The following is a 115,343-nucleotide window of genomic DNA, read 5'->3' on the forward strand; positions in this document are numbered from 1 at the left end:
AATTGGTCGCCGTAGCGTAGCTCAACATTTAGGCCTTTCGGAAAGAAACATTAGAACCGAAACGGAATATTTGAATCAGTTAGGCTTGATTGAAATCAAAAGTTTCGGAATGTTTTTAACCGAAAAGGGCGAGAAAACATTGAAAGATGCAGGACCATTGATTGACCGCCTCTTTAATGCCGGAGAGACAGAGGTAGCTCTTGCTAAGAAATTAGGAATTGATAGAACTCTGATTGTCCCTGGTAACGCTGATCTACAAGATCGTGTGTATGAAGAGATGGGTGAGAAGTTAAGTTCAGCTTTGAATTTACTCTTGCCTTTAGGACATTCAATAGTTACAATTCTAGGTGGAGCGGCTTTAGCAAAATCTGCGAAGTATTTATCTCAAGATTTAGCTAATAACCGTCAACTGGAGTTTGTTCCAGGTCGCGGAGCCTTGGGCGAGAATGTTGAAACGCAAAGTAATACAATCGTTCAAGAGATGGCTGCTAAGACTTCGGGTACTTATAAGACTTTATATTTGCCTGAGCAAGTTTCAGCAGATGCGTATAAATCGCTTATACGTGAATCCTCGATTGCAGATGTCCTGCAAGATATTTCACAAAGTGATGCTGTGATTCATGGTATTGGGTTAGCCCAAGAAATGGCACAGCGTAGAGGCTATGATTCAATTAAGCTCTCTAGACTTCGTGAAAAGAAGGCCGTCACCGAATGTTTCGGGTGTTTCTTCGATGAAAATGGCAAGGTTGTCGACCGTATCACCCAGGTTGGATTGCAGTTTGAGAACCTATACAAAATACCCCACATATTTGCCTTTGCTTGCGGTAGTCGCAAGGCTGAAGCAATCAAAGCTTATATGCCTAATGCACCACATCAAACCTGGTTAATTACTGATGAAGGTGCCTCAAATATGATTTTAAAGGGGAAATAAAAATCCCGTTTAAAATAAATGTTGTTTATAGTTCTTAAGGAGGACTTTAGGTTATGACAGTTAAAATTGGTATTAACGGTTTCGGCCGTATCGGTCGTTTAGCATTCCGTCGTATTATGGACCTTGGCGAAAAGACTAAGGACATCGAAGTTGTTGCTATTAACGACTTGACTACTCCAGCAATGCTTGCTTACTTGCTTAAGTACGACACTACTCATGGTACTTTCAACCACGAAGTTTCATCAACTGATGACTCAATCGTAGTTGACGGTAAGAAGTACCGTGTTTACGCTGAACCACAAGCACAAAACATTCCTTGGGTTAAGAATGACGGTGTTGACTTTGTTCTTGAATGTACTGGTTTCTACACTAGCAAGGCTAAGTCACAAGCTCACCTTGACGCAGGTGCTAAGCGTGTATTGATCTCAGCTCCAGCAGGTAACGACTTGAAGACTATCGTTTACTCAGTAAACGAAAACACTTTGACTGCTGACGACAAGATCGTTTCAGCTGCTTCATGTACTACTAACTCACTTGCACCAATGGCTAACGCTTTGGACAAGGAATTCGGTATCGAAGTTGCTACTATGACTACCATCCACGCATACACTGGTACTCAAATGACTTTGGATGGTCCTGCACGTAGTGGTAAGGAACAAGACGCTCGTGCTGCTGCTGAAAACATTATTCCTCATACTACTGGTTCAGCAAAGGCTATCGGCTTGGTATTGCCTAACTTGAACGGTAAGATGAACGGTCACGCACAACGTGTTCCAGTTCCAGACGGTTCAGAAACTGAATTGGTATCAATCTTGAAGAAGAAGGTTACTGCTGACGAAGTTAACGAAGCTATGAAGAAGTACGAAAGCCCATCATTTGCATACAATGGTGACCACATCGTTTCAAGCGACGTTATCAACATGACTGCTGGTTCAATCTTTGACCCAACTCAAACTATGGTAACTACTGCAGGTGACAAGCAATTAGTTAAGACTGTTGCTTGGTACGACAACGAATACTCATTCACTTGCCAAATGGTTCGTACTTTATTACACTTTGCTACTCTTTAATCATTAATTAAATTTAACTGATTATAGGTTAAGTGGTAATTGAGAAGGCGGAGGGAGATTCTTCCTTCCGCCTTTTTTGAAGGAAAAATATCAAAATAATCGGAGGATTATAATGGCTAAATTAATCGTTGACGATCTTGATGTTAATGGCAAGAAAGTCTTAATGCGTGTAGACTTTAATGTTCCTATTAAAGATGGTGTTATTGGTGATGACAACCGTATCGTTGCTGCACTTCCAACTATTAAGTACATCATCGAACACGGTGGTAAAGCAATTCTTTTGAGTCACTTGGGCCGTGTAAAGTCAGATGCTGACAAGAAAGAATTATCATTAAAGCCAGTTGCTGAACGTTTAAGTGAACTTCTTAAGAAGCCTGTAACTTTTGTACCATCAAACGAAGGTAAAGAAGTTGAAGACGCAATCAACGCTATGAAAGATGGCGATGTTGTTGTTCTTGAAAACACTAGATTCCAAGATATTGACAATGACTTTGGTAAGCGTGAATCAGGTAACGATCCTAAGCTTGGCGAATACTGGGCAAGCCTTGGCGACATGTTTGTAAACGACGCCTTTGGTACTGCACACAGAAGCCACGCTTCAAACGTTGGTATTGCTACTGCTATGAAGAAAGACGGCAAGCCAGTTGCTGCTGGTTTCTTGATGGAAAAGGAAATCAAATTCTTAGGTAACGCTGTTGAAAACCCAGTTCACCCATTCGTAACTATCCTTGGTGGTGCTAAGGTTTCAGACAAGATCGCTGTTATTAAGAACTTGATTCCTAAGTCAGACCACATTTTAATCGGTGGTGGTATGGCCTACACCTTCTTAGCAGCTCAAGGCCACAAGATTGGTAAGTCATTGTTTGAAAAGGACAGAGTTGAACTTGCTAAGGAACTTTTGAAAGAAGCTGACGGCAAGATCGTTCTTCCAGTTGACAACGTAGCTGCAACTGAATTCTCAAACGATGCTTCGCGTGAAGTTGTTGGTGACGATATTCCTGACAACATGATGGGTCTTGACATCGGTCCTAAGACTGTTGAAAAGTTCGCTGAAATTCTTAAGGACGCTAAGACTGTTGTTTGGAACGGTCCTATGGGTGCTTTCGAAATGCCTAACTTCGCTAAGGGTACTTACGCAATTGCTGATGCCTTAGCTAACTTAACTGATGCTACTACTATTATCGGTGGTGGTGACTCAACTTCTGCTGTTAAGAAGTCTGGAGTTGCTGACAAGATTACCCACATCTCAACCGGTGGTGGTGCTTCACTTCAATACCTTGAAGGTAACGAATTACCAGGTATTGCATGTATTTCAGACAAGTAATTTAAGTTAAGGAGATAATAGACTAATGAGTCGTACACCAATTATTGCTGGTAACTGGAAATTACACATGAACCCAGAACAAACTACTGAGTTCGTTGACGCAGTTAAGGACAAGTTACCAGATCCAAGTAAGGTAGAATCACTTATTTGTGCACCTGCAGTTGACCTTGATGCTTTGAGAAAAGCTGCTAAGGGTTCAAACTTGCACATCGGTGCAGAAAACTGCTACTTTGAAGACGAAGGTGCTTACACTGGTGAAACTTCACCTAAGGTCCTCAAAGAAATGGGTATGGACTACGTAATTATTGGTCACTCAGAACGTCGTGGCTACTTCCACGAAACTGATGAAGACATTAACAAGAAGGCTAAGGCAATCTTTGCTAATGGCTTGAAGCCAATTATTTGCTGTGGTGAATCACTTGAAACTCGTGAAGCTAACAAGCAAGAAGACTGGGTAGTTGCTCAAATTAAGGCTGCTTTAGATGGTCTTACTGCTGAACAAGTATCTTCACTTGTAATTGCTTATGAACCAATTTGGGCTATTGGTACTGGCAAGACTGCTTCATCAGACCAAGCTGAAGAAATGTGCAAGACTATTCGTGAAACTGTAAAGGACTTGTACAACGAAGAAACTGCAGAAAACGTTCGTATTCAATACGGTGGTTCTGTAAAGCCAGCTAACGTTAAGGAATTAATGTCAAAGCCTGACATTGATGGTGGCTTAGTTGGTGGTGCTTCACTTAAGCCTGAATCATACTTAGAATTGGTAAACTACCAAGACTAATTTTGATCATAAAGAAAAGGCTCTTTGTCAAACACCCTAAAGTATAAAGGTAGATAGAAACATGACGATGTTTTTATCTACCTTTTTTCTTATACTTAGATTGAGGTTGAGGTCGACAACAGAATGGAATATTAAATTCGACTGTCAAACGGGCCCATAAATGTTTATTTTCAATCAAACTAGATTAAGGGCGTGGATCTCAGAGATCGTATAATCAAGAAATGGAGCTGAAAATAAATATTTGCCTCAATTGATTTAAAACGGGGTGATTAGGTGAATATTATTGGTATTGATGTTAGTCAAGGTGAAAGTCATGCCACTTTGATAACAAAAGAAGCGGAAGAAATAGCTTTTAAATTTAAGCATAATAAGAGCGGTTTCCAAATATTAAATTCTTATATTAAACCCGGTACAATAATAATATTTGAAACTACAGGTGTTTATTCGGCTCAGCTTACTACTTATTTAAAAAATAAAAAGGTCAAATTTTATGAGCTAAATCCCCTAGAAGCAAAATTAAGAATGGCTTCTTTGAGAAGAAATAAAACTGACAAGAATGATTCATTTAAATTAGCTTTATTGGGTAAAACTCAATTAGCGGAAATAAAGAATCACTGTAATAAACAATCTAATTCGTTGTATGAATCTTTACGGATTTTATCTTTGAGATATAAGCAGTTAATTAAATGTAGAACCAGAATACTTAATTTCCTTCGTTCTAGCTTAGAGCTTACTTTCCCAGAACTAAATCAGATTTTTAAAAATGCTTATGCAGTTTTAGCTCTTCAAGTATTTAGAATGTATTGTCATCCTGACTTTTTGGTAGGATTAACTCTTAAAGAAATGACCACTAGAGTTTACCAATCTGTTAGCAGGCGAATACATAAAGATGTAATTCAAAGTTATTGTGCTCAAGTTTGGTTAGCAGCTAAAGATTCTTATCCTGCTGTTCCAGCAAATTCTTTAGAAATTGAAATTATTTCAGAATATTGCGATGAGATAGAAAGCTACAATAAAGAAATAGCCTATATTCAAAACAAGTTAATCAAGACGGCTGTTGGCTTGGATGATTTCAAAGTTATTTCCAGTATTCCCGGAGCCGGTCAATTAAATAGCGCTCTATTATTAGGCTTTACTGGTGATATTGCTCGCTTTGATAATTATAAACAACTCAATGCTTTCCTAGGTTTGGATTTAAACAGATATCAGTCTGGTAAATAACATTAAAGGCGATACAATTAATCGTAGAGGTAGTAGTCAAGGCAGAGCTGTTGAAACAGACATGATTCGAAGTATGTTAAGAAATCAAGGCAAAATTCAAAATCATTTAATTGATTACTATTACAAATTAAAAAAGCCGCCTTTCAATAAGCATGACAAGGTAGCTTTAATAGCATGCGCCAATCATTTGAATCGCACTATTATAAATTTGGTCCACACACATCAACTTTATAATTATTCTAAGGCGATTAATTAATAGATGTTTAGCACACAATAAGTGAAAAAACTGCCAAAAGACTAGTCTTTTGGGGCTATGTTTAGTATACTCTTTTTTCTCTGTAGTAATGCTTGATATTCTATAAGAAATGGTGTTGATAGAAGTCAATTAAAAAATAAATAATAGAGAAAGGCATTAGGCTGTGAACTGAGACCTAAAAATTAGACAGTTTAAAATACAGGATTAATAGAGGCTTGATTCCGATATTCTTTCGGAGTTAAGCCTTTTAATCTGCTCTTTATCCTTTCTTCGTTATAGTATTCGATATATTCTTCGATTGCTTGAGCTAATTCTTGAAGACTATGGTACTTGTATTCTTGATCATAGAACATCTCTGTTTTGAGCAAGCCAAAGAAGTTTTCCATTAGCCCATCATCCATGGAATTACCTTTTCTAGACATGCTTTGAGTAATACCATGAAGCTTTAAAGCACGCTGATATCTTGGACTTTGGTATTGACAGCCCTGATCAGTATGAAAGATGCAATTATTAAGAGCCGTTTCCTTGGCAAAAGCCCTATCAAGCATTGTCATTACTAACTCCATGTCTGGATGTTTGGAAATAGTGTAAGAGACTATATCGCCTCCACAACCATCCAAAATAGGTGATAGATAAAGCTTTTCACCATTGAGGTGAAATTCAGTAATGTCAGTGTACCATTTCATGTTGGGCATTGGTGCAAAGAAATCACGACGAATTAAATTAGGGGCTATCTTGCCAATAGTTCCCTTGTAGCTTGAATACTTACGCTTGTTGCGTCTGATACCCTTAAGACCCAATTTATGCATCCAGTAACGGACTGTTTTCTCAGTAATATTCCAGCCTTCTTTTATTAACTGGAGTGCCACTCGACGATAGCCATAGCGTCCTTTGTGACGATTAAATATTTCCTTGATCCTTGCAATAAGTTTGGAACGCTTGGGCTTCTTAGGCTTTCGTTTAATTATTTTATAGTAAGAACTTCTGGCAATCGTAGGCAGCTCTGGATGCTCTGAAATTGCATCTAAGACATAGTTCAAGCTAACCTTAAATTCATGCCTTAGATCAGTAATTGCCTTAGCTATTTCTTTCGATCTTTGTCTTGATCCAAGGCCTTCAGTTTTTTTACGTATTCGTTCACAATACGCAATCGCAAGTTTTCTTCTTTCAGCTTTTGGATCTCTTTCTCCAATTCCTTGCGTGATTTTTGAGTCTCTTTGATCACGGGCAGGGCGTCCTTTCTGTTTGATAATGACATTATACCCGTTTTCCTTATATTCTCTAAGCCAAATACTAAGTGTGCCAATACTCTTAAGCCCCAGTTCTAGTGATACTTGTACATATGACTTGGTACTGAAAACAGCTTGCTCAATTGCTTGTTCTTTAAATTCCTTAGAATAAACCTGATAAGGCCTATCTAAAACATTGATTCCATACATATCAATTAATCTAAGCATGTAATCCAAATTAGCTACATTCGTTTTATATGTTTTAGACAACTGACTTATTGAAATCTTTTCATCTTTCCATTTACGATAAATTTCTATTTTCTGTTCTTTATTAAATTTAGACATAGTAAAGACCTAAAAGTGTCTCACTTTTAGGTCTCACTTCACTGCTAAATAGTAGTCTGATGCTTTTTCCTTAATAATGGCATCCTTTTCTTCTAGATCGATTCTGGTTACTAGATGATTGAAGTTAGCGTAACCGTAGGCAGTACGTTCAATCTGTTTAATCTTACGGTTGGTTCCTTCAAGGCAACCGTTTGATTCATCGAACTTAGCAGCGTTGAGAATATCATGTAGATTACGTTTGAAAGTATTTAAAGTGGTGTGCATCATATTGCCAACATGATCTTTGCTTTGAATTAGGCTTCGTAACTTCTTTGTATCTCTATCTTTTAAAGCTTTACTGATATCTTGCATAAGGTTATAAGTATTTTCAAGCTCATTGTTTAAAGAAAGCCCATCAGCCACGATTTGTTCTTGAGTTAGGGTATCTTTTAATCTGGATTGATAGCACGGCTTAACTTTTTCCAGGTCATCAAAAGGCTTAAGATAAAGCTTCCAGTAATATTTAAGCAGGTTGTATTCCCATGAACCTTTTTTGTGCTTCTTCATTTCTTGAATGCGACAGGAATTAAAGGAACGGTTAAGCATCTGAACGATATGGAAACGGTCGAGGATTACTTGAGCATTAGGAAAAAGCTCCTTAGCCATAATGTCATAATAGTAATTAAGATCCATAGTTACAGTCTTAACCTTGTTTCTTACGGTTATTGGGAAACGTTTAAAGTAATTGATAATATCTTTTTTTAATCTGGTAGGCAGTACCTTAACTATTTTGTGCGTGTGACCATCAATGGCAATAAAGTGCAGCTGCCTGCCAACGCCTCTGAATTCATCAAAAGCCAGGTATTCCGGCAGCCAGTCAGTATCTTCAAAGGAAGACGGACTATATTTCTCTAGTACGCGTTGCACGGTATTGGTTGAAGTTGAAGTTTGTCTGGCAATGCTCTTCATGGACCAGTCTTCGGTTAAAGAGCCAATAATTTTACGCTTGGTGGCATTAGAAATACAGCAGTATTTATCTACTAGTTCTGTTTGAGCCATCGAATTTGTCTGACAATCACGGCAGATAATTCTTTCTTTAGCTATTCTGATAAAGACGGGCAGACTAGCATCTAAAGCAGGATAACGCACATTAGAATACAAATGACCGTTATGTACGATGTTAGCGGAGCCACAGTTTAAGCAATGGTCTAAATGTACAATAGCGTGGTAGAACTTGGCTTTACGATTGCGGTATTTGCCAGTTGAGATATCAAAAAATTCTAACAAAGGGTCTTTAATATTCAGAGAAAATTTAATACAATCATTATAAGAGGACATAAGCAATTCACCTTAATTTCTAAAGAGTGGTATCAAAGGACATTATGCAGTGAGGCTTGTGCCTCTTTTTTAATGCAAAAAATCCTATTGATAGAATATCATAGAAATCTATCAACAGGATTTATCATAGAACCAAAGAAAATAGCTTCTGCCAGTGCAGAAGCTATTTTCTTGCGCCTTTAAATAACGGCTTACCATAGCAAAAATAGTAATCGATATAGAAATATAAACGCTTTTAATGACAAATAATAACGCTTTAGCACTTGTATTTTGACCAGGACCAAGTATAATAAGAGTTGGAAGTTATGATTGAACGGATTATAACTTCTGAATATTCAGTCTCTGCCTAATAATTCCTTATTACTTAATAAATACAAACTTTATAGCAGAAGATACATCTATATCTATATTACTTTCTAGAGAAGCAGTTATGAAAAATTTTCATAACTGCTTTTGTGTTAATTAGGATTAATTTCGAACTTTTGATTAATTGGTGGGAAGGTTGGAAGTTTAAGTGGCGTGACATGCCATTGAGTAAATAAAATAGAAGTTAAGAGGATAAAGGGAACATCCTCTGGCTTATTAATTTCGCACGTCAATACAACACCTTTATCACCCATCATGGTTTTAACATTGGCTACCTTTTTGATACCAGATCTAAAGGTATAAGTACCATGTTTGATACTACCAGTTACGACGTAGTTAAGCTGAGTGAGATAAAAAATATTAGTTCTAGGAGTGTTTAATTTTTTTACGCCAACAAGAGAGTGGTTTACCACATCAATGGTAAAAGAAGCTATCAGACCAGCACCGTCAGAAAAAAGACGGCCCACTTCCTTATTATTTATATCATTCAAATAAAGAGTATGATTGGGATTATCTAGGTTGCCTTGAATAAAGAATTTAACCTGACCATTAGAAGCAATGACAGGTATTTGGCCGTAATCCTTTTCTTGATTAAGCTCTAACCAAAACAACATATTTTTCACCTCTATTTTTGTTGATTATCTTTAATGAATTGATTAAGAATATAGGCTACTCCATCTTCATTATTATTCTTGGTGGTAACTTGAGCGATGTCTTTTATTAAAGGAATCGCATTGCCCATTGCTACGCCGACACCTGCTGCGCGAATCATGCTTTCATCATTTAGATTATCTCCAATAGCGGCGATTTCGTCTTTTTTAATATTTTTTAATTTGGCATAATCCAGCAATGCAAGCCCCTTTTGTGCCTCGTCCGCATTAATTTCAATATTTGAAGATGAGCTAGAGGTAATAACTAGGTCGCCTAATTCGGCGATTTCTTTTTTTACATCGGCAAAAGCTTCGTGTCCGCGTGAATCAAAAGCAATAAATTTCATCACTTCGATTTCGGGATCAGCCAGCAATTCCGTAAAACTAGGAACCTGCTTCATATTCATAATTGTTTTATTACCGGCAGAAATTGCGACAGCTTGACGGAAGTCGAGCAGAGGATTTAAATCAACCATCAAGTGCGCTACATTAGTAATTCGTTGCTCTAAGTTTTCACTATAAACTTGATTTTCGGTAACGACTTCAAAGTAAAATCCAGCCTTATAAAGGAGGTTAACAATTTGGATGGCCTTCTGAGTAGGGATACTGTGTTTGACCATTAATTGACCTGCTTCGTTAAATACTAGAGCACCATTTAGGTTGATAAAGCCAGTATGCAAATTTGCATCTCTTAAAATAGAACGTGATTCACGTGGGGCGCGACCCGTCGCAATCAGAAATTCAATTCCATTATTTTGTGCATTTTTCACAGCTTGAGTATTTGCTTCTGAAACGGTCATATTTGAATTAAAAAGAGTACCATCTAAATCGCAAGCAACTAATTTGATCATAAATTTCCTCCCAATTACTGTTAAATTAATGATACCATAAAGAGGATTAGAAAAGAGGGTGTAAGACTTGGCTAAAGAATTAATTGGCAATGATTGGGATCAAGTATTAGATCCAGTCTTTGCAAGTGAGAAATATCACGAACTTCATAACTTTCTAAGAGAAGAATACTCTACTAAGCAAATTTATCCTGACATGTATCATATATTCACAGCTTTCAAATTAACTCCCTTTGCTAAAACAAAGGTAGTCATTTTGGGACAAGATCCATACCATAATCCTGGACAGGCAAATGGGATGAGTTTTTCTGTCATGCCAGGTACACCACTTCCGCCATCACTTAAAAACATCTATAAAGAACTTTATGATGATGTTGGTGCACAGCCAGTTAACCATGGTTATTTGAAAAAATGGGCAGATCAAGGCGTATTGCTTTTGAATGCCGTTTTGACCGTACCATATGGACACGCAAATGGCCATCAAGGTAAAGGCTGGGAAGATGTCACAGATACGGCAATTAAGGCGTTAAGTGAACGTGGCAAGGTGGTTTTCATCTTATGGGGCAGATTTGCGCAAAACAAAATCCCATTAATTGATCAAAGTAAGAACTTTATTATAAAATCATCTCATCCAAGTCCATTTTCGGCTGATCGTGGATTCTTTGGCTCAAGACCATTTTCACGTTGTAATGCGGCATTAGTTAAATTTGGTGAGACACCGATTGATTGGCAATTGCCGAAAACTGTAAGTAAATCAGACATAGCATAAAAGAGGTATTAAAATGAGCGTATTTTCATTATTTAAAAAACAAGTTGAAGCAGCACCAGAAAAAAAGAGAATCGTTTTTCCAGAAAGTGACGATCTTAGAGTTTTAACTGCAGTATCAAATTTGAATAAAGATGGCATTATCGAACCAATTTTAATTGGTAAAAAAGAAGATGTTGAAAAGTTAGCTGCAGACAACAATTTAGATATTGAAGGCGTAAAGATTTATGATCAAAACAATTATGCTGATTTAGACGAAATGGCTGAAGCTTTTGTTAAGGCTAGAAGAAAGGATACCAGCATTGCTGAAGCTAAAGCCAAGTTGGCAAAAGGCAATTACTTTGGCACTATGCTGGTAAAAATGGGCCTAGCTGATGGGATGGTATCAGGTGCGGCTCATTCAACTGCCAACACTGTTTTACCTGCTTTACAACTTATTCACGCTGCTAAGTGGATGCACAGAGTATCAGGAGCCTTCGTTATGGAAAAAGGCGATGAAAGATATATCTTTGCCGACTGTGCAATTAATATCAATCCTGATGAAGAAACTTTAGCTGAAATTGGCTATCAATCAGCATTGACCGCTAAGATGGCAGATATTGATCCTAAGGTTGCCTTTTTAAGCTTTTCAACTAAAGGTTCTGCCGAAGGCCCAATGGTAGATAAGGTTCATGATGCAGCTGCCATGTTCCAAAAAGATCACCCAGAAATCCCTGGTGATGGTGAATTACAATTTGATGCCGCATTTGTTCCTGCTGTTGGTGAAAAGAAAGCTCCAGGTTCAAAGGTTGCTGGTCATGCAAATGTCTTTGTTTTCCCAGAACTTCAATCAGGTAACATTGCCTATAAGATGGTTCAACGTCTTGGTGGCTTTACTGCTGTTGGCCCAATTTTACAAGGACTTGCTGCTCCAGTAAATGACTTGTCTCGTGGCTGCAGTGAACAAGATATCTATGACTTGGCAATTGTTACCGCAGCTCAAGCTCTAGCAAAGGATGAAAATTAATGACAAAATTAGAGATTAATTCTGCTGAGGATATGCAAAAATTAGGTGCTTCTTTGGCAAAAACTGCTAAACCACATGATTTGTTATTGCTAAATGGTGATTTAGGAGCTGGTAAAACTACTATGACTCAAGGATTGGGACGTGAGCTTGGGATTCATCGCCCAGTAAAAAGCCCAACTTTTACCATTGTCCGTGAATACCGTGAAGCTAAGATGCCGCTTTTTCATATGGACTTTTACCGTTTGGAAAATGATGATTTATCTTCAATCGATTTGGAAGGTTACTTAGCAGAACCTGGCTTGGTAGTCATTGAATGGCCACAATTGGTAATGAATGATTTGCCAGATGAATATTTGCAATTGACGATTACCAGAGTTGATGATAGTTGGGACTCAACCAAGCGTGTGGTTGAATTCAATGCTCATGGTAAGCGTAACAAAGAATGGGTTAAAGACGCATTAGCAGAATATAATAGATAATAGGATTGCTAAAAAAGATCTTGAATAAGTATTAGTGTTACTTGTTCAAGATCTTTTTGTGTAATAAATTAGTTATTATTTATTTCGCTTGCGATTAATTGTAATAAATCCTCACTTTGATTACATGAACCTGAACGATCAAGAAAACTGTGGTCCATTCCTTTGTAGAAGACTTCTTCTACATTTTTACCGGCCTGACGTAATTTTGGGGCAAAGTATTTATTACTTTGTAAATAATAGTCAAATTCTGCTTCGTTAATAGTAATATCTGGAAATTTGCTAAAGTCATGCGAATAAACAGGACTGATTAAAGGATTTTCGACATTCTCAATGCCAGGATAAAGCAAACGAATGACATTATTAACATAAATAAATTTGTTTAGACGAGCGCGAATAAAAGGTTCATCGGTGGGATCCATGTCATAATCAGAATATTGCCAATGATAAATTGTCTTGCTAGTGTCAGTAATATCTATAGCTGCATACATTGGAAAAAGATGCCGAATTTGATGCTTGTTGTCTGTTAAACGGCAGGCAACGTAAAGCTCACCACCAGCACTATCGCCGGTCATATAAATTTGTGTATCATTAAAACCAATTTTATTTTGGTGAGTCATAATCCAATCAATCGAATTTTTAATATCAAGATAGGCACCTGAAAATGGAGTTTCTGGAGCTAACCGATATGCTCATGAAACAATGATAAAGTCACCTGCATCTGCTAAATATCTACATCGAGGATTGAAACTATCAAGTGTTCCAGCATAAAAGCCCCCGCCATGAACAAAAATTAGACATTCGCCATTAGTTCTTTCAGGTGTGTAAATTCGAGCAGGAATAGCATGATTATCTAATGGAATTAAAATATCATTTTCTGCAACTCTTAAAATATCGGTTTTAATTTCAGGATAGCCACCAAGCATAGACTTGAAGTCCAGGTTGTCTAACGTAACGGGATGTTCAATATTCTTTTCACTATAAAGATGATTAGGATCTAGCCTTGCTTTAACTTTAGGATCAAGTAATCCAGTTTTATCACCATAAATCGTATTTTTTATAATTATGAAATGCTTCTTTCTAAATTTGATAAATTAAATTCTTGATAGCTTCATCGCCGAATTGCTTTTCTTGATTAATCAAAATACCTGCACAGGCTTCGCTGTCACTTAGAGCGTTATGGTGATGCCATAATTCAACATCAAGTGCTTCAGATACCGTATCTAATTTATGGTTAGGTAATTCCGGTTCAAATTTTTTGCTAGTTGCCAAAGTATCGATTACTAAATAATGCGGCTCAGAAATATTATAGCGAGCTAAACTTTGGCGCATGACATTAGTATCAAATCTAGCATTGTGAGCTGCCACGAGCATGCCAGGTTGATATAGTCCTTTGATTTTAGGCCAAACTTCAGCCATAGTTGGGGCATTTTTAACATCCTCCGCTGTAATTTGGTGTACTTGAATGTTACGTGCATCAAACGGCATTTGTGGATTAATTACCGTGTAAAAATGGTCAACGATTTTAGTATTTCTAACCATAACTAAGGCGAGTGAGCAGGCACTTTCAGGATAATGGTTAGCTGTTTCGAAGTCCATTGCAATAAAGTTCATAAGATTCTCCTTTTGAAAAAGTATAACATTTTTAATGATGAAGCTAGGCCTTTTATGCGGTAAAATAAAACAAGAAACAAAACTAGGAGGCAAAATTGTGGAATTACTTGATTTAAAAGAGCAAGGAATTGATATTAAAGAGCAAATTCCATTAAGTAGATATACTTTTACCAAAACTGGTGGTGCGGCTGAATATTTAGCCTTTCCTAAAAGTACTGAAGAAGTGGAAAAATTAGTAAAAGTTACTCGTGAAAATAAAATTCCATTAACAATTATTGGTAATGCCTCGAATTTAATCATTCGCGATGGCGGAATTGATGGCTTAGTTATAATTTTAACTGACTTAAAAAAGATTGAAGTAAAAGGTAATAAGGTAACTGCTGATGCTGGTGCAAGAATTATCGATACAGCATTTACAGCAGCTCATCATGGTTTAAGTGGCATGGAATTTGCGGCAGGAATTCCTGGCAGCATTGGCGGCGGTGTGTTCATGAATGCTGGTGCCTATGGCGGTGAAATGCAAGAAGTTGTAGAGAGCGTTAAGGTTTTAACGCGCGATGACGAATTAAAAACATACTCTAATAAGGAAATGGAATTTTCATACCGTCATTCATTGGTGCAAGATAATGGCGATATCGTTTTAAGTGCAACCTTTAGTTTGAAGCCAGGCGACAAGCTCGAGATCTTGGACCACATGCATTATTTGAATGCCTTGCGTCAATATAAGCAGCCACTCGAATATCCTTCATGTGGTAGCGTATTTAAGCGTCCAACAGGACACTTCGTAGGTCCAATGATTATTAAAGCGGGACTGCAAGGTAAACAAATTGGTGGTGCGCAAGACTCAACTAAGCATGCCGGATTTATTGTCAATAAGGGTGGCGCCACTGCAACGGATTACCTTAATTTAATTCACCTTATTCAAAAGACAATTAAAGAAAAGTTCGATATAGATTTACATACCGAAGTTCGTATTATCGGTAAGGAAAAATAGAATAGATTACGAGACAAGCTACAGGCTGCAAAGCTTATAGCTATTTTTTATGGGGATGGAAATGGATATTATTAAGTTAAAGCATATTACCAAACAATATGACGATGGTTTTGTTGCACTTAAGGATATAAATTTAACAATTGAATCAGGTAAGTTTTATTCATTACTTGGTCCCAGCGGGTCAGGCAAATCCACTATCTTACGGATTATTGCTGGATTTACTCAACCGACTGACGGAAAAGTTTATTTTGATGGAAAAGACATTACTAATCTTGATGCGGCAAAACGGCACATCAACACTGTCTTTCAGAATTACGCGCTTTTTCCGCATTTAAATGTTTTTGAGAACGTTGCCTTTGGTTTAAAAATAAAAAAGAAGCCGATGAATGAAATTAAACCGGCTGTCAAAGATGCTCTGCATATGGTACGGCTGGACGGTTACGCAAACCGTGAAATTTCTGAACTTAGTGGTGGTCAGCAGCAGCGTGTAGCCATTGCACGGGCAATAGTAAATGAACCTAAGGTGCTTTTACTTGATGAATCATTATCTGCTTTAGATAAAAGATTGCGTAAGGATATGCAGTTTGAGTTAAGAGCAATTCAAAAGAAGCTGGGTATTACCTTCATTTTTGTTACGCACGATCAGGAAGAGGCTCTTTCGATGAGTGATGAGATTTTTGTCTTAAATGATGGCAAAATTCAGCAAAGTGGTAGTCCTGTAGCTATTTATGATGAACCGGTTAATGATTTTGTCGCTCGTTTTATTGGGGACTCAAATATTTTATCTGGTCGGATGATCAAAGACTATGAAGTAGAATTTGCCAATAATAAATTTAAATGTGCAGATGGTGGGATCAAGCCTAATGAAAAAGTGGAGGTCGTAATTCGACCAGAAGACTTAGATATCGTTGATCCTGAAAAGGGCAAGATTGTAGTTACTGCACAAACGCAATTGTTTTTAGGGGATCACTTCGAAATTAAGGCAATTGATGCTAATGAAAACGAATGGCTGATTCATTCAACTAATGGCGTAAAACTGGGACAAAGAATAGGCTTATTCTTTGATCCAGAAGATATCCATGTAATGCGTCTCAATGAAAGCCAAGCAGACTTTGATGCCAGAATTGAGAAATACGAGGGGGATGAAAATGAAGACTAGGAAAGCTCTATTCTTGATTCCTTATCTGATGTGGATCATCCTGTTTGTTTTTTTGCCAATTCTGTTGATCTTATGGTATTCATTCACGGATAGCAACAGAAGTTTTACCTTGAATAATTATGCCGCATTCTTTAGGAATGGTACCTTTTTGCGCATGATGCTTAATTCGTTCTGGTATGCGTTGTTGATAACTTTGATTACTTTACTAATATCTTATCCAGCGGCATATTTTTTAACCAAAATGAAAAATCAACAGTTATGGCTGCTGCTGATCATTTTGCCAACTTGGATTAATTTGCTTCTTAAGGCATATGCGTTTATTGGAATTTTAGGTAACAACGGCCTAGTTAATAAATTTCTACAGTTGTTTGGGATTGGACCGGTAAATATTCTCTTTACGGATTTTGCTTTTATTTTTGTAGCAACCTACATTGAAATTCCATTTATGATTTTGCCAATTTTTAATGCGATTAAAGAGATCAATCCGGCCGTTATTCAAGCCTCAGAAGATTTGGGTGCCAGTCGTTGGCAAACATTTAAATACGTATTGTGGCCACTATCTCGTCCAGGCGTAGAAAGCGGTGTTCAGGCGATTTTTATCCCATCGCTATCTTTGTTTATGCTCACCAGATTAATTGGTGGTAACCGTGTTATTACCTTAGGTACGGCAATTGAAGAGTATTTCATGACCACCATGAACTGGAATATGGGTGCGACGATTGGCGTAATTTTGATTGTATTGATGGTAATTGCCATGCTCATTACCAGTAGAAAAGCTAGAAGAAAGAAGGTTGACTTATGAGAAACAGACATTTAATTGCTAGAGTCTACCTATCTTTGACACTAGTTTTGCTCTATGTTCCTATCTTTTATTTGATCTACTTTTCTTTTTCTAGTGGAAAGAACATGAATAAATTTGAGCATTTTACTTTTGTTCATTATCAAACGCTTTTTCAAGATAATCGTTTGTTGGCTATCTTTTTGGAAACAATTTTGTTAGCACTTCTTTCTAGTTTAATTGCAACGATCATTGGTACTTTTGGTGCAATTGCGATTAATGGTATGAGAAAAGAAGCACACATAAAGACCACTTTAGCATTAAATAATGTGTTGATGGTATCGCCAGATGTAATTATTGGTGCCAGCTTTTTGATCTTCTTCACTGCACTGGGTATTGGCTTAAACTTTGGCTCAGTTTTGCTCAGTCACATTGCGTTTTCAATTCCAATTGTAGTGTTGATGGTTCTGCCGCGACTTAATGAAATGGATACCTCTTTAATTGATGCGGCACGAGATTTAGGTGCCAACTCCTGGCAGGTATTTAGCAACGTGCTCATTCCGGCAATTATGCCAGGAATTTTTTCAGGCATGTTCATGGCATTGACATATTCGCTAGACGACTTTGCGGTAACGTTCTTTGTTACTGGTAACGGCTTTTCAACTTTGTCTGTAGAAATTTATTCAAGAGCGCGCCAAGGGATCGATCTAGAAATCAATGCTTTAAGTACAGTGATGTTTTTATTCGTATTACTTTTGGTAGGAAGTTATTACTTTATCACCACTAAAAAGAGCAGACGCAAGAATCATAGAGTGATAGGAGGATTGGTCAAATGAAAAAGATTTTCATTGCAATCATTTCAATTCTCTTAGTTTGCTTAGGTCTTGCTGGTCTGGCTCATCACTTAGAAAAACCGGCTGCCGGAGGAAAAGGCCAAAGCTTAATCATTTATAATTGGGGTGATTATCTAGACCCTAAGCTGATCAAGAAATTTGAGAAGCAATCTGGTTATCATGTGGTTTATGAAACATTTGATTCTAACGAAGCGATGTACACTAAGATTAAACAAGGTGGTACCGCATACGATTTGACCATTCCATCTGAATATATGGTTACCAAGATGCGTAAAGCTCACTTGCTTGATCGATTAGATAAGCAAAAAATTCCTAATATGAAATATATTGGCAAAAACTTTTTGCATAAATCATTTGATGCAGAAAATGACTATTCAGTACCATATTTCTGGGGTACTTTAGGGATCGTCTACAATGATAAATTTGTCAAAAAAGGTGCAATTAAAACTTGGAATGATCTTTGGTCAAAGAAATATCGTCATCAGATCTTGCTAGTTGATTCAGCTAGGGATGCAATGGGTATGTCACTAGTATCATTAGGCTATTCAATGAATACGACTAGCAGCATGAAACTGAATTTAGCCCAAACTAAATTGGACGGATTAGGTCCTAATATTAAGGCGATTATTTCGGATGAAATGCGAATGTACATGATCCAAAATGAGGCTGCAATTGGTGTTACCTGGTCAGGGGAAGCGCACGAAATGATGGAAAGCAATCACCATTTGCATTATGTAGTGCCAAAAGAGGGATCAAATTTGTGGTTTGATAACTTCGTTGTTCCTAAAACGGCTAAAAATAAAAAGGCCGCTTATGAGTTTATTAACTTCATGCTAGAGCCAAAGAATGCAGCACAAAATGCCAAGTATGTTGGCTATGCCACTCCAAACGTAGCTGCTCAAAAATTGTTGCCTAAGTATATTAGAGAAGATCGTCAATTTTACCCTGATCAAACTACGTTGCGTCACTTGCAAGTCTTTAAAGATTTAGGTCCAAAAAAGATGCAAGAATATAATGATCTATTTTTAGAATTTAAAATGTATGCACGATAAAAGAGGTTAGTTATAATTAAAGAAGAAAGGAGTTCTCAATGCATTTTGATGTTTCTAATCTATTTACATGGAACAACCTGTCGATAGCGTTAGATGTATTAATCATTTGGTATTTGGTATACTGCTTGTTTATGATGATTCGCGGTACCAAGGCAGTGCAACTAGCTAAAGGTATTGTTTTCATTTTCATCGTTAGAATTGTAGCAGGATTACTCCAGCTGCATGCCGTAACCTATATCGTCGATCAGATTGTTTCGTGGGCGGTAATCGGAATTATTGTCATCTTCCAGCCTGAAATTCGTAGAGGGCTGGAGCGTTTAGGTCGAACTCCAATTTTTAATGGACGAGGCGAAAGTCCACATGATCAATCAGTAAGAATGGTCAAAGAATTGGATAAAGCCATTCACTATATGTCCAAAAGAAGAATTGGTGCTTTGATCACAATTCAACAGGACACGGGATTGGATGATTATATTGAAACCGGGATTAAGCTGGATGCAGATATTACGGGAGAATTACTAATCAATATTTTCATTCCAAATACTCCTCTGCATGATGGTGCGGTAATTATCAACAATAATCGCATCGCCGTAGCTGCTGCCTATTTGCCTTTGTCCGACAACAATATGATTCCTAAGCGATTGGGAACAAGACACAGGGCTGCCGTCGGGATTTCAGAAGTAACGGACGCTGTTACTATCGTTGTTTCTGAAGAAACTGGTGGCGTAACTATTACTAAGAATGGTCGTTTTCTTTTAGACCTTTCACGAGATGAATATTTGAAGTACCTCAATGCGCAATTGGTTCCTAAGGAAGAAAAGAAGATTCCTTGGTACAAGCGTGTAATTAACAAAGTTTGGAAATGGGGTGCAGACCGATGAAAGATTTTTGGAATAAACGTTGGTTTATTAAAGTGGTCTCACTACTATTGGCAATTTTATTGGTAATTTATATTGACTCAACGCAAACTGGTTTTGTAACGCAAGGCGAACCGAGAAAAACAAGGGAAACAGCCAATGAAACTCAAACAATCAGTGTACCTTTGCAAGTTTCAATTGATACAGACAAGTATTATGTTGTTGGCTATCCAGAAAAAGTGAAGATCACTTTGGAAGGATCTAATGCATTAGTTACTTCAACGGTTAACACGCAGAGTTTCAGAGCCTACATCGATTTGACTCATAGAAAAATAGGCAAGCAGATCGTTAAGGTGCAAGTTACTGGACTTAATAGTCAATTATCATATACGATTAATCCGGCAACGGTTAATGTGGATATTGAACGAAGAAAATCCCGTACCATGCCAGTTCAAATAGAGTATAATAAAAATGCTGTTGCAAATGGATATAATATTGGCAAGCCCACAGTTGATCCACAAAAAGTGGAGGTAACCGGTGCTAAGGGCGAAGTAAACCAAATTGATCAAATTGTTGCTAAGCTTCCGCTTCCTAATGGCATTAATCACACTTATGAAAGACAAGTGATTTTGGTTGCTGAAGATAGTAAGGGAAGACAATTAAATGCGGTCATTACTCCTTCGACTGCAACTGCCAAACTTCCTGTTTCACTATCTAAGAAAACTGTTAAATTGAATCTAAGACCTAAGAATGAAAAGAATAATAAGGTCTATTCCGTAACGGCTAAAAGAGATAAGGTAACTTTATATGGGCAAAAATCCGTTTTAGCGAAAATCAATCAGCTAAATGTGGACGTCGATTTAAAGGGTATTGATTCGCCAACTGTAAGAAATTATTCTTTGGTATTGCCTAAGGGAGTTGCAAGAGCTGATCCTGCGGAAGTACAAATATCCATTAAGGTTAAAAACTCAAGCAATTAATAAAATAGCAAGAAAGGTTGTTTATTAGATGTTAAAATATTTTGGAACTGATGGTGTTCGTGGCGTAGCAAATCAAGGCTTGACTCCAGAAATGGCCTTTAAATTAGGTCGTGACGGTGGTTACGTTTTAACCAAGAACAAAAAAGATGGTGAACAAGCTAAGGTATTAGTTTCTCGCGATACTCGTATTTCTGGTCAAATGCTTGAATACGCACTTATTTCAGGTCTTCTTTCAGTAGGTATTGAAGTTCTTGAAGTTGGCGTAATTACCACTCCAGGTCTTTCATACTTGGTTCGTGCACAAGGTGCAGATGCTGGTGTGCAAATTTCTGCTTCTCACAACCCAGTTGAAGATAACGGTATTAAGTTCTTTGGTAGCGATGGTTTGAAGCTTTCAGATGAAATGGAAGGCGAAATAGAAAAATTAATCGATGCTAAAGAAGACAAACTTCCTCGTCCATCTGCTGAAGGTTTAGGTACTGTTACTGACTTCCACGAAGGTAGTGCTAAGTACTTACAATTTATTGAAAACACTATTCCAGAAGACTTAGGCGGCATTAAGGTTGTTATTGATGGTGCCAACGGTGCTTCAAGTGCTCTTATTTCAAGATTGTTTGCTGACTGTGGCGTTGACTTTACTACTATTTACACTCATCCAAATGGCCTGAACATTAACGACCACTGTGGTGCTACTCACACCGAAAACTTGCAAAAAGAAGTTGTTAAGCAAGGTGCACAACTTGGTTTAGCCTTTGACGGTGATGCCGACCGTTGTATTGCTGTCGACGAAAATGGTAACGAAGTTGATGGTGACCACATTATGTACGTAATCGGTTCATACTTAGCTGAACACGGTCGTCTTAAGAAGGATACTATCGTTACTACTGTAATGAGTAATCTTGGATTTACTAAGGCTCTTGAAAAGGAAGGGCTTAAGAATGTTCGTACCCAAGTTGGTGACCGTTACGTTTCAGAAGAAATGCGTGCACATGGTTACAACCTTGGTGGTGAACAATCAGGTCACGTTATTATGAGCGACTACCACAACACCGGTGATGGTATGCTTACTGGTCTTCACTTGATGCTAGTAATGAAGAAGACTGGCAAGTCATTGAGCGAACTTTTGAAAGACTTCAAGGACTACCCACAATGCTTAGTAAACGTTCCGGTTGCTGACAAGAAGAATTGGAAGAAGCACCAACCAATCCTTGATGTAATTGCTGAAGTAGAAAAAGACATGGGCGGCAATGGTCGTGTACTTGTTCGTCCTTCAGGTACTCAAGCTCTTCTTAGAGTTATGGCAGAAGGCCCAACTCAAGAAGAAACCGATGAATACGTAAACCGTATCGTTAAGGTTGTTGAAAAAGAAATGGGTACTAAATAATTAAACAAAATACCTGTGAATAAAAAGTCGTGAGTTAGCTCACGGCTTTTTGTATAATTAAAGATGTGTGATTTTTAAAAGGTCGAGGGGGAATAAAAATGGCAATTAAAATAATCGCGGTTGATCTAGACGGAACTTTATTATCAAGTGGAAATCTTATTTTGCCTGAGACAGAAAGAGTTTTGCGAGTTGCCTCTGAAAATGGCATTAAAGTTGTCTTGGCCACTGGTAGACCTCTTTCAGGTACTTTGCCATTTACACAGCAATTAGGATTATCCGGTGATGATCAGTATGCCATCGTGTTTAACGGAGCAGTGGTTCAAAGTCTTTCCGGTCGTGTATTAATGAGTCAAGAACTTGACTATCAAGACTTTAATAATATGCTTCGTTTCCAACGTTTAAGTCATGTTGATGTACATTTTGAAACTACCAAGTATTTCTTAACCTGCGACCGTGATTTATCTGTCCAAATGCAAATCAATGCGGCTTTGACTAATAACGTACTTAAGGTTAGAGAGCGCAAAGAAATTCCACAAGATTTTACTTTCAATAAAGTGGGCTTCACTTCTGTTGAAGGTAGCGACCAAGTGGATAAATTATGGAACAGCTTGCCATCATGGGCATTTGATTCTTATGATATCGTACGTAGTTTTGATAGTATTATCGAATTAAATGCATTGGGTGCTTCCAAAGGTAATGCATTAATGGACCTAGCCTCACGTCTTAAAGTTAACCAAAAAGATGTCATGGTATTTGGCGATCAAGGCAACGATTTGTCGATGTTTGAAAATCCTAACTTCATGAAAATTGCGATGGGCAATGCAATTAGTGATATTAAAGAAAAAGCAGATTATGTGACTGATGATAACGATCATAATGGTATTGCTAAGGCGATTAAGAAGTTTGTATTGTAAACAGAAGCAGGTATAAAATGATTAAATTAATTGCGGTCGACATGGATGGCACTCTTTTACAATCAAATAATCAGATTGGCGAAGAGACCAAACAGGCCTTAAAAAAAGCGGATGAAGCTGGAATAAAGGTTGTACCTGCATCTGGTAGACCGCTGCCTGGAGTTATTCCTTACATGGGAGAACTAGCGATAAATGGCGATGACAACTATGCGGTACTCTATAATGGTGGCTTAGTTCAATCTATTTCTGGTAATGTCTTAATTAGTCATCAATTCGATTATGATGAGTTTAGAAAGTTTATTCAGCTGCAAAAGCAAAATCCAGGCGTGAACCTTCATTTTATGAAGGAACATGATTATTGGACGCTAGACAGACGATTATCTACTAAAATGGCTAAAATGTCTGCTGTCAGTGGAGCGCCTTTTGTGGTTAAGGATTTTGATGAAGTTCCAGCAGATTTTCAGTTTATTAAGGCTGAATATACTGGGCCAAAAAATAAATTAGATAGATTGGAACAGAATATTCCTGAGTGGCTAAGGAATTATAATGTTGCACGTAGTGATCCAATGATTTTAGAGATCAATAAGCGTGAAGCCTCAAAGGGTCGAGGCGTTCATCAATTAGCACAAAAATTGGGCATTAAAGATGATGAAGTCATGATTTTTGGTGACCAGGGCAATGATATGTCCATGTTTAAGAATCTTGATTTTAAGAAGGTTGCCATGGGCAACGCAATTGATGAAATTAAGGAAAAAGCGGATTTCGTTACCAAGAGTAATGATGAAGCTGGTATAGCCTATGCAATTGATAAATTTATTTTTTAAATGTTAGAAAAGAACATTAGATGAAGAATATGAAAAAGATTATTTTGCGTGTACTTATGGTAATCTGTACAGCAGTTTCCTTTTTCTTGCTGTTAACGAGCGTAATCAGTTTAAAAATTAATGATACGCAAGCGATGGGGAAAGCAATCATAAATCGAGTCGTAGCTGATTCAGATAATCCTAATTTAAAAGATGGGGTTAGGTTCTTAGAGGCGTCTGGATTAGAGCAAACGCTGTTAATGCAACTGCCTAAAAAATATCAGGTAGAAATGTCTTATGCAGACTTATATCGAGCATGCGAAAAATATAATGAACAAGGCAAACTGACGCCTAAAGATCTTAATTTATCTAGTAAAACCAAGCTGGAAGAAATAATTAATGAATATATGGTCAAGCAAATCAACCATAAATTAAAGGAAAAATCCGACGAAGTCTATCACGCAATTTCTATTTATGAGTATTCAATCTTCGTGGTTGCATTATTGTTCCTTTTGGCAGCGATTCTAATTGCTTTTGGTCGCGCATCGGCGTCGGTTCCACTCGCAATAGCATCAGTTGGTTCATTTATGGCCCTGTGGATTGCCGCAAATGATATTACAACTGTACTGCAGGCTAACGTATATAGCGGTCTTAGAGTAACCTTGTCTCAAGGCGTTTGGATTGGTTTGATAGTTGGTTTAGCAACTACCATATTATGGCCGATTCTTTTAAAAGTAACGAAAGAAGTGAAAGTTAAGAAATGAAAAAAATTCTCTTTGTTTGTCATGGCAATATCTGTCGTTCACCTATGGCAGAAGCAATTATGCAATATCTAATCAAGCAAAATGGGTTAGAAGATCAGTATGTTGCTGAATCAAAGGCGACGACACAAGATGCATTGGGTAGAGGAATTGATCCACGTGCTCAACGAGAACTTGAAAAGAATAGAATGCCTTATGACCGTGGCCATCGTGCCAGTCAAATGACAGCAAAAGATTACGATGAATATGAATATTTAATTTGTATGGATGAAGAAAACTTCGCTGATATGAATCGAATTACCGGTGGGGATGCGCAAAGAAAAGAGCATAAGCTATTGGAATTCGCTGGTTCATATGACGATGTTGATGATCCTTGGTACACCAATGATTTTGATACGGCATATCAAGAGATTTATAAAGGATGCGAAGGATTAATCAAAAAGCTAAAAGAGGATAAATAAAAGGATTGAACTGAGACCTAAAAATTAGACAGTTTAAAATACAGGATTAATAGAGGCTTGATTCCGATATTCTTTCGGAGTTAAGCCTTTTAATCTGCTCTTTATCCTTTCTTCGTTATAGTATTCGATATATTCTTCGATTGCTTGAGCTAATTCTTGAAGACTATGGTACTTGTATTCTTGATCATAGAACATCTCTGTTTTGAGCAAGCCAAAGAAGTTTTCCATTAGCCCATCATCCATGGAATTACCTTTTCTAGACATGCTTTGAGTAATACCATGAAGCTTTAAAGCACGCTGATATCTTGGACTTTGGTATTGACAGCCCTGATCAGTATGAAAGATGCAATTATTAAGAGCCGTTTCCTTGGCAAAAGCCCTATCAAGCATTGTCATTACTAACTCCATGTCTGGATGTTTGGAAATAGTGTAAGAGACTATATCGCCTCCACAACCATCCAAAATAGGTGATAGATAAAGCTTTTCACCATTGAGGTGAAATTCAGTAATGTCAGTGTACCATTTCATGTTGGGCATTGGTGCAAAGAAATCACGACGAATTAAATTAGGGGCTATCTTGCCAATAGTTCCCTTGTAGCTTGAATACTTACGCTTGTTGCGTCTGATACCCTTAAGACCCAATTTATGCATCCAGTAACGGACTGTTTTCTCAGTAATATTCCAGCCTTCTTTTATTAACTGGAGTGCCACTCGACGATAGCCATAGCGTCCTTTGTGACGATTAAATATTTCCTTGATCCTTGCAATAAGTTTGGAACGCTTGGGCTTCTTAGGCTTTCGTTTAATTATTTTATAGTAAGAACTTCTGGCAATCGTAGGCAGCTCTGGATGCTCTGAAATTGCATCTAAGACATAGTTCAAGCTAACCTTAAATTCATGCCTTAGATCAGTAATTGCCTTAGCTATTTCTTTCGATCTTTGTCTTGATCCAAGGCCTTCAGTTTTTTTACGTATTCGTTCACAATACGCAATCGCAAGTTTTCTTCTTTCAGCTTTTGGATCTCTTTCTCCAATTCCTTGCGTGATTTTTGAGTCTCTTTGATCACGGGCAGGGCGTCCTTTCTGTTTGATAATGACATTATACCCGTTTTCCTTATATTCTCTAAGCCAAATACTAAGTGTGCCAATACTCTTAAGCCCCAGTTCTAGTGATACTTGTACATATGACTTGGTACTGAAAACAGCTTGCTCAATTGCTTGTTCTTTAAATTCCTTAGAATAAACCTGATAAGGCCTATCTAAAACATTGATTCCATACATATCAATTAATCTAAGCATGTAATCCAAATTAGCTACATTCGTTTTATATGTTTTAGACAACTGACTTATTGAAATCTTTTCATCTTTCCATTTACGATAAATTTCTATTTTCTGTTCTTTATTAAATTTAGACATAGTAAAGACCTAAAAGTGTCTCACTTTTAGGTCTCACTTCAGATGAGCTTTGCTCATCCTTTTATTTTTTTGCGATCAAACGAACGACATTTTCGGTAGTACGTTCAACATTTTGCGGCCCATCTTTTAAAGCTTGATCAATATTTTCGGCCTTGGCCAAAATACCAAAGATAGCGGTGAATCCTTTGTCATAGAGATGATCAATTCCTTTACCAATATAACCGGCAAGTGAGATAACTGGGACGTCATATTTTTTAGCAATTTGAGCCACACCGTATGGTGTTTTACCGAATTGAGTTTGGAAATCAGTTCCGCCTTCACCTGTAAAAACATAGTCGGCTTCTTTTATTTTTTCAGCTAGGTGTACTTCATTGGCAACTAGCTTAACGCCAGGATAGATTTTGGCATGAGTAAAGGCCAACAGACCGGCACCTAAACCGCCAGCTGCACCGCTACCAGGAGTTTGTGCTATATTTTGACCAATAATTTTCGCGTAGTGACTTAAATTTTCATCCAACTCTTTAGCTGTTGCTTGGTCCGCACCTTTTTGGGGACCGAAGACATAAGAGGCACCATTCGTTCCTGTCAGAGGATTGGTTACATCGCTAGCGAGCAAAAACTTAGTCTTTTTGATTTTGGGGTTAATATCTATCGTGTCAATTCTGGTAATTTGTTTTAAATCGCCGCCACCTAATTTTTGAGTAATTTCGTGATCATTATGGTCAAAGAATTTAACACCAATTGCTTGGGCCATGCCACTACCGCCATCATTAGTACTACTGCCGCCAAGGCCAATGATGACTCGCGTAACATCGTGCTTTAAAGCAGCATTGATTAATTCACCGGTACCAAAAGTAGTAGTTTTTTTAATAGTTGCAGGAGTTCTCTTATCCTGTGGCACATAGGAAAGGCCACTGGCTTCTGCCATTTCAATGATTGCAGTCTTTTGATCACCCAAAATGCCATAATGAGCTGTTACTGGTGTACCTAATGGTTCGGTAACTTTAACCGCATATTTTTGACCGTTAGTGGCATCAATTAGAGAATCCATTGTGCCTTCACCGCCGTCAGCCATGGGAACCGAAATAATTTTTGCGTCTGGCAATACTTTTCTAATGCCATTTTCCATTGCCTGACAAACTTCTTTAGCTGTCATGCTTTCCTTGAATGAATCGGATGCTAGTACGAATTTCATTATTGTCCCTCACTTCTTTTTATTTAATTTTACGTCATTTTGCTTTTTTAACAAAATATTGTTGATACCGCTTACAAAATTGGCTATTATAATAACTGTAAGTGAGCGGATTACTGATTCGATCAGGTCTAAGCTACTACAGTAAGATAGTATACGTTTAGTGTATAATCTTATTTGTAGTAGCTTTTTTATAGCTCAGATGATTAAGGGTGATTTGTGATGAATTTTCTAAAAGCATTTAATAATAGTGCTGCTTTAGTAGAGGATGATGGCACAGAAAAGATAGTTCTAGGTAAAGGAATTGGTTTTGGTCTTAAAAAAGGCCAAGATGTTGATCAATCGAAAATTGAACGCTGTTTTGTGACAATTGAGCAGTCAGATGAAGTAGAACAAGTTAAGGAGTTTACAGCCCAAACAATTGATGTAACTAATCAAATTGTGAAGCTAGTTGAACCTCTTCTACAAACTAAATTTTCTGATTATCAATACTTAGCCTTAGCCGATCATATTGATTTTGCTGTAACCAGAATTAATGATCATATTGATATCGACCCAGCAAATAATGACTGGGAGGTTAAGAATTTGTTCCCCAAGGAATATGCAATTTCAAAAAAGTAATCGCGTTAATCAACAGAGAGCTCAACGTTAAATCGCCAAAAGTGAAACGACATTTATGACATATCACTTAGTTAACGCAGCCTCTGACGACGCGCAAGTCCAGGAAACAATGCGGATCACTAATTTGATCAGCGGCATTATTAGTATTATTCAGTTTCAATATAAACTTACTCTAGATACGAATTCTTTTAACTATAGCCGTTTTATCACACACTTACGGATACTATTAGTTAGGTTGCTTAGAAATCAACCGAATCCAAATCAAAAGCTAGATCCTTCATTATTATCGTTTATGAAGATCAAATATAATAAAGCCTACGATACGGCAGAACGAATTGCGACTTACTTACATTCGAAGATGGGCTGGACATTAGATTCAGACGATAAATTTTATTTGGTGTTGCACATCTTTAGAGTGACATCAAGACAAGAAAAATAATATCTATTAACTTAGGTATGTTACTAAGAGAATTAGGCATGAACCCAAGTTACTGAAAGACGTTGAACACTATTGGTGTTCTCTAGTTTTTAAGTAGCTTGGGTTTTTATTTTGAGGAGAAAGAGTCATGGCTAAGAACTATGATCAATTAGCTAAAACCATCATTAAAGATGTTGGTGGTAAAGATAATGTTAATAGCGTAGTGCACTGTGCTACACGTTTACGTTTTAAATTAAAAGATGAAAAAAAGGCTGACGATGATGTCTTAAAGAACACTGATGGTGTTGTAACAGTTGTTAAAGCTGGTGGTCAATATCAAGCGGTTATCGGAAATGAAGTTGCCGATGTTTATGATGTTGTATTAAAAGAAGGTGACTTTTCAGGTGGCGGTGAAATGCTGATGACTACGGCGAAGATGATAACTCTAGTTTTGTTGATAAAGCCGTTTCGTTAATTTCAGGAATCTTTACTGATATCCTAGCTCCACTTAGTGCCGGTGGTATTATCAAAGGTTTAGTCGTTTTAGCCGCGGCTATGGGCTGGCTTTCAACAAAGTCCGGCGCATATCAAATTTTGTACGCAATCGGTGATACATTAACTTACCCAACTATGGTGCAATTAGCCGCAAGTAAGACTGTTTTAGGATGGAACACCATTTGCTTCAAATATTGAACATTGGTCAAAGGAGTGGATTCCATCTGTTGTACAAATGTTCTTAGTACCTGTAGTTACTATGTTAAGTACCTTGCCAATTGCCTTTATTGTAATCGGTCCTGTAATGACCTGGGTTGGAGATGCGATTGGTGCTGTAATGTCAGGTATCTACCACTTTAGCCCAATTGTTGCTGGTTTATTTCTTGGTGGACTTTGGCAAGTATTGGTTATCTTCGGTGTTCACTGGGGTATCGTTGCCGTAACTACGGCTGATTTGGCTGCTCTTGGTTATGACCCAATTTTAGGGATGACCTGTATGGTCTGCTACGCACAAATTGGTGTTGTTTTAGCAATCATTAAACAAACCAAAGACAAGAAACTTAAGGAAAATGCTACTGGTACATTCTTCTCAGGCCTCTTTGGTGTAACTGAACCAGCTATTTACGGTATTACCTTACCAAGAAAACGCCCATTTGTTTTAAGTTGTATTGGTGGTACGGTTTCTGGTGCAATCATTGGTGCTTTCCACTCAGTTTTATATATTTTACTTTCAATGGGATTCTTCGCAATTCCCATTAACCCTAAGGGTGGTTCAATGACTCAAATTATCGGTGTAATTATTGCCGGTGTAGTTGCATTTATCATTGGTTTCACATTACAAATGATCTTTGGTAAGAAATCAGTTGACGCAGAATATGATAAAAAGCAAAGCAAAAAAGAAAAAGTAAATGAAACTTTAAAGGCAACTCCAGAAGTTGCTACCTTAACTTTAGTTAGTCCAGAAAATGGTAAAATTATGCCACTTTCAGAAGTTAAAGATGATGTATTTTCAAGTGGCGCAATGGGCAAAGGTGTTGCTATTGAACCAACTGATGGTGTACTTCATGCACCTGCAGACGGTAAGATTATTATGACCTTTGAAACTGGTCATGCAATCGGTATGAAGACTAAGACCGTGCAGAAATCCTAATGCATATTGGGATGGATACAGTTAACCTTCAAGGTAAAGGTTTTGATACTTTAGTTAAGAAAGATCAAGAAGTTAAAGACGGCGAACCATTAGTTAAGTTTGATATTGATTTGATTAAAAAAGCTGGCTATCCTGTAACAACTCCTATGGTAGTTACTAACTCAAAGGACTTTGACGATATTAAGCAAATTGCTCAAGGCGATGTAAAGGTTGGTCAAGTTATCCTTGAACTTAAAGCTCCTGAAGTAGCAAATGCAGCTGTCTCTGTAAATGGTCAAGTTCAATTGGATTAACAACTTTTTGCAAAAGTAATCGCTTTCAGATAAGATAAGTGTTGAGTAATAAATAGATAAAAAGATAGAAAAGAGTGTAAGTATGTCATTTCCGAAGAACTTTTTATGGGGCGGTGCAACTGCTGCTAACCAAATCGAAGGTGCCTACGATGAAGACGGTAAGGGCTTATCTGTAACAGACATTACGACTGCCGGTAGTTTAGATCATCCTAGAATGTTGACTTATAAGTTAAATGGTAAAATTGGCAAGACCCCAGGTCTTCCTGGTGCTGGTCTACCAGAAGGTGCTGTTGGTGCCATTGATCCTAACGAATATTACCCTAACCACGTAGCGATTGATTTTTACCACCACTACAAAGAAGACATTAAGATGTTCGCTGAAATGGGCTTTAAGACATTCCGTCTTTCAATTGCCTGGACAAGAATCTTTCCAAAGGGTGATGAAGAAAAGCCAAATCAAGCAGGGTTAGACTTTTACCGCCGCGTCTTTGAAGAATGCAAGAAATACGATATTGAACCTTTAGTTACTATTTCTCACTATGAAGATCCGCTTTATTTGAGTGAAAAGTATCATGACTGGCAAGATCGTAAGATGATCGACATGTATGTCAAGTACGCTAAGGTTTTGTTTAAAGAATACAAGGGCTTAGTCAAATACTGGCTAACATTCAATGAAATTAATACTGCAGTAATGATGCTAGACATGTTTGGCAACAAGAACGATTCTGATGAAGCCTACCAACATGGATATCAAAAATTGCACTACCAATTTGTTGCGAGTGCTCGTGCAGTTAAGGCAGCCCATGAAATCGATCAAAACTATGTAGTAGGTAATATGATTTGTGGTATCGTTGATTACCCATTGACTCCAGATCCTCAAGATGTCTTGAAGTGCCGTCATGATTGGGAAAAGAACATCTTCTACTGTGGTGATGTTCAATGTAAAGGTAAATATCCAACTTTTACTAAACGTCTTTGGGATGAACATAATGTTCACCTTGATATTACTGATCAAGACCGTAAGGACTTGGCGGAAGGTAAAGTTGATATGTACACTTTCTCTTACTACATGTCCAACGTTGTAACTACTCATGAAGTAAAGGACAAGGTAGGCGGCAACTTCGCAGCTGGCGCCAAGAACCCATACTTGAAATATTCAGAATGGGGATGGGCAACTGACCCAACTGGTTTACAATACTACCTTGAAGTTATTTACGATCGTTACGAAATTCCAGTAATGGTAGTTGAAAATGGTTTGGGTGCTGTTGATAAAGTGACTGCTGATGGCAAGATCCATGATGATTACCGGATTGATTACTTACGCCAACACATTGAAGCAATGCAAAAGGCCATTGATGATGGCGTTGATTTGATCGGCTACACCACTTGGGGCTGTATCGATTTGGTTTCTGCAGGTACTGGTCAAATGTCTAAGCGTTATGGCTTTATCTATGTAGACCGTGACGATAACGGAAATGGTTCACTTAAGAGAATTCCTAAGGATTCATTCTATTGGTACAAGAAGGTTATCGAATCTCACGGTGAAGATTTAGACTAATAGAAACTGTCAAATAGTTTGTGTAAATAGATCTTTCTCGTAAATTGATTTTTTAATTTTTTCTTAGTCAAAGTAGGATTCCAATGTATCCTGCACTTGGCCGAAGCCTTTATGGATTCGGTTGAAGTAGCGATCATTGTAGCTTATTGCCTGAATGCCAATGAAAGTATCAAGTGACTGCTCGCTTGGAAACTCTGCTTTGGGCTTTGCCTTGCGTTTAACGACATTGTTAAAGGATTCAATCATGTTGGTGGAATAGATTGAGGGTCTGATCTGTTTGGGATAGTTGTAAAAGACCAATAGATCAGGCTCAATGTCTTTTAGATTCCTAATGACATGATTGTATGCCTTGTTCCATTTGTCATAGAATGCATGAAGAGTTTGTACAGCGGCTGTCTTGTTAGGCTGCCTATGAATCTGCTTGAAATCGTTCATGATTGTCTCACGATCGTCAACACGCACTTTATTGCAAATATTGCGCATGACATGAACCAGGCAGCGCTGAAAATGTGCTTTGGGATAAGTCTTTGCCAGAGCTGTTTTCATGCCGACAACACCGTCAGACAAGAAAAGCTCGACTTGCTTCAAACCCCGCGATCTCATGTTTTGAAGCATTTCAGTCCAAACTTCGACGTTTTCGCTGGGTGCTATGCAGTAGTCGATTACTTCTTTATGGCCATTGGGCATGATGCCGATGGCAATATAGACGGCTTCACGCTCAAACGTTTCTCGGCACAGCGGAAGATACGTTGCGTCAAGATAAACGCAAAAGAACCTGTCGCTAAGCTTGCGTTTGTGATAGGCTTCAACCTTTGGAATCATTTGCTTGGAAATATTTGATACCTGAGCCGGACTGTAATGGCTGCCGTACATCTTTTCAATCAGATCGGCTATTTCTCTGGTAGTGACGCCTTTGGCATAAAGCTTGATAATCATGCTTTCCAGGACGTCCGAGTGCTGCTTGTAGTCAGGCAGAGTGTGCTGATGAAATTCGCCGTTTCTGTCTCTGGGAACCTGAATTTCGATCTGGCCAAACTGCGTATCAACCTTGCGATAATAGATGCCGTTTCTGGAATTGCCAGAGTTCCATCCGCTTTTTGCATAAGGATCATAGCCTAAAAAGGCAGTCAATTCAGCTTCAAGCAATTGATTAACTGCAGATTGAATTTCCTTGCGCAAAAAATCATTAACTTTGTCTTGATTATTGGAGTGCTTGAGCCATATTTTTGGTAAAATCATTCATGAAGGAGTTCTTCTTTCTGTATGTTGTTTTTTTGTTCAATCCAATCATACGAGAAAGGAACTCCTTTTTCTAATATTTTCAGAAATTAATTTAAGGAATCATTCATCCTTACACAAACTATTTTACAGTCCCGACTAATAAGATAACTAAAATAAAAAGAGATGACTTGATCATCTCTTTTTTGTATAGGCAATAATTGTGAAAGAATGTCAATATACCATATGAAATTCAAAAGTGTATAATTAATTCTATATTATTTTATATAGGAGTTGACATTTTGAATAGAAAACACAAAAAAGTTTGGTGGATAGTAGGGATAGTTGTTGCAGTCCTGGTCGTCTTAATTGGAGTAGGAGAAGCATACTTTTTCAATGTTGCTTTTGTACCAGGTGAAAAAAGCGTGTTGAATAAATATTCCAGCAAGCAAAAGAAGGATCCGTTAGCACAAAATAAGAAATGGTATGCTAAAGCTAAAAAAGAACACTGGTATATGAAATCCGCTTCTTCAAATTATCGTCTTGATGCCAATTATATTCCAGAAAAGAATTCAAATAAGACTGCAGTCTTGTTGCATGGATTTGGCAACAATAAAGACACAATGGCACCATATGCAGCAATGTTTCATCAACTAGGCTACAATGTTTTAATTCCAGATGCTCGTGCTCATGGTCAAAGTCAGGGTAAATATATTGGTTATGGTTGGCCTGAAAAGTACGACGTTCGAAAATGGGTTAAAAAGGACTTAGCTAAAAAGGGTAAAAAACAGAAAATCGTGATCTTCGGTGTAAGTATGGGTGGCGCGACTGCTATGATGACAAGTGGTATCAAGATGCCTAAACAAGTTAAAGCTTATGTTGAAGACTGTGGTTATTCGAGTGTTAAATCTGAATTCTTGTATGAAGCAAAAGATTTATACAATATGCCTAGCGCAGTTGCTAGTGGTGCGGTTGATCTCTTAAGCGGGATAAGTAAAGCTAACCTTGGCTTTTATTTAGGGGATGCATCTGCAGTCAACCAACTCAAGAAGAATAAACAACCAATGCTGTTTATTCATGGCGGTAAGGATAACTTTGTACCAACTAAGATGGTCTATCAAAACTATCAGGCAAAAAATGGTCCTAAGGAATTATGGATTGCTAAAAAAGCAGCACATGCGCGTTCATTTGAAACTTATCCGCAAGAATTTAAAGCTCATGTAGCTAAGTTTTTGAATAAATATATTTAGAAAATAAAAAATCATTAGATCAAGATGATCTAATGATTTTTTATCTATTCTATTTATTATTTAGTAGCGTTTTGTGGTTTTCTGCGACCAACGAGCCAAGTAGCAATCAGGGCAAGAATAGCTTCAACAATAATCATCGTAATTCTCATAGGAATCTTTGTACTGCCAAGCCATACATCAAGAATGATAGAACCGATAATTAAAATTCCCATCCAAATCCATTGTGATTTGTCAAAGGCAATACCGTATTCTTCTTCACGACGTCTAATACCTGGCAAAATTGCACCCAAACCGATCAGTACGATTACGGCTACAATGTTGATGATCAATTCGTACCACCAAAGGCCACTGCCTTGCTTAACATCTTGTGGTGCAAAACCAAGGATGGTTGCTACGGCAGTAACAACTAACAAGGCAAGACCAACAAGCCAAGCAAGTTTATCGTTTTTAATGTAGACATATTTTGATGGGTACTTCTTTGAGTTCTTTCTCACTCTCATGAATGAGTAAAAGATCCAGCAGGTAACACCTGGTGAAACGATTGAGTTCAAGTTAAGCAACCAGTTGAAGATATCGTTCATGTCAGGTAAGAAGATACCTAAGATCATGATGAATGATGAAAGGGCAACAGTTAAGATGTAACCGTTAATTGGTAAGCCGTTTTTGTCCTTCTTACGTAAGAACTTAGGCATGTACTTATCACCAGTGTCGGAGATAAGCATTCTAGTCATGGCATCAAGCAATACGGCAACCAAGGCACAGTTGAACAATAATGATGTCCAAGCCCAGAGGTAAAGCAAGAATTTACCCATACCAAATTGTTTACCAACCATGTCGAATACGTAGTAAGCACCGTTCATCTTCAAGTCGTTTGGAATGTGGTATGCGTCAAAGTAGATACCAAGTGCAAATGAACCAAGGATAGTTAAGAAAGCAGTCATGATAGCTAAAGTAATCATTGCCTTAGGGAAGTCTGATTTAGGTTTCTTCATCTTAGTTACATATGGTGCAACCAGTTCACACCCGTTCATGGCATAGATTAACATTCCGACGGTTGACCAGTAGTGCAAGTCGAATTTAGGAATGATTGTGTGCCAAGTAAATGGTTGGGTAGCCATGTGACCGCCTGATTTTGCCAAACCAACAAAGGCAAGGAAAACAAACAAGACAGTCATAATAACCATCAACCCACCACCAATACTGGAAAGGAATTCCATTGAGTTGGCAAAGTGGTGTTCAACGATAATGAAAACAATGAACACAACGAAAGTCAAAGCAGCAAACATGGTAGTAGGAATTTTATCTTGGAATCCCTTTGAACCGGTTAATGCCCAACCTAGATCGACAATGATTTCGTTAGCGGAGTCTACAGCATAAGGAATTGAGGCTGCCCAGTATGTCCAAGCAGTGAAGTAACCTAAAAATTCTCCGTCAGTACCGCGGACCCATGATGAAAGTCCACCACCTTCTTCACTAAACGTAGAACCTAATTGTCCTACCATTAATGAGTAAGGTGTTACATAAAGCAAACACATGATAATCCAAGAGGTGATAACTGGCATCCCTTGGTTTTGGAAGTTGTACATGATATCGTCCAAGCCGATAACAGTACAAAGTGCCATCAAGGTCAAAACAGGCCAAGTGATGGCTTTCATTTTATTTGTTGATGTTAAATCGTCCAAGTAATTTTCATCCTTCTCTATATCTAAATCTAAAAATTATTTACTCCCACTAGATAGACGAAAATACCGGCGATTTATTTTTAAATTTTTCGCGCATTCGGTCTCCTCTCTTGTTACAACTATAAATTTTACCTACAAATCACTATTAGGACCAGTGTAAAACGCTTTCCATTTTTTATTTAGAACGTTACTTATTTAATGTAAGTAAGTATAATAAAACTAACAAAAAGTAAGAAAAATAAAAATGAAAATGAAAGGGGAGGATGCTAATGAACGCTCAATTTATTGCAATCGGTATTATTTTTGTAGGCTTGTATTTCTTAACTAAGGAGAAGAAGCTTGCTGTAGAAAGAGTTAGAAAGCATAGATAGAGTTTTTTATGGCAAAAACATCACAAATTATTCGTAATAAAAAAGTAGCAAAATTTTCAACTAGAGAATACACTCGCTGTGAGCGCTGCGGTCGACCACATTCTGTTTACCGTAAATTTGGTCTTTGCAGAGAATTGGCTCACAAGGGTCAACTTCCTGGTGTTAAGAAAGCTAGTTGGTAAAATTTACAGCAGGTTTGAATAATGATTCAGGTCTTTTTTGTTAAGATTTATTTTTTCTTATTAAATTAACAGCATTATTTTTGGTAAAGTAAAAACAAAACTGAATGAGATTGGATAGGGAAAGATTTTAATGAATAAATTTAACTTTACTAAATGGGAAAAAATATTCTTAGTGTTGGCTTTCTTAGTTATCTTGATGCTGTTTGTTTCAAGTTCAATGACGTATCAGCAACAAGAGCTTCATGAAGGAGTCATGAATAAGCGATTTGGCTGGTTAGAAAATATTGTTGCCGGTTGGAATTTTACTTATGGCGGACGCGTGCATAATGTTCAAGTAGACGGCAGAGCTGGGCTTGCTCAATTCGTTTTACGGAAGATGGCACACTTTGGTTCTTATTTCTTGCTAGGTGGTTTCGGCTATTTAGGGATGCGTCGCATTTTTAAGATTAAATGGGTTGCCCCGATTTTAACTTGGTTTATCACGATTGCATTAGCTGCATTTGATGAATATCACCAATTTTTAACAGGTGATCGTACTCCTAGTGTGCACGACGTAATGCTTGATGGAGCAGGAGCTCTGTGTGCGATTCTTTTAGTAATGCTAATCCTCTTTATTAGGAATAAACATCTTGCCAAGAAAAAATCAGTTTAAATATTTGACACCATTGAATTTCTTAGTACTGTGAGTTAAGATAATAACGTTAATTAATATTAGAAAAAAGAAAGAAGGATCCTTATGTCAGGACATTCAAAATGGCACAATATTCAAGGCCGCAAGAATGCGCAAGACGCAAAGAGAGGTAAAATTTTCCAAAAGTTATCTCGTGAAATTTACATGGCTGCAAAGAGTGGTGGTCCTGATCCTGATGGGAATCCTACATTACGTATGGTAATTGATAAGGCACGTTCAAACAACATGCCTAAGGATAACATCAAGCGTGCGATCAAGAAGGCCGAAGGTGGATCAGAAGAACATTACGACGAAATCACTTACGAAGGCTACGCTCCAGGTGGTGTTGCTGTCTTTGTAGAAGCATTGACTGACAACAAGAACCGTACTGCTTCAGATGTTCGTGTTGCATTCACTCGTAATGGTGGATCACTTGGTGCTACTGGTTCAGTTGCATACATGTTTGACCGTAAAGGCTACATCGTAATTGACCGTTCAACTACTGATGCTGATGAAGATCAAATGTTGCTTGATGTTATGAATGCTGGTGGTGACGACTTACAAACCAGTGATGATGCATACGAAATCTACACTGATCCTAAGGAATTCGCAGCAGTTCGTGACGCTCTTATCAAGGACGGCTACAAGCTTGCTGATGCTGAGTTAACTATGATTCCACAAAACACCACTCCTGTTCCAGCAGATAAGAAGGAACAATTTGAACACTTAGTTGATGCTTTGGAAGACAACGACGACGTTCAAAATGTTTACACTGCTGCAGCTGATGAAGACTAATTAAAATAAAAGATAGCTTAGTCCTAGTGACCAATGTCATTAAGTTAAGACATTGACTAATCTGATGACACTTTTTGAGACATTTATCGAATTATTTTATTTGATAAATGTCTTTTTTTGATAGCACAAATAAGCCATCTTAAGATAGCCGTTTAAATTAGTTCAAGCTGCTAGACGATAAGGAAAGCCAACTACTAATTTAACTTTTAGATTTCGTTTATCTTTTCTTCCTGGTCGAATGGGCGTTAAATAAAATGCCACATCTAGCAGTAATTGTGTGAAGTTTTTATCTGAATTATCACTTATACTAAAATATCGTCGCCAGATACAACAGGCCATTTTAAAATCTATTTGATATTGATATTTTCCCTGAGTATACGGTTTTGAGCTCGCAATTATTGATAAACTCACGGCATTATACATTGCAAAATGGGCGTATATTTCCATATAAACAAATTGATCTTTTTTAGAATGAAACTGTATGCCGCTTAAGTCATATTTAAGCTCCCTAAAAGAAGTTTCTATTCCCCAGCGAAGATGATAGATCTCTTTCATTCTAGCTAAAGGATATTCATTTCGATCTAAATTGGTGATGAGGACTTCCCACTCATCGTCTGAACCTGGTGGATTGATTCTAAACTTACAAACTCTAAATCTAACATCACACATATCCTCAAAATCCCAGCGTTGATCTCTGGTATTTTTAGAACGAACAGCTTTATAGTGATGCTTTTTGTGAAGAATCAGGTGAAGAAACTTTTCTGTATCTTTATGGGTGACATAATAATAATGTGACGAAGTTACTCTGCATGATAAGTCAATATCGTATTCATGATTCGACATAGCTACAATTTCTTTAAAAGCACCATCTCCGGATTTTGATCGCATAACATAGTGGCAATGTTTTAATCGATTGCAATTTTCAATTAAATTAAAGCTAATGTAGCCACGATCCATCAGGACTAGAAAATCTTTTTCTTGCTGGGCTAATTTCTTTATCATGGTTAAAGCTGCCTCACGTTCATCCATTTTTTGTCTAGGTTGGATAACCATGTCTAAATATAATTTATTCAAAACATCATAAAAAGCGTTTACATGTATCTGGCAATATTTTCTACCATCTTTGCCTTGAAAAATATTCTTTGATTTTGGATTAAAAGGCTGATCAAAATCGGAACCATCAATCGCTACAACTAAGTATTTGTCATCTAGTAATTGCGGTGCATTGTTTGCCTGACTAAGCTCAGCCATAATTTCTTTAAAGCATTCAGGCTTTAATTTAGCCTTTTGTTGTTCAAAAGCCGAAGCAGTCATTCTAGAATTTATGTCAGGAAAAGCATGAAAAATTTCCGAATTCAGGCTGCCAGCTCCCATGTTAAGAATTAACTTAATCAAATCAGTGGAATTGAGCTTACGACAGCGAATAAAAGCTTGATCAGATACAGAGAAATCGTGAATGTTGTCAGCGATTTTATTGATAATACTATCCATCAGCTTTAAAATATTTGAGTGAAGGGATTTCATAAGAGGCACAGCTTTCTATGAAAGACCAGATAATATGACGAAAGTGAGCAGAAGGGCAAATAAACTCTGCTTACTTTTTATTTTAAAAAGAAAAAAGACCGAATCAAAATGATTCGATCTTTAAAAGCTGTCGATATAATGTCAATGTCTTAACTTAATGACATTGGTCCTAGTGACTGAGCTATTTTTTTGTGCTCAAATTTAATAATTGCTTAATTTACAAACGGCTTTAAATTAACATTTTTAGCTGTTTGTAAATTTTTTTATTTTTCTCAGAAAAAAATCGCCTTTTTTTGCGTAATAAATAGTGTGGGGTGAAAAAGGAGGTTTTTATGAAGACTAAAGAGATTATCAATGAATTGCTCGTTTCTGCTGTTGCAGATAAAGTCAGTGATATTTTCTTTTTTCCGAAAAGAGAAGAAACTGTGGTGGAATTTAGAACTATTAAAGGCGTTGAAAGACAAAAATCTTTTCCGCTAAATGAGGGACAAGAGATCATCAATTTCTTTAAATATAGTGCTCAAATGGATATTGCAGAACACCGTCGTCCGCAAGTTGGGGCGATGATATTTAATGCAGATGAGCAAGAATACTACTTAAGGTTGTCTAGCTTGGGTGATTTTTCCGATCAAGAATCGTTGGTGGTCAGAATCATTTATGGCATTGACCACAGTCAGTATTTTATGGACAAACAATTGGAAAATATAAAGAGTTTAGCTTCGCGCAGAGGTTTGATCATTACAAGCGGTCCTACTGGTTCTGGAAAGACTACTACGATGTACGAAGTTGCTAAAGAAATAGGCAAGAATAAAGTCGTGATGACAATTGAGGATCCAGTTGAAGTTCATGAAGCCACTTTTTTGCAATCACAAGTCAATAATGAAGCCGGGATTGACTATCAAAGCCTGCTTAAGGCAGCGTTGCGGCACCGTCCGGATATCTTGATTATTGGTGAAATCCGGGATGCTGGGACGGCGCGTCTAGCAGTGGATGCGGCCTTAAGTGGACACTTAGTGTTTGCAACTGTTCACGCTAAAAGTACGCTGCAAACGGTATCCAGATTAGAAGGACTAGGCATTAGAAAAGATGAACTGGCAAACTGTTTAACCGCAGTTTCATATCAACGTTTAATGCCTAGCCATGAGCAGACGAAATGTTTGATGGATATTGCAAGTGGTGAGGTTTTGAAAGAAGCAATGGAGCAGGAAATCCGCGGAGAATTCATTGATTGGCAAAAGAATATGCACCTATTGCAGAAGGGAGGAGAAATTAGTGATGAGGTATATTGGCAATTCCAACAAGGATAAGCTGAATGGCGAGGAACAGTTGGCTTTTTTAGATTATTTAAAGCACAGTTTGGATAATGGTTTTTCACTGATTAACTCAATTGAATTAATGCCGGCTCTGTGGCCTAAGAGAAAAGAACTAATGGGAAAATTAGCAATGCGGATGAAAGAGGGGGCTAATTTTAGTAGCGAATTAGTGAAACTGGGCTTTTCTAAGACAACGGTGACCCAGGTTAATTTGGCCTTGCAGCAGGGAAATCTAACGGAATGCCTGAACCAGCTGGCAACTTTAAATCGCTTAAAACAAGAACAAGTTAAGAAATTGCGATCGGAACTGTCATATCCGTTTGTTTTAGCAATTATGATGGTGGTTTTGCTGGTGTTCATGCAATCGTTTATTTCTACGCAGTTTAGCGATACTAGTGAACATTCTGGGGATCTAGTAATGCTGGTATTGATAGGTCTAGTTTTAGTAGGAATTTATTTTTTAGTCAAGATCGTAACTTTGCTGAATAAGCAGGATTATGACTCGATGAAGAAGCTGGTGAAGTATCCGATTATTGGACCAGTTATTAAGCTATATGTGAATTATTTGTTGGTCTATGATATCGGGATGCTTTTGGCTAGTGGATTTTCATTGCAGCGAATGTGTGAATATGCTTCAGAACAAGAAGAGGGATCATTGCAGCAGGCTTTGGGTCAGAAGATTGGCAGTCAACTAGCTGAAGGGAAGAACTTGGAAGAGATCATTAAGCAGGAAGAATTCTTGCCTAATAGTTTGTTGATCATGTTGCAGACGGGATCGGAAAGAAAGAGCTTGAGTCAGAGATGCTTGGTTTTGGGACGCAGTCTGTTTATTGATTTAACAGGAAAAATAGAGAAGCTGGTCGTGAATGTACAACCAATTTGTTTTATTTTGATTGGCGTCTGCATTATTGGGATGTATTTGAAATTGTTGTTACCGATGTATTCGATGATGCAGGGGATTTAGGAGTATAGAAATGAAGAAAAGATTTAAACAATATTTGTTGAATATTTTAGCAAAGAGCCGCCGACAAGAAGGCTTTACTTTGATTGAAATGGTTGTGGTGATTGCCATTATCGTAATTTTGATTTTGCTCATTGTGCCAAATTTGATTGGACAAAAGCAGAAGGCGGAAGACAAGTCTATGGATGCGTTTAGAAATACGATTTTGACGCAAGTAGAGTTGTATAAGGATGATCATCCAGAAAAGACAAATATAAGTTTAGAAGACTTAGAAGGTGATCACTATTTAACTTCAGATCAGGTAAAAAAAGCAAAGAAAAATAATATAACCGTAGAAAATGTTAATAAACCGCAATAATTTACCCGCTTTTTCCTTAATCGAAACAATAATCACCTTAGGTATCTGCTGTGGCATATTACTAATCGGAACTTTGCAACTGAAAAAGTACCAAGAACGTCTGATTTTCGATAATACCGTTAAAGAAGTGACTACTGCAATCGATCAAGCTTCAAGAGTTAGCACAATCACGGGAGAGGGCGTAGTAATTATTTTTTCACAAAGTGAACATTACTTGAGGCTCAGTGGGAGAACAAGTAACAAAAAAATTGATATCGATGAAAACATGGAAATATCAGGACTTAGAAATTTTCATTTTGATAAACACGGCTATTCATCACCTGGTACTGTGACCTTCACGGGGTATGGGATGGAAAAGAAAATAAAGTACCAAATGCTATGGGGACGGGTGCCAAAATGAGGAAAGTAAAAGGATTCTTAATGGCGGAAAGTATTGTTGCACTGATTATTGCTACTGTTGCCGTAAGCTGTATGTATTTGACGGTTGCCGAAAGCCAAGAGAACGGAAGAGAGATTGAGCTAAAAACAGATCGCGCTTATGCCTACCATGTTTTACAAGAAAGCAATCTAAATCAAGTTACGGTTCACGATCGAATTTATGAAAAGGCAGGGCATAACTATGTTTATGATCGGGATGCAAAACAAGAATTCGCAGTTGAAGACTAAAGGCTTTGTGCTTGCTGAAGCAATCTTTTCCTTATTTGTGACCATGCTAGTCTTATTTATTTTGCAGAATTTATTATTAAGCGTTAAAAAGGCTAACCTGAGTGAAAATCAACATATGAATGAAGTTGCTTATGCGTATGTGCAATTAGATCGCTACATGCACGATGAAGATACTAAGATGGTTTATCCGTTAGTAAATGAAGGAAAAGCTAAAAGTGCAACATTCGTCAAAGTAAATAAAGATAAAAGTGAAGTAGAATACAAGATTGAATATTATTTGTCAAAACGCGTTTTAAAAGTTTCCAAATCTAACGGTGGTGGTTACATGCCGTTAATTTTTAATGTCCAGAGTGCAAAATTTATTATTAGAAAAGATAAGATTATCATTCGCATTAATGAGTACAAGAAGGGAGAATCTGATTTAGTCTTTCAACTTGATGAAGAACCAGATGAGGATAGGAATGTTAGAAAGAATAAAAAAGAAGACCAAGGTAAAAGGAAGCGCACTATTTAGCAGCATCTTAGTATTAATCACGACATTATTGTTTATTAAAATGTATCAGGATATCTATCAAACCAGCATGGAAAACAATATCTTACTTATTAAATATCTATCTAATTAAATGACTTTTCTTGCACCTCAACTTGCCTTTCTTTAAAATATTAAAGGTAATGGAGGGCTACTAGATGGAAAATTTTGAAAAACTTTTTAATCAATTTTTAGATTGCGTACAAACTTTGCAAAATGCATTGAATGTTTCATTTACAGAAGCATTGGTTGAAACATTTGACAACTTAGAACAAGGTAAGATAAAAGTTGAAAACGGTGCACCCGATGAAAAGACCATCGAAGAATTAAGCAAGAAGTATCAAGCAATTGATTATGATCACATCAGTCAAAAAGATAAGGCACAAGTATTTACTTTTTTGACCTTAAAGGCAGTTAATGACGATGGCTTAGATGCTAACCAAATGCCAACACCACCAGCTATTTCTACTGTTGTAGCAATGCTGATGCATAAGTTGCTTAAAGATGAAAAGATGGAAATCATAGATCCAGCAGTTGGTACAGGGAACTTGCTCTTCTCAATAATTTCTCAATTGAAGGCTTTAAATCACTCCAAAGACAACTATCAATTAGTTGGAATTGATAACGACGAAGAAATGTTGAACTTAACGGACGTTGCTGCTCACTTAAATGACATTGATATTGAGCTATACTGTCAAGATGCTTTAATGCCTTGGATGTGTCCTAATGCTGATGCGATTGTCAGCGATTTGCCAATTGGTTATTACCCAATTGATGAGAACGCTAAGAACTTTGAAAATCATGCTAAAAAGGGTCACTCATTTGCTCATTTATTATTGATTGAACAAATTATCAAGAATCTTAAGTCAGATGGTTATGCTTTCTTAGTTGTTCCTAAGTCAATTTTGTCCGGTAAGATTGGTGCGGACTTTATGCCATGGCTCACCAAAAAGGTATATTTGAAGGCGATCGTAGAATTGCCTGATGATATGTTCAGAAATAAATTTAATCAAAAGTCTATTCTTGTCTTCCAAAATCATGGTTCAGAAGCTAAATCTAGTGAAGTTTTGTTGACCAAGTTGGATTCATTGAAGAAAGAACAATCTTTGATTCAATTTAATGTGAAATTGAACGAGTGGTATACTAAAATCAATCATTAATTCGTAAAGCACGTAACTTTATTGAAAGTAGAGGAATTTATTTTTATGGAAAAAGTTTTGGCAATCAACTCTGGTAGTTCATCTTTCAAGTACAAGCTATTTTCTTTGCCAGATGAAAAAGTAATTGCAAAAGGAATGGCCGATCGTGTAGGCCTTGATGATGCTTCATTTGAAATTAAATTGGCTGATGGAACAAAGCATGTTGAAAAAACAGAAATTCCAGATCAAGAAGCTGCAGTTAGTTTATTGCTTAAATTCTTGAAGCAATTTAATGTTGTTGAAGATTTAAATGAAATTGTTGGTGTTGGTCACCGTGTAGTTAATGGTGGTGAATTCTTTAAAGATTCAACTATCATTACTAAGGAAAACCTTCACGAAATTTATGAATTGGAAGATTATGCTCCACTTCATAACCCAGCAGAAGGTCGCGGCATTGAAGCATTTATGAACGTATTGCCAAACGTTCCTCAAGTTGCTGTCTTTGATACAACTTATCACCGTGCTCTTGATCCAGTACATTACTTATATTCTCTTCCATACGAATATTATGAAAAATACGGCGTACGTAAGTATGGTGCACATGGTACTTCAGTTCGCTATGTTGCCCCACGTGCCGCAGATATGATGGGCAAAGATCTTAAAGATTTAAAATTGATTGTATGTCACTTGGGTTCAGGTGCTTCAATCACTGCTGTTAAGGATGCAAAATCATATGATACTTCAATGGGCTTTAGTCCACTTGCTGGTATTACTATGGCTACGCGTTCAGGTGATATTGATCCATCTCTTATTCAACACTTAATGCATGTTGAACATAAATCAATGGATGAAATGATCTATATGTTGAACCATAAATCTGGTTTGTTAGGTCTTTCTGGTATTTCACCAGACATGCGTGACGTTAGAGAAAGCGATAGCGACCGTGCAAAGTTAGCTAGAAACATCTTTATTAACCGTATTGTTCGCTATGTTGGTTCATACATTGCTGAGATGGGTGGTGTAGATGGAATTATCTTTACCGCCGGTATTGGTGAACACGACATGGGCGTACGCGAGGCTGTAATGGATGCATTTAAGTACATGGGTGTAGATCCAGATTACGAAGCTAACAATAAAATCAGTGAAGGCTTTATTACTAAGCCCGATTCTAAGGTTAAAGTAATGGTTATTCCAACCAATGAAGAATTAATGATTGAACGTGACGTTGTTCGTTTAACTCACATTAATTAAGCCTTTTTGTTCGCACATTGTGTAGGTCTATGCTACAATATTAGAGTCTCAAGGGGATGTTTTGGGAATCGACAGGCGTAGACTCGCATTGACTGCGGTTCGTAGGTTACGTCTACGTAAAAACGTTACAGTTAAATATAACTGCAAATAACAAAAATTCTTACGCATTAGCTGCTTAATTTAGCGCATGCGTTGCTCTTTGTCGGTTTACTCGTGGCTGACACTGAGTATCAACTTAGCGAGTTACGTTTAACTACCTCACCTGAATAGTTGAAAAGAGTCTTAGCAGGTTAGCTAGTCCATACTAGCCCTGTTATATGGCGTTTTGGACTAGTAAAGTTCAAGTAATATAACTATGATCGTAGAGGTCAGTGACGAGCTGCGTTTGGACAGGGGTTCAATTCCCCTCATCTCCATAGATAAGAAAATGCTTTAATGTCAACATGCTAGAAACATTGATATTAAAGCATTTTTGTTTTGTTGAATTAGTTGAAATCAAATATGAAGCCTAAAAAAGACTTCATATTAAGCTTCATATTTTCGTGAAGTCTACAGAATTATTTTTGTTGTGTAGGTAGGCTAATCTTAGATATTTAGCTGTAATAGATTTATATCATTGTTTATGTTAACCAACATTGTAGGGCGTTGGTTTTATTTTTAGGTTATACATACTTATAAATTATTAGTAAAAGGGACGCATAAATAAAATGAATACCAAACATCTCCATAGATAAGAAGAAAGCTTTGTTAGGAAAGTATGAAGTGAGACCTAAAAGTGAGACACTTTTAGGTCTTTACTATGTCTAAATTTAATAAAGAACAGAAAATAGAAATTTATCGTAAATGGAAAGATGAAAAGATTTCAATAAGTCAGTTGTCTAAAACATATAAAACGAATGTAGCTAATTTGGATTACATGCTTAGATTAATTGATATGTATGGAATCAATGTTTTAGATAGGCCTTATCAGGTTTATTCTAAGGAATTTAAAGAACAAGCAATTGAGCAAGCTGTTTTCAGTACCAAGTCATATGTACAAGTATCACTAGAACTGGGGCTTAAGAGTATTGGCACACTTAGTATTTGGCTTAGAGAATATAAGGAAAACGGGTATAATGTCATTATCAAACAGAAAGGACGCCCTGCCCGTGATCAAAGAGACTCAAAAATCACGCAAGGAATTGGAGAAAGAGATCCAAAAGCTGAAAGAAGAAAACTTGCGATTGCGTATTGTGAACGAATACGTAAAAAAACTGAAGGCCTTGGATCAAGACAAAGATCGAAAGAAATAGCTAAGGCAATTACTGATCTAAGGCATGAATTTAAGGTTAGCTTGAACTATGTCTTAGATGCAATTTCAGAGCATCCAGAGCTGCCTACGATTGCCAGAAGTTCTTACTATAAAATAATTAAACGAAAGCCTAAGAAGCCCAAGCGTTCCAAACTTATTGCAAGGATCAAGGAAATATTTAATCGTCACAAAGGACGCTATGGCTATCGTCGAGTGGCACTCCAGTTAATAAAAGAAGGCTGGAATATTACTGAGAAAACAGTCCGTTACTGGATGCATAAATTGGGTCTTAAGGGTATCAGACGCAACAAGCGTAAGTATTCAAGCTACAAGGGAACTATTGGCAAGATAGCCCCTAATTTAATTCGTCGTGATTTCTTTGCACCAATGCCCAACATGAAATGGTACACTGACATTACTGAATTTCACCTCAATGGTGAAAAGCTTTATCTATCACCTATTTTGGATGGTTGTGGAGGCGATATAGTCTCTTACACTATTTCCAAACATCCAGACATGGAGTTAGTAATGACAATGCTTGATAGGGCTTTTGCCAAGGAAACGGCTCTTAATAATTGCATCTTTCATACTGATCAGGGCTGTCAATACCAAAGTCCAAGATATCAGCGTGCTTTAAAGCTTCATGGTATTACTCAAAGCATGTCTAGAAAAGGTAATTCCATGGATGATGGGCTAATGGAAAACTTCTTTGGCTTGCTCAAAACAGAGATGTTCTATGATCAAGAATACAAGTACCATAGTCTTCAAGAATTAGCTCAAGCAATCGAAGAATATATCGAATACTATAACGAAGAAAGGATAAAGAGCAGATTAAAAGGCTTAACTCCGAAAGAATATCGGAATCAAGCCTCTATTAATCCTGTATTTTAAACTGTCTAATTTTTAGGTCTCAGTTCAGTATCCTAGCAAAGCTTTTTTATTATTTTTTACTATAACTTTTAGTTATTTACTAATGCTAAAAATAAGTATTAAACATTATTGGCAAGGGCTTGTACAATTATCATAGTTAAAAATGAAATTAAGCATATTAAATACACGGAGAAAAATAATGAGAGGAATTAAGAATAGATATTTTGAAGGGGAAAGAATCCTTTACGGCTTAAATGACGCCAACTTAGAAGGTATAACTTTTGGTGAAGGTGAATCACCATTAAAAGAAGCAACAAATATTACTTTAAAAAATTCAATTTTTAAGTGGAAATATCCTCTTTGGTACGATGAAAATGTCAATGTAGAAAATACAACTTTCGAAACAATGTCTAGAAGTGGTATTTGGTACACTAAAAATATTTCAATTAAAAACAGTGCGTTGCAAGCACCAAAGTTGTTCAGAAGAGCTAGTCATATCACTTTAGATAATGTTCATTTTGCTGATGCTGAAGAAACAATGTGGACTTGTGACGATATTAGAATTACTAATTCTCAAATCAACGGTGATTATTTTGGTAAAGATAGTAAAAATATTTACCTTGATAATGTAAGTGTAATTGGCAACTACGTCTTTGACGGTGCCGAAAATATTGAAGTTCATAATTCAACTTTTGTATCTAAAGATGCGTTTTGGAACTGTAAGAACGTTACAATTTATGATTCAATTATTGATGGTGAATATTTAGCTTGGAATACTAACAATATTAAGTTCATTAATTGTAAAATTGAAAGTGATCAAGGATTAAATTATATTGATCAACTTGAAATCAAAAATAGTTCACTCATCCATACAGATTTGGCTTTCGAAAAAGTTTCTAACATGGATATGGAACTGGATGCCAAAATCGATAGTGTAAAGAATCCAATTTCAGGTAAGCTTGTCGCTCCTGAAATCGGTACTTTAATCATGGATCCTAACAAGATTGATCCTGCAAAGACGATTATTGATTGTCCCAAAATTGGTAAAAAGGTTAATCAATCAGATATGAATCAAGAACCAAAGGACTAGTGATAATATGCAATATGATTTTGTAAATGCTCCAGACAGAACGCATACTGATTCTGTAAAGTGGGATGTTAAGCCAGGCGAATTGCCAATGTGGATCGCAGACATGGACTTTAAGACTGCACCGGAAATAACTGCTGCGATGAAAGAAAAAATTGCTTTGGGTGCATTTGGCTATGAATTTCCTAAAGATGATTACTTTAATGAAGTAGCTGATTGGTATGAAACTGAACACAACCATCGTCCAAAAAATGAATGGATGATTTTTACTACAGGTGTTGTACCAGCAATTTCTTCAATTGTTCGTCGTATTTCACACATCGGTGACAATGTCTTAGTACAAGAACCTGTTTACAATATTTTTTATAATTCCATTTTGAATAATGGACGTCACGTTTTATCAAGTGATTTGCAATTCGACGGTGAAAAATATGCAGTCGATTGGCAAGACTTAGAACAAAAGTTAGCCGAGCCTTTGACTACCTTAATGATTTTCTGCAATCCTCATAATCCAGTAGGCAAGGTTTGGACGGCAGAAGAAGTACAAAGAATCGCAGATTTGTGTCACAAGCATCACGTAACTTTGCTCTCAGATGAAATTCACGGCGATTTAGTTAGAAAGGGCCCTGATTATACACCAGCATTTTCAGTTGAGGGGCCAGCTAAGCAGAGCGTGATCTCACTTGTTTCACCAAGTAAGACCTTTAATGTGGCTGCTCTTCATGCCGCTACTGCAATTGTTCCAGACGAAAATTTGCGTGAAATGGTGAGCCGCGGCTTAAATAGCGATGAAGTAGCTGAACCTAATCTGTTAGCTATTCCCGCAACCATTGCTGCTTATGAACAAGGCCATGACTGGCTGAAGGGATTGAAAGCACAATTAAATGATAATTTTGATTATGCAGCTGAATTTATTCAGGCTAAAATCCCAACTGCAAAGGTGATTTCAGGTACCGCTACTTACTTAATGTGGATTGATGTACATGAAATAACTGATAACTCAAAAAAACTAGTTAACTTTATTAGAGAAGAAACTGGTTTGATTGTTTCTGCCGGTAGTATTTATCGCGGTGATGGTCATGACTTTATCCGAATTAATTTGGCTTGTCCACTAGAAATGGTTAAAGATGGGATGGACCGTTTAGCCACAGGAATTAGTAAGTATAGCAAATAGCTTTACATGTAAAGAAAAAAGTATATATAATTGAGAAAAGGGTTTCATTTCTTTTACCTTAAAGTATATACTTTATATGAGGTGATTTAAATGGAACCATTATTTTTAACCCCGTACTTTAGACCTAAGATTTGGGGCGGTCGTAAATTAAAGGATATTTTTAACTATGATATTCCGGATGGAAAAGTTGGCGAAGCCTGGATTATTTCCGGCTATAAGGATGATGCTTCAACTGTAACTGAAGGCCCACTTAAGGGCATGTCACTTAGAGATGTTTACTTAAAGCACCCAGAACTTTTTGGCAATCCTAAAGCTAAAGAATTCCCACTTTTGGTAAAATTCTTGGACGCTAACGATAACTTATCAGTTCAAGTGCACCCTGACGATGACTATGCTCGCAAGGTGGAAAATGACTCAGGTAAAACTGAAAGTTGGTACGTCATGCAAGCCGATCCAGGTGCCTACATTATTTATGGTCACCATGCTAAGACTCGCGAAGAATTAGCAGACATGATTCACAAGGGTGAATGGGACAAGCTTCTTAGAAAAGTTCCAGTAAAAGCTGGCGACTTCTTCTATGTTCCTGCAGGTACAATTCACGCTTTGACTAAGGGATGCTTGGTAATTGAAACTCAACAATCAAGTGACGTTACTTACCGTTTGTACGACTACGATCGTGTAGACAAGAAGACTGGCAAGAAGCGTGAACTTCACACCCAAAAGTCAATTGATGTCACGACTGTACCACATGTTGATCCAAAGCTTGATGTTAAAACCAGCAAGGATCAAGATGCAGAAATTAAGACTTGCGTAAAACCACCAGTTTCACCACACTTTTACTTATGGCAAATCGATCTTGACGGTACTTGGAAGACCGGTTTGAACAACCATCCATATCTTTTGGTATCAGTAATCAAGGGCGAAGGTAAACTTGAAGCTGATGGCAAATCATACGATTTAAAGATGGGAACTAATTTAATTATTCCAAATGAGATGAAGAAATTCACATTCACTGGTAAAATGAGAATAGTTATGTCTGCACCTGGTGAGGGATAACCGTTTTAATTTATCAGAATTAGGAGTGAGAATTTGTGATCTATGTCGCTTGTGGCTTAATTATGATGGTGATTGGGATACTTTGGCTGATTTCGCCAGCTAAAAGACCTAATCGAATTTATGGTTATTTATCTTATCTGGCGCAAGTCAATAAAGAGAGCTTTAAATTTGCCCAAAGAAGGGCGAGTTTATATTGTATTCTCTTTGGCTTGATTCAAGTTGTGATTGGTTTAATTATTCACTTTTTGAATTGGGATCGCTATTTTCTCATTTGGCTATTAACTTTTTATTTGTTTATCTTGTTGCCAATTGTTTATACAGAAAAAAGCTTGAAAAAGTTTCTGCTTAAACGACACGAATTGCCACCTGACTATGTCGATCCCGATAAAGTGAAACGTCAAAGAACAAAGGGATTTAGGGATCGATAATGAGTTTGAAAATATTAATGGTTGAAGATGACAATTCCGTCGCTGAAATGATGGGAATGTTTTTCAAAAAGGAAGGCTGGGAACAAGATATTGCTGTCGACGGTGTCGAAGCCGTCGATATGTTTAAAGAAAATGCGGATAAGTATGATTTGATTACGCTAGACTTGAATTTGCCTAAAAAAGACGGAATTCAAGTGGCCAAGGAAGTAAGAGCAATTTCTCCTACTGTTCCAATTATCATGCTTACTGCAAGAGGCAGTGAATCAGATCAAGTACTCGGTTTAGGTATCGGAGCCGACGAGTATGTCACTAAGCCTTTTAGTCCAATTGCCTTAATTGCTAGAATTAAGGCTCTTCATCGTCGAGTAATGATGGAGGAAAAGCCTGCACTTCCGCAAGAAAAGAAGCAAGACTATGATATTGAAACTGAGCACTTAAAGATTTCAAAGAGTAGACGTGAAGTCTTATTCGACGCTCAGCCTGTGACCGATTTAACACCTAAAGAATTTGACTTGCTTTATACGATGGCACAAAAGCCTAAGCAAGTCTTTTCGCGTGATCAGCTTTTGGAATTGGTGTGGGGCTATGAATATTACGGTGAGGAAAGAACCGTAGATGCCCACATTAAGAAGTTGCGTCAAAAGCTCGAAAAGGTTGGAGCTAAAGTGATCCAAACTGTTTGGGGCGTCGGTTATAAATTTGATGATTCACAGGCAAAATAATGAAATTAATTTATCAAAACATGCTAGGTTTCTTACTGATAATCGTAACGACTATTTCGATTATTGGTTATTCCGAAATTGGTTATGCGCGTAATCAAGCGTATATGCAAAATTATCAGCGAATGGAAGGCTATGCAGAATCGCTGGGTGATTTGGCTGAAGCTGATGGAAAAAATGGCACGGCACTGCTTAATAATAATTTCTTAAATCAATTAGAGTTTGTGTTGCGTGGTGAAGATGTTCATTTGCGTATTTTTAATGATAAAAACGAGCAAATCTATCCTAAGGTTAATGCCAAAGTTCAACTGTCCAAGAACGTTTTTGCTACGTTAAAGACTGGCCAAGAAATTCGTATTCAAAATAATCATAATGAACAATCACCTATTAGGTCCACTAAGGATGCATATACTGGTGTGCTTGTTCCTTGGATGAATGGTAAAAACTTAGTAGGTGTAGCTTGGATTAGTTCACGAGTTACTCATGTTGAACGACCAATTTACATGGCTAAACGTAATTTGTTGAGAGCATTATTAATGACCGTGGCAGTTGGTTTGATCTTAAGTTTTATTATTTCATATTATTCAACCAAACGAATCAAGCGGCTCTCTCGGGCAACACAAAAGGTTGCTTCTGGTAACTTTAATGTGCAGATTCAACATAAAGATAGCGATGAAATTGACCAGTTGGCAGAGAACTTCAATAAGATGGTTCAAGCTTTAAAACAGTCCAATGAGGAAGTTAAGGCGCAAGAAAAACGGCGAGATCAATTTATGGCAGATGCGGCTCATGAAATGAGAACGCCGCTAACTACGATTAACGGCATTTTAGAAGGCTTGCAATATGATGCGATTCCAGAAGAGTCTAAACCAAAATCGATTGCTTTGATGCAGAGAGAAACTAAGCGTTTAATTCGTCTGGTTAATGAAAATCTGGATTACGAAAAGATTCGCAATAATCAAATCAATTTGATTAAGACTAACTTCAATGCTACACCAATTTTGCAAGATCTGAAATCTCAGCTTAGTCAAAATGCTGAAAAGGCCAATGATGAGCTGGAAGTAATAGCTCCTGATGATTTGCCAATCTATGCTGATCGTGATCGTTTCACTCAAGTAATGGTCAACTTGGTTCAAAATGCCATTCAGTTTACCCATGATGGCAAGATCGAAATTAAAGGAGAACGCATGGTACATGCGACTGTGCTGTCAGTTAAAGATAATGGTATTGGAATGAGCAAAGATCAAATTAAGTATATCTTTGAACGTTTCTTCAAGGCTGATCCGTCTAGAGCACGAATGGGCACGGGAGAATCCGGTCTAGGTTTAGCGATAGTATCATCTTTAATTAAGCAACATGGTGGTAAAGTAACTGTTGAATCAGAGCCTGGCAAAGGTTCGACATTTACCGTAGTTTTTTATGATAAAGGCTTTGAACAATTTGTTGAAAAATAAAAAAATAGTCTGGAAATATTTTTCCAGGCTATTTTTATTGGTCATCTTCACTGCTACTGCTTGTAGCGGAATTTTTACTGCTGTTGTTTTTTATCACTTCAGAGACTTGATCAATTTCCTCTTGGCGACCTTTTAGTTCTGGTGCATCAGTTTTATAGAGGCTAGTAGTTGAACCGTGGTGTCTGCTATAGAGGGAAGTAGAATGGCCTGCAAGTTGCTGTCTAATATTGATCATTCTTCGATAGTTCTCAGAATAATTAAATTGATCTGGATCTACTGGGATAAAGCCCTTAGGCGTGTAGAAGCGCAACAGGTTGTGATTGTTTAATAGATCTGAGTAGCGCAAGGAGTTTTTACCCTTTTTGGCTAGTTCCGCAATTTCTTTCTTTTCTTGAGGGGTAAAGTTGATAATCTGTTTACCATTTTTACGGTCATAGACAGTACCCTTGATTCCTTTGGCACCAACAATGACGTACTTGGAACTAACGATTGTGCCGTTTCTAAAGACTACCCAATTTTGTCTGTGAGGTGAAAGCAAGTCATTTCCGAATTGAATGTAGTCTTTTGTATTAACGCCAAGCAAATGAAGTAGAGTAGGTAAAACGTCAATTTCACCACCGACTTCATGATTGATTTGTCCCTTAAGATTATTAGCATGAATCATGAATGGCACACGTTGCATTTGGACGTTGTTGTAAGTATTCCAAGTATCAGAACTTTCGCCGATAATTGGAGCTAAAGTTTCATTTTCTGAATTGCTTAAACCATAGTGGTCACCATAAATTACTACCATGGTATTCTTGTATAAACCAGAAGATTTAAGGTAATTGAAGAATTCACGAATTGCTTCATCAAGGTAGTGAGCCGTTACAAAATAATTATTGATGGTTTGATCCGTAGTATTTGTAGTCTTAAAGTTAGGATCTTGATCTTCTTTATCCAAATTGAACGGAATGTGGTTAGTAACCGTAATAAATTTAGTGTAGAACGGTTGCTGCATCTGTTCTAGGTATTTAATACTTTCGGCAAAGAACAGTTTATCTTTTAAACCATAGCCACTAGCATCTTTAGGCTGTGTAGAGTAATAGTTTTTGTCGAAGAAATAATTGTAGCCCATGTTTTTATAGACATCATTTCTGTTCCAAAAAGTACCTACGTTGCCATGGAAGACGGCTGAAGTGTAACCATCCTGGCGCAAAATTTGAGGTGCGGCCTGGAATGTATTTTCTGAACCCAATGAAGTAAAAAGCGAACCGTCTGAAATACCATATGTGCCAGTTTCAAGCATGTTTTCTGCATCACTGGTACGGCCTAGACCTACTTGATGGTAAAAGTTACAGAAGCTAATGGTATGTTTATTCTTGTATAACGAGTTTAAAAATGGGGTTACTTCTTTACCGTTAACCTTAAGATTGATCAAAAACTGTTGGAAACTTTCAAGGTGAATCACGATTACATTGCGATTTTTCTCAATGCCAAAATATGAAGAAGAAGGAGCGGCATAATTTTGCTTGGTGAAATTCAGAATATTGTTTAAATCTGAAGCGTTAGCATTTCTGGTTACCTGACCATTTTGAGCACTTTTAATTCCGTCATAAGCGGTAAAAGTATCGACACCTAAATATTTAACTACGTAGGAACGATCAAAAGTATTACGCAAAAGTCGAGGACGAGACGTTTCGGCTAAGAAGATGTTTATGGTGGTCAGAAGTGCACCAATGGAGGTAATAGCCAAAGACATTGATAAACCGTATGACTTTTGATCAATTTTAATTTTATGAATGATCAAAAGGGTAATGATGATGACTAGATCTATCCAAATAATGATATCGCTGGGATGAAGCAGGGCAACGGTACTTTTACCTAATCCCTGTGATACTTTGCCAGCATTGGTCATTGTTTTGATGGTTAGGAAATCCGTGAATTGCCGGTAGTAAATGATGTTGGCAAATAATAATGCAGTATTGGCAAAATCCATCACCAGCATTGCAATGTATGACACGATTGGTCTTGGAAAATAAAAACCGATACTGATAAGGATGATTGCTGTTCCGATAGGACTGAGCCACATGATAATGTGCTGATAAGGATCAGTTAGTCCTAAATTAAAGTCGAAATAAGCAGCAAAAATGTATTTTACCCAAAAGCAGAAAACTAGCAGTGCTAAAAAGCCAGGTCTAGTTTGGATAAAAGCGATGATTTTCTTTTTCTTCATATAATTAACTCCTTAACAAACATTAATTTTAAAGGTTAAGCTGGGTTAAAACAACGTTTTGCTAATAGTTATCTCTTTTTTAATAATTTAGTTATTAAAAAGTGGGTATAATTTTATAGGAATAACTTGGAAAGAGGCAGAGCATGCTATTTTTTGGCCCAATATATAATTTTCTAGCAAAACAATATGCGACCAGTATCAATCATTTCGCTTTAGTTAAGTTGACTTTAATGGCATTAGATAAAACAGTTTTTTATTTTTTGATTTTTGCTGTTTTACGCTTAATCTGGCTTCTTTTTATTCGCAGAAGACGTTCACTTAAATCAGAAGCTAGTGTTTGGATATTTGCATTTTATATGATTCTGGTTTTGATGTTAACGACTTTCCGAGATACGTATTTCCCTTGGCAGCTCGTTTTTAATTTCAACAGGCCACTTAGCGATGTTAATTTAGTCTTTATGAAAGAAACCTGGAAATTAGTGTATGCTCCTAGCAGGCTGGACTTCTTTTATAATTCATTCGGCAATATTCTTTGCTTTGTACCATTTGGTATCCTGTTTCCAATTGTATTTTCCAAGAAGCAGTCGTTTGTTAAGACTGTGTTAATAGGGATGCTCTTTTCAATTAATATTGAAACTTTGCAGTTTTTATTGGAAACCGGCGTAAGCGATATTGATGATGTCTTCTTTAATACCTGCGGTGCCGTTTTAGGCTATTTAATTTATCGTTTGTTTCGAAAAAAATGAATGCGCTTGTACTTTGAGACTGGTATTCATTAAATAAGATTGTTAAAATAGGGTTGTAAACATTTTTTATAGTTAGGAAGCAGATTTATGAGTTTAATTAAATTTGATAGTAGTAAATTAACTCCATTTGTTCACGAAAATGAATTAAGTGAAATGCAAGCAATGGTAAACGCTGCTAACACTGAACTCCGTGAAGGTACTGGTGCTGGTAACGATTTCCGTGGTTGGCTTAATTTGCCAGTAGATTACGACAAGGATGAATTCGCTCGTATCAAGAAGGCTGCCAAGAAGATTCAAAACGATTCAGATGTTTTAATTTGTATCGGTATTGGTGGTTCATACCTTGGTGCACAAGCTGCAATTGAATTCTTGAACAGCAACTTCTACGGCAAGGTTGACAGTGATATGCCAACTGTTGTCTTCTGTGGTAACTCACTTTCAGGTTCATACCTTTACGACTTAATCGAATGGTTAGGCGACAAGGACTTCAGCATTAACGTAATTTCTAAGTCAGGTACTACTACTGAACCATCAGTAGCATTCAGAATCTTCAAAGACAAGTTAATCAAGAAGTACGGTAAAGAAGAAGCTGCCAAGAGAATTTACGCAACTACTGACCGTCAAAAGGGTGCTTTGAAGACTGAAGCTGACGCAGAAGGTTACGAAGAATTCGTAGTTCCAGATGACGTTGGTGGTCGTTACAGTGTTCTTTCAGCTGTTGGTTTACTTCCAATCGCTGCTTCAGGTGCTGACATTGACGAATTAATGAAAGGTGCTGCAGACGCTCGTGCTGACTACACTGACACTGATTTGTCAAAGAACTCACCATACCAATACGCAGCACTTCGTAACATCCTTTACCGTAAGGGTTACACTACTGAAATTGTTGAAAACTATGAACCAAGCCTTAGAATGTTTGGTGAATGGTGCAAGCAATTAATGGGTGAATCAGAAGGTAAGGACCAAAAGGGGATTTACCCATCAAGTGCTAACTTCACTACTGACCTTCACTCACTTGGCCAATACATCCAAGAAGGTTTACGTAACTTGTTCGAAACTGTTATCCGTGTTGAAAACCCACGCCACGACGTTAAGATCCCAGGCGATGAAAAGAACCTTGACCAACTTAACTTCTTGGAAGGCAAGAGCTTGAACTACGTAAACGACCGTGCTTACGAAGGTGTTGTTTTGGCTCACACTGACGGTGGTGTTCCAGTTATGACTGTTAACATTCCAGACCAATCAGCACATACTTTAGGTTACATGATTTACTTCTTCGAATTAGCTATTGCTATTTCAGGTTATTTGAACGGTATCAACCCATTCAACCAACCAGGTGTTGAAGCTTACAAGCGTAACATGTTTGGTCTTCTTAACAAGCCAGGTTACGAAAACTTACACGACGATTTAGCTAAGCGTCTTTAATAATTAGCTTTACTCAGCATATTTGATAGTATGCGTTTTAATATAATTGGTTTTACCAATTAAAGAAAGAGTAGAAACCCGATTAGTTTCTACTCTTTTTGTTTGATTATTTATGAAGGAAGAGATTATGAAAAAGAGCACAAAAAATATTTTGGCTGTTTTATCCGCGGCTTTTATGTCTTTTGTAGGAATTTTGACGGAAACAAGTTTAAACGTTACATTTCCGACCATGATGAAAGAATTCAAAGTGTCGCTTGATACTATTCAGTGGACGACAACGGGCTATTTATTGATGATCGCCATTATTATGATTTGTTCATCCTATTTAAATGACCGTTTTACTGCTAGACAGTTATTTATCATTGCCTGTGTTGGCTTTATGGTAGGTAGCGTTATTAGTGCGATTGCACCTAACTTTCCAATTTTGCTTTTGGGCAGACTGATTTCCGCATTAGGTGCTGGCTTAAGTACGCCACTAATGTTCAACTTGGTAACGGAGATTATGCCACGATCTAAGTGGGGCGTTTATATGGGAATCGCTGGTTTAGTTGTCGCAATGGCACCAACCTTAGGGCCTGCCTTTGGTGGTATTACTACCTTCTATCTAAACTGGCGTTGGATCTTTGTTTTCGTTACTATTTTTGCTCTGATTGCATTTGTTGCTGGAACACCAGTAATAGGGAAATATCATGATCAAGTTAAGAGTAGTTTTGATTATCTCTCATTTATTACATTAGCTGCAGCATTCATCACCTTAACATTGGGCGTTAACCAAATTAGCTATGGCATGGCTAATCCACTATTATGGATTTTGTTAGTAGTTACCGCCTTATTAGTATGGGCTTTTGTAAAATTATCACAAAAATCATCCAAAAAATTATTGGATTTAGCAGTATTTAAACAAAAAGCCTTTGTTTTTGGGGCACTAGCATACTTTCTTTTGCAATTTAACAATATTGGTATCAGTTTCGTTTTGCCTAACTATATCCAAATTGTAGGTAAACAAAGTTCACTGGTTGGTGGCTTGGTATTACTTCCAGGAAGTATTATTGCTGGTTTACTTAACCCATATTTTGGTAGCTTATATGATAAACGTGGTGCTAAATTACCATTGTATCTAGGTGGCTTTTTTATGGCTCTTAGTTGTTTATTATTTGCTATTTTTGGTTTGAACCTAAGTGCAATGATGATCATAATTTTCTATGGCATTATGATGATGGGTAACAGAATGTCTTTCAGTAATACTATGGCGGAAGCTTTAAAGGTAGAAACAGGTAAGTTGCGTGCTGACGCCACCGCTGTTTGTCAAACTAGTCAACAGCTTGCCGGTTCAGTTGGTACGACCATCCTTGCTTCAATTATGTCAGTTTGGCAAAAACAAGGTCATGGTTCTTATATAATGGCTACAGCTCAAGGTAGTCAAGCAGCCTTTTGCTTTACTTTGCTGATGAGTTTGATCATTATGTTTAGTTATTGGAAAATGTTTAGAGCAGAAAAAGCTAAATAAATTAGGCTAGATAAAGAAAATAAGTTATAATAATAGGCGGATGATGAAATTTAGTGAGAGATAAAAAGACGGCTGACACACAGTCGTCTTTTTTCTATGCTTTGGAATTTTCTGCGAGGAAACTACGGATAATTTTTTCGCGCATGGCCAGGAAGATAGTGTTGTGACCAGTGGGATGCACGCGGTTAGTTAGCAAAATCAAACCTGTTTGTTTTAGTCGATCGAGAATGATCAAAGTACCGGTAAAACCAGTATGTAAAATGATGGGGGAATTTTGTTTAGGATCAAAGCGTAGGTCCCAGCCCCATGAACGTGGCTTAACACCTCTAGGTGTTTTGTCATCGAATAATTGGCTGACAGTATCTTGGCTAAAAGGAAGAACATCTCGCTTAAGACCTAAGTATCCTTGACTAAAGGTGATTAGATCACGCATGTTGGAGAAAAGTCCAGCGGAGCCGCAATCACTGCCTAGTTGCCTTGCTTTGGGATCATGAGGGATGCCTTGCAACACCGTACCATCAACAATGGCAGTAGGTACGCAATCTTCTTTTTTTGGAGAAAAAGTCGTGTTAACAAGTGGCATTTGATCTAATACCTCTTGAGTAGCCACTTCCTGCACTGGTTTGCCATAAATGCTTTTGATTACCAAGCCGAGTAGAATGAAGTTAGTGTCAGCATAGCGCATCTTGTGTTCAAAATCATCGGTAACAGGCAAGTTAATCAATGCTTTTAATAGTTCATCATGATTTAACTCATCGCGATGAGGAATCCAGCCGCGAATACCGCTGGTGTGAGTTAATAGATGGTAAAGTCGAATTCGTGGATCTTTGAATTCAGGAATGAATTGTTGCAAGGGCTCAGTGAAATTGAGTTTGCCTTGATCATAAAGCTTAAGCAGTACATTTTCTGTGGCTAACACCTTAGTTAGACTAGCAAGATCATATTCTGCGAAGGGGCTAAGTTGTGTAACCTCAGGATAAATGCTAGCAAAGCCCGTTGTCGAGGTGAAGATTTGTTTTTTATTAATAAAGGTATAATTAACACCAGGAACAATGCGATCAAACACCATTGACTCGATTAAATGTTGCGTTTTATTGTAATTGATCATTTGTATTTTTCACCGTCCATTACCACTAATTATAGACAAAATGACTTGACAAGCCTAGCAGAAAAAAGCATAATTATGAGTGTTGATTCGCCCGTTGGTCAAATGGTTAAGACGCCACCCTCTCAAGGTGGAGTTATGAGTTCAATTCTCGTACGGGTGATTTACTGGGATATAGCCAAATTGGTAAGGCACAGGATTCTGGTTCCTGGATGTTTGGGTTCGAGCCCCAATATCCCAATAATAGGAAAATGTCTTAATGCTGAAAGCTTCAAAAGCCCAGTGTTAAGGCATTTTTGTTTTTTACGATTTTCTGAAATTAGGTGAAAATAAGCAAAATAATACAATATTCTAAGCAATATTTTTACTGGCATTTACTAGCACCAAAAAATATAAAATTGGTCTAGTTGAAATTGTTTTAGTGTGTAGGTGGGCTAATCTTAGATGTTTAACCATGATATAATAAGCATGTATCATATTTATGTTAATAACCAACGAACCAACGTTGTGGGGCGTTGGTTTTATTTTTATCTGTGCCATAATCAATAGCTATAGAGTAGGCGAGTTAATAATTATGAAGCATCAACAAGTAAGAAATTTCTTTAAAGAAGATTATCCTAGATTAGCATTGTTAGCCACTGGGCGATGCTTGTCCGAATCTTCAGTAAAAACCATCAAAGTAAACATAAGCGAGAAGGGTGGTTTTGCTTACTATCAGAACGTTTACGCCTTGGCTAGTACTACCATAGCGGAATTAGAAAATACCGCTGTGCATCCCTATAGAACGCTTATTATTGAACACTACATCAAGCATACAAGGCTAAAAGACCTTGAGCCATTAATAGGCTTTAAGCATAGCGCTACATGTAAGAAAATAAATGAAGCCTTAGTTTGTTTTGCTAATGAGTACAATAAGCAAGCAGATAGATATAATTTAGAATTTAGATTTCAATTAAAATAAGCACCAGTAAAAATTAATTACTGGTGCTTATGCGTAATTTTAAGAGGGGTTAGGGCTGTTAAATTGGTTAATGAAGTAGATTATCCTAGAGCCTGCTAAAGCCCATTATATCGAAGATTTAGAGGTCAAACCCTATAAACATAAAAGCCTAGAAAGTTAACAATAATTAACATTTTTATATTATTTATTAATGCAACATTAGCATCTTATCAAAATAGGGCTAAACCTTGATAAATACTGGCATTAAGCTATCAATAAAAAGCCCTTATTTGTTTGAAAATGTTAGATTTTTAATAGCGACATAAAAGCCCCCAAACCTGTAAAAATATGAACCTAATTAATTGAAGAAATGCTGTTATATCAATACTTTCAAATGAATTAATCAAGTTCATATTTAACAAGTTAAAAAGGGGCTATTTTGCGTTATTTTGCTTCTTTAGAACCTGACAAAACCTGACGTTATTGCAATAAAAAAGAACCGCTGTAAAACAGTTCTCTTAAATAATAGTTATGATCTATTTTTATTCTTAGCTTTATCATTCCAATATTTACGGCTTTCAGCCATCTTCTTTTTCATTTTCTTTCTATCCTTTTCAAATTGTTCAGGTGGGATACTGTCTATAATTTCATCTACATTATCTAAAGTTATAGGTGTTTTCTTGTCTTTTTCCATTTATTAACCACCTCACTTAACATCATAGTAACAAAATAGGTGCATCCCTGAAAAGGAATACACCTTGATTAGTGCCGATTTCGACATTTATTAAACTTTACCTAAATGCAAGCACACCACCGCCCGAGGGCTTATTTTCTGGTCAACTAAAAGCCCCCGAATTAGGACCTAAGGTAAATAATTAATGCTGAATACTCAACGTAGACGTCCATATCCTCACCAGAACCGTACGGGCTTGCACAAGTATTGTATTTGATTTCTTGGATAACCAATTTAGGATTATTTTCTAAAAAGTAGTTGACTTGATTAGTTAGCTGTTCTTTAGTTTTGGCGCTAATGGTTTCAACTTTTAAATTACGTGCTGTTTGTTTAGTCATAATTGACCTTCTTTCTATTTACTTTACTTGGTGTAAATGTATAACGATAGCCTTTCATTTTGTCGTTAATGGTTTCAACGATTAACCTACCAGTAGTGGGATGAAGCTTGAACCTAATAATAAATCGTGGCGAATCTAGTTCGCTTAAATAATCGTTTGTTTGAGCTACAACCGCCAGTCGTGTTAAATCATTAGCCATATTTCTGGCTATGGTATGACCGTAATTACATTCAGTTTCTTTAATGAATTGCATAATGTTAGACTGTATGGAATCAGGATTAGTTATTTTTGCTCTTCTATGTGTCATAAGTAATTTTCTTTCTATTCTGCTAGCCACCGCTATTGGCGTAGCGAGGTGGTTTGCTGTTTTGGCGAGTTGTTTAATTCAAATGTGAGGTAGTAGACACAAAAACATGTCCAATGGACATAAATTAAAATCTTGTAAACCCTTGTGGCTGTAGGCTAGGACACAAAGACACAAAATACACTTTTTTTTAAAAGCTATATATATGTGTGTAAAATTTTTAGATCTATATATATTTATTACTTTTATGTCTTTTAAGTCCAAAGTATATATAGAGTAGTAATAACAAGGCTTGAGCATGGACACAAACGGTTTATTTTCGTGTCCTTTCTATGTCCTTTATGTCCACTTCGTTTATGTTTCCTGAATAAGTATTAAATTCAATATTTAGCCAAACTTGTAATTTATGGTTATCTCTCCATCTTCTACCTTGTTTAATATCTGTATCTTTGCGAATCCTTTTATTAAATTCTCTATCAGTTTCAAGCCCTAGTTTATGACCCGTAACTTCAAACCATCTTTTATAGACTTGATAGGTAGTATCCTGAAATTTATAACCATGGTCAGTGGGAACAATGATTTCATTTACAAACTGTAAAAATGGGTCACTGTCTATTTTATTTTGTTCAAGAATTTCATTACTTTCTTTAGTGCGAATCATAACACCATCAATTTTTACATCTATAGCTTTTTTTACAATCCATTCTAGTAATTCCTTGTTGTAAATATATTCATCTTTGATTTTTCTATTATCAGCATTTTCAATGTAATGTTTATTAAATTTAATTACTCGAATACGTCTATAGTTGGCACCAGTATTGTCTTTAAATTTTGGTAACTCATTTAAAGATTGAACAATTAAACATGTAGGCTTATAAGAGTATACCTTTTCAAATTTGTCATTAATAACGATAGTGTCACCAGTAGCTGCACTTTTAAAATTCTCGCTAGAATCAATAGGCTTTTTAGGGTCGTTATCATCTCCTATAACAAGAGGCTTGTTAACTATGGTAGCTAATACGGCATCTTTTTCAAATTGATTTAATTTAATTGACGCATAATTATTTTTACCTGCTATATTTTGTAATAGCTGTTCAAATGTCCCTTTACCCGCCGAACCGTTAGCATTATCTAGTAAAAATACAGAAGAATGATAACTATAATTGCTATTAATTACAGCTTTGAAAGTTTGCCATATAAGTTTAATTTTATCTTCTTTATTTTCTGCAATATCTTCATTAATCCACTTGCTAAAGCTCCAATTATCGAAGGCGGGTTCTTTGGCGTTGGGATTATAATTTACAGCTATCTTAGATGTAAAAACATATTTAGGGGAATATGCTAATAGCTTATGCTTTTTAGCATCAAAAATTCCATTGCCTAAAGCATATAAATTAGGGTCATTTGTTAGAAAAAGCCTTTTGCTCTCGATCCTAAGTTTAGATTTAACTTCTCTTATATTTCTTTCTGTAATTTGAGGTTCAACTATATTAATTAGTTCTTCAATTAGTAAAGTATTCTTTTCATAAATACCAGATTCAGGATTATAAAAATATAATGCTGATTTTTGCCAATCTTCTATATCATTACCCAAAACCGCCCAAATAATGTGGTCTTCAAGAATATTTGTTACTGTTCTCATAGGCAAAACAATGTTCTTGTCTTTCTTATCGCTTTTATCTTTTAATAGCTGTCTTCTCTCATGACCATCATTTCTCAATATACTTTTAAGGTATGTTAAACTAATAGGAGAATTATTAAATTCATCTACGAGTTTTTGATCTAATTTAGGTGTTATATTTTCCATGTACAAAAGTTCCTTTCACATAAATTATTAATAATCCGATATTATATGTAGCTCAATTTAAACCACCACCTTTTAGTTAAATACTTAAGATTAATCTACCTGCACACTTAATATATTTTCCTTAGTCCTTAACTACGCCCATAGTTACGGGCTTTTTATTTTGCTTTTGTGACGGCATCTCATGGGACGCAAGCCACGCTGTTATACTTGCTTTTCCATAGAGTTTGCGACCGTCAATGTTTGCCACTGGCATTCCTAAAGAAGCCCAGTATGTAATAGTTGAATCAGCAACGCCAAAATATTTAGCGATTTCTTTGCGGTTTAAATATGGTTTGCTTGAGGTAGTAGCTTGCTTGATTGCGTCCCTCACAACGTTAAGCACATAGGTTTTAATTTCTGTTTCTTGTTGTTGGTCTAACTTAAATTCCATTGTGTTAGTTCTCCTTAATTGCTTTAGCATTGTCCGTTAAGTCGGTTGAATAATCAGCAAGTTCATTGGTTAAATGCTGTAGCATCTTTTTAGTACTCATAGGGTCGGACGGGTCATCTTCCGGCACATTTTCAATTATCTTAGACAATAACCCATAGCTAACAAATAATTGTTCTGCAATTCTGTTCATTTCATATAATGCTTGATGCAATTTAATTTCATTGTTCATTGTTAAGCCTCCATAGGTTCTAATTCATCAAAATCATATTCATTGCTTTGTAGTTCTTGAATGGTTTGGGCTAGTTCATTTCTCATAACCTCTATATATCTTTCAGGAATCTTATTTCGTCCATATTCCATAATCGTACCGTCTACAAATGCACAATAGAGGCAACCGTCCTTATACCAACGATTTACCACGTTTGAACCGTCTGCACTGTAATTAGTCATGGTTTACCACCGCCTTAGTGGGATGCACTCTAGTAGACAATTCATATTCATTAATTAACCAGTCATTTAACTTTTTGAACGTCTTTGAATTAACGTTGCGGTGGTCATGCTTGAAAATATCTATCAAAGTCCAACGACTTACACCAGTTGCTCTTTCTAGTCCCCTGATAGACATATTCAGTTCGCCACGTTTTCTCTTAATTGCGATTACTTGATTTTCTGTTAGTTTCATTTTGTTTTGTCCTTTCTACCAATCTGGTAACATTATAATTCCCAAAACGGGAGAAAGTCAACATAAATATTCCCAATTCGGTAAAATAATGTTAAACTCATTTTGTAAAGAGGTGAAAACAATATGAACCGAATAAAAGAAGTAAGAAAGAAAAAAGGTTTGTCCTTGCAACAAGTAGCGGATGCTGTTGGCGTGGGGAACAATACTATTTCTAGGTATGAAACAGGTAAACGTGAACCAAAATTAGAGACATGGAATAAATTAGCCGAATATTTTAAAGTTCCTACATCTTACTTGATGGGCTTATCTGATGATATAGAAGGTTGGGATGAATGGGCTAAAAATACAGGCTATTCAGTAAAACAAATCAAAGATGAAATTCAAAGACTAATAAAAACTAAAAGGCTTGATAGTTCTGCAAATATTCAATATCAAATAGGTCAAGCGGTTAAAAGCTTAGATAGTGCTTCATATTCAACAACTCAAGGCGTACAACATGAGTTGGTATTTCAACTAACTAGTTTAATATCTAAGGTTAACGGAGCTTTTCTAGAGCCAATAAATAAAAAGAACATGTCATTTGAAGAAATATCTAAAGCTAACTCAAACCGAAAAGTTAGAAAAGATATGGATGAAAAAGCCTATAAAGAAATTATTGACGCCTTAACGGATGCCAAAAATAAGATTGGACAAATTCCAATAGATAAACGTTACTTATAAAATTCCTTATCCATCACATGGATAACGAACCCTTAAATAATCCGCTCTTGCTCAGAACAATAGCGACTGTGTTAAATAACCCCGTGGTCGCTAGAAACGACCTTAAATATTCCTAAATGCTCCAGACGCATTAAGAACCCGTGGTCATTCAATTAATTTAATGCTGACATCGCAAAACAGATGCGTCTGACGCATTTAAATGCTGACATCGCAATTCTACAGCCTTGTTCGTCCTGATTAACTGATAATTATTGAACTCGCATCCCTTAGTACTGTTGGTTATATTTCGACCGATTGATTGAAAACAATAGAAGTCGATTTAAAGACGGAATTGACATCATTGATCTTCTAAATCAATCTGATGGATTTAGAAATTTTGCAAAAGAAAACGGCTTAATTGGAAGTATTAATAAATATGTTTCAGATTTGCCCAATTTAAATTTGAATTGAGGGCCCAATTTTGAACTTTGCATCCCTAACCACCAATTCATGTTAAATATTTAAGATTAGTCTACCTGCACACGTACTACTTAAAAGAGGTTATTAACATGAATAATGATATTAAGGAATACACCACGCCGAGCGGTAAAAAGCGCTATAGATTTAATTTATATGTGGGTGTTGATGAAACAACAGGACATTCAATTCAAATTAGAAAACAAGGCTATAAATCAAAGAAAGAAGCACAAGAGGCATATTTAAACTATCAACTTAAAGTAATTAAGGGTGAGTATATCCCAGAAAGTAAAGGGCATATTACTTTTAATAAGTTGTATGTAATGTGGCTTAAGATTTATCGTGAAACCGTTAAGACTAGCACATATGCTACTACTACACGTTATTTTGAAGACCATATTCTAAAGCAATTAGGTAGTAAGTATATTGATAAATTAACCGTTTTAGACTGTCAGAAAGCCGTAAATATTTGGTTTAATGATGCGCCTAAGACTTATAAGCGGTTCATGCGTTATACGAATAATGTTTTGAACTACGGCATCAATAATTTAGAACTGATTAGTAAGAATCCAATGAATAAGGTTATCCCACCTAAAGCTAAAAATAAGCCTAAACCATTCACCGACTTTTACTCTAAAGATGAATTAAACATCTTTCTAAGGGATGCAAAAGAATACAACTTCAAGTATTTTGTTTTCTTTAGATTGTTAGCTTATTCAGGGATGCGCAAAGGTGAGGCATTGGCGCTTAAATGGTCGGATATTAATTTCAAGGATAATACTATTAGTATTAATAAAGATGTTACCGTTGGTTTAAATAATGAATTGTATGAAGACACGCCTAAAACTGAAAATAGTTTCAGAACTTTAGACATGGATGCAACCACAATGGAATATTTAAAAGAGTGGCGGTTAATGCAACAAAAGACCATGCTTAAATTAGGTTATAACTTCTTAAATAGTGATAATTTACTTTTTTCTACTATTAATAATGGTTATCTTTCAATGTCAAAACCACGTCAATGGAATGTAGCTATTTGTAAGAAGTACAAACTAAGAAGAATTAAGATTCACGGCTTTAGACATACTCACGCTTCTTTATTATTTGAAGCTGGTGCATCAATGAATGAAGTTAAAGCACGTTTAGGGCATGCGGATATTAACACGACCATGAATATTTATACCCACGTTACAGACGACCAGAAAAAAGATACAGCTAACAAGCTTGTGCGTCTGTTAGAGGGTAAATAATCAATATTCTAAGCAATATTATTTTTTAGGTTTAAAAATGCAGATATACCAAGGCATTGAGACAATGTGATTCGAGCCCCAATATCCCAATAAGGATGAATGAATAATCAAAGGCTGGATCGGTTTGATCCAGCTTTTTTGATACAAAAAAACGATCCATAAACATTATGGATCGTTTAGTTTTACATACCAGCTTTGATAATTTTCTTTTCAGCCATGGTCTTACGTAAGGCAAGCATAGCAGTATAAGTGGAAAGAATGTAAACTTTCTTAGTTGGTAATTTCTTAATTTCTTCAATCAAGCTGTCATCGTCAGGATTGATGTTCATTGCACCAGGATCAAATCCAGCAATTTCAAGTCTAAAGCCCATGTCGTGCCAACGTTGACCACCAACAAGTACTTTCTTGATCTTGCTACAATCTAATCCTTCGAAATCAGCATCCCAAATCCAAGAAGTATCAATACCATCCGCATGGTTGGCATTAAGTAAAGCGACTAATGAGTAGTCATCTTTTTCGGTATTAAGCATATGCAAAACTTCATCAAGACCAACAGGGTTTTTAACTAAGATCAAGTCGATGTCTTTACCACCATAGTGGATTAATTCTTGACGACCGAAGATACGCTTGTTTTCTGCAAAGGCTTGTGCAACTTCAGCTTCAGTCAAACCAAAGTGACGAGCAACTGAGTAAGCAGCTAAAGCATTGTAGATGTTGTAAGTACCACCGATGTTGATTGAGTAGTCCTTGTTGCCCATTTGGAACTTTAGGCTGTTAGGCGTTTGCTCAATAATCTTGTTAACTGTAAAGGTTAAATCAGGACGATGGTAGCCACAGTTAGGGCAGAAGAAATCGCCTAAGTTAGCGTAAATTCTTTCATGGTAGTGCAAGATGTGATCACATTTAGGACAAAGCACACCATCTGTGTTAACAGGTGCCTTAAAGTCATTTTCTGGCTTGTCATCAGGCAACTTGAAACCATAGAAAATCTTTTTGTTAGGCAACTCAACTGATGAAAAGATGCTGGCATCACCGTTAGCAATAATTGTTGCATCTGGTGCTAATTTAATACCGTTAACGATCTTTTCATAAGTAGTATAAATTTCACCGTAACGATCCATCTGATCACGGAAGATATTGGTCAAAACAAATACGCTAGGGTGAAGCAACTTAGTTACCATTTTAACGTTGGCTTCGTCTACTTCAAGCACAGCAATCTTGCGCTTAACGCGTTTGTGCTTATGTGCTAAAAATGCTGTAACAATTCCTTGTTGCATGTTGGAACCAGATGGATTTGTTAAGACATCACCATATTTTTTCTTTAAAGCTTCAACGATTAAAGCAGTGGTCATAGTCTTACCGTTAGTACCGGTAACAATAACAGTTTCGTAACCTTTAGCTAAAGAATTCAGCACGTCTGGATCGATTTTCATCGCTAATTTTCCAGGAAAACTAGTACCGCCTTTCATGACGTTATGCAAAAACCAATAACTAGATTTTCCGGCAACTTTGGCGACTCCTGATTTAAAACTCATGTACATCCCTCACTTTAAAACTATGATTTAGTTTAGCATAGAAAACGAGTTTTACCATCTATTTAACTGCACAAATTTTATTTTTCTACTATACTATTAAAGCGAAGACTAAAGCGAAGACTTTTTTGAGCAAAGGGGAGGACAGAAGTGGCGCAATTATTTTTTCGTTATGGTGCAATGAGCAGCGGTAAGACGATTGAAATATTAAAGGTAGCGCACAATTATGAAGCACAAGGACGTAAGATTGCTTTAATGACTAGCGGCCTGGATAATCGTAGCGGCGTTGGTACGGTTGCTTCAAGAATTGGCCTTCATCGAAAAGCAATTCCAATTACCAGTGAAATGAATTTGTTCGAGTATATCAAAAAAATGAACGATCATGACTTAGCTGATGGTGATGGAAAACTAGCTTGCGTTTTAATTGATGAAGCTCAGTTTTTAAAGAGACATCATGTCTTAGAATGCGCTAAAATTGTTGATGATTTCAATATACCTGTGATGACTTTTGGTCTTAAGAATGATTTCCAAAATCATTTGTTCGAAGGTAGCGAGAATTTATTGATTTTTGCTGATAAGATAGAGGAAATGAAGACTATTTGTCATTATTGCGGGCATAAGGCAACAATGAATTTGAGAGTAAATAATGGCAAACCTGTATATGAAGGTGAACAAGTACAAATCGGTGGTGACGAAAGTTACTATCCCGTTTGTCGCTATCATTATTTTCACCCAGGTAACAAGAGATAGAGAGGATAATTAAGTTTATGGATAACGTTATGGCTCAATTAGAGGGTTTAGTAGCCCACTATGAAGAACTACAAGAAATGATGGCCGATCCAGAAGTTATTAGCGATACTAAGCGTTACATGGAAATTTCCAAGGAAGAAGCCGACTTGCGTGAAGTTGTACAAAAGTACAAGAAGTACAAGCAAGATAAAAAGGAATTAGAAGACAACAAGAAAATTATTGCTAATGAATCAGATGCAGATTTGATCGAAATGGCTAAGGAAGAAAACTCAGAAATTGAAAAAGAAATTCCTGAACTAGAAGATCAAATCAAGATTTTGATGCTTCCTAAAGACCCTAATGATGATAAAGACATCATCATGGAAATTCGTGGAGCTGCTGGTGGTGATGAAGCTTCATTGTTTGCAGGCGATCTTCTTAGAATGTATGAAAAATACGCTGAAAGACAAGGCTGGAAGGTTTCATTGATTGATTCTGAACCAACTGAAGTTGGTGGTTATAAGCGTGTAGCTATTATGATCACTGGTGACAAGGTTTACTCAAAGTTAAAGTATGAAAATGGTGCACACCGTGTTCAACGTATCCCAGTAACTGAATCACAAGGTCGTGTTCATACTTCAACTGCTACTGTTGCTGTTATGCCTGAATACGAGCAAGTAGATATTGATATCGATCCAAAGGATATTCGTGTCGATGTTTACCGTTCAAGTGGTGCCGGTGGTCAGCACATTAACAAGACTTCAAGTGCCGTTCGTATGACTCACCTTCCAACTGGTATCGTAGTTGCCATGCAGGATCAACGTAGTCAGCAACAAAACCGTGAAAAAGCTATGCAAATTTTGAAATCACGTGTTTATGACTACTACGAAAGTCAAAACCAAGCTAAATACGATGCAAAACGTAAGAATGCTGTAGGTACTGGTGACCGTTCAGAAAGAATTAGAACTTACAACTACCCACAAAACAGAGTTACTGACCACCGTATTGGTTTGACTATTAACAAGCTTGACCGTGTAATGAACGGCGAACTTGACGAAATTATCGATGCATTGATTCTTTACAACCAAACTAAGCAATTGGAGGAGTTGGCTGATAAAAATGCCTAAGTTGACTTTAAAGCAAATCAGAATTAAGGTAGGAGAGGCTGCCGAAGATGTTCGACCAGAGGATATTGATTTTGTTTTGGCTGAACGTCTTAATTTGACTCCTAGCGAGTTTGAATTAAAGCAAGATATGGTTTTGTCAGAAGATCAAGTCAAGCAGGCCAATAAAGACATTAAGAAGCTGGCTAGAGGCGTTTCACCACAATACATTTTGGGTTATGCTTGGTTTTTAGGCTACAAAATCATGGTGCAGCGTGGTGTATTAATTCCACGTTTTGAAACTGAAGAGTTGGTTGAATGGGCATTAAAGTCACTTAAAAGTGGTGATAAGGTGCTTGATTTAGGTACCGGCTCTGGTTGCATTACCGTTGCCCTTGCTAAAGAAGCAGAAAAGAAGGGAATCAATAATCTGACCCTTTATGCTAGTGACATTACCGATAGTGCTTTAAGAACAAGTGAAGAAAACTTTTTAAACTATGATCTTGACGTCACTACCCGTAAAGCCAATGTATTAATTGGTCTTGAAAAGTTCGACAAAATTATTTCTAATCCACCATATATCAAGACAAATGAGAAGCAAGACATGGATAAGAATGTCTTGCAAAATGAGCCTAGAGAAGCTCTGTTTGCTGGTAAAGATGGATTGGACTTTTACAAGAAGTTCGCTAAACAAGTTCGTGACCACTTGAATGGTCACGGTGAATTTTTCTTAGAATTCGGCTTTAGTGAAGAAGAACAATTGAAAGAATTATTTGCTAAAGAATTGCCTGATTTTGAGATTGAATTTAGAAAAGATATGGCCGGAAGGCCACGCATGGTTCATGGAAGGTGGTAAAAATAGAGATGGAAACAAAGATTTTAAAAAAGGATCAACTTGATGAAGCCGTTAAGCTATTAGCCAAGGGTGAATTAGTTGCTTTCCCTACAGAAACTGTTTATGGCCTAGGTGCGATTGCAACCAATGAAAAGTCAGTTAAAGGCGTTTATGCAGCTAAGGGTCGTCCTAGCGATAATCCTTTGATTGTAACGGTTTCTGATGAAAAGATGATGGAACGCTACGCTAAAGAGGTTCCAGAACGGGCTAAAAAGCTAATTAAGCACTTCTGGCCAGGTCCTTTGACTCTTCTTTTGTTTGTAAAACCAGGTACGCTTCCTGATGCTGTAACCGGCGGTCTTAAGACCGTTGCTTTTCGTTGCCCAGACGATCAATTGACTCACGATTTGATTGCTAAATTGGGTTACCCAATTGTAGGACCTTCTGCTAACACTTCAACTAAGCCAAGTCCTACTACGGCTGAACACGTATATCATGATTTAAAGGGTAAAATTGCCGGCATTATCGATGGCGGTCCTACTCGTGTTGGACTTGAATCAACAATTATCGATTTGTCTGTTAAAACACCAATCGTGCTTCGTCCTGGTGAAATTACGCCAGAAGAATTGAGCGAAGTTTTAGGTGAAAAAGTATTAATCAACACAGGCAAGGTTTCAGATAAAGACGTGCCAAAAGCACCAGGCATGAAGTATCGTCACTATGCTCCAAGTGAACCTGTAATCGTAGTTGATAATCCAGCTGATTTTGCCAAAATTGATTTTAACGAAAAAACTGGTGTAGCTGCTTTAGGCTCAGTTTTAGCTAAAATCGATTTAAGCGATGACAATAAATTTGATTTAGGTAAAAACTTAGTTGACGCTGATCATAATTTATTTGGTGCATTGCGCTATTTCGATGACAAAGATAACATTGAAACCATTTATGTACAAGGCTTCAATGAAGGTGAAGAAAGTTTAGCTTACATGAACCGTCTTAACAAAGCAGCGGGCGGTCATCATTTGAATAAATAAAAAAATAAAACGCAAAGGGCTTTAAACCCTTTGCGTTTTTGATTAAAATGTTTAGTGAATTATGTTATTTGTTAATAGGAGGCATATATGGGAAAGTTCGTAGTTTTGGATCACCCATTGATTCAACACAAATTGACAATTATTCGTCGCAAGGATACGGGTTCAAACGAATTCCGTAGAATTGTTGGTGAAATTGGTGGTCTGATGACCTATGAAATCACTAGAGACTTGCCACTTGAAGATGTCGAAATTGAGACACCAATGGGTAAGACAGTTCAAAAAGAAATCGCCGGTAAGAAATTGACAATTGTGCCAATTTTACGTGCTGGTATGGGGATGCTTAACGGTGTTCTTGAGATGGTTCCATCAGCTAAAATTGCGGTTATCGGTATGTACCGTGATGAAAAGACTTTGAAACCACATGAATACTTCTTCAAGGCTCCAAAGGACATCGCTGAACGTGAATGTTTAGTTGTTGATCCAATGCTTGCAACTGGTGGATCTGCTAATGACGCTATTGCTGCATTAAAGAAACGTGGCGTTAAAGAAATTAAGTTAGCAGTTTTAGTAGCAGCTCCAGAAGGTATCAAGGCTGTTCAGAAGGAAAACCCTGACGTTGATATCTATGCTGCAGCAGAAGACGAGAAGTTAATGGATAACGGTTATATCTTCCCAGGTTTGGGAGATGCCGGTGACAGACTCTTCGGTACTAAGTAATCTTCCTTTTTCTGAAAAATATTTTCTCTAATGCGCTTTCATGTTACACAAAGAAATGATTTGGTGTTAAGATGATTTACGTGTTCGAGTTTTATTCAACACGAGAAGGGAGGTCACGAAGTAATGGAGAAATCATTTGTTTTTAAATTCATGGGCTTGAATTTTGATCTTACTGGGATCATTGGTTCAACGCTAATGGCTTTGACAGTTTTCTTTATCTGCTTTTGGCTTGCACGAAAAGTCGAACTAAAGCCAAATAAAAGACAAAATGTACTTGAGTATTTGCTAGAATTTACTAACGGTATTGTAAAAGATAACGTCAGCGACGTGGATGCTCAAAACCACTTGTCTTTATATGCTTTTGTATTGTTCCTTTTCATCTGGTTCATGAACCAATTGGGTATGTTCCTAGAAGTCAAAGTTGATGATTGGGTGTTTATTAAATCACCAACTGCCGATCCAGTAGCGACAATGTCGTTTGCAATGATGACCTTGCTTCTATCGTTCACATTCGGCGTACAAAGATTTGGTGTTGGCGGATATTTAAAGAATTATACGCAACCAGTTGGTTTTATGCTTCCAATTAATTTAATTGAAGAGTTCACCAACTTCTTAACCTTATCATTGCGTCTTTATGGGAATATATATGCTGGTGAAGTTTTGCTAACTTTAATTGGTAATGATCTAGCACATGCTGGCGGACCATTTACGTTGATTCTAGCAGCTCCATTAGCTATGATTTGGCAAGGTTTCTCTGTCTTCATTGGCTCTATCCAGGCATATGTTTTCGTAACTCTGTCAATGGTTTACATTGGTAAAAAAGTTACTACAGAATAATTTTTCGGAGGTATAAATTTATGGCAGAAGCTTTTAAATATCTCGCTGCTTCTATCGCAGCTGGTTTAGCAGCATTGGCTGCATCACTTGGTAACGGTAAAGTTATTTCAAAGACTCTTGAAGGTATGGCTCGCCAACCTGAAAGTGCAGGTAATTTAAGAGCAACAATGTTCATTGGTGTTGGTTTGATCGAAGCCGTTCCTATTTTGTCTATTGTTGTTGCCTTCTTAATTCTTTTCCTTTAATAAAGTTTTTCTGTTTGAAGGATTTAAGTTTAAAGAGAGAAGGGCAGTAAATGACTATTCAAACATTATTTGCAGCCTCACATCATATTTACCTAGGTAATGCTATTTGGTATTTAATTTGTTTTGCCACCTTGCTGTTATTGGTCAAGCATTACGCTTGGGGTCCAGTATCAGATATGATGGAAAAGCGGCGGCAAAAAGTTATTAATGACTTGGATTCAGCTGCAAGTGATCGTAAAAAGGCTGAAACGCTTGCTAATGAGCGTGAAGCTGCCTTGAAGAACTCAAGACAAGAAGCAACACAGATTCTCTCTGACGCTAAAACTAATGCGCAAAACACAGGCAAGGAAATCGTAGCTAGTGCAAACGAAGACGCTGCAGCAATTCGTAAGAAAGCAAATGAAGAAGCTGCTAAGGCTAAATCAGATGCTTTAAATGCCGCACGTGATCAAGTAGCTGATATTTCTGTAGCAATTGCCGAAAAAGTTATTGCTAAGAATTTATCTGCTGAAGACCAAAAAGATTTAGTCGACCAATTTATTAAGGGGTTGGATGATTAATGGCTTTAAGTAGAGAAGAAATAGCTGCACGTTACGGTACTGCTTTGTTCGGTTATGCGCAAGATAATAAAGTACTGGATACTGTTTACGATGAAATGATGGAATTGAAAAAGGCAGCAGTTGCCAATCCTAAATTCATCAGTGTCCTTAGCGATCCTATTTTAAGTAGTAAAGATAAAAAGTCTCTTTTAACTGCAGTTGAAAAAGATTTTTCAGATGAAGTGCAAGGCTTTTTGAATTTGTTACTTGAATATAACCGCTTTGCTGATTTAATCGATATTATCGATGAATTTGCTTTACTTTATGACGATGAAAAGAAGATCGCAGCTGGTACTGCAACTACTGCAACTACTGCAGTTAAACTGGATGATGATCAACTTAAGCGTTTAGGTGATAGTTATGCTAAAAAGTATGATTTAAACGCTGTGCGTCTTGAGAATAAAGTTGATCCAAGTATATTAGGCGGCGTAGTCCTCCGAGTGAAGGACTGCGTGATTGATGGATCAGTTAAAAATAGACTGAAGAAGATCCGTGCGCAAATAATTGATAAAAATTAAAAGAGGTGAAACCATTGAGCATTAAAGCGGAAGAAATTAGCTCCTTGATCAAGCAACAACTTGAACATTACGATGATAAGCTCGACATTAACGAAGTTGGTGTTGTAACTTACGTTGGTGATGGTATCGCCCGGGCTCACGGACTTAACGATGTATTGGCTGGTGAATTGTTAAAATTTGATAACGGTTCATACGGTATCGCTCAAAACCTTGAATCCAACGATGTTGGTATCATTATTTTGGGTCAATTTGACAACATTCGTGAAGGTGACCGTGTTCAAAGAACTGGTCGAATCATGGAAGTTCCTGTTGGTGACGCCTTAATTGGTAGAGTAGTTAACCCATTAGGTCAACCTGTTGACGGTGAGGGTGAAATCAAAGCTGATAAGACTCGTCCTATCGAAGCTAAAGCTCCAGGTGTTATGGACCGTCAATCAGTTAAGCAACCACTTCAAACTGGTATTAAAGCTATCGATGCCTTAGTTCCAATTGGTCGTGGTCAGCGTGAATTGATTATCGGTGACCGTAAGACTGGTAAGACTAGTTTGGCTATTGATACTATTCTTAACCAAAAGGGACAAGACGTAATTTGTATTTACGTTGCTATTGGTCAAAAGGAATCAACCGTTAGAACTCAAGTAGAAACTTTAAAGCGTTTTGGCGCAATGGATTACACCATTGTTGTTGAAGCGGGCCCAAGTGAACCAGCACCTATGCTTTATATTGCACCATATGCTGGTACTGCTATGGGTGAGGAATTTATGTACAATGGCAAGGACGTATTAATCGTATTTGACGACCTATCCAAACAAGCCGTCGCTTACCGTGAACTTTCCTTGCTTCTCCGTCGTCCGCCTGGTCGTGAAGCCTACCCAGGTGACGTCTTCTACTTACACTCACGTCTTCTTGAACGTAGTGCTAAGTTGAGTGACAAACTTGGTGGTGGGTCATTGACAGCTTTGCCAATTATTCAAACTGAAGCCGGAGACATTTCTGCATATATTCCAACCAACGTAATTTCTATTACTGACGGTCAGATCTTCTTGCAAAGTGACTTGTTCTTTGCCGGTACTCGTCCAGCTATCGATGCTGGTAACTCAGTTTCTCGTGTTGGTGGTAACGCTCAGATTAAGGCAATGAAGAAAGTTGCTGGTACTTTACGTACTGACCTTGCAGCTTACCGTGAACTTGAAAGTTTCGCTCAATTTGGTAGTGATCTTGATCAAGCAACTCAAGCTAAGTTGAACAGAGGTCAAAGAACTGTTGAAGTATTGAAGCAACCACTTCATGATCCGATCCCTGTTGAAAAGCAAGTATTGATTCTTTATGCTTTGACTCACGGTTACCTTGATGCTGTTCCAGTAGAAGACATTGGACGCTTCCAAAATGAATTGTTCGACAACTTTGATAGCAGTCATGCTGATTTGCTTAAGACAATTCGTGAAACTGGTGAATTACCTGATGATAAGAAATTATCAGCAGCCGTTGAGGAATTCAGTGAAAGCTTTACACCAAGTGAAAAATAGGAGGTAGATTATGCCTGCATCTTTACTTGAGTTAAAGAAAAAGATTGCTTCAGTAAAACAAACCGGTAAGATCACAGAAGCCATGCGAATGGTTTCAGCATCAAAATTGAATCAAACTGAAAATCGTGATAAAGGATATACCGTTTATAACGACTATGTTCGTAAAACGATTTCTCGTTTAATCAGTTCCCAAGTCGTAGATAATCTACGTGAAAAGAACATCTCTATCGATAAGAACAATGTTGCGAAGATCGATTATACTGATGTGTTTGGTTTAGGTATTACTGCTGATATGATTCAAACCCGCAAAAAAGTTAAGACTACAGGTTTCTTAGTAATCAGCGGTGATCGTGGTCTTGTAGGTTCTTACAACAGCAATGTCATCAAAAACATGATGAGCATTTTTGAAGATGAACGTGCACAAGGACATGAAGTTAAAGTTTTAGCCGTTGGTTCTGTCGGCGCTCAATTCTTTAAGAAAAACAACGTTAATGTTGTTTACGAAAAAGATGGCGTTTCAGATGTGCCAACCTTTGATGAAGCTTTACCAATTGTTTCAACTGCAATTAAGATGTATTTAAATGGTGTCTATGACCAACTTTACGTATGTTATACTCACCACGTAAACTCATTATCATCTGCTTTTCGTGTTGAAAAGATGTTGCCAATCGTTGATTTGGATATCGGCGTAAAAGAAGCTGAAGCACATAAAGAATTAGAATATGATATCGAACCAGACATTAACAGTGTACTTACAAAGTTGTTGCCACAGTATGCTCGTTCAACAATTTATGGTGCCATTCTAGACGCCAAGACTGCAGAACATGCTAGTTCAATGACAGCTATGCAAAGTGCGACTGATAATGCCAATGATTTGGTATCAAGTTTAACTACAAAATTAAACCGTGCTAGACAGGCACAAATTACTACTGAAATTACCGAAATTATCAGTGGTGCAAATGCCTTAGAGTAAACTTAGAGTAATAAAGAAAAGGAGGTAGATGTTTTGAGTGAAGGTGAAATCGTTCAAGTAATCGGCCCAGTTGTCGATGTTAAATTCCCAATCGATAAGAATTTACCTGATATTAACAATGCCTTGCGCGTAATCAAATCAGAGGATGAAAGCATCGTCCTTGAAGTTACGCTTGAACTCGGTGATGGTGTCTTAAGAACGATCGCCATGGAATCTACCGATGGTCTTCGCCGTGGTATGAAGGTTGAAGATACTGGTGCTCCAATTTCAGTTCCAGTTGGGGAAGATACTTTAGGTCGTGTGTTCAACGTTTTGGGTCAACCAATTGATGGCGGTCCAGAATTTTCAAAAGATCACCCTCGTGAAGGTATCCACAAAGAAGCACCTAAATATGAAGATTTAACTACCAGTAGAGAAATCCTTGAAACTGGTATTAAAGTTATCGACTTGCTTGAACCATATGTACGTGGTGGTAAAGTTGGTTTGTTCGGTGGTGCCGGTGTTGGTAAAACAACTATCATTCAGGAATTAATTCACAACATCGCTCAAGAACACGGTGGTATTTCCGTATTTACTGGTGTTGGTGAAAGAACTCGTGAAGGTAATGACCTTTACTTCGAAATGAAAGCTTCGGGCGTTTTAAGTAAAACTGCCATGGTATTTGGTCAGATGAACGAGCCGCCTGGTGCCAGAATGCGTGTTGCATTAACTGGTTTGACTCTTGCTGAATATTTCAGAGATGTTGAAGGTCAAGACGTATTGCTCTTTATCGACAATATCTTTAGATTCACTCAGGCTGGTTCAGAAGTTTCCGCTTTGCTTGGTCGTATGCCAAGTGCCGTTGGTTACCAGCCAACTTTGGCAACAGAAATGGGTCAATTGCAGGAAAGAATTACTTCAACTAAGAAGGGTTCAATTACTTCAATTCAAGCCGTTTATGTTCCTGCCGATGACTATACTGACCCAGCTCCATCAACCACATTCGCACACTTGGACGCTACTACTAACTTGGAACGTAGCTTGGTAGAACAAGGTATTTACCCAGCCGTTGACCCACTTGAATCATCTTCAAGTGCCCTTGACCCAGAAGTTGTTGGTCAAGAACACTACGAAGTTGCTACTCGTGTTCAACATATTTTGCAACGTTACCACGAATTGCAAGATATTATTTCTGTTTTGGGTATGGATGAATTGTCTGATGAAGAAAAATTGATCGTTGCACGTGCACGTAAAGTTCAATTCTTCTTGTCACAAAACTTCTTCGTTGCTGAACAATTTACTGGTGTACCTGGTTCATATGTTCCAATTAAGGAAACCATTAAAGGCTTTAAACTTATTTTGGATGGTCATCTTGATGACTTACCAGAAGATGCCTTCCGTGGTGTTGGCCCAATCGAAGATGTTTTGAAGAAAGCACAATCTATGGGTGTAACTCCAAGTGATCCAGAAGCTAAAGCATTGCTAGAAAAGTAGGGTGATGTCAAATGGCAGATCCAGAAAAGCTTTTTAGAGTAAATGTTGTAACTCCTAATGGAATGATTTATTCCCATCGTGGAAGCATCGTTGATGTACGCGCTGTTGATGGTGAACGTTCTATATTGTACAATCACACCCCGCTTTTGACTCCATTAGTTATTAGTGAAGTTAAAGTAAAACGTAGCAAAGAAATGGGTTCAAGAATCGATCACATCGCTATTAGTGGTGGTTATATCGATTTCTCAGAAAACGTAGCTACAATTATTGCGGATAGTGCCGAACGTGCTAGAAACATTGATGTTTCTCGTGCTCAAGCCGCTAAGGAAAGAGCAGAGAAGCGTCTTAAGGAAGCACGTGAGAAGCATGATGAACGTACTGTGGAACGTGCTCAGGTTGCTTTGAGACGAGCAATGAACAGAATCAGTGTTTACAATGCTAGAGGTCACTAGATAAAGTGAAAAAGACGAATGCAAATTGCATCCGTCTTTTTTTATTAAAGGGAAAAATTATGTTTCAATTAGGTGTTCATGCAATTGTAAGTATCATCATTTATTTGATTGCCATTGGATTAGCTTTTCAGGCAATGAAGGCTGTTCAATTAGATAAAATTGTGCGTAAAGGTAGAGTTTTTGAAACTCAACTTTTATATTTATTTGGTGCAATTGCGTTAGGCTTTTTAGTCGGCAATTTTGTAATTACTTTTATCGATACTTCAATGCAGCTTAGTAATTTGTTTTAAAGATTGTGTTAAAACAAGGACAGTAAAGGAAACTCTTAGTTATTTATGGTAAAATGGACGATGAATGATTATGGAGGGTTATCGTGGCACGAGATATAGGAATTGATTTGGGGACAGCTAATGTATTAATTAATGTCTCTGGAAAAGGTATTGTTTTAAACGAACCTTCTGTTGTTGCCGTAAATACCGATACTAACAAGGTAGTTGCGGTTGGTTCAGAGGCATATGAGATGGTAGGTAGAACCCCTGGTAATATCCGCGTAATTCGTCCGCTTAAAAACGGTGTAATTGCAGATTTCGATATTACTGAAGAAATGCTGTCTTACTTTATTGAGAAATTAAATGTTAAGGGCTTCATGTCTAAGCCAAATATTTTGATTTGTGCTCCTACTGGAGTTACTTCAATTGAACAAAAGGCAATTATTCAAGCAGCTGAAAAATCAGGTGGCGGCAAGGTATATCTTGATTTCGAACCTAAGGTTGCAGCTGTTGGAGCTGGTTTAGACATTTTCAAGCCACAAGGGAATATGGTTATTGATATCGGTGGTGGTACTACTGATGTTGCAATTTTATCAATGGGTGAAATTGTAACTTCACAATCACTTCGTTATGCCGGTGATAGAATGAACCAAGCTGTAATTAGCTACATTAAGAATAAGCATAATTTGCTTATTGGTTCTAGAACCGCAGAACAAATTAAGATTGAAATCGGTAGTGCATTTGAACCTGATGAAGATGAACAAGTTACCGTACGTGGTCGTGATGTGGTTGATGGTTTGCCAAAGCAAACTACAGTTACCGCACCTGAAATTCAAAAGGCCTTGGAACCAGGTTTGATGTCAATTATCGCAGCAGCTAAGGAAGTTCTTGAAACTACTCCACCAGAACTTTCAGCAGATATTATTGACCGTGGAATTATGCTCACCGGTGGTGGAGCATTATTGAAGAATATTGATAAGCTAATTTCATATTACTTACAAGTTCCTGTTTTAACAGCTGATCACCCATTGGAAGCTGTTGCTTTAGGTACGGGTACTTTGCTTAAGAATATTGAAAAGCATCAATGACACTAAGTGAGGAGATTACTTGCGTAAGATTTTGATCGGTTTAGTGCGTATTTATCAGACACTAATTTCACCGCTTTTTCCACCAAGTTGTAGATATTATCCTACATGCTCTAACTATATGATTGATGCCCTGAAAAAACATGGCCCTATTTTAGGGCTAATCATGGGGATTTGTCGTATACTAAGATGTAACCCATTTATTCGTGGTGGGGTGGACCCAGTTCCTGATAATTTTACTATTTTTCGAAATCCACATCCGGAAAGGTATGAAGACGAGATTATCGCTTCTAAGTTTCATCCGGATAGCAAGTAGGAGGATTTATGTCTAAAAAGTTAGAAAATATTGATATTGAAGTTAATGAACTTAAGGGTAAGAATTTGCCAACTTGGGAAGTTGTTATTCCTAACAAAAAGTCCATTGGTTTAATTGAGAAGGTTGAAGGCCGTTACCGTGCTACTACAACTAAGACTAGCAACATTTTATTTGCTAACAGTCTTGAAAGTAGTATCAACGATTTGCTTTCATACTTCACATTACATGAAAAATAAAATTTAAGTAGTGATTATTTAATGGCAAAAGTTGAAAATAAAACGAGTCTGATTGACCGATTGGCCTGGAACATTATTATTCCAGTGGCAATTTTGGCTATAATCAGTTTGTACTGTATTTACGTTGCAGCACTTGGGGATCCATCGCATGTTGGTTCACCTGTTAGAGCTGTGGTAATGCAGGCTCTGTGGTATTTGATCTCGATTGCAATTGTTGTTGTCGTGATGCAATTCGATGCGGAGCAGCTCTTTAAAATTGCGCCGATCTTCTTTGGTATTGGCATATTTTTACTGATAGCAGTTTTATTCCTGTATAACCGTAGTGTAGCTGCAGATACAGGGGCAAAAAGTTGGTTCAAGTTAGGGCCAATTACTTTCCAGCCATCTGAGTTGATGAAACCGGCGTTTATCTTGATGCTGGCACGTGTGATTAAAGATCACAATGATAAATATGAACATACCATTAAAACAGATTGGCTGTTGCTTGGTAAGATTATTGCTTGGTTAGCACCAGTTGCGATTTTGTTAAAATTGCAGAACGACTTTGGTACTATGTTAGTTTTCATCGCTATTGTTGGTGGTGTGGTATTAGTATCAGGTATATCGTGGAAGATTATCGTTCCACTGTATGGAATCGTAATCGTTGGCGCAATTACAGTTATTTTGCTGGTTGTTACACCAGGAGGACAATCTTTCTTAAGTCACTTCTTCCAAGCTTATCAGTTTGAAAGAATTAAATCATGGCTAGATCCATCCGGTGATACATCATCCGGTGCTTACCAGTTATGGCAAAGTATGAAGGCCATTGGTTCCGGTCAATTATTTGGTAATGGTTTTGGCAAAGCTAGTGTATATGTTCCAGTTCGTGGATCCGATATGGTTTTCTCAGTTATTGGTGAAAACTTCGGTTTTGTCGGCTGTGTAGCTTTGATTTTGATTTATTTATACTTAATTGTTCAAATGGTTAAAATTTCGTTTGACACTAGAAATGTATTTTACTCATACATCGCTACAGGTGTTATCATGATGATTTTATTCCACGTATTTGAAAACATCGGTATGAATATTGACTTATTACCATTGACTGGTATTCCGTTGCCGTTTGTTTCTCAAGGTGGTTCAGCCTTGTTAGGTAACATGATTGGTATTGGATTGATCTTATCAATGAAATTCCATAATCGTGATTACATGTTTAGTACGGCTGGCGATTTTTAAAGATAATGAAAAGGATTCAAGTAAAAACTTGGATCCTTTTTTGTTGGTTTTAAATTATTTAAGAATGCCTAACTTTTCTTTTAACTGCAAAATTCTTCTAACTGAATCATTAATTTGCTTTTGACTAATTGTACCTTTTTGTACGGCTTTCTTAATAGCAAGGATGCCAGTTTGATAATTCCCACCTAAAAGCATATCATTGCCAGCTTTTAGAGCAAGAACGTCGGCATTAATGTGGTGCTGCTTAGCGTACTGAGTGATTGCTCCCATTTGTAAGTCGTCAGTAATCATTAGACCTTGATAAGCTAAATTCTTACGGAGTAATTTGTGCACGGCTGGGGAGAGGGATGCCGGCATTTTAGCATCAATATTTTTGATCACGATGTGTGAAATCATGATTCCATCCACGCCAGCTTTAATTCCAGCCTTAAAAGGTAAAAGATCTTCCTTTTTATATTCAGACAATGGCTTATTGATTTGGGCAAAACCGGTATGAGTATCACCGGCATCTCCGTATCCTGGAAAGTGTTTAAGACAACTAGCAACTTTTTGACTTTGGATGCTTTTGACAGCAACTGGAATATACTTAGCTGTTGTTTCATAATCTTGTCCTAAGGTTCGATCATAGATAAAACTATTCTTATCTTTAGCAACATCAGCAACAGGGGCAAAATTCATGTTTATACCATTTTGATGCAGAATTTTAGCTACTGTTTGATCTTCTTTTTGGATGCCAGTTAGACCTTGAGTATTATAAATTTCTTGGGGACTAGGATATTTTCGTTGTGAAATACTAGGATTGGTATCAATTCGGGAAACTGTTCCACCTTCTTGGTCGGTGGCAATTAGTAAACCATGATTGCTGTTTTTTTGATAATTGCGCATTTCCGAATCAAATTGAGCCTTAGTCTTATTTTGAAAATCCGGTGCAAATAGAGTAGTACCGCCCAAGTGATATTTTTTAACATCTTGCATCATTTGCTTGGTGTTGCCTGTACTATGAGCAAAATACAATTGTCCTATTTTTTTGTTTAAAGTCATGTGCTTAAGGATCAAATCTATTTTATTGGTTTTCTTTTTAACAGCCGTAGTTTTAAAATTAGTTGTTCTACTGTTAGCTTTTATCTGATGCTGGCAACAGGTAATTAATAATGCCGTAGTCGCTAAAGCAGTCAAAATTAATAGTTTCCTTTTCATGATATAACCTTCTTTTTTAACTATGATTATTTTAGTTGAAATAACCATAATATTAAATAAAGAATGGCAACAAAAAAGAACCGAACAAACCGGTTCTCTTTGGGTATAAAATATAAATTATTTCTCTAAAGCGTTAGCAGTTTCTTCGGTACGGCATACCAAAACATCGCACTTTGAAGTTCTGGTAACGTATTCGGTAACACTACCGATGAGCAAACGTTCAACTGCATTTAGACCAGTTGCACCGACAACGATCAAGTCAATGTTGTGCTTCTTAGGGAAGTCGTGACCAATGATTGTCTTAGGTGAACCGAACTCAACTGAGTAATGAGAATCCTTTACGCCGGCCTTAACAGCACGAGCTTGGTAATCCTTCATTCTCTTTTCAGCATCCTTGGAAACTTGTTCGACCATTGCAGAATCAAAACTTGAAACGTTCTGGAAAGAACGGGTATCGATTACATGTAAAATTTCCAAAGTTGCATTATTACGCTTAGCGATGGCTACAGCTTTACTAAAAGCCAAATCGGCTTCTTTTGAACCATCTACAGAAACTTGAATATTTTTGTATTGTGAAAGCATTTTCTAAACACCTCTTCCTAATATCTATTCTACCAAAAATTTGGTTATTATTAGGAATATATTATTCTTTATTTCCAGTAATTGATAAGCCAAATACCAAGATGGTTAGGGAGGCAAGGAATAGCGTGATTAGGTTAAGATACTTGTTTCCCATAAATAAAATAATAATTCCAATGACACTTTCAATTAATAGCGAAATTGAAGTCCATTTTAAAATATTAGATAAACGAAGGTCGCCACCAACATCAAAAATCAAAAAATGACCATTTCTTCTGTGCCACAGGTACCAAGAGGTAAGCAGTAAAAGAAAAATAAAAATGATCATTACAACTTTTATTACCATGAAAAATATCTCCAGTTACAGAAAAAGACGGTCAATTAAGACCGTCTCATTTAATATTCTAAAAAATCCGAGTTGACTAAACATAGCATAATGACGCTTGTTGAACCCGCAGTGTTCAAAATTTGAGTTGACGTCGCAGCGAATATGGATCCTGCACTAAGGCAGTATTCCGATTCGGTAGTTATTCGCCAACCTCCCACGTCTTATAGTTTGATCGGTCAACTTTATACATTTAAGCTTGTCGATCAACTCAGATCATTTATTATGATAAGGGATCTGGCTATATTTGTCAATAAAATCAGTTTTTAGATAGATCATCAGTTTGCATCTGCTTTAGTTTTTGATAAATGGCTTTGTAACGTTGTTCTACCTTAGAATTTCCTTTTGGCCGGAAGTAATTTGCCTTAGTTAAATTGTCTGGCAAATATTGCTGTGCTACCCAGTCATTTTGATAATCATGAGGATAGAGATAGTTAATGCCGTGTCCTAATTTTTTAGCACCAGAATAATGTGCATCCTTCAAATTGGCGGGAATAGAGTCAATCTTCTTATTTCGGATATCGCTGAGTGCATTATCAATGGCAGTAATGGCGCTGTTGCTCTTGGGCGACAGCGCAAGTTCAATTACAGCATTAGCAAGTGGAATCCTAGCTTCAGGCAAGCCCACCATTTGGGCGGCTTGAATAGCCGTCATTGCTCGCTCGGCAGCGGCAGGATTAGCTAAACCAATATCTTCATATGCAATTACGGCCAGACGACGACAAATAGAGATTAAATCACCAGATTCGATTAATCTAGCCAAATAGTGCAATGCCGCATCAGTATCCGAACCACGGATTGACTTTTGAAAAGCAGAAACTAGATCGTAGTGGCCATCACCAGATGCATCGAAGTTTTGAATCTTCATCTGAATGGAATCGGCCATTTCTTTTTGAGTGATCAAAATAGTAGAATCATCTTTATGTTCATTTTTAAGTTCCTGCTTGGTTGAAAGAACGGCTAGTTCTAAGCTATTTAAAGTAGCTCTCAAATCGCCATTGCCTTTTTCAATTAAAAGCTGGCGAGCATCATCAGTCAGATTAACATTGTATTTGCCCAAGCCATTTTCCTTATCGGCAAGTGCACGCTCGATGGCCTTAGAAGCATCTTCGCTTGATAAAGGCTTTAATTCGAAAATTTGGCACCGCGAACGAATGGCAGGAGAAATAGATATATAAGGATTTTCGGTAGTTGCACCGATTAGAATAACTTGTCCTGATTCAAGTAGGGGCAACAGAAAATCCTGTTTGGTTTTATCGAGACGATGAATTTCATCCAGCAATAAAACGACAGTACCGCTCATTTTGCCTTCTTCGGCAACTTGCTGCAGTTGCTTCTTGCCGTCAGTTGCCGCATTAAGCTTTCTAAAAGCATATTTAGTGGAACCGGCAATAGCACTAGCAATACTGGTTTTACCAATACCAGGAGGGCCGTAAAGAATCATAGAAGAAAGCAAACGAGCCTCAACCATTCGACGAATGATTTTCCCAGGGCCAATTAAATGCTGCTGTCCAACAACTTCGTCCAAATTTTTAGGCCGCATACGGTATGCTAATGGTTTCATTACTTATCCCCGTGAAATAAATGATGCCAAAAAGCCTTCATGATTTTTGGCTGGTGCATTAAGTTCAGTCTTAGGCATTTCAGGTGGATAAACTTGGTTAATCTTAATTCGTGGACGGTTAATTGCAGTTTTGGCTACAACTAAAACTGCGGTATCATTTGGTCCTGTTTGAGCAGTTTCATTATTAACTAGAGTAAAAAGAATATCTTTCTTACTGCATTCTGCTTCAACATCGCCCAAGAAGCCATCATCTTTGATATTGCCGTTGATCAAAATAGTGTAACCCTTGAAATCATCGATATGTTTTAAAAAGAGGGCAATCAATTTAGAATTCTTTACTTCCGTATTATCTAAACGAACTAAAACACGTTCACGTAAAGAACCTAAAAAACGTCTACGTTCATCTTGCTTGGTTTGAGGCGTAATACCTTGAGCAGCTTGTTCAACACGTTTGTTTAAATCTTCAGTCATATGATTCATCCTTTCTGTTAGTACCAATTGTAACAAAAAAAGGCTTTCCCACAATGGGGAAAGCCTTTCGACAAAATAAAATGTAAAAATTAAAGTAACTTGTTGTAGTATTCAACAACGAGTAATTCATCAATTTCTGGTTCCATTTCGTCACGTTCTGGTAAACGTACAAGAGAACCTTCCATCTTGTTGTCGTCAAATGAAACAAATGATGGACGTGCAGTAACTGCATCTAAGGCATCCTTAACTTGTTGCAAGTTCTTTGACTTTTCCTTCAAACCGATAGTTTGACCAACTGAAACTTCGTATGAAGGAATGTCAACGCGCTTGCCGTCAACAGTGATGTGACCATGGTTAACTAATTGTCTAGCTTGTTCTCTAGTAGTAGCTAAACCAAGACGGTAAACAATGTTGTCCAAACGACGTTCAAGCAAGATCATGAAGTTAACACCGTGTTGACCTTCACGAATCTTACCAGCGCGAGCAAACAAAGTTCTAAATTGACGTTCGTTTAAGCCGTACATCCAACGTAACTTTTGCTTTTCGTGCAATTGTTGACCGTATTCTGATAAACGACCACGACTGTTAGGACCGTGTTGACCTGGAGCGTAGTTACGACGAGCGATTTCCTTACCAGTACCTGAAAGAGAAATACCTAATCTTCTTGAACGTTTCCAACTTGGACCTGTATATCTTGACATAAAAATCCTCCATAAAATTTATAATGATAATTTTTGGAGTAAAATATTACGAATAAGTTCAACATTCGTGCATCTTGGATTTACATTTTCGCCCAATGCAGCGCGGGTTACTCGTTCACTAAAGCGTTTCAAGATGTTGACGTTCTTGTCACTTATTGCTGCAAATATTTTACACGATTAGTATTATATAGGCTTCAGAATAATAAATCAAGAAATAGGACAGCTTTTTCACATCTTCATACCATGTTTTGTTATAATTATAGTAGTTTTGGAGGATAAACGATGTCATCAATTCAAACTATTATTATAATTGCCGTTGTCATCCTTATTATAGTCGTCATTGCACTCATGCTTTGGGTCAACCGCAGGCAACTGCGTGCGATCGAAGTAATTGACGCAGCAGTCAATGAAATTGAAAAAATGCATCTCGAAGAAGACATTACGCGACTAGATAAAATGGATTTGGCCGGTGAAAGTCTAACTACATTAAATACTTGGCGCAAGAGCTACAATGAAACTTCAACTAAAAAATTGCCTCGCGTGCAACAGTTAGTTGAAGAAGCCGCCCAAGAAAACACCACTTATAAGCTCTTCAAAGCTAGAAAAAATATCAAAGAAGCTCAAGAGATAATCAAGCCTACTTTAGAAGACGCTCGCAATACTAAGGCCGTTTTTACAGAACTGCTTGAATCAAACAAAGAAAATCAAATGCAGTATAATGCTTTGATTAAGGTATATCGTGAACTTAGAAAGAGCGTTTTGGCTGGTTCCTTTGAATATGGTGCAGCTATTGATCAAATTGAAGATCAACTTGCATCAATGGAAAGTGACTTTGAAGAAGCCAAGAACCTTTCCTCTCAAGGTGATCATGTTGAAGCTAAGCGCGTATTGTCTAAGATTAGAATGGCTTTAGGCGCATTGCAAAAACGCTTGCCTAAGATTAAGGAAGGAAATCATCAATTAGAGGTTGTTTTCCAAGATCAATTGCGTGAATTATCTGATGCCTACAAGAAGATGGTTTCAGAAAAGTATTACATTACTGATATAGATGTATTGAAGCGAATTAAAGAAATTCATTGTGAAATTGATGATGCGCGCAAGTTGCTTGCAGAGACTAAGGTTGATGAATTAGCCAAAGAAAATAAAAAGATCTCTGGTGAAATCGATGAACTTTATACTGCTTTGGCTAAGGAATACAAGGCTCGTCCATTTGTTGAGAAGAATCAAAATAAGATGTTGACTTTGATTGCTCATCAACAGGCTGCTTCAAAGAAACTCGTTGAAAAATTGCAACATATTGATGAAAGTTACGAATTAACTCACGGTGAACTTGAGAAGAGTAAGGAACTTGAAAGAGAAGTCAATGATATGAATCGCCAATATACCGTCGATACGCAAAGTATTGCCGACGGCAAAGGTGTTTACTCCGCAATTCAAGATTCATGGTTGCAAATGCTAGATCGTTTGCGTGAAATCGATCAAGAACAAGCTAAGATGTCAACAGATGTTGATGGCTTGTATGATTCAGAAAACGTCGCTAATGATTCTATCAAACGCTTTAAGCAAGAAGTTTCGTTAGTATATCGTCGCCTTGAAAGACGCAACTTGCCAGGTAATCCAGATAGTTTTGTTCAAATGTATACCTTGGTAGTTAATGAAATCGGTCATGTCAGCGATGAGTTAAGTCAAGTTAGAATCAATATGGAAAAGATTTCTAATGAATTGATCCAAATTTCTGATGATGTTGAAAGACTTAAGCGCGAAGCTGATGATATTATTAATTCTGCTAACTTAGTTGAATTAACAATGCAATATTCTAATAAGTACGCTGATAAAGATGCAATTAAGCAGGCCCAAAAGCTCGCAATGCAGCTGTACAATGAATATAACTACAAAGATGCATTAGATACCATTGCTACTGCACTTGAAAAAGTAGAACCAGGCAGCTACCAACGTCTTGAAAATGCATATTATTCAGAACAAAGAGAGTAAATAATTGAAGCTTTTAATTATTTGGGCTAAAATTTAGAAGTCAATGAACGGTCAAGCAATTGGCCGTTTTTTAATGAAGGGGTAATATTTGTGATTTATTTTGATAACAGTGCAACAACTAAGATAGATCCTCAAGTATTGGATACTTATAACAAGGTAGCAACCAATATTTGGGGCAATCCTTCCAGTTTGCATAAAATGGGGGACCGTGCTCACCAATTGCTTGAAGCATCTCGCAAGCAAATTGCTGGATTATTAGGTGTAAAACAACATGAAATTTTCTTTACCTCAGGTGGTACAGAATCAAATAATACAGCGATCAAGGGAACTGCTATTCAAAAGCGGGAATTTGGTAAGCATATCATTACTTCTAGTGTTGAACATGCTTCAGTTGCCAATAGCTTCACTGCTTTGGAAAACTTGGGCTGGCGTGTGACTCGACTTCCAGTAGATAAGAAAGGTAGAGTTAATGTTAATGACCTAAGAAATGCAATTGATTCAGATACAACGCTAGTTTCAATCATGGGTGTTAATAACGAGATTGGGACCATTCAACCAATCGATGAAATTAGTGATTTGCTTGAAAATTATCCAACGATTCAATTCCACGTTGATAACGTTCAAGCACTTGGCAAGAATATTTGGGATAAAGTCTTCACACCAAGAGTAGACTTATCTAGCTTATCTGCTCACAAGTTCCATGCACCTCGTGGTATTGGTATTCTTTATAAAAAAGAAGGCAAGATGCTTAGTCCGCTTAATGATGGTGGCGGCCAAGAAAAGGGGCTTCGTTCAGGTACCGAAAACTTACCAGCAATTGCAGGGATGGCAAAAGCAATTCGTCTTTTACTTGAAGATGAACCTGAAAAGGCTGCTAGAGAAGCTGCAATTAAGGCAAAGATTGTTGATTATTTGAAGCAAAAGCCAGGTATTGATATCTTTTCACCAGTTCAAGACAACTTTGCACCACACATTTTATGCTTTGCCTTAGAAGGCATTCGTGGAGAAACTTTGGTGCATACGCTTGAAGATCAAGATATTTATACTTCAACTACTTCTGCTTGTGCTTCAAAGACAGCAGATGAAGCAAGCACCTTGGTTTCTATGCATATTGATGATAAGATTGCTACTAGTGCAATTCGTTTAAGTTTTGATGAAACGAATACGCTTGAAGAGGCAGATGAGTTTATCAAGGTCTTTGATAAGATCTATAACCATTTTGCTAAAATTAATCATTTGGGAGAAAATTAATGGAATATACAGAAGTTATGGTCCGTTACGGGGAGCTCTCAACTAAGGGAAAGAACAGAAAGGACTTTATCAATCGTTTGGCAACCAACGTTGAAAGAGTATTGAAGGATTTTCCTCAAATTGAATTCCACCCACGTCACGACCGCATGCACATCATTTTAAACGGTGCGCCATTTGCTGAAGTTGATAAACGCCTGAAAAAGGTGTTTGGTATTCAAACCTACTCACCAGCAATTAAAATTCCTAAAACCTTGGAAGATATTGAAAAAACTTCTTTGGAATTAATGAATGAAACTTTTAAGCCAGGCATGACTTTTAAGGTAAATACTAAGCGTAGTGATCACAAGTTTGAATACGACACTAATCAACTTAACAATTTGGTTGGTGATTACTTATTTGATCATATCGATCACTTGAAGGCTGAAATGAAGCATCCAGATTTAGTACTTAGAATTGAAGTACGCCAAGACGCTGTTTACATTTCAAACCAACTTCTTCACGGTGTTGGCGGTATGCCTGTAGGTACTGCTGGTAAGGCAGTGATGATGCTTTCAGGTGGTATTGATTCGCCAGTTGCTTCATGGCTTGCTTTGAAGCGCGGGGTAGATATTGAAATGGTTCACTTCTTTAGCCCTCCTTACACTACTGAAAAGGCATTGGCTAAGGCTAAGGAACTTACTGGTATTTTGGCAAATTATGCAGGTAAAATTAATTTTATTGCTGTCCCATTTGCTGAAATTCAAGAAACCATTAAGGAAAAGTTGCCTGAAGGCTACTTGATGACTGTTCAACGCCGTTTCATGCTTCAACTTGCTGATCGTATCCGTGCAATGCGCGGTGGCTTAGCAATCTTTAACGGTGAATCAGTTGGTCAAGTTGCTTCTCAAACTTTACAATCAATGGTTGCCATCAATGATGTAACTACCACGCCAGTTATTCGTCCAGTAGCTACAATGGACAAGACTGAAATCATTGCTAAGGCTGAAGAAATTGGTACCTTTGATCTTTCAATTCAACCATTTGAAGATTGCTGTACTATTTTTGCTCCACCACGTCCTAAGACTAAGCCAAAGCTTGAAAAAGCTCGCGAATATGAAGCTCGTCTTGATGTGGAAGGACTTATTCAAAGAGCTTTGGATGGTATTGAAGTTACACCAATTTATCCAAACGAAAAATTCTTGGACGATAAGGCTCAAGAAGACGCAAGCTTATTGTAACAATTTAGCTAGAAGTCTAACTTCTAGCTTTTTTTGTAGGTGAAATTATGAGAATTGATAAATATTTGGCTAATATGAATGTTGGCTCAAGAAAAGAAGTTCATCAATTAATTAAAAAGGGTGTAGTGGCTGTAAATGGTAAAACTGTCAAAACGCCTAAAGAGAAGATTGATGAAGAGGATATTGTCACAGTTAGTGGCGAAAAAGTAGCTTATCAAAAATATCATTACTTTTTATTGAATAAGCCTAAGGGGGTTCTTTCTGCTACAGAGGACTGCAGTCAGAAGACAGTTATTTCATTGCTTAAGCCTGAAGATCGTTATCAAGGAATTGTGCCAGTAGGTAGACTCGATAAAGATACGACTGGCTTGCTTCTTTTGACTAATGATGGTCAATTAAATCATGAATTGTTAGCACCAAATAAGCACGTGGCTAAAGTTTATCGTGCGCAAATAGCAGGTGTGGCAGATGATAAAACTGTTAAAACTTTTGCATCTTGCATGACACTGGGCGATGGAACTAAGTTAAAGCCAGCTAAATTGAAAGTTTTAAAGCAAGATAAGGAAAATGATACTTCTGAGATTGAAATTGAGATTAGCGAAGGAAAGTATCATCAAATTAAGCGAATGTTTGGCGCGGTGGGGATGAAAGTTACGGTACTGGATAGATTGTAGATGGGAAAGTTACATTTGCCAGCTGATTTAAGGCGTGGTAAATATGTTGAACTTAGCTTAGAGAAAATTTAGAATATAAAGTAAATAATTTTATACTAATATATTCAATAAAAATTAAGTAATAATTAAAAAATATAAATAAACGCCGATTGTAAAATCAAATTGAACACTTTAGAAAAATAAAAAGTCCATTTGGACCTGTTTGATAAAATGTAATTACCACAAAACATTCAGAAACGAGGTCACAAATGGACTCTTTACATTCTATCATGCCTGAGCATCAAAAGGGAAAGCATTTATCATTTGAACAACGGGTTGTTATTCAAACTCGCTTGAAGGATGGCTGCTCTATCAGAGCTATCGCTCGTGAGTTGTGCTGTTCGCCTTCTACAATCAGTTACGAAGTTAGACGAGGCACTGTTACTCTTTATCGTGGCAAACAGAAGCGTTACAAGGCTGATCATGGTCAAAGTGTTTATCAGACTAACCGACGCCACTGTGGTCGCAAATCAGACTTCTTGAAGAAATCTGACTTTATCAAGTATGTCAATAAGCATTTCTTTGAAGACAATTGGTCACTTGATGTATGTGCCAATCGCTGCTTGGCTGTGGGTTAATTTAGCAGCGACCAGATAGTCTGCACTAGAACTCTATATAACTATGTAGATCAAGGCTTGTTGGCTATCAGAAACTCTGATTTGCCTGAGAAGTTAAAGCGTAATACTAAAATTCATCGTGTTCATAAGAACAAGAAGAAATTAGGTCGAAGCATTGAAGAACGCCCTAAAGAGATTAATGATCAAGTACTGCTAACTTTGTCTGAGCGAATGAGCCGTGAATTTCTAATCTTGCGTATTCCAGACAAGACAGCTGCCAGTGTTATGAGCGCTTTTCAAACTCTACATAAGCAGTATAGTGAGCACTGGAATGAAATCTTCAAGACAATTACAACTGACAATGGTTCAGAGTTTGCGGATCTTTCCAATCTAGAGGAAGTATCTAATACCTTAGTCTATTACGCCCATCCATATACTTCTTGCAATAAAGGCACTGTTGAAAGACATAATGGGCTCATTCGCAGATTCATTCCTAAGGGTGATTACATCAATAACTATTCTCTTCAGGAAATCATTGACATTGAAACCTGGTGCAATTCACTACTAAGAAAGATCTTGGCATATCATACTCCAGATGAAATCTTTGAGAAAGAATTAGATCATATCTATCAAGCAGTATAAATGTTCAATTTATTATTGCAATTTACGTCTTTTTTATCATTGGTTAAAATGCTATAATCGTAAACAAAGCCATAATCAAGAGTAATCGACTTTATTTACAGAGAAAAGCCAGAATAGCTGAGAGGCCAGAAGTTGATTTGTAGCTTGATTAGCTGACTAACTGAACCTAAGTAGGCTAGTCCGGACACTTCAGCGCCGTTATCGCTTATTGAGAGGAGTATGCTTTTTAGCATGCTTAATCTTAGGTGGTACCGCGGTTAGTAAATCGTCCTAGACAATTTCGTCTAGGACTTTTTTTATTGGAGGAATTATTTAATGACAGATTTAGCACCTAAATATAACCCTAATGAGGTTGAAAAGGGCAGATATCAAACCTGGCTTGATGAAGATTTGTTCAAGCCATCTGGTGACAAAAAAGCTCACCCATATTCAATTGTTATTCCACCACCAAATGTAACTGGTAAGTTGCACTTAGGTCACGCATGGGATACTGCAATTCAAGATACTTTGATTCGTTTCAAACGTATGCAAGGTTACGACACCCTTTACCTTCCAGGTATGGACCACGCTGGTATTGCTACGCAAGCTAAGGTTGAAGCAAAATTGCGTAAGCAAGGTAAAGACCGTCACCAAATGGGCCGTGAAAAGTTCGTTAAGCAAGTTTGGGACTGGAAAGATGAATATGCGGCAATTATCAAGGGCCAATGGGCTAAGATGGGTCTTTCACTTGACTACTCAAGAGAAAGATTTACTTTGGACAAAGGTCTTTCAAAGGCTGTTAAGAAGGTTTTCGTTCAACTTTACAACGAAGGTTTAATTTACCGTGGTGAATACATCATCAACTGGGACCCAGCTTTGCAAACTGCTTTAAGTGATATCGAAGTTATTCACAAAGACGATAAGGGTGCCTTCTACCACATTAAATATCCATTTGTAGATGGCTCAGGTTATGTAGAAATTGCTACTACTCGTCCTGAAACCATGTTTGGTGATACCGCTGTTGCCGTAGCACCAGGTGACAAGCGTTACAAGGATCTTGTAGGTAAGGAATTGATCTTGCCACTCGTAGGTCGTCATATTCCAATTATTGAAGACCAACACGTAGACCCAGAATTTGGTACTGGTTTGGTAAAGATTACCCCAGCTCATGACCCTAACGACTTCCAAGTTGGTAACCGTCATAACTTAAAGCGTATCAATGTTATGAACGATGACGGTACTATGAACGAAGAAGCTGGCAAGTATGCCGGTATGGATCGTTTCGACTGTCGTGAAGCATTAGTTAAGGACCTTAAGGAACAAGGTTACTTGATCAAGATTGAACCAATCGTTCACTCAGTAGGTCACTCAGAACGTTCAGGCGTTCAAGTTGAACCAAGACTTTCTAAGCAATGGTTCGTTAAGATGAAGCCACTTGCTGACAAGGTTCTTGAAAATCAAAAGACCGACGGCAAGGTAAACTTCGTTCCAGAACGTTTCGAAGGTACTCTTGATCATTGGATGGAAGATGTTCACGATTGGTGTATTTCACGTCAATTATGGTGGGGTCACAGAATTCCAGCTTGGTACAACAAGAAGACTGGTGAAACTTACGTAGGTGTTGATGCTCCTAAGGATGCTGAAAACTGGGAACAAGATCCAGACGTACTTGATACTTGGTTCTCAAGTGCTCTTTGGCCATTCTCAACTTTAGGCTGGCCTGACACTGATTCAGAAGACTTCAAGCGTTACTTCCCAACCAATGCTTTGGTAACTGGTTACGACATCATCTTCTTCTGGGTATCCAGAATGATGTTCCAAAGTTTGCACTTTACTGGCAAGCGTCCATTCAACGATGTTGTTTTGCACGGTTTGATGCGTGACGAACAAGGCCGCAAGATGAGTAAATCACTTGGTAACGGTGTTGACCCAATGGATGTTGTTGACAAGTACGGTGCCGACGCTCTTCGTTGGTTCTTGCTTAACGGTACTGCTCCTGGTCAAGATACTCGTTATGATCCTAAGAAGTTATCAGCTGCTTGGAACTTCATCAACAAGATTTGGAACGCAAGTCGTTTCGTAATCATGAACTTGCCGGAAGATGCTAAGCCAGCTCACATGCCTGAAGTTTCTAAGTTTGATTTGTCAGACAGATGGATCTTTGATCGTTTGAACCACACTGTAAGTGAAGTAACTAGACTCTTTGATGAATACAAGTTTGGTGAAGCAGGTCGTGAACTTTACAACTTTATCTGGAACGACTTCTGTGACTGGTACATCGAAATTTCTAAGGTTGCTTTAAACGGTGATGACGAAGAATTAAAGGCTAGAAAGCAAGAAAACCTTGTTTGGATTCTTGATCAAATCTTGCGTTTGATGCACCCAATTATGCCATTCGTAACCGAAAAGCTTTGGCTTTCAATGCCACACGAAGGCAAGTCAATCATGGTAGCTAAGTACCCTGAGACTCATAAAGAATTTGAAAATGAGCAAGCAGATAATGATATGGCCTTCTTGATTGAAACTATCAAGGCTGTACGTAACATCCGTATGGAAGTTAACGCACCAATGTCATCTAAGATTGATATCATGATTCAATTGGATGATGCTAAGGATAAGCACATTTTGGATGAAAATGCTGACTACGTAGAAAACTTCTTACACCCTAAGAAGCTTGAAGTAGCTGAAGAAATTGAAGCTCCAAAATTGGCTAAGACTGCAGTTATTCCAGGCGCACAAATCTTTGTTCCATTGACTGAACTTGTTAACGTTGATGACGAATTAGCTAAGATGGAAAAAGAAGAAAAGCGTCTTGAAGACGAAGTTGCTCGTTGTGAAAAGAAGCTTGCTAACAAAGGCTTTGTTGACCACGCTCCAGAAGCAGTTGTTAACAAAGAAAAGGAAAAGAAGGCTGACTACGAAAGTCAATTAAGTGGCGTTCGTGAAAGAATTCAAGACTTGAAGGAGAGTAAATAATTGAAGTTTACTAATGCCCAAGAAGTAATTTCTTGCTTGTATTCTTTGCCACACTTGCATCCAAAAAATGATTTATCTTTTATCAAAAAGATATTGGCAAAATTGGGCAATCCGCAAGATCAAGTAAAAACCGTTCATATTACAGGTACGAATGGTAAAGGCTCAACTTCATATTATTTAGCAACTCTGCTTAAAAAGGCTGGTCAGAAGACTGGCCTTTTTGTCTCACCTTATGTTTATCGTTTTAACGAACGAATTCAACTGAACAATCAAGATATTAGCGATCAAGATTTGGTAAAAGCAGCCAATAAGGTGCAAGCAGCTTTTGAAGAAATTCAAAAAGAAGATAATGACTTCTCATTGGTTACCTTTGAATATGAAGTAGCGATAGCTTTTGTCTATTTTGCAGACCAAAAATGCGATTATGCCGTAATTGAAGTAGGCATTGGTGGTGAACATGATAAAACCAATGTGATTACGCCAGAGGCCAGCATTATTACTACCATTGGCTTGGATCATGAGCAAATTATTGGTCCTACGATTCAAGATATTGCCCGTGAAAAAAGTGGCATTATAAAAAGAAATAGACCAGTGGTTTTGGGGAATGTGCCACAAGAAGTTTTGCCAATTTTAAAACAAAAAGCAGAAAAAGAGCAGGCACCTCTTTATCAATTAGGTCGCAATTTTGAAGTTAAACTAGATGAACAAATTGTTTATTCAGACAATGAACATGAGCTTGCCTTTAAATTGCGTCCGCAAGTTGAGGGTTTCGATATTGCTATTGCGGTTCGAACTTTCTTTTTACTCGATTTGCCTTTAACAAATGAAAAAGTGGAGCAGGCGATTGATCAGACAGTAATACCTGGTCGTTATCAAGTATTGCAGACCAAGCCATTGATTATTTTGGACGGTGCTCATAATATTCAGGCCATGACTAATCTGCTTAAAACGGTTCATCAATTAGCTGAAAAAAGACAGGGTCATCTCCATGCACTAGTAACCATGATGAAGGATAAAGATTTAGAGCAAGTCTTTGCCTTGTTTAAGCAAAATGATGATGTTTTGCTTACAACGCTAGATTATCCACGTGTAGCCAAACAAAATGATTTTCCAATTGATGTGCAAAGAAGATATAATTATGAACGGGACTATCAAAGAGGGCTAACCACGTTAAAGAATAAAATGGCGGATAACGATATTTTGTTAGTTACTGGCTCGTTTTATTTGGTAAGTGCAATTTTAAATTGGAAAGGAAAAAATGATGCACGTTAAAGGAATAAATGATGATATTCAAGGCATTGTTTTTGACATGGATGGCTTGCTGGTTAATTCAGAAAAACTGTATTGGGATGCAAATATCCAAGCGGCAGAAGAGGAAAATCTTGGTACGCCGCGCGATGCATATTTGAAATTAACTGGTGCCACAGTTAAGGAAATGCAGGATTTTTATCATAAGTATTTCAAAACCGACGCTGATCGTGATCGCTTCATTAAGCGAACCGACGACCTCGTTTGGCAGTGGACCGATGAAGGAAAATTGAAATTACAGCCTGGCGTGCAAGAAGCACTAGATGAATTTCAAAAGCGTGGAATGCATATGGCCATTGCCTCAAGTAATTATGAAGACGTTGTGCAACACGTGCTTTGGGCAACTGGTATTAGAAATTATTTTGATTTCCATATCAGTTATCTAGATGTGCAAAAGGGTCATATTGAACCAAAGCCAGCACCAGATATTTATTTAACAGCTGCTAAGAAGATGCATTTGCCTAAAGAAAATATTCTGGTGTTTGAAGATTCATCTACTGGTGTTCAATCAGCAGCCAGTGCTGGTTTAAAATGCGTGATGGTGCCCGATTTGATTCCCCCAACGGGAAAAGATCGGACTAACGCCGCAATGATTTGTCAAAACTTTTTTGAATTTCTCAAAAGAATTTAGCTCTTTTTTGCGTAATAAGTAATGAGGAGGAATTTTCATGAAAGAAAAAAATTCAAGTCATTGCTTTGTAAGAACAGACCTAGAGTTGTTAGTTCAATTATTTAGACAGTTTGAGGATAAGGGAATAACCGATTTTAGAGAATTAGAAAACTTTTTTGGTAAAAATCAGTTGGCTAATTTTGATGATTTAGTTCAGTTTATTACCGGTCCTGACTGTCCAGATGATATTGCCATTGCCGCCGAGGAAGTATTAGATCGTTTGCGCCTGGCTTCGCCTAAACGCAAAGCGGTTTTGACTTCCAGCGTAGAAGTGGGCAATTATTTAGCTGATAAATTAGTAGGACATAAACAAGAAGAGCTTTGGGCATTATATATTGATAATGCTAGTCATATCATTGCCGAGAAAAAATTATTTCAAGGTACATTAAACAGATCAGTAGCCCATCCGCGGGAGATTTTTCGTTGGGCTGTAATCTATGGCTGTTCAGGGATTTTTATTGCTCATAATCATCCGAGTGGCAAACTAATGCCGTCTTCCAGTGATTTTGAATTAACGGAGGATTTATGCCAAGTAGCAAAGATGATGAAAATTGACTTTTTGGACCACTTTATTGTGGGTCAAGGTCACTATCTGAGCATGCGTGAAGAAAAATTAGTTTAAACTTCTTTAAAATTCGCGCGAAAATCACCTTTAAAGTTATAGTATGCTATAATTATTCAAGATTTAGAGACCGCAACAATTAAGGAGAGATTTTTGTGTTTGGATTAGGTACAAAAAATATTGGTATCGATTTAGGTACAGCCAATACACTCGTTTATATGGAAGGTAAAGGAATCGTTTTAAGAGAACCTTCCGTAGTAGCAAAGAATACGCAAACAGGTGAAGTTATCGCTGTAGGTTCAGAAGCTAAGGAAATGATTGGTAGAACGCCTGGTACTATCGTAGCAATTCGTCCTATGAAGGACGGTGTAATTGCTGACTACGATACTACAGCAGCTATGCTTAAATACTTTATGGAAAAGACAGTTGGCAATTCTAAGCCTTCAGTAATGGTTTGTGTACCATCAGGTGTTACTGAAGTTGAAAAGCGTGCTGTAATTGATGCTGCTAGAGTAGCTGGCGCACGTGAAGCTTTCGTAATTGAAGAACCATTCGCAGCAGCTATTGGTGCAGGTCTTCCAGTTATGGATCCTACAGGTTCAATGGTTGTTGATATCGGTGGTGGTACTACTGATGTTGCTACTATTTCACTTGGTGGTATCGTTTCATCAACTTCAATTCGTCAAGCTGGTGACAAGTTTAACAATGCAATTATTAACTACATTCACTCAAACTTTAACTTATTAATCGGTGAAAGAACTGCTGAAGATATTAAGATTCAAATTGGCTCAGCTTCTGTTGAAAAGGCTAAGGAAATTGAATCAATGAATATCCGTGGTCGTGATTTGGTAACCGGCTTGCCAAAATCAATCGATGTTGAAGCAGTTGATATTGCTAAGGCTATTCAAGATGTTGTTCAAGACATTATCGTAGCAATTAAAGAAACTTTGGAACAAACTTCACCAGAAATTGCCGCTGACGTTATCGATCACGGTATCGTTTTAACTGGTGGTGGCGCACTTCTTAAGAATTTGCCAGAAGTTATTTCTGAAGCAACTAAGGTACCTGTATTTATTGCTCAAGATCCGCTTGATTGTGTAGCAATTGGTACTGGTGAATCACTTAAGAATATTGAAGTAATGCGTAGAAGTCGCAAATAATAAAAAAGCCGGCTGTTGCCGGTTTTTCTTTGGGATCAATTCTTAATGAAAAAATTTCTGCAAAACAAAAAATTATTATCAGCATTTATTATAGTTATCGTTGTTTTAGTCGTTTTAGGTGGAAGCGTCAGCTTACGCAAGAAACGTAATACACCATTACTGATCCAAAGCTTAGGCAATGATATTGTTGCTTTAGGTACAAGGATTGTTGATGTTCCTGTTGGCTGGGTTTCTGGCGGCTTGAACAGTGCTCATGACATTTTAAATACTCAAGAAGAGAATAATCACTTAAAGCGTGAAGTTACTAACTTGGGTCAAACCAAGGTACGGAATTCGGCTCTTGAAAAAGAAAATCGTCAATTAAAGTCTGCATTGAAACTAAAGGATACATTGAGTGGATATACCTTAGTTAATGCATCAGTGATTTCGAGATCACCTGATACTTGGTCAGATTTATTGACTATTAACAAGGGTAGTTCTGCAGGTATTAGAAAGAACATGGCCGTTATGTGTGGTGGCGGTGTTATTGGCCGAATTGTTGAAGCCAATGCTGCTTCATCTAAGGTTGAATTAATTACTACAACTGATGAATCAGCTAACCGTTTCGCAGTGCAAGCAGATGCCATTAACGGAAAAACAGTGCACGGAATTATTACTGTTACTTCTAATAATAATTTAGCCTTTACTCAAGTAGTTGATGGCCGTAAGTTAAAAGCTGGTACTAGAGTTTACACTAGTGGTATGGGTGGCAATTCACCTAAGGGTTTATTAATTGGTACTGTAACTACTACCACGCGTGATTCTTTCGGCTTGTCTGACCAAATTAGAATTAAGCCAGCAGGCGATATTAATGATCCTTCTGTTGTCACAGTCATTGAAAGACAGGTGGCTAACTAATGTCTATTTTTCGTAAATGGGTTTTAGCTATTGCTATGTTTGTCGCATTGATTATCGATGGTATTTGCTCATTTTATTTGCATCAGTTCATGAATTATGGCAGCTTCGGTGCAGCCAGTGTGATTTTGCCAATCAGTATGATGTTGATTGGGCTATTCGATGATACAAATGAAAATGAAATTTGGCTGGCAATCGGTACAGGAATCGTGGCGGATGTTTATTTCTATGGCATTATCGGTATCTATACTGTATTTTTACCGGTTAGCTGTTGGCTTTGCCAAAGAATCGCACGCTTCTTACCTGAATTTTTTGGGGCAAGATTAATAGTAATATTGCTTGGAACTACAGTTTTTATTGCTTATAGTTGGCTGATCTTTAAAGCGGTAGGTTTAGCTGATGCCTCAATGCACGCATTATTATTATCATTATTAGTCAACTTAGGCTGGTCTACTTTAGTTTTTGCTCTTTTGTATTGGATTTGGGGCAACTTAGCACAAGATTATCCATTCTTAATTGATTTGAATGCTTATCGAGTATAAATAAAAAAGACACGGAAAATTTTTCCGTGTCTTTTTTTAAAACATTCCTGCATTGGCCATTGCACCAACAGCTCCAGCGATAACTGCTGCTAAGGTAATGAAAGCCATTAGCCATGCCATGACAATAGTCAATTTTTGAAAACCAGATTTCTTTTTCTTCTTTCGTGCCATAAAAAGCCCTCCTATTTGAACAATATTTTATGCTTATTAATAGTTTTTTTCAAATCAATTGTAGTTTAGAATAAAGGAATGGAGGAACTTTTATGCTTTATATTTTCCTAATGCCGATTATTGGTTTAGTGGTTGCTTTTGTAATCAATTTATTATTTCCACATGCGCAGTTTAGAGGTTACGATGTTTTGCCATTCTTTTTCATCGCGGGATGCAATTTAATTACGGCGCATATGAATCAACCTTCTTTTTTACCATATGGCTTTTTGATTTATTTTATCTTGGTTATCGTTGTTTCACTGAATGATGCGATAAAGAATAAAAATATTTCTTTAAGCAAAACATTACGCAAATTATGGGACTATTTAGCCGCATGTACTAGTTTATGGTACGTGGGATTATTATTAATGATGCTTATATGAGACAGATCTTATTTGTATATACGAAAGGTGCAAAATGATAATATTTTGCACCTTTTTTAAATTTTGTAAAAAGAAAAATTATAAATAAATCTAAAAATCTGTATTTTTTGCCCATGCAGGTGGTAGAGAGTGGTGAATTGTGGTAAATTATTTAGTGGAAGGGGGCTAGACCATGTTCATGGGTGAATACCACCACAATCTGGATAGCAAGGGTCGTTTAATTATACCAGCGAAACTGCGTGAACAGATTGGCGACAAGATGGTGTTCACGCGAGGAATGGAAGGCTGCATTTTTGGCTATTCGATGGACGAATGGTCAAAGATTGAAGCTAAATTAGCAAAACTTCCGTTGACTAAGAGGAATGCGCGTAAATTTATGCGTTTATTCTACTCTGGTGCGATGGAATGTGAGTTTGATAAGCAGGGTCGCGTTAATCTGACAGCAACGCTCAAAGACCATGCTAAACTCATAAAAGAATGTGTCATTATAGGTGTTTCTAACCGAATTGAAATTTGGTCTAAGGAGCGTTGGGATAGCTTCGAAGAAGAAGCTAACGAAGACTATGATGACATTGCTGAAAATTTGGACGACATTGAACTATAAAATATGAAATTCAAACACACCAGTGTACTCTTACATGAAACTATCGACAATTTGAAACCAAAAAACGGTGGTCTTTATGTAGATGCAACTTTTGGCGGTGGTGGGCATGCAAGATATTTGCTCAGCAAAATTGACACCGGTACGTTGATAGGTTTTGACCAAGATGAATACGCAATAAAATCGGCAAAGTTGAACTTTGCTAATTTATTGGAACCGGATAGTGAACCTAAATTGAAGCTCGTACATGACAACTTTACGAATCTGCAGCGGGATCTGGTTGAGCTAGGTTATTCAGATGGCATAGATGGCATATACTATGATTTAGGTGTCTCATCCCCTCAGTTTGATCAGGCTGATCGCGGTTTTTCATACCGCTATAATGCTCGGCTTGATATGAGGATGGATCAAAGTCAAAGCTTAGATGCTTATCAGTTAGTTAATACTTTAAGTCAAAAAGAACTAGCGGATATTTTGTACAAATATGGAGATGAAAAATTCTCCCGTCAAATAGCTCACAAAATCGTGGAAAGACGTAAGGATAAGCCAATTGTGACAACTTTTGAACTGGTTGACATAATTAAAGAGGCAATCCCTGCATATGCACGAAGGACAGGAGGACACCCGGCAAAGAAGAGTTTTCAAGCTTTGCGAGTGGCCGTTAATCATGAATTAGATGTATTGCAAGCTTCTCTGGAAGAAGCAATTAGGGTCTTAAGACCTGGCGGTCGAATCAGTGTGATTACATTCCAGTCTCATGAAGATAAAATCGTTAAAAAGATTTTTAAGAAGTATTCAGAAGTAGAGGTGCCAAGAGGGATGCCTTTTGTACCAGACGATATGAAACCAACGCTGCGTTTGGTTAATCGCAAACCAATTACCGCCTCGACTTCGGAGTTAGAGAAAAATAACCGCTCACACAGTGCAAAACTACGGGTTGCAGAGAAGTTATAAAGAGGAAAATGTTATGGCTGACAGTTCAGCAAGAAGAATAGAATATGAACCAAGTAAGCAAAATGGTTCTAAGAAACGTCAACGAATTATCCTTGATCCGCGTAAAGTTCCTTATAATTGGGTAGAAAAAACTTTATTAATTGTTGGAAGCGTGATTACGCTTGGGATGATGATTTTTTTAGTTTCTTCTAGCATTTCTGCAACTTCGGCTCAACATGAGTTAACCAATACTCAACAATCAGTTGCTAAGGAACAGAACAGGATTACCGATTTACGTCAAGAAATTGGTGAGTTGACCTCAACTACGCGTTTAAATAAAATTGCTCGCGAAAAGGGCTTAACTCTTATTAATAAAAACATTAGGACAATTCGCTAATGAAAAAAAACAGTAATTTAAAATTACAAAAATCCAAAGCCCACAGCTACCGCTTTACAGTGGGGAGATTTCTCCAAGTAGCTGTCGCTTTGGTTTTTCTTGTATTTACGGCTAGATTTTTATATATCGGAATATCTAAGACAGTTAATGGTGAAAATTTATCCGAACGTACTAAAGAGCTTTATAAACGTAATCAGGTTATTAAAGCCACGCGCGGAACCATTTATGATCGAAATGGATTGGCGATTGCGGAAGAATCGCATTTGTACACTATTTATGCAATTTTGGATAAGTCGTCAATCAACTACAAAAACAAGCCAGAATATGTAGTTAATAAATCTGAGACAGCTGAAAAGTTGGCTAAAGTTTTGCCAATGTCGGCGGATAAGATCTATCAATATCTGACGCCAAAGCACAAGACTTTCCAAGTTCAATTTGGTACAGCAGGCAGCTGGTTAACCAGCAAGCAAAAGAAGAAGATTGAGGCAATGAAATTGCCAGGAATTAAATTCTTGGCTACGCCATCTAGACTTTATCCTAATGGTAATTTTGCTTCTCACGTTGTGGGTTTGGCTCAACCTATCTATGATAAAAAGACCAATGCTCAAAACTTGGTAGGTACCATGGGGATTGAAGCCTACTTTAACAAGACTTTGACTGGTACTGATGGTTACCGAATTTCTTCAGTTGATGCATCTGAATATCAAATGCCTAATGGCAATCAGATTTATAAGCCAGTTAAGAATGGTAACAACCTCTACCTGACGCTTGATTCACAACTGCAAAGTTATCTTGAATCGCGTTTGACAGATGTACAAAAGGCTTACAGTCCAACATCAATGACTGCAGTTGTTGAAGATATGAAGACTGGGAAGATTTTGGCAGCTTCACAACGGCCAACGTTTAACCCACAAACTAGAAAAGGTTTAACTAAGGCATATCGTAATATCTTAGTTCAAGATACTTATGAACCGGGTTCAGTATTCAAGGTACTTTCCTTTGCGGCAGTAGTTAACAGTGGCAATTACAACCCTAATGAATACTATCGTTCAGGATCAGTAAATATTGGCGGCTCAACTATTCACGACTGGTTAACTTCTGGTTGGGGTACAATTCCATTTTCACAAGCCTTCGAGCGTTCAAGTAACACTGGGTTTGTTAAGTTGGAACAAAAGATGGGTGCCAAGACCTGGAAGAAATACTTGAAGAAGTTCCATATTGGTGAAAAGACTGGAATTACGCTTCCAGGAGAACAACCAGGCTTCATTTCATTCAAGACGCCAGTTGACCAGGCCGTTACTGCATTTGGTCAGGGTGTAAACGTCAATGTAATGCAAATGATGCAGGCTTACAGTTCACTTGCTAATAATGGTCAAATGGTCAAGCCGCAATTAGTTGATAAGATTACTGACTCAAACGGTAAAACAATTAAGGGCTATGAAATCAAGAAAGTTGGTTCACCAGTTTACAGCAATAAGACCAAGAAAATTGTTTTAGCTAATATGAAGAAGGTACTTAATAAACAATCTGGTACTGGTAATGCCTACAAGATGGGTAATGCTGATATTGGTGTTAAAACTGGTACTGCTCAGATAGCTAATCCAAAGGGCGGCGGTTATTTGAAGGGCGACAGCAACTACATCTTCTCAGTAGTTGGTGTTTACCCTGCAAGCAGTCCACGCTATTGTATTTACTTAACGCTTAAACAACCACATTTAGGTGGTGGTGCTACTGCTGAAAAGATCTTGGCTTCTATCTTTAAGCCAATGATGAGCAGAATCATCTCAATGTCTAAAAACGACAATGCTTCAACTACTGTTGAAGTACCTAACCTTAAGGGCATGACCTATAATCAAGCTGTTGCCAAAGCAAATCAAATTGGTTTGAATATTGTTAAGGTTGGTAGTGGCAAGAAGATTATTGATCAAGGCATCAAGAAGGGCGAAAGATTGGAGTCAGGCGATAAGATATTTGTATCTACATCTGGTAAGGTAACTTGCCCAGATATGCGCGGCTGGAGCATTAATGATTTGTATGAGTTTGCAAACCTCACAGGCGTTAAATTTAGTATGAAGGGAACCGGAACTGTTGCTAGCCAAGATGTGGCTAAAGGGACAGAAATAAAGGCCGGGAAGAAAATAAAAGTTAATTTAAAGGAGTAGCATAGAATGAATATTATGCTGGCAAGCTGTATTGCTTTAGTTAGTTCACTGATTTTGACAGTGATTTTTATACCGTTGTTGATTAGATTCATGCGTTCACACCATGAAGGACAAGAAATTCGTGATGAAGGTCCTAAGTGGCACCAGAAAAAATCTGGTACGCCAACTATGGGAGGAACAGTTTTCGTTATCGCTGCTGGTATTTCCGTTATTTGGGTTGCTGCATGGCAACATAATTTGAACAAAGTAGTCTGGATTTTGGTTATCAGTTTGTTGGGCTACGGTATAATTGGTTTCCTTGATGATGGAATCAAACTTTACTTCAAGCGTAATTTAGGTTTGAGAGCATGGCAAAAATTAGCTCTTCAAATTATTATTGCGATTGTAATTGTTATGATTGCTTCAAGTGATCATTTCCAATTTGGCTTGTACATTCCTTTCGCCGGAGTTGTGCATAGCGTAGTTTTATTCATCATTTTCATTATTTTCTGGCTGGTTGGTTTTTCAAACGCTGTTAACTTGTCAGATGGACTTGATGGTTTAGCAACTGGCTTATCGGTTGTGGCCTACGGTACTTATGCTTATATTGCATTTAAACAAAAGAATTTTGCTGTTTTGGCCTTTTGTATGAGTGTAATCGGTGGTTTAATTGCCTTCTTTATTTTCAACCATAAACCAGCTAAGATCTTTATGGGGGATGCTGGTTCCCTTGCTTTAGGTGGCGGTTTGGCTACTGTAAGTATCATGCTTAACAGACCATGGTCACTTTTGCTTGTCGGAATTGTCTTTGTTTGCGAAACTGCTAGTGTAATTTTGCAGGTAATTTCATTCCAAACAACAGGTAAGAGAATCTTTAAGATGACTCCTATTCACCACCACTTCGAAATGCTGGGCTGGTCCGAATGGAAAGTTGACACTGTATTTTGGATTGTTGGTTTAATTGGTAGTATTTTGTATTTAGCGATTTGGGGATAAAAAATGAAGGATATTAAAACTTATACTGATAAGAATATTTTAGTTTTAGGTTTAGGAAAAAGCGGTTTTGCTGTTAGTGAGTTGCTATTAAAGTTGGGCGCTAAGCTAACTTTAAATGACAAAGCTGATCTTGATAAGAATGAAAAAGCACAAGAATTAAAGGCTAGAGGCGTCCGTGTAATCGGTGGACATCACCCAGTTGACCTTCTTGAAAAAGAACACTTTGATTATTTAGTTAAGAACCCAGGTATACCCTACGAAAACCAAATGGTCCAAAAGGCTGAGGAATTAAATATTCCTATTATTACTGAACCTGAAATCGCATTGAGCTGCAGTGAGGCGCCTTATGTTTGTGTAACAGGTTCAAACGGTAAGACTACTACAGTAATGCTTACTCAAAGAATTTTGGATCACCATTTGCAAAAATCTGGTCACCACGCTTATGCCGTTGGTAACATTGGTGTGCCAATTTCAGAAGTTGTTCCTAAGGCCACTAAAGACGATATCTTAGTAGTGGAAATTTCAAGCTTCCAACTTTTAGGTGTAACTGACATTGATCCTAAGGTTGCAGCTATCGTTGATATTTATCACAATGTTCACTTGGACTACCACAAGACCTTTGAAAATTATGTCAACGCAAAATTGAACGTAACTAGAACCCAAACTAGTGACGATTACTTTATCGCTAACTATGATCAAAAGGACATTTTGGCTCAAGAAAAGAAAGTATCTCCAGCTAAGATGCAAACTTTCTCAGAAACTGATCATAATGCAGATTACTTTATCGGTGATGAATATCTTGAAAGCCAAAACGAAAAGATTATGAAGATTGCTGATATCAAGTTGCCAGGTATCCATAACTTGCAAAACAGTTTAGTAGCGATCGCTATTTCTAAGATTATGGGTGCTGACAATGATGATATTGCGGCAGTTTTAAGCACTTTTACTGGTGCTAAGCATCGTTTGCAATATGTAACAACACTTGATGGTCGAAAGGTTTATAATGATTCTAAGTCAACTAATATTGAAGCTGCTACGGTAGCCATTCCTGCATTTAAGGAACCAGAAGTGTTAATTGCTGGTGGTCTAGATAGAGGATTCACCTTTGACGATTTGGTACCATTATTTAAGAAGCACGTTAAGTCAATCGTTCTTTATGGTGAAACTAAGTATCTTTTGGCTGATGCAGCTAGAAAAGCTGGCATTAAGGATATCGTGATCGTTAATACCCTTCAAGAAGCCGTTCCAAGAGCTTATGAATTGACTGAACCTGGCGACGTATTATTGTTCTCACCAGCTTGTGCTTCATGGGATCAATTCAGAACCTTCGAAGAACGTGGCGATTACTTTGTTAGATTTGTTAAGGAATTAAAGACTAAATAAAATGAGAGTTATATTTACAGGCGGCGGAACTGGTGGCCACATTTACCCAATCATGGCAATTATTGAACGTTTGAAAGAACGCGGAATTAGCAAAAGCGATGAAATCTTGTTTGTAGGTACGCAAAAGGGTCTAGAATCAAGAATCGTTCCTGCTGCTGGGGTTAACTTTAAAACCATTAAGATTCAAGGCTTTAACCGTAAGCATCCGTTGAAGAACTTTGAGACGATAAAGTTGTTCTTGCAAGCTACCAAGAGTGCACGTAAGATTTTGCAAGAATTTAAACCAGACGTTGTGTTAGGTACTGGTGGTTATGTAAGTGGTGCGATGGTTTATGAAGCTGCCAAAATGCATATTCCAACCATGATCCACGAATCAAACTCTGTAGTTGGTTTAGCTAACAAGTTTTTAGGTCACTATGTTGACAAAATTTGTTACACCTTTGATGATGCTGCCAAAGAATTTTATGAAAAGAAAAAATTGGTTAAGACAGGTAATCCTCGTTCACAACAAGTTTTAGGCTTGCACGAAGAAAAGATCGATTTGAAGAAAGAATGGGGTCTTAACCCACAAATGCCAACAGTGTTGGTCTTTGGTGGTTCACGTGGTGCATTGGCAATCAACCGCATCATGCTTCAGTCATTAATGACACTTAAAAAGAAGTCATATCAAATCATCTGGGCTACAGGTACTTATTACTTTGACTCTGTTCAAAAGAAGTTAAAGGATGTTGATATTGGTACAAACATTAAGATTTTGCCATATATTAAGAACATGCCTGAGCTTTTGCCACAAATGACCTGTGTTGTTTCTAGATCAGGTGCAACCAGTATTGCGGAATTTACTGCATTAGGTGTTCCAGTAATTTTAATTCCAAGTCCAAATGTTACTCATAATCACCAAATGAAGAACGCACTTGATTTGGAAAAAGCTGGTGCAGCATTAGTTATTCCTGAAGATGACTTAAATCCAAATAATTTCGTCTCTTCAATTGATCACATTTTGCTTGATGAAAAATATGCTCATGAAATGAGCAAAGCCTCCAAGGCTTTAGGTGTTCCAGATGCCTCTGATCAAGTAATTAAGGTAATGCAAGAAATTTCTCGTTAGAAAGCAGGTGAGGCAGATGGCCAAAAAGCCGGTAACAAAAATTGATCCAAGAAAAGAATTGTCTCCTTACTTGAATCATGAATTTAATCAGCAGAAAAATAGCCGCAAGGGACAAGCCAAGATCTCTGCCTCGCTTTCTAGTCTGCAAGCCGAAAGACGTCGTTCATTGAGACGCAGACTAGGTTTAATAATGACTGTTTCAATTTTGGCAGTTGTAGGTTTAGGCTGTTATATTTCGCCCTTAGCAAATATTAGTACGGTTAAAGTAGTAGGTGCAGATGATTTGCCAATTAAAGAGGTTGTTAAGGTCTCTAAAATTAAAGCAAGCGATAAGGTTTTTGATTATTTGTTCCAGCAGAAAGACTTAAGTCAAAAGCTGTCCAAGAAATATCCTGAAATTCAAAGTGCACAAGCTCATTTAGGCCATGTTAATCAATTGATTTTACAGGTTAATGAGCGGCCAACAATGGGATATTTGAAAGATGGAGATAATTATCGCAAGATTTTAAATAATGGCCAAATCGGCAGCAAGTCTTTAACTTGGTCAAAGGTAGATCAAGATAAACCTATTTTCGTTGGGTACAACAAATCAGGTTCCTTAAAAGAAGATTTAAAGTTGTTTAATAGTTTACCTAAAAACTTCAGAAATCAGGTAAAATTATTAAGTGGGAACACTAGACGAAATTCGCAAATTATTTTTGTCATGAAAGATGGCAATGTAGTTGTTGGTAATGTTGTTACTATCAAAGATAAGGTTAAATATTACGACCAGATTAAAGTCAAGGCTGGTAAGAACAGCTTAATCGATTTGGAAGTAGGCGCATTTAGTAGACCTTTAACTTCTAGTGAGAAAAGGGCTTACGGTATATCGTAACTGCTATAAATATTTATCTATGTTAAAAATTTTTTAGGGCAAATATTAATGGGGGCTTAATTTTGGAGAACTCAAATCTTTTAGTGGGACTCGATATAGGAACCACAAGTATAAAAGCCGTTGTTGCAGATTCAGGTAAAGTGATTGGTGCAGTTACCACGCCTAATTCTGGCATGAGACATGGTCAAATCGTTGATATCGATCAAACTGCTGCGGCAATTAGTAGAGCACTTAAGAGTGTAGCTGAAAAGACTAACGCTAAAATATATAGCGTTGTTGCTGGGATTCCAGTAGGGATGCTGCAATTAGAGACAGCTACTGGTTTTAGCAATGTTGGCGAACAAGGCCAAGAAGTAAGTAATGGTGATGTTAAGCGTGCAATCCAATCTGCTATTAAATCTGCAGCTAAGGATAATCGTGATGCAATCACTTTCTTGCCAAGTCGCTTTTTAATCGATGGTAAGACCGAAGTTGACGATCCAAGAAAGATGATCGCTCGTTCATTAGGCGTAAGTGGCATTTTGCTTACTGCTCCTACAGGTCCATTGCACAACATTAAGAAAGCAATCGAACGAGCTGGATATCATAATAACTTCTTCGTACCAACTCCATTGGCAATTTCCAGTGTTGCATTAAACGAAAGCGAGCGCACCTTTGGGTCAGTTATTATTGACTTAGGTGGCGGTGTAAGTACTGCGACTGTAATTAAAGATGATCAAATCAAATACGCTAACATCGACTTAGAAGGTGGCAGCGATATTACTAATGATATCTCCACTGTTTTAAGTATTTCTAAGAGCGATGCGGAACAAATTAAATTGGATTATGGTTATGCAGATCCTGATTTTGCCTCAAAGAATGATAAGTTTGCAATTAACAGCGTAGGCGCTAATGGACAACAAATGATTGATGAGGTTTACCTCAGTGAAATCATTAATGCTCGTTTGGAGCAAATTTTGACCAGATTAGGTAAAGGGCTTGCTAAGCACCATGCCTTAAAGCAACCAGGTGGTATCGTAATTACCGGTGGCACAAGCTTGTTAGAAGGCATTGATAGTTTGACGGCCAATGGCTTAAATGTAAAAGCACGTATTTATCAACCTGATCAAATTGGAATGCGTAATCCAATTTATACTGCTGCTTATGGTATTGTAAATTATTCATACAAGATGTCAGAAATCTACTATTTAGTTAACGGAGTAATTTACGGCTTTGGTGAAACTGAAGTTGAAGAACCTGTTCAAACAAAAAGTTCCAAGATTTCGAAAAGTACGGCTTCTAATAGTGAAAGTCAAGCCAAAGAAGCTTATAATAGAAACAAAATATCCGATGAAGACGCATCTTCATCGGATGAAAAATATAATAATCGAGAAAAAACTAATGGCTTAAAGAGCTTCTTTAAGAAATTCTTTGATTAAAGGTGGGTAAATTTAATGGATTTTACATTCGATTCAGACGACAATAAAAATGCTGTCATCAAAGTTATTGGTGTTGGCGGTGCCGGAGGCAATGCTGTTAACCGAATGATTGACGATGGTGTACAAGGAGTTTCCTTTATTGCAGCAAACACTGATGTGCAAGCATTAAACAGCAATAAAGCTGAAAACAAGATTCAATTAGGACCTAAATTGACACGTGGTTTAGGTGCTGGTTCACATCCAGAAGTTGGACAAAAAGCAGCTGAAGAAAGTGAACAAACAATTGAAGATGCACTCAAGGGTGCAGATATGATCTTCATTACCGCTGGTATGGGTGGTGGTACCGGTACTGGTGCAGCTCCTGTAGTAGCCAAAATTGCACGTGAGACTGGTGCTTTAACCGTTGGGGTAGTTACACGTCCATTTAGTTTTGAAGGCCCTAAGCGTTCAAAAAACGCCGCTGAAGGTATTACTCAACTTAAGCAATACGTTGACACTTTAGTTATCATTGCTAATAACCGTTTGCTTGAAATGGTTGACAAGAAGACCCCTATGATGGATGCCTTCAAGGAAGCAGATAATGTCTTGAAGCAAGGTGTTCAAGGTATTTCAGACTTGATCACTTCAACTGACTACGTTAACTTGGACTTTGCCGATGTTAAGACTGTTATGGAAAACCAAGGTGCAGCCTTGATGGGTATCGGTCGTGCTAGTGGTGAAAACAGAACTGTTGAAGCAACTAAGCTTGCTATTTCTTCACCACTTCTTGAAGTTTCAATCGATGGTGCTAAGCAAGTTCTTCTTAACATTACTGGTGGTCCTGACCTTACTTTGTTTGAAGCACAAGATGCATCAGAAA

112 protein-coding genes, 2 tRNA genes, 1 other RNA gene and 7 pseudogenes (2 of these 122 cut by a window edge) are annotated in these 115,343 nt (G+C 37.4%); 92 read left to right on the forward strand and 30 right to left on the reverse strand.

The window, feature by feature from the left end; translation table 11 throughout:
* From LA20531_RS09160 to LA20531_RS09180, 5 genes are all read left to right on the forward strand, one after another.
* Window positions 1-931 carry the 3' portion of a sugar-binding transcriptional regulator gene (locus LA20531_RS09160; protein ID WP_056940717.1) on the forward strand. Its footprint begins 101 nt before the window's first position, so only the last 931 of its 1,032 coding nucleotides appear in the window; the start codon falls outside the window, past its left edge; the stop codon is at window positions 929-931.
* Window positions 932-984: 53 nt separating this feature from the next.
* Complete coding sequence (gene gap / locus LA20531_RS09165) at window positions 985-2,001, forward strand: type I glyceraldehyde-3-phosphate dehydrogenase (protein WP_056940716.1); 1,017 nt, start codon at window positions 985-987, stop codon at window positions 1,999-2,001.
* A gap of 112 nt (window positions 2,002-2,113) precedes the next feature.
* Window positions 2,114-3,325 carry a phosphoglycerate kinase gene (locus tag LA20531_RS09170; RefSeq protein ID WP_056940715.1) on the forward strand — a complete coding sequence of 404 codons (1,212 nt, stop codon included), beginning with the start codon at window positions 2,114-2,116 and terminating at the stop codon, window positions 3,323-3,325.
* A 25-nt stretch (window positions 3,326-3,350) separates the two neighbouring features.
* Window positions 3,351-4,109: a triose-phosphate isomerase gene (tpiA, locus tag LA20531_RS09175; protein WP_013437505.1), complete on the forward strand. Its 759-nt coding sequence runs from the start codon at window positions 3,351-3,353 to the stop codon at window positions 4,107-4,109.
* A gap of 273 nt (window positions 4,110-4,382) precedes the next feature.
* On the forward strand, window positions 4,383-5,330 hold the full coding sequence (locus LA20531_RS09180; RefSeq protein WP_236943750.1) for an IS110 family transposase: 948 nt from the start codon (window positions 4,383-4,385) through the stop codon (window positions 5,328-5,330).
* Window positions 5,331-5,777: 447 nt separating this feature from the next.
* On the opposite strand, the gene LA20531_RS09185 is transcribed toward LA20531_RS09180, so the two are convergent.
* The 4 genes from LA20531_RS09185 to LA20531_RS09200 all read right to left on the reverse strand — a co-directional run bounded on the left by LA20531_RS09185 (window position 5,778) and on the right by LA20531_RS09200 (window position 10,344).
* Window positions 5,778-7,160 (reverse strand): IS3 family transposase, encoded by a 1,383-nt coding sequence (locus tag LA20531_RS09185; protein WP_099202202.1) that lies wholly within the window; start codon window positions 7,158-7,160, stop codon window positions 5,778-5,780.
* 33 nt (window positions 7,161-7,193) lie between these two features.
* On the reverse strand, window positions 7,194-8,477 hold the full coding sequence (locus tag LA20531_RS09190) for an ISL3 family transposase (protein WP_099202342.1): 1,284 nt from the start codon (window positions 8,475-8,477) through the stop codon (window positions 7,194-7,196).
* Between the two features lie 458 nt (window positions 8,478-8,935).
* Window positions 8,936-9,457: a hypothetical protein gene (locus LA20531_RS09195; RefSeq protein WP_056940536.1), complete on the reverse strand. Its 522-nt coding sequence runs from the start codon at window positions 9,455-9,457 to the stop codon at window positions 8,936-8,938.
* An 11-nt stretch (window positions 9,458-9,468) separates the two neighbouring features.
* Complete coding sequence (locus tag LA20531_RS09200; RefSeq protein WP_056940535.1) at window positions 9,469-10,344, reverse strand: Cof-type HAD-IIB family hydrolase; 876 nt, start codon at window positions 10,342-10,344, stop codon at window positions 9,469-9,471.
* Window positions 10,345-10,411: 67 nt separating this feature from the next.
* Between LA20531_RS09200 and LA20531_RS09205 the strand changes: the two genes are divergently transcribed.
* Genes LA20531_RS09205 through tsaE form a run of 3 tightly spaced genes read left to right on the forward strand, consistent with a single transcriptional unit; the run spans window position 10,412 to window position 12,592 of the window.
* Window positions 10,412-11,110: a uracil-DNA glycosylase gene (locus LA20531_RS09205; protein ID WP_013641676.1), complete on the forward strand. Its 699-nt coding sequence runs from the start codon at window positions 10,412-10,414 to the stop codon at window positions 11,108-11,110.
* 13 nt (window positions 11,111-11,123) lie between these two features.
* Window positions 11,124-12,113, forward strand: a complete 990-nt coding sequence (gene pta / locus LA20531_RS09210) for a phosphate acetyltransferase (RefSeq protein WP_056940534.1) — start codon at window positions 11,124-11,126, stop codon at window positions 12,111-12,113.
* Window positions 12,113-12,592 (forward strand): tRNA (adenosine(37)-N6)-threonylcarbamoyltransferase complex ATPase subunit type 1 TsaE, encoded by a 480-nt coding sequence (gene tsaE, locus LA20531_RS09215; RefSeq protein ID WP_056940533.1) that lies wholly within the window; start codon window positions 12,113-12,115, stop codon window positions 12,590-12,592. The genes pta and tsaE overlap by 1 nt, the downstream gene beginning before the upstream one ends.
* Before the next feature lie 68 nt (window positions 12,593-12,660).
* Here the strand turns inward: tsaE and LA20531_RS09220 are convergent.
* The 3 genes and pseudogenes from LA20531_RS09220 to LA20531_RS09230 form a co-directional block, all read right to left on the reverse strand.
* Window positions 12,661-13,266 (reverse strand): annotated as a pseudogene (locus LA20531_RS09220) (alpha/beta hydrolase fold domain-containing protein); the annotation flags it as partial.
* Between the two features lie 15 nt (window positions 13,267-13,281).
* Window positions 13,282-13,515 (reverse strand): alpha/beta hydrolase, encoded by a 234-nt coding sequence (locus LA20531_RS09225; protein ID WP_056940531.1) that lies wholly within the window; start codon window positions 13,513-13,515, stop codon window positions 13,282-13,284.
* Window positions 13,516-13,669: 154 nt separating this feature from the next.
* On the reverse strand, window positions 13,670-14,203 hold the full coding sequence (locus LA20531_RS09230; protein ID WP_056940530.1) for a 3'-5' exonuclease: 534 nt from the start codon (window positions 14,201-14,203) through the stop codon (window positions 13,670-13,672).
* A 97-nt stretch (window positions 14,204-14,300) separates the two neighbouring features.
* On the opposite strand from LA20531_RS09230, the gene murB reads away from it, so the two are divergent.
* The 12 genes from murB to LA20531_RS09290 all read left to right on the forward strand — a co-directional run bounded on the left by murB (window position 14,301) and on the right by LA20531_RS09290 (window position 25,200).
* Window positions 14,301-15,197: a UDP-N-acetylmuramate dehydrogenase gene (gene murB / locus LA20531_RS09235; RefSeq protein ID WP_056940529.1), complete on the forward strand. Its 897-nt coding sequence runs from the start codon at window positions 14,301-14,303 to the stop codon at window positions 15,195-15,197.
* Between the two features lie 61 nt (window positions 15,198-15,258).
* The gene (locus tag LA20531_RS09240) at window positions 15,259-16,356 is read left to right on the forward strand and encodes an ABC transporter ATP-binding protein (RefSeq protein ID WP_056940528.1); all 1,098 of its coding nucleotides are present in this window, start codon (window positions 15,259-15,261) and stop codon (window positions 16,354-16,356) included.
* Window positions 16,346-17,158 (forward strand): ABC transporter permease, encoded by an 813-nt coding sequence (locus LA20531_RS09245; RefSeq protein ID WP_056940527.1) that lies wholly within the window; start codon window positions 16,346-16,348, stop codon window positions 17,156-17,158. The genes LA20531_RS09240 and LA20531_RS09245 overlap by 11 nt, the downstream gene beginning before the upstream one ends.
* Window positions 17,155-17,970 (forward strand): ABC transporter permease, encoded by an 816-nt coding sequence (locus LA20531_RS09250; RefSeq protein WP_056940526.1) that lies wholly within the window; start codon window positions 17,155-17,157, stop codon window positions 17,968-17,970. The genes LA20531_RS09245 and LA20531_RS09250 overlap by 4 nt, the downstream gene beginning before the upstream one ends.
* On the forward strand, window positions 17,967-19,040 hold the full coding sequence (locus LA20531_RS09255; RefSeq protein WP_013437520.1) for an ABC transporter substrate-binding protein: 1,074 nt from the start codon (window positions 17,967-17,969) through the stop codon (window positions 19,038-19,040). The genes LA20531_RS09250 and LA20531_RS09255 overlap by 4 nt, the downstream gene beginning before the upstream one ends.
* A 38-nt stretch (window positions 19,041-19,078) precedes the next feature.
* Complete coding sequence (gene cdaA / locus LA20531_RS09260) at window positions 19,079-19,921, forward strand: diadenylate cyclase CdaA (protein ID WP_056940525.1); 843 nt, start codon at window positions 19,079-19,081, stop codon at window positions 19,919-19,921.
* Window positions 19,918-20,877, forward strand: coding sequence for a CdaR family protein (locus LA20531_RS09265; protein WP_056940524.1), 960 nt, complete (start codon window positions 19,918-19,920; stop codon window positions 20,875-20,877). The genes cdaA and LA20531_RS09265 overlap by 4 nt, the downstream gene beginning before the upstream one ends.
* Window positions 20,878-20,905: 28 nt before the next feature.
* Window positions 20,906-22,261, forward strand: coding sequence for a phosphoglucosamine mutase (gene glmM / locus LA20531_RS09270; RefSeq protein ID WP_056940523.1), 1,356 nt, complete (start codon window positions 20,906-20,908; stop codon window positions 22,259-22,261).
* A 98-nt stretch (window positions 22,262-22,359) separates the two neighbouring features.
* Window positions 22,360-23,175: a Cof-type HAD-IIB family hydrolase gene (locus tag LA20531_RS09275; protein ID WP_013437524.1), complete on the forward strand. Its 816-nt coding sequence runs from the start codon at window positions 22,360-22,362 to the stop codon at window positions 23,173-23,175.
* Between the two features lie 17 nt (window positions 23,176-23,192).
* On the forward strand, window positions 23,193-23,999 hold the full coding sequence (locus LA20531_RS09280; RefSeq protein WP_056940522.1) for a Cof-type HAD-IIB family hydrolase: 807 nt from the start codon (window positions 23,193-23,195) through the stop codon (window positions 23,997-23,999).
* 20 nt (window positions 24,000-24,019) lie between these two features.
* Window positions 24,020-24,742 (forward strand): hypothetical protein, encoded by a 723-nt coding sequence (locus LA20531_RS09285; RefSeq protein ID WP_056940521.1) that lies wholly within the window; start codon window positions 24,020-24,022, stop codon window positions 24,740-24,742.
* Window positions 24,739-25,200, forward strand: coding sequence for a low molecular weight protein-tyrosine-phosphatase (locus LA20531_RS09290; protein WP_013641689.1), 462 nt, complete (start codon window positions 24,739-24,741; stop codon window positions 25,198-25,200). Before LA20531_RS09285 ends, LA20531_RS09290 begins: the two co-directional genes overlap by 4 nt.
* 33 nt (window positions 25,201-25,233) lie before the next feature.
* Here LA20531_RS09290 and LA20531_RS09295 read toward each other — a convergent pair whose 3' ends face one another.
* On the reverse strand, window positions 25,234-26,616 hold the full coding sequence (locus LA20531_RS09295; RefSeq protein WP_099202202.1) for an IS3 family transposase: 1,383 nt from the start codon (window positions 26,614-26,616) through the stop codon (window positions 25,234-25,236).
* A gap of 61 nt (window positions 26,617-26,677) precedes the next feature.
* Window positions 26,678-27,811 (reverse strand): glycerate kinase family protein, encoded by a 1,134-nt coding sequence (locus LA20531_RS09300; RefSeq protein ID WP_056940693.1) that lies wholly within the window; start codon window positions 27,809-27,811, stop codon window positions 26,678-26,680.
* A 219-nt stretch (window positions 27,812-28,030) separates the two neighbouring features.
* On the opposite strand from LA20531_RS09300, the pseudogene LA20531_RS09305 reads away from it, so the two are divergent.
* The 3 genes and pseudogenes from LA20531_RS09305 (at window position 28,031) to LA20531_RS09315 (ending at window position 32,343) form a co-directional block, all read left to right on the forward strand.
* Window positions 28,031-28,868: pseudogene (locus tag LA20531_RS09305) on the forward strand (PRD domain-containing protein).
* A gap of 127 nt (window positions 28,869-28,995) precedes the next feature.
* Window positions 28,996-30,785, forward strand: a pseudogene (locus LA20531_RS09310) (glucose PTS transporter subunit IIA).
* Between the two features lie 82 nt (window positions 30,786-30,867).
* Window positions 30,868-32,343 carry a glycoside hydrolase family 1 protein gene (locus LA20531_RS09315; protein WP_056940692.1) on the forward strand — a complete coding sequence of 492 codons (1,476 nt, stop codon included), beginning with the start codon at window positions 30,868-30,870 and terminating at the stop codon, window positions 32,341-32,343.
* A 63-nt stretch (window positions 32,344-32,406) separates the two neighbouring features.
* On the opposite strand, the pseudogene LA20531_RS09320 reads toward LA20531_RS09315, so the two are convergent.
* A pseudogene (locus LA20531_RS09320) lies at window positions 32,407-33,586 on the reverse strand (IS256 family transposase).
* Window positions 33,587-33,863: 277 nt separating this feature from the next.
* On the opposite strand from LA20531_RS09320, the gene LA20531_RS09330 reads away from it, so the two are divergent.
* Window positions 33,864-34,811, forward strand: a complete 948-nt coding sequence (locus tag LA20531_RS09330; protein ID WP_056940710.1) for an alpha/beta hydrolase — start codon at window positions 33,864-33,866, stop codon at window positions 34,809-34,811.
* 56 nt (window positions 34,812-34,867) lie between these two features.
* Here the strand turns inward: LA20531_RS09330 and LA20531_RS09335 are convergent, their stop codons facing one another.
* A complete protein-coding gene (locus LA20531_RS09335; RefSeq protein ID WP_056940709.1) occupies window positions 34,868-36,493 on the reverse strand; it encodes an APC family permease in 1,626 nt (541 codons plus the stop codon).
* A gap of 379 nt (window positions 36,494-36,872) precedes the next feature.
* Here LA20531_RS09335 and LA20531_RS09340 point away from each other — a divergent pair, with 379 nt between their 5' ends.
* The 3 genes from LA20531_RS09340 to LA20531_RS09350 all read left to right on the forward strand — a co-directional run bounded on the left by LA20531_RS09340 (window position 36,873) and on the right by LA20531_RS09350 (window position 38,511).
* A complete protein-coding gene (locus LA20531_RS09340) occupies window positions 36,873-37,046 on the forward strand; it encodes a type Z 30S ribosomal protein S14 (RefSeq protein ID WP_056940708.1) in 174 nt (57 codons plus the stop codon).
* A 130-nt stretch (window positions 37,047-37,176) separates the two neighbouring features.
* A complete protein-coding gene (locus LA20531_RS09345) occupies window positions 37,177-37,698 on the forward strand; it encodes a VanZ family protein (RefSeq protein WP_056940707.1) in 522 nt (173 codons plus the stop codon).
* Between the two features lie 84 nt (window positions 37,699-37,782).
* On the forward strand, window positions 37,783-38,511 hold the full coding sequence (locus LA20531_RS09350; RefSeq protein ID WP_025014446.1) for a YebC/PmpR family DNA-binding transcriptional regulator: 729 nt from the start codon (window positions 37,783-37,785) through the stop codon (window positions 38,509-38,511).
* A gap of 162 nt (window positions 38,512-38,673) precedes the next feature.
* Here the strand turns inward: LA20531_RS09350 and LA20531_RS09355 are convergent, their stop codons facing one another.
* Window positions 38,674-40,035 carry an IS4 family transposase gene (locus LA20531_RS09355; protein WP_099202253.1) on the reverse strand — a complete coding sequence of 454 codons (1,362 nt, stop codon included), beginning with the start codon at window positions 40,033-40,035 and terminating at the stop codon, window positions 38,674-38,676.
* A gap of 332 nt (window positions 40,036-40,367) precedes the next feature.
* Between LA20531_RS09355 and comGA the strand changes: the two genes are divergently transcribed.
* From comGA to LA20531_RS09435, 16 genes are all read left to right on the forward strand, one after another.
* The gene (gene comGA, locus LA20531_RS09360) at window positions 40,368-41,342 is read left to right on the forward strand and encodes a competence type IV pilus ATPase ComGA (protein WP_056940679.1); all 975 of its coding nucleotides are present in this window, start codon (window positions 40,368-40,370) and stop codon (window positions 41,340-41,342) included.
* A complete protein-coding gene (locus LA20531_RS09365; protein WP_056940678.1) occupies window positions 41,311-42,312 on the forward strand; it encodes a type II secretion system F family protein in 1,002 nt (333 codons plus the stop codon). The genes comGA and LA20531_RS09365 overlap by 32 nt, the downstream gene beginning before the upstream one ends.
* Before the next feature lie 10 nt (window positions 42,313-42,322).
* Window positions 42,323-42,667 (forward strand): competence type IV pilus major pilin ComGC, encoded by a 345-nt coding sequence (comGC, locus tag LA20531_RS09370; protein WP_056940677.1) that lies wholly within the window; start codon window positions 42,323-42,325, stop codon window positions 42,665-42,667.
* Window positions 42,648-43,067, forward strand: coding sequence for a hypothetical protein (locus tag LA20531_RS09375; RefSeq protein ID WP_056940676.1), 420 nt, complete (start codon window positions 42,648-42,650; stop codon window positions 43,065-43,067). Before comGC ends, LA20531_RS09375 begins: the two co-directional genes overlap by 20 nt.
* Window positions 43,064-43,333, forward strand: a complete 270-nt coding sequence (locus LA20531_RS09380; protein ID WP_041808186.1) for a hypothetical protein — start codon at window positions 43,064-43,066, stop codon at window positions 43,331-43,333. Before LA20531_RS09375 ends, LA20531_RS09380 begins: the two co-directional genes overlap by 4 nt.
* Entirely contained in the window at window positions 43,293-43,847 is a 555-nt protein-coding gene (locus LA20531_RS09385; RefSeq protein WP_375711704.1) for a competence type IV pilus minor pilin ComGF, read from the forward strand. The genes LA20531_RS09380 and LA20531_RS09385 overlap by 41 nt, the downstream gene beginning before the upstream one ends.
* Window positions 43,848-44,020: 173 nt before the next feature.
* Window positions 44,021-45,022, forward strand: coding sequence for a class I SAM-dependent methyltransferase (locus tag LA20531_RS09390; protein WP_056940675.1), 1,002 nt, complete (start codon window positions 44,021-44,023; stop codon window positions 45,020-45,022).
* Between the two features lie 45 nt (window positions 45,023-45,067).
* Complete coding sequence (locus LA20531_RS09395; protein ID WP_056940674.1) at window positions 45,068-46,252, forward strand: acetate/propionate family kinase; 1,185 nt, start codon at window positions 45,068-45,070, stop codon at window positions 46,250-46,252.
* 52 nt (window positions 46,253-46,304) lie between these two features.
* Window positions 46,305-46,671, forward strand: a transfer-messenger RNA (tmRNA) gene (gene ssrA, locus LA20531_RS09400).
* A 380-nt stretch (window positions 46,672-47,051) separates the two neighbouring features.
* Window positions 47,052-48,434, forward strand: coding sequence for an IS3 family transposase (locus tag LA20531_RS09405; RefSeq protein WP_099202202.1), 1,383 nt, complete (start codon window positions 47,052-47,054; stop codon window positions 48,432-48,434).
* A 178-nt stretch (window positions 48,435-48,612) separates the two neighbouring features.
* Window positions 48,613-49,503 (forward strand): DUF3737 family protein, encoded by an 891-nt coding sequence (locus LA20531_RS09410; protein ID WP_056939721.1) that lies wholly within the window; start codon window positions 48,613-48,615, stop codon window positions 49,501-49,503.
* 7 nt (window positions 49,504-49,510) lie between these two features.
* Window positions 49,511-50,674, forward strand: coding sequence for a MalY/PatB family protein (locus LA20531_RS09415; protein ID WP_056939720.1), 1,164 nt, complete (start codon window positions 49,511-49,513; stop codon window positions 50,672-50,674).
* A 90-nt stretch (window positions 50,675-50,764) separates the two neighbouring features.
* Window positions 50,765-51,730 (forward strand): mannose-6-phosphate isomerase, class I, encoded by a 966-nt coding sequence (gene manA / locus LA20531_RS09420; protein ID WP_056939719.1) that lies wholly within the window; start codon window positions 50,765-50,767, stop codon window positions 51,728-51,730.
* A gap of 35 nt (window positions 51,731-51,765) precedes the next feature.
* On the forward strand, window positions 51,766-52,158 hold the full coding sequence (locus LA20531_RS09425; protein WP_013437569.1) for an SdpI family protein: 393 nt from the start codon (window positions 51,766-51,768) through the stop codon (window positions 52,156-52,158).
* Entirely contained in the window at window positions 52,158-52,880 is a 723-nt protein-coding gene (locus LA20531_RS09430; protein WP_041808188.1) for a response regulator transcription factor, read from the forward strand. The genes LA20531_RS09425 and LA20531_RS09430 overlap by 1 nt, the downstream gene beginning before the upstream one ends.
* Entirely contained in the window at window positions 52,880-54,331 is a 1,452-nt protein-coding gene (locus LA20531_RS09435) for a sensor histidine kinase (RefSeq protein WP_056939718.1), read from the forward strand. The genes LA20531_RS09430 and LA20531_RS09435 overlap by 1 nt, the downstream gene beginning before the upstream one ends.
* 34 nt (window positions 54,332-54,365) lie before the next feature.
* Here the strand turns inward: LA20531_RS09435 and LA20531_RS09440 are convergent, their stop codons facing one another.
* Entirely contained in the window at window positions 54,366-56,546 is a 2,181-nt protein-coding gene (locus tag LA20531_RS09440) for an LTA synthase family protein (protein ID WP_056939717.1), read from the reverse strand.
* A gap of 143 nt (window positions 56,547-56,689) precedes the next feature.
* On the opposite strand from LA20531_RS09440, the gene LA20531_RS09445 reads away from it, so the two are divergent.
* The 3 genes from LA20531_RS09445 to LA20531_RS09455 all read left to right on the forward strand — a co-directional run bounded on the left by LA20531_RS09445 (window position 56,690) and on the right by LA20531_RS09455 (window position 60,224).
* Entirely contained in the window at window positions 56,690-57,292 is a 603-nt protein-coding gene (locus LA20531_RS09445; protein ID WP_056939716.1) for a VanZ family protein, read from the forward strand.
* Between the two features lie 87 nt (window positions 57,293-57,379).
* Complete coding sequence (locus LA20531_RS09450; protein ID WP_056939715.1) at window positions 57,380-58,717, forward strand: glucose-6-phosphate isomerase; 1,338 nt, start codon at window positions 57,380-57,382, stop codon at window positions 58,715-58,717.
* A 127-nt stretch (window positions 58,718-58,844) separates the two neighbouring features.
* Window positions 58,845-60,224 carry an MFS transporter gene (locus LA20531_RS09455; protein WP_056939714.1) on the forward strand — a complete coding sequence of 460 codons (1,380 nt, stop codon included), beginning with the start codon at window positions 58,845-58,847 and terminating at the stop codon, window positions 60,222-60,224.
* Window positions 60,225-60,318: 94 nt separating this feature from the next.
* Here LA20531_RS09455 and LA20531_RS09460 read toward each other — a convergent pair whose 3' ends face one another.
* Entirely contained in the window at window positions 60,319-61,332 is a 1,014-nt protein-coding gene (locus LA20531_RS09460; RefSeq protein ID WP_056939713.1) for a serine hydrolase domain-containing protein, read from the reverse strand.
* Between the two features lie 88 nt (window positions 61,333-61,420).
* Between LA20531_RS09460 and LA20531_RS09465 the strand changes: the two genes are divergently transcribed.
* From LA20531_RS09465 to LA20531_RS09475, 3 genes are all read left to right on the forward strand, one after another.
* Window positions 61,421-61,492, forward strand: a tRNA-Glu gene (locus LA20531_RS09465).
* 5 nt (window positions 61,493-61,497) lie between these two features.
* A tRNA-Gln gene (locus LA20531_RS09470) sits at window positions 61,498-61,570 on the forward strand.
* A 333-nt stretch (window positions 61,571-61,903) separates the two neighbouring features.
* On the forward strand, window positions 61,904-62,290 hold the full coding sequence (locus tag LA20531_RS09475; RefSeq protein WP_099202346.1) for a hypothetical protein: 387 nt from the start codon (window positions 61,904-61,906) through the stop codon (window positions 62,288-62,290).
* A gap of 508 nt (window positions 62,291-62,798) precedes the next feature.
* Here the strand turns inward: LA20531_RS09475 and LA20531_RS11170 are convergent.
* The 8 genes from LA20531_RS11170 to LA20531_RS09510 form a co-directional block, all read right to left on the reverse strand.
* The gene (locus tag LA20531_RS11170) at window positions 62,799-62,963 is read right to left on the reverse strand and encodes a hypothetical protein (RefSeq protein ID WP_156399025.1); all 165 of its coding nucleotides are present in this window, start codon (window positions 62,961-62,963) and stop codon (window positions 62,799-62,801) included.
* Window positions 62,964-63,124: 161 nt separating this feature from the next.
* Window positions 63,125-63,340 (reverse strand): hypothetical protein, encoded by a 216-nt coding sequence (locus tag LA20531_RS09480; RefSeq protein WP_056939711.1) that lies wholly within the window; start codon window positions 63,338-63,340, stop codon window positions 63,125-63,127.
* Window positions 63,333-63,539 carry a hypothetical protein gene (locus tag LA20531_RS09485; protein WP_236943752.1) on the reverse strand — a complete coding sequence of 69 codons (207 nt, stop codon included), beginning with the start codon at window positions 63,537-63,539 and terminating at the stop codon, window positions 63,333-63,335. The genes LA20531_RS09480 and LA20531_RS09485 overlap by 8 nt, the downstream gene beginning before the upstream one ends.
* 418 nt (window positions 63,540-63,957) lie before the next feature.
* Window positions 63,958-65,451: a DNA primase family protein gene (locus LA20531_RS09490; protein WP_056939709.1), complete on the reverse strand. Its 1,494-nt coding sequence runs from the start codon at window positions 65,449-65,451 to the stop codon at window positions 63,958-63,960.
* 121 nt (window positions 65,452-65,572) lie between these two features.
* Window positions 65,573-65,881 (reverse strand): hypothetical protein, encoded by a 309-nt coding sequence (locus tag LA20531_RS09495; protein WP_056939708.1) that lies wholly within the window; start codon window positions 65,879-65,881, stop codon window positions 65,573-65,575.
* Between the two features lie 4 nt (window positions 65,882-65,885).
* Window positions 65,886-66,110 carry a hypothetical protein gene (locus LA20531_RS09500; RefSeq protein WP_056939707.1) on the reverse strand — a complete coding sequence of 75 codons (225 nt, stop codon included), beginning with the start codon at window positions 66,108-66,110 and terminating at the stop codon, window positions 65,886-65,888.
* A 2-nt stretch (window positions 66,111-66,112) separates the two neighbouring features.
* Window positions 66,113-66,331: a hypothetical protein gene (locus tag LA20531_RS09505; RefSeq protein ID WP_056939706.1), complete on the reverse strand. Its 219-nt coding sequence runs from the start codon at window positions 66,329-66,331 to the stop codon at window positions 66,113-66,115.
* Complete coding sequence (locus tag LA20531_RS09510; protein WP_056939705.1) at window positions 66,324-66,563, reverse strand: helix-turn-helix domain-containing protein; 240 nt, start codon at window positions 66,561-66,563, stop codon at window positions 66,324-66,326. The genes LA20531_RS09505 and LA20531_RS09510 overlap by 8 nt, the downstream gene beginning before the upstream one ends.
* A gap of 123 nt (window positions 66,564-66,686) precedes the next feature.
* On the opposite strand from LA20531_RS09510, the gene LA20531_RS09515 reads away from it, so the two are divergent.
* Window positions 66,687-67,283 carry a helix-turn-helix domain-containing protein gene (locus LA20531_RS09515; RefSeq protein WP_056939704.1) on the forward strand — a complete coding sequence of 199 codons (597 nt, stop codon included), beginning with the start codon at window positions 66,687-66,689 and terminating at the stop codon, window positions 67,281-67,283.
* A gap of 548 nt (window positions 67,284-67,831) precedes the next feature.
* Window positions 67,832-68,989 carry a tyrosine-type recombinase/integrase gene (locus LA20531_RS09525; RefSeq protein ID WP_056939703.1) on the forward strand — a complete coding sequence of 386 codons (1,158 nt, stop codon included), beginning with the start codon at window positions 67,832-67,834 and terminating at the stop codon, window positions 68,987-68,989.
* A 182-nt stretch (window positions 68,990-69,171) separates the two neighbouring features.
* Here LA20531_RS09525 and LA20531_RS09530 read toward each other — a convergent pair whose 3' ends face one another.
* Window positions 69,172-70,524, reverse strand: coding sequence for a Mur ligase family protein (locus tag LA20531_RS09530; protein WP_056939702.1), 1,353 nt, complete (start codon window positions 70,522-70,524; stop codon window positions 69,172-69,174).
* 147 nt (window positions 70,525-70,671) lie between these two features.
* Between LA20531_RS09530 and LA20531_RS09535 the strand changes: the two genes are divergently transcribed.
* From LA20531_RS09535 to LA20531_RS09620, 18 genes are all read left to right on the forward strand, one after another.
* Window positions 70,672-71,271, forward strand: coding sequence for a thymidine kinase (locus tag LA20531_RS09535; protein ID WP_056939701.1), 600 nt, complete (start codon window positions 70,672-70,674; stop codon window positions 71,269-71,271).
* A 17-nt stretch (window positions 71,272-71,288) separates the two neighbouring features.
* A complete protein-coding gene (prfA, locus tag LA20531_RS09540) occupies window positions 71,289-72,377 on the forward strand; it encodes a peptide chain release factor 1 (protein ID WP_056939700.1) in 1,089 nt (362 codons plus the stop codon).
* A complete protein-coding gene (gene prmC / locus LA20531_RS09545; RefSeq protein ID WP_056939699.1) occupies window positions 72,370-73,209 on the forward strand; it encodes a peptide chain release factor N(5)-glutamine methyltransferase in 840 nt (279 codons plus the stop codon). The genes prfA and prmC overlap by 8 nt, the downstream gene beginning before the upstream one ends.
* An 8-nt stretch (window positions 73,210-73,217) precedes the next feature.
* The gene (locus LA20531_RS09550) at window positions 73,218-74,219 is read left to right on the forward strand and encodes an L-threonylcarbamoyladenylate synthase (protein WP_056939698.1); all 1,002 of its coding nucleotides are present in this window, start codon (window positions 73,218-73,220) and stop codon (window positions 74,217-74,219) included.
* 87 nt (window positions 74,220-74,306) lie between these two features.
* Window positions 74,307-74,936 (forward strand): uracil phosphoribosyltransferase, encoded by a 630-nt coding sequence (upp, locus tag LA20531_RS09555; protein WP_013437582.1) that lies wholly within the window; start codon window positions 74,307-74,309, stop codon window positions 74,934-74,936.
* A 123-nt stretch (window positions 74,937-75,059) separates the two neighbouring features.
* On the forward strand, window positions 75,060-75,773 hold the full coding sequence (gene atpB / locus LA20531_RS09560; protein ID WP_056939697.1) for a F0F1 ATP synthase subunit A: 714 nt from the start codon (window positions 75,060-75,062) through the stop codon (window positions 75,771-75,773).
* A 20-nt stretch (window positions 75,774-75,793) separates the two neighbouring features.
* Window positions 75,794-76,018, forward strand: a complete 225-nt coding sequence (gene atpE / locus LA20531_RS09565; RefSeq protein WP_013437584.1) for a F0F1 ATP synthase subunit C — start codon at window positions 75,794-75,796, stop codon at window positions 76,016-76,018.
* Between the two features lie 50 nt (window positions 76,019-76,068).
* Complete coding sequence (gene atpF / locus LA20531_RS09570; RefSeq protein WP_056939696.1) at window positions 76,069-76,578, forward strand: F0F1 ATP synthase subunit B; 510 nt, start codon at window positions 76,069-76,071, stop codon at window positions 76,576-76,578.
* Complete coding sequence (gene atpH, locus LA20531_RS09575; protein WP_099202349.1) at window positions 76,578-77,135, forward strand: ATP synthase F1 subunit delta; 558 nt, start codon at window positions 76,578-76,580, stop codon at window positions 77,133-77,135. The genes atpF and atpH overlap by 1 nt, the downstream gene beginning before the upstream one ends.
* A gap of 14 nt (window positions 77,136-77,149) precedes the next feature.
* Window positions 77,150-78,661, forward strand: coding sequence for a F0F1 ATP synthase subunit alpha (atpA, locus tag LA20531_RS09580; RefSeq protein ID WP_013437587.1), 1,512 nt, complete (start codon window positions 77,150-77,152; stop codon window positions 78,659-78,661).
* A 10-nt stretch (window positions 78,662-78,671) separates the two neighbouring features.
* Window positions 78,672-79,634 (forward strand): F0F1 ATP synthase subunit gamma, encoded by a 963-nt coding sequence (locus LA20531_RS09585; protein ID WP_013437588.1) that lies wholly within the window; start codon window positions 78,672-78,674, stop codon window positions 79,632-79,634.
* Window positions 79,635-79,667: 33 nt separating this feature from the next.
* Complete coding sequence (gene atpD, locus LA20531_RS09590; protein WP_013437589.1) at window positions 79,668-81,107, forward strand: F0F1 ATP synthase subunit beta; 1,440 nt, start codon at window positions 79,668-79,670, stop codon at window positions 81,105-81,107.
* An 11-nt stretch (window positions 81,108-81,118) separates the two neighbouring features.
* Window positions 81,119-81,559, forward strand: coding sequence for a F0F1 ATP synthase subunit epsilon (locus tag LA20531_RS09595; RefSeq protein ID WP_056939694.1), 441 nt, complete (start codon window positions 81,119-81,121; stop codon window positions 81,557-81,559).
* Between the two features lie 59 nt (window positions 81,560-81,618).
* A complete protein-coding gene (locus tag LA20531_RS09600; RefSeq protein ID WP_056939693.1) occupies window positions 81,619-81,849 on the forward strand; it encodes a DUF1146 domain-containing protein in 231 nt (76 codons plus the stop codon).
* A gap of 83 nt (window positions 81,850-81,932) precedes the next feature.
* Entirely contained in the window at window positions 81,933-82,916 is a 984-nt protein-coding gene (gene mreB, locus LA20531_RS09605) for a rod shape-determining protein (protein WP_056939692.1), read from the forward strand.
* Between the two features lie 19 nt (window positions 82,917-82,935).
* Window positions 82,936-83,229, forward strand: coding sequence for a membrane protein insertion efficiency factor YidD (gene yidD, locus LA20531_RS09610; RefSeq protein WP_013437593.1), 294 nt, complete (start codon window positions 82,936-82,938; stop codon window positions 83,227-83,229).
* An 8-nt stretch (window positions 83,230-83,237) separates the two neighbouring features.
* Entirely contained in the window at window positions 83,238-83,465 is a 228-nt protein-coding gene (locus LA20531_RS09615; protein WP_025014419.1) for a DUF2969 domain-containing protein, read from the forward strand.
* A gap of 21 nt (window positions 83,466-83,486) precedes the next feature.
* Entirely contained in the window at window positions 83,487-84,680 is a 1,194-nt protein-coding gene (locus LA20531_RS09620) for an FtsW/RodA/SpoVE family cell cycle protein (protein ID WP_056939691.1), read from the forward strand.
* Window positions 84,681-84,734: 54 nt separating this feature from the next.
* On the opposite strand, the gene LA20531_RS09625 is transcribed toward LA20531_RS09620, so the two are convergent.
* The 6 genes and pseudogenes from LA20531_RS09625 to rpsD all read right to left on the reverse strand — a co-directional run bounded on the left by LA20531_RS09625 (window position 84,735) and on the right by rpsD (window position 89,577).
* Window positions 84,735-85,877: a glycoside hydrolase family 3 protein gene (locus LA20531_RS09625; protein WP_056939690.1), complete on the reverse strand. Its 1,143-nt coding sequence runs from the start codon at window positions 85,875-85,877 to the stop codon at window positions 84,735-84,737.
* A 117-nt stretch (window positions 85,878-85,994) separates the two neighbouring features.
* Window positions 85,995-86,459 carry a universal stress protein gene (locus LA20531_RS09630; protein WP_056939689.1) on the reverse strand — a complete coding sequence of 155 codons (465 nt, stop codon included), beginning with the start codon at window positions 86,457-86,459 and terminating at the stop codon, window positions 85,995-85,997.
* 61 nt (window positions 86,460-86,520) lie between these two features.
* Window positions 86,521-86,802, reverse strand: a complete 282-nt coding sequence (locus LA20531_RS09635) for a hypothetical protein (protein WP_056939688.1) — start codon at window positions 86,800-86,802, stop codon at window positions 86,521-86,523.
* 298 nt (window positions 86,803-87,100) lie between these two features.
* A complete protein-coding gene (locus LA20531_RS09640) occupies window positions 87,101-88,405 on the reverse strand; it encodes a replication-associated recombination protein A (RefSeq protein WP_056939687.1) in 1,305 nt (434 codons plus the stop codon).
* A pseudogene (locus tag LA20531_RS09645) lies at window positions 88,405-88,876 on the reverse strand (YueI family protein). The gene LA20531_RS09640 and the pseudogene LA20531_RS09645 overlap by 1 nt, the downstream one beginning before the upstream one ends.
* Before the next feature lie 89 nt (window positions 88,877-88,965).
* The gene (rpsD, locus tag LA20531_RS09650) at window positions 88,966-89,577 is read right to left on the reverse strand and encodes a 30S ribosomal protein S4 (RefSeq protein WP_056939685.1); all 612 of its coding nucleotides are present in this window, start codon (window positions 89,575-89,577) and stop codon (window positions 88,966-88,968) included.
* A gap of 282 nt (window positions 89,578-89,859) precedes the next feature.
* Here rpsD and ezrA point away from each other — a divergent pair, with 282 nt between their 5' ends.
* The 12 genes and pseudogenes from ezrA (at window position 89,860) to mreD (ending at window position 104,040) form a co-directional block, all read left to right on the forward strand.
* Window positions 89,860-91,569 (forward strand): septation ring formation regulator EzrA, encoded by a 1,710-nt coding sequence (ezrA, locus tag LA20531_RS09655; protein WP_056939684.1) that lies wholly within the window; start codon window positions 89,860-89,862, stop codon window positions 91,567-91,569.
* Between the two features lie 90 nt (window positions 91,570-91,659).
* The gene (locus LA20531_RS09660) at window positions 91,660-92,820 is read left to right on the forward strand and encodes a cysteine desulfurase family protein (RefSeq protein ID WP_056939683.1); all 1,161 of its coding nucleotides are present in this window, start codon (window positions 91,660-91,662) and stop codon (window positions 92,818-92,820) included.
* Window positions 92,820-94,037, forward strand: a complete 1,218-nt coding sequence (gene thiI, locus LA20531_RS09665) for a tRNA uracil 4-sulfurtransferase ThiI (RefSeq protein ID WP_056939682.1) — start codon at window positions 92,820-92,822, stop codon at window positions 94,035-94,037. Before LA20531_RS09660 ends, thiI begins: the two co-directional genes overlap by 1 nt.
* Before the next feature lie 47 nt (window positions 94,038-94,084).
* Window positions 94,085-94,783: pseudogene (locus tag LA20531_RS09670) on the forward strand (pseudouridine synthase).
* Between the two features lie 176 nt (window positions 94,784-94,959).
* Window positions 94,960-95,949 (forward strand): annotated as a pseudogene (locus tag LA20531_RS09675) (IS30 family transposase).
* Between the two features lie 315 nt (window positions 95,950-96,264).
* On the forward strand, window positions 96,265-98,904 hold the full coding sequence (locus LA20531_RS09680) for a valine--tRNA ligase (protein WP_056939680.1): 2,640 nt from the start codon (window positions 96,265-96,267) through the stop codon (window positions 98,902-98,904).
* Window positions 98,905-100,176 carry a bifunctional folylpolyglutamate synthase/dihydrofolate synthase gene (locus LA20531_RS09685; RefSeq protein ID WP_056939679.1) on the forward strand — a complete coding sequence of 424 codons (1,272 nt, stop codon included), beginning with the start codon at window positions 98,905-98,907 and terminating at the stop codon, window positions 100,174-100,176. It begins immediately after the preceding gene.
* The gene (locus LA20531_RS09690) at window positions 100,166-100,843 is read left to right on the forward strand and encodes an HAD family hydrolase (protein ID WP_056939678.1); all 678 of its coding nucleotides are present in this window, start codon (window positions 100,166-100,168) and stop codon (window positions 100,841-100,843) included. Before LA20531_RS09685 ends, LA20531_RS09690 begins: the two co-directional genes overlap by 11 nt.
* 37 nt (window positions 100,844-100,880) lie before the next feature.
* On the forward strand, window positions 100,881-101,504 hold the full coding sequence (locus LA20531_RS09695) for a JAB domain-containing protein (protein ID WP_056939677.1): 624 nt from the start codon (window positions 100,881-100,883) through the stop codon (window positions 101,502-101,504).
* 95 nt (window positions 101,505-101,599) lie between these two features.
* Window positions 101,600-102,604, forward strand: a complete 1,005-nt coding sequence (locus tag LA20531_RS09700; protein ID WP_013437615.1) for a rod shape-determining protein — start codon at window positions 101,600-101,602, stop codon at window positions 102,602-102,604.
* Window positions 102,605-102,649: 45 nt separating this feature from the next.
* Window positions 102,650-103,501, forward strand: a complete 852-nt coding sequence (mreC, locus tag LA20531_RS09705; RefSeq protein ID WP_056939723.1) for a rod shape-determining protein MreC — start codon at window positions 102,650-102,652, stop codon at window positions 103,499-103,501.
* On the forward strand, window positions 103,501-104,040 hold the full coding sequence (gene mreD / locus LA20531_RS09710; protein ID WP_056939676.1) for a rod shape-determining protein MreD: 540 nt from the start codon (window positions 103,501-103,503) through the stop codon (window positions 104,038-104,040). Before mreC ends, mreD begins: the two co-directional genes overlap by 1 nt.
* Window positions 104,041-104,076: 36 nt before the next feature.
* On the opposite strand, the gene LA20531_RS09715 is transcribed toward mreD, so the two are convergent.
* On the reverse strand, window positions 104,077-104,211 hold the full coding sequence (locus LA20531_RS09715) for a DUF4044 domain-containing protein (RefSeq protein ID WP_082589002.1): 135 nt from the start codon (window positions 104,209-104,211) through the stop codon (window positions 104,077-104,079).
* A 92-nt stretch (window positions 104,212-104,303) separates the two neighbouring features.
* Between LA20531_RS09715 and LA20531_RS09720 the strand changes: the two genes are divergently transcribed.
* The 11 genes from LA20531_RS09720 to ftsZ form a co-directional block, all read left to right on the forward strand.
* A complete protein-coding gene (locus tag LA20531_RS09720; RefSeq protein ID WP_056939675.1) occupies window positions 104,304-104,633 on the forward strand; it encodes a DUF3397 domain-containing protein in 330 nt (109 codons plus the stop codon).
* Between the two features lie 172 nt (window positions 104,634-104,805).
* The gene (gene mraZ, locus LA20531_RS09725) at window positions 104,806-105,237 is read left to right on the forward strand and encodes a division/cell wall cluster transcriptional repressor MraZ (RefSeq protein ID WP_013437620.1); all 432 of its coding nucleotides are present in this window, start codon (window positions 104,806-104,808) and stop codon (window positions 105,235-105,237) included.
* Window positions 105,238-105,240: 3 nt separating this feature from the next.
* Entirely contained in the window at window positions 105,241-106,188 is a 948-nt protein-coding gene (rsmH, locus tag LA20531_RS09730; protein WP_056939674.1) for a 16S rRNA (cytosine(1402)-N(4))-methyltransferase RsmH, read from the forward strand.
* Between the two features lie 13 nt (window positions 106,189-106,201).
* Window positions 106,202-106,564 carry a cell division protein FtsL gene (ftsL, locus tag LA20531_RS09735; protein WP_056939673.1) on the forward strand — a complete coding sequence of 121 codons (363 nt, stop codon included), beginning with the start codon at window positions 106,202-106,204 and terminating at the stop codon, window positions 106,562-106,564.
* Window positions 106,564-108,726, forward strand: a complete 2,163-nt coding sequence (locus LA20531_RS09740; protein ID WP_056939672.1) for a penicillin-binding protein — start codon at window positions 106,564-106,566, stop codon at window positions 108,724-108,726. The genes ftsL and LA20531_RS09740 overlap by 1 nt, the downstream gene beginning before the upstream one ends.
* A 6-nt stretch (window positions 108,727-108,732) precedes the next feature.
* Entirely contained in the window at window positions 108,733-109,701 is a 969-nt protein-coding gene (gene mraY / locus LA20531_RS09745) for a phospho-N-acetylmuramoyl-pentapeptide-transferase (protein ID WP_056939671.1), read from the forward strand.
* Between the two features lie 3 nt (window positions 109,702-109,704).
* The gene (gene murD, locus LA20531_RS09750) at window positions 109,705-111,084 is read left to right on the forward strand and encodes a UDP-N-acetylmuramoyl-L-alanine--D-glutamate ligase (protein WP_013437625.1); all 1,380 of its coding nucleotides are present in this window, start codon (window positions 109,705-109,707) and stop codon (window positions 111,082-111,084) included.
* Window position 111,085: 1 nt separating this feature from the next.
* Complete coding sequence (gene murG, locus LA20531_RS09755; protein WP_056939670.1) at window positions 111,086-112,192, forward strand: undecaprenyldiphospho-muramoylpentapeptide beta-N-acetylglucosaminyltransferase; 1,107 nt, start codon at window positions 111,086-111,088, stop codon at window positions 112,190-112,192.
* A gap of 16 nt (window positions 112,193-112,208) precedes the next feature.
* A complete protein-coding gene (locus tag LA20531_RS09760; RefSeq protein WP_056939669.1) occupies window positions 112,209-113,066 on the forward strand; it encodes a cell division protein FtsQ/DivIB in 858 nt (285 codons plus the stop codon).
* 62 nt (window positions 113,067-113,128) lie between these two features.
* Complete coding sequence (gene ftsA / locus LA20531_RS09765) at window positions 113,129-114,484, forward strand: cell division protein FtsA (protein WP_056939668.1); 1,356 nt, start codon at window positions 113,129-113,131, stop codon at window positions 114,482-114,484.
* 15 nt (window positions 114,485-114,499) lie between these two features.
* Window positions 114,500-115,343 carry the 5' portion of a cell division protein FtsZ gene (gene ftsZ, locus LA20531_RS09770; protein WP_056939667.1) on the forward strand. It continues 515 nt past the right edge of the window, so the window shows 844 of its 1,359 coding nt (coding positions 1-844); it begins with the start codon at window positions 114,500-114,502; its stop codon lies beyond the right edge, outside the window.

Origin of the sequence: Lactobacillus amylovorus DSM 20531, assembly GCF_002706375.1 — a bacterium.
GTDB lineage: Bacteria > Bacillota > Bacilli > Lactobacillales > Lactobacillaceae > Lactobacillus > Lactobacillus amylovorus.

What these genes read in the sequence shown, in the direction of transcription:
- LA20531_RS09415 (WP_056939720.1), top strand. Translation starts at nt 49,511, where the DNA reads ATGCAATATGATTTTGTAAATGCTCCAGACAGAACGCATACTGATTCT.
- LA20531_RS09245 (WP_056940527.1), top strand. Translation starts at nt 16,346, where the DNA reads ATGAAGACTAGGAAAGCTCTATTCTTGATTCCTTATCTGATGTGGATC.
- LA20531_RS09355 (WP_099202253.1), bottom strand. Translation starts at nt 40,035, where the DNA reads ATGAAATCCCTTCACTCAAATATTTTAAAGCTGATGGATAGTATTATC.
- LA20531_RS09405 (WP_099202202.1), top strand. Translation starts at nt 47,052, where the DNA reads ATGTCTAAATTTAATAAAGAACAGAAAATAGAAATTTATCGTAAATGG.
- atpB (WP_056939697.1), top strand. Translation starts at nt 75,060, where the DNA reads ATGGAGAAATCATTTGTTTTTAAATTCATGGGCTTGAATTTTGATCTT.
- LA20531_RS09300 (WP_056940693.1), bottom strand. Translation starts at nt 27,811, where the DNA reads ATGAAATTCGTACTAGCATCCGATTCATTCAAGGAAAGCATGACAGCT.
- LA20531_RS09490 (WP_056939709.1), bottom strand. Translation starts at nt 65,451, where the DNA reads ATGGAAAATATAACACCTAAATTAGATCAAAAACTCGTAGATGAATTT.
- murG (WP_056939670.1), top strand. Translation starts at nt 111,086, where the DNA reads ATGAGAGTTATATTTACAGGCGGCGGAACTGGTGGCCACATTTACCCA.
- LA20531_RS09455 (WP_056939714.1), top strand. Translation starts at nt 58,845, where the DNA reads ATGAAAAAGAGCACAAAAAATATTTTGGCTGTTTTATCCGCGGCTTTT.
- LA20531_RS09295 (WP_099202202.1), bottom strand. Translation starts at nt 26,616, where the DNA reads ATGTCTAAATTTAATAAAGAACAGAAAATAGAAATTTATCGTAAATGG.
- LA20531_RS09395 (WP_056940674.1), top strand. Translation starts at nt 45,068, where the DNA reads ATGGAAAAAGTTTTGGCAATCAACTCTGGTAGTTCATCTTTCAAGTAC.
- LA20531_RS09550 (WP_056939698.1), top strand. Translation starts at nt 73,218, where the DNA reads ATGGAAACAAAGATTTTAAAAAAGGATCAACTTGATGAAGCCGTTAAG.
- LA20531_RS09595 (WP_056939694.1), top strand. Translation starts at nt 81,119, where the DNA reads ATGGCAGATCCAGAAAAGCTTTTTAGAGTAAATGTTGTAACTCCTAAT.
- LA20531_RS09720 (WP_056939675.1), top strand. Translation starts at nt 104,304, where the DNA reads ATGCTTTATATTTTCCTAATGCCGATTATTGGTTTAGTGGTTGCTTTT.
- LA20531_RS09350 (WP_025014446.1), top strand. Translation starts at nt 37,783, where the DNA reads ATGTCAGGACATTCAAAATGGCACAATATTCAAGGCCGCAAGAATGCG.
- mreD (WP_056939676.1), top strand. Translation starts at nt 103,501, where the DNA reads ATGTCTATTTTTCGTAAATGGGTTTTAGCTATTGCTATGTTTGTCGCA.
- LA20531_RS09495 (WP_056939708.1), bottom strand. Translation starts at nt 65,881, where the DNA reads ATGGAATTTAAGTTAGACCAACAACAAGAAACAGAAATTAAAACCTAT.
- LA20531_RS09460 (WP_056939713.1), bottom strand. Translation starts at nt 61,332, where the DNA reads ATGATCAATTACAATAAAACGCAACATTTAATCGAGTCAATGGTGTTT.
- LA20531_RS11170 (WP_156399025.1), bottom strand. Translation starts at nt 62,963, where the DNA reads ATGGAAAAAGACAAGAAAACACCTATAACTTTAGATAATGTAGATGAA.
- comGC (WP_056940677.1), top strand. Translation starts at nt 42,323, where the DNA reads ATGAAGAAAAGATTTAAACAATATTTGTTGAATATTTTAGCAAAGAGC.
- LA20531_RS09410 (WP_056939721.1), top strand. Translation starts at nt 48,613, where the DNA reads ATGAGAGGAATTAAGAATAGATATTTTGAAGGGGAAAGAATCCTTTAC.
- prfA (WP_056939700.1), top strand. Translation starts at nt 71,289, where the DNA reads ATGGATAACGTTATGGCTCAATTAGAGGGTTTAGTAGCCCACTATGAA.
- LA20531_RS09250 (WP_056940526.1), top strand. Translation starts at nt 17,155, where the DNA reads ATGAGAAACAGACATTTAATTGCTAGAGTCTACCTATCTTTGACACTA.
- LA20531_RS09285 (WP_056940521.1), top strand. Translation starts at nt 24,020, where the DNA reads ATGAAGAATATGAAAAAGATTATTTTGCGTGTACTTATGGTAATCTGT.
- LA20531_RS09635 (WP_056939688.1), bottom strand. Translation starts at nt 86,802, where the DNA reads ATGGTAATAAAAGTTGTAATGATCATTTTTATTTTTCTTTTACTGCTT.
- LA20531_RS09170 (WP_056940715.1), top strand. Translation starts at nt 2,114, where the DNA reads ATGGCTAAATTAATCGTTGACGATCTTGATGTTAATGGCAAGAAAGTC.
- atpH (WP_099202349.1), top strand. Translation starts at nt 76,578, where the DNA reads ATGGCTTTAAGTAGAGAAGAAATAGCTGCACGTTACGGTACTGCTTTG.
- mreC (WP_056939723.1), top strand. Translation starts at nt 102,650, where the DNA reads ATGAAAAAATTTCTGCAAAACAAAAAATTATTATCAGCATTTATTATA.
- LA20531_RS09385 (WP_375711704.1), top strand. Translation starts at nt 43,293, where the DNA reads ATGATCGGGATGCAAAACAAGAATTCGCAGTTGAAGACTAAAGGCTTT.
- LA20531_RS09290 (WP_013641689.1), top strand. Translation starts at nt 24,739, where the DNA reads ATGAAAAAAATTCTCTTTGTTTGTCATGGCAATATCTGTCGTTCACCT.
- comGA (WP_056940679.1), top strand. Translation starts at nt 40,368, where the DNA reads ATGAAGACTAAAGAGATTATCAATGAATTGCTCGTTTCTGCTGTTGCA.
- LA20531_RS09760 (WP_056939669.1), top strand. Translation starts at nt 112,209, where the DNA reads ATGGCCAAAAAGCCGGTAACAAAAATTGATCCAAGAAAAGAATTGTCT.
- rsmH (WP_056939674.1), top strand. Translation starts at nt 105,241, where the DNA reads ATGAAATTCAAACACACCAGTGTACTCTTACATGAAACTATCGACAAT.
- LA20531_RS09600 (WP_056939693.1), top strand. Translation starts at nt 81,619, where the DNA reads ATGTTTCAATTAGGTGTTCATGCAATTGTAAGTATCATCATTTATTTG.
- LA20531_RS09695 (WP_056939677.1), top strand. Translation starts at nt 100,881, where the DNA reads ATGAAAGAAAAAAATTCAAGTCATTGCTTTGTAAGAACAGACCTAGAG.
- LA20531_RS09440 (WP_056939717.1), bottom strand. Translation starts at nt 56,546, where the DNA reads ATGAAGAAAAAGAAAATCATCGCTTTTATCCAAACTAGACCTGGCTTT.
- mraY (WP_056939671.1), top strand. Translation starts at nt 108,733, where the DNA reads ATGAATATTATGCTGGCAAGCTGTATTGCTTTAGTTAGTTCACTGATT.
- tsaE (WP_056940533.1), top strand. Translation starts at nt 12,113, where the DNA reads ATGACAAAATTAGAGATTAATTCTGCTGAGGATATGCAAAAATTAGGT.
- LA20531_RS09475 (WP_099202346.1), top strand. Translation starts at nt 61,904, where the DNA reads ATGAAGCATCAACAAGTAAGAAATTTCTTTAAAGAAGATTATCCTAGA.
- LA20531_RS09505 (WP_056939706.1), bottom strand. Translation starts at nt 66,331, where the DNA reads ATGACTAATTACAGTGCAGACGGTTCAAACGTGGTAAATCGTTGGTAT.
- ezrA (WP_056939684.1), top strand. Translation starts at nt 89,860, where the DNA reads ATGTCATCAATTCAAACTATTATTATAATTGCCGTTGTCATCCTTATT.
- LA20531_RS09315 (WP_056940692.1), top strand. Translation starts at nt 30,868, where the DNA reads ATGTCATTTCCGAAGAACTTTTTATGGGGCGGTGCAACTGCTGCTAAC.
- LA20531_RS09530 (WP_056939702.1), bottom strand. Translation starts at nt 70,524, where the DNA reads ATGAGTTTTAAATCAGGAGTCGCCAAAGTTGCCGGAAAATCTAGTTAT.
- LA20531_RS09430 (WP_041808188.1), top strand. Translation starts at nt 52,158, where the DNA reads ATGAGTTTGAAAATATTAATGGTTGAAGATGACAATTCCGTCGCTGAA.
- LA20531_RS09190 (WP_099202342.1), bottom strand. Translation starts at nt 8,477, where the DNA reads ATGTCCTCTTATAATGATTGTATTAAATTTTCTCTGAATATTAAAGAC.
- LA20531_RS09345 (WP_056940707.1), top strand. Translation starts at nt 37,177, where the DNA reads ATGAATAAATTTAACTTTACTAAATGGGAAAAAATATTCTTAGTGTTG.
- murD (WP_013437625.1), top strand. Translation starts at nt 109,705, where the DNA reads ATGAAGGATATTAAAACTTATACTGATAAGAATATTTTAGTTTTAGGT.
- LA20531_RS09740 (WP_056939672.1), top strand. Translation starts at nt 106,564, where the DNA reads ATGAAAAAAAACAGTAATTTAAAATTACAAAAATCCAAAGCCCACAGC.
- LA20531_RS09680 (WP_056939680.1), top strand. Translation starts at nt 96,265, where the DNA reads ATGACAGATTTAGCACCTAAATATAACCCTAATGAGGTTGAAAAGGGC.
- atpF (WP_056939696.1), top strand. Translation starts at nt 76,069, where the DNA reads ATGACTATTCAAACATTATTTGCAGCCTCACATCATATTTACCTAGGT.
- pta (WP_056940534.1), top strand. Translation starts at nt 11,124, where the DNA reads ATGAGCGTATTTTCATTATTTAAAAAACAAGTTGAAGCAGCACCAGAA.
- cdaA (WP_056940525.1), top strand. Translation starts at nt 19,079, where the DNA reads ATGCATTTTGATGTTTCTAATCTATTTACATGGAACAACCTGTCGATA.
- LA20531_RS09690 (WP_056939678.1), top strand. Translation starts at nt 100,166, where the DNA reads ATGCACGTTAAAGGAATAAATGATGATATTCAAGGCATTGTTTTTGAC.
- LA20531_RS09525 (WP_056939703.1), top strand. Translation starts at nt 67,832, where the DNA reads ATGAATAATGATATTAAGGAATACACCACGCCGAGCGGTAAAAAGCGC.
- LA20531_RS09185 (WP_099202202.1), bottom strand. Translation starts at nt 7,160, where the DNA reads ATGTCTAAATTTAATAAAGAACAGAAAATAGAAATTTATCGTAAATGG.
- prmC (WP_056939699.1), top strand. Translation starts at nt 72,370, where the DNA reads ATGCCTAAGTTGACTTTAAAGCAAATCAGAATTAAGGTAGGAGAGGCT.
- thiI (WP_056939682.1), top strand. Translation starts at nt 92,820, where the DNA reads ATGGAATATACAGAAGTTATGGTCCGTTACGGGGAGCTCTCAACTAAG.
- LA20531_RS09435 (WP_056939718.1), top strand. Translation starts at nt 52,880, where the DNA reads ATGAAATTAATTTATCAAAACATGCTAGGTTTCTTACTGATAATCGTA.
- LA20531_RS09375 (WP_056940676.1), top strand. Translation starts at nt 42,648, where the DNA reads ATGTTAATAAACCGCAATAATTTACCCGCTTTTTCCTTAATCGAAACA.
- upp (WP_013437582.1), top strand. Translation starts at nt 74,307, where the DNA reads ATGGGAAAGTTCGTAGTTTTGGATCACCCATTGATTCAACACAAATTG.
- LA20531_RS09615 (WP_025014419.1), top strand. Translation starts at nt 83,238, where the DNA reads ATGTCTAAAAAGTTAGAAAATATTGATATTGAAGTTAATGAACTTAAG.
- LA20531_RS09240 (WP_056940528.1), top strand. Translation starts at nt 15,259, where the DNA reads ATGGATATTATTAAGTTAAAGCATATTACCAAACAATATGACGATGGT.
- mraZ (WP_013437620.1), top strand. Translation starts at nt 104,806, where the DNA reads ATGTTCATGGGTGAATACCACCACAATCTGGATAGCAAGGGTCGTTTA.
- LA20531_RS09445 (WP_056939716.1), top strand. Translation starts at nt 56,690, where the DNA reads ATGCTATTTTTTGGCCCAATATATAATTTTCTAGCAAAACAATATGCG.
- LA20531_RS09480 (WP_056939711.1), bottom strand. Translation starts at nt 63,340, where the DNA reads ATGACTAAACAAACAGCACGTAATTTAAAAGTTGAAACCATTAGCGCC.
- LA20531_RS09630 (WP_056939689.1), bottom strand. Translation starts at nt 86,459, where the DNA reads ATGCTTTCACAATACAAAAATATTCAAGTTTCTGTAGATGGTTCAAAA.
- LA20531_RS09640 (WP_056939687.1), bottom strand. Translation starts at nt 88,405, where the DNA reads ATGAAACCATTAGCATACCGTATGCGGCCTAAAAATTTGGACGAAGTT.
- LA20531_RS09340 (WP_056940708.1), top strand. Translation starts at nt 36,873, where the DNA reads ATGGCAAAAACATCACAAATTATTCGTAATAAAAAAGTAGCAAAATTT.
- ftsL (WP_056939673.1), top strand. Translation starts at nt 106,202, where the DNA reads ATGGCTGACAGTTCAGCAAGAAGAATAGAATATGAACCAAGTAAGCAA.
- gap (WP_056940716.1), top strand. Translation starts at nt 985, where the DNA reads ATGACAGTTAAAATTGGTATTAACGGTTTCGGCCGTATCGGTCGTTTA.
- LA20531_RS09365 (WP_056940678.1), top strand. Translation starts at nt 41,311, where the DNA reads ATGAGGTATATTGGCAATTCCAACAAGGATAAGCTGAATGGCGAGGAA.
- LA20531_RS09380 (WP_041808186.1), top strand. Translation starts at nt 43,064, where the DNA reads ATGAGGAAAGTAAAAGGATTCTTAATGGCGGAAAGTATTGTTGCACTG.
- LA20531_RS09500 (WP_056939707.1), bottom strand. Translation starts at nt 66,110, where the DNA reads ATGAACAATGAAATTAAATTGCATCAAGCATTATATGAAATGAACAGA.
- LA20531_RS09715 (WP_082589002.1), bottom strand. Translation starts at nt 104,211, where the DNA reads ATGGCACGAAAGAAGAAAAAGAAATCTGGTTTTCAAAAATTGACTATT.
- LA20531_RS09450 (WP_056939715.1), top strand. Translation starts at nt 57,380, where the DNA reads ATGAGTTTAATTAAATTTGATAGTAGTAAATTAACTCCATTTGTTCAC.
- LA20531_RS09255 (WP_013437520.1), top strand. Translation starts at nt 17,967, where the DNA reads ATGAAAAAGATTTTCATTGCAATCATTTCAATTCTCTTAGTTTGCTTA.
- LA20531_RS09230 (WP_056940530.1), bottom strand. Translation starts at nt 14,203, where the DNA reads ATGAACTTTATTGCAATGGACTTCGAAACAGCTAACCATTATCCTGAA.
- LA20531_RS09195 (WP_056940536.1), bottom strand. Translation starts at nt 9,457, where the DNA reads ATGTTGTTTTGGTTAGAGCTTAATCAAGAAAAGGATTACGGCCAAATA.
- LA20531_RS09515 (WP_056939704.1), top strand. Translation starts at nt 66,687, where the DNA reads ATGAACCGAATAAAAGAAGTAAGAAAGAAAAAAGGTTTGTCCTTGCAA.
- LA20531_RS09225 (WP_056940531.1), bottom strand. Translation starts at nt 13,515, where the DNA reads ATGCTTGGTGGCTATCCTGAAATTAAAACCGATATTTTAAGAGTTGCA.
- LA20531_RS09485 (WP_236943752.1), bottom strand. Translation starts at nt 63,539, where the DNA reads ATGGCTAATGATTTAACACGACTGGCGGTTGTAGCTCAAACAAACGAT.
- LA20531_RS09620 (WP_056939691.1), top strand. Translation starts at nt 83,487, where the DNA reads ATGGCAAAAGTTGAAAATAAAACGAGTCTGATTGACCGATTGGCCTGG.
- LA20531_RS09275 (WP_013437524.1), top strand. Translation starts at nt 22,360, where the DNA reads ATGGCAATTAAAATAATCGCGGTTGATCTAGACGGAACTTTATTATCA.
- LA20531_RS09280 (WP_056940522.1), top strand. Translation starts at nt 23,193, where the DNA reads ATGATTAAATTAATTGCGGTCGACATGGATGGCACTCTTTTACAATCA.
- LA20531_RS09200 (WP_056940535.1), bottom strand. Translation starts at nt 10,344, where the DNA reads ATGATCAAATTAGTTGCTTGCGATTTAGATGGTACTCTTTTTAATTCA.
- glmM (WP_056940523.1), top strand. Translation starts at nt 20,906, where the DNA reads ATGTTAAAATATTTTGGAACTGATGGTGTTCGTGGCGTAGCAAATCAA.
- atpE (WP_013437584.1), top strand. Translation starts at nt 75,794, where the DNA reads ATGGCAGAAGCTTTTAAATATCTCGCTGCTTCTATCGCAGCTGGTTTA.
- LA20531_RS09390 (WP_056940675.1), top strand. Translation starts at nt 44,021, where the DNA reads ATGGAAAATTTTGAAAAACTTTTTAATCAATTTTTAGATTGCGTACAA.
- rpsD (WP_056939685.1), bottom strand. Translation starts at nt 89,577, where the DNA reads ATGTCAAGATATACAGGTCCAAGTTGGAAACGTTCAAGAAGATTAGGT.
- LA20531_RS09510 (WP_056939705.1), bottom strand. Translation starts at nt 66,563, where the DNA reads ATGAAACTAACAGAAAATCAAGTAATCGCAATTAAGAGAAAACGTGGC.
- tpiA (WP_013437505.1), top strand. Translation starts at nt 3,351, where the DNA reads ATGAGTCGTACACCAATTATTGCTGGTAACTGGAAATTACACATGAAC.
- LA20531_RS09625 (WP_056939690.1), bottom strand. Translation starts at nt 85,877, where the DNA reads ATGAAAAGGAAACTATTAATTTTGACTGCTTTAGCGACTACGGCATTA.
- LA20531_RS09265 (WP_056940524.1), top strand. Translation starts at nt 19,918, where the DNA reads ATGAAAGATTTTTGGAATAAACGTTGGTTTATTAAAGTGGTCTCACTA.
- manA (WP_056939719.1), top strand. Translation starts at nt 50,765, where the DNA reads ATGGAACCATTATTTTTAACCCCGTACTTTAGACCTAAGATTTGGGGC.
- LA20531_RS09585 (WP_013437588.1), top strand. Translation starts at nt 78,672, where the DNA reads ATGCCTGCATCTTTACTTGAGTTAAAGAAAAAGATTGCTTCAGTAAAA.